The sequence below is a fragment of the Arthrobacter sp. B0316-5-4 genome, assembly GCF_059090325.1.
Window position 1 is genome coordinate 55,280 of record NZ_JBNHFN010000005.1, and the last position, 114,537, is coordinate 169,816.

102 protein-coding genes, 3 tRNA genes and 1 pseudogene (2 of these 106 only partly in view) are annotated in these 114,537 nt (G+C 62.5%); 57 read left to right on the forward strand and 49 right to left on the reverse strand.

What is annotated here, in order from left to right:
* Positions 1 to 344 carry the 3' end of a phosphoglucomutase (alpha-D-glucose-1,6-bisphosphate-dependent) gene (gene pgm / locus AC5RU9_RS15770; RefSeq protein ID WP_494017184.1) on the forward strand. It extends 1,318 nt beyond the left edge of the window, so 344 of the gene's 1,662 nt are visible here — the last part of the coding sequence; its start codon lies beyond the left edge, outside the window; its stop codon occupies positions 342 to 344.
* Positions 345 to 595: 251 nt separating this feature from the next.
* Here pgm and AC5RU9_RS15775 read toward each other — a convergent pair whose 3' ends face one another.
* A complete protein-coding gene (locus tag AC5RU9_RS15775; protein WP_211710401.1) occupies positions 596 to 1,201 on the reverse strand; it encodes a malonic semialdehyde reductase in 606 nt (201 codons plus the stop codon).
* A gap of 253 nt (positions 1,202 to 1,454) precedes the next feature.
* Here AC5RU9_RS15775 and AC5RU9_RS15780 point away from each other — a divergent pair, with 253 nt between their 5' ends.
* The 4 genes from AC5RU9_RS15780 to AC5RU9_RS15795 all read left to right on the forward strand — a co-directional run bounded on the left by AC5RU9_RS15780 (position 1,455) and on the right by AC5RU9_RS15795 (position 4,557).
* Complete coding sequence (locus AC5RU9_RS15780; protein WP_494017185.1) at positions 1,455 to 2,810, forward strand: uracil-xanthine permease family protein; 1,356 nt, start codon at positions 1,455 to 1,457, stop codon at positions 2,808 to 2,810.
* Positions 2,811 to 2,963: 153 nt separating this feature from the next.
* Positions 2,964 to 3,530 carry a type 1 glutamine amidotransferase domain-containing protein gene (locus AC5RU9_RS15785; RefSeq protein WP_211710398.1) on the forward strand — a complete coding sequence of 189 codons (567 nt, stop codon included), beginning with the start codon at positions 2,964 to 2,966 and terminating at the stop codon, positions 3,528 to 3,530.
* 157 nt (positions 3,531 to 3,687) lie between these two features.
* Entirely contained in the window at positions 3,688 to 3,993 is a 306-nt protein-coding gene (locus tag AC5RU9_RS15790; protein ID WP_211710397.1) for a hypothetical protein, read from the forward strand.
* 12 nt (positions 3,994 to 4,005) lie between these two features.
* Positions 4,006 to 4,557, forward strand: a complete 552-nt coding sequence (locus AC5RU9_RS15795) for a dihydrofolate reductase family protein (RefSeq protein ID WP_494017186.1) — start codon at positions 4,006 to 4,008, stop codon at positions 4,555 to 4,557.
* Between the two features lie 3 nt (positions 4,558 to 4,560).
* On the opposite strand, the gene AC5RU9_RS15800 is transcribed toward AC5RU9_RS15795, so the two are convergent.
* Entirely contained in the window at positions 4,561 to 5,004 is a 444-nt protein-coding gene (locus AC5RU9_RS15800) for a YdeI/OmpD-associated family protein (RefSeq protein WP_494017187.1), read from the reverse strand.
* Between the two features lie 90 nt (positions 5,005 to 5,094).
* On the opposite strand from AC5RU9_RS15800, the gene AC5RU9_RS15805 reads away from it, so the two are divergent.
* Positions 5,095 to 5,337 carry a DUF2630 family protein gene (locus AC5RU9_RS15805; RefSeq protein WP_494017188.1) on the forward strand — a complete coding sequence of 81 codons (243 nt, stop codon included), beginning with the start codon at positions 5,095 to 5,097 and terminating at the stop codon, positions 5,335 to 5,337.
* A gap of 3 nt (positions 5,338 to 5,340) precedes the next feature.
* On the opposite strand, the gene AC5RU9_RS15810 is transcribed toward AC5RU9_RS15805, so the two are convergent.
* Entirely contained in the window at positions 5,341 to 6,483 is a 1,143-nt protein-coding gene (locus tag AC5RU9_RS15810) for a glycerate kinase (protein ID WP_494017189.1), read from the reverse strand.
* Positions 6,484 to 6,542: 59 nt separating this feature from the next.
* Positions 6,543 to 7,505, reverse strand: a complete 963-nt coding sequence (locus AC5RU9_RS15815; RefSeq protein WP_494017190.1) for a D-2-hydroxyacid dehydrogenase family protein — start codon at positions 7,503 to 7,505, stop codon at positions 6,543 to 6,545.
* A 73-nt stretch (positions 7,506 to 7,578) separates the two neighbouring features.
* Between AC5RU9_RS15815 and AC5RU9_RS15820 the strand changes: the two genes are divergently transcribed.
* Positions 7,579 to 9,399, forward strand: a complete 1,821-nt coding sequence (locus AC5RU9_RS15820; RefSeq protein ID WP_494017532.1) for a glycoside hydrolase family 2 protein — start codon at positions 7,579 to 7,581, stop codon at positions 9,397 to 9,399.
* Positions 9,400 to 9,523: 124 nt separating this feature from the next.
* Here AC5RU9_RS15820 and AC5RU9_RS15825 read toward each other — a convergent pair whose 3' ends face one another.
* Together AC5RU9_RS15825 and AC5RU9_RS15830 are read right to left on the reverse strand one after the other, a co-directional pair.
* Positions 9,524 to 10,300: a glycerophosphodiester phosphodiesterase family protein gene (locus AC5RU9_RS15825; protein WP_494017533.1), complete on the reverse strand. Its 777-nt coding sequence runs from the start codon at positions 10,298 to 10,300 to the stop codon at positions 9,524 to 9,526.
* 41 nt (positions 10,301 to 10,341) lie between these two features.
* On the reverse strand, positions 10,342 to 10,590 hold the full coding sequence (locus AC5RU9_RS15830; protein WP_494017191.1) for a hypothetical protein: 249 nt from the start codon (positions 10,588 to 10,590) through the stop codon (positions 10,342 to 10,344).
* Between the two features lie 122 nt (positions 10,591 to 10,712).
* Between AC5RU9_RS15830 and AC5RU9_RS15835 the strand changes: the two genes are divergently transcribed.
* The gene (locus AC5RU9_RS15835; RefSeq protein ID WP_494017192.1) at positions 10,713 to 11,579 is read left to right on the forward strand and encodes an SDR family oxidoreductase; all 867 of its coding nucleotides are present in this window, start codon (positions 10,713 to 10,715) and stop codon (positions 11,577 to 11,579) included.
* On the opposite strand, the gene AC5RU9_RS15840 is transcribed toward AC5RU9_RS15835, so the two are convergent.
* Both AC5RU9_RS15840 and AC5RU9_RS15845 read right to left on the reverse strand, forming a co-directional pair.
* Positions 11,537 to 12,346, reverse strand: coding sequence for an isocitrate lyase/PEP mutase family protein (locus AC5RU9_RS15840; protein WP_494017193.1), 810 nt, complete (start codon positions 12,344 to 12,346; stop codon positions 11,537 to 11,539). The genes AC5RU9_RS15835 and AC5RU9_RS15840 overlap by 43 nt on opposite strands.
* A gap of 133 nt (positions 12,347 to 12,479) precedes the next feature.
* Positions 12,480 to 13,289, reverse strand: coding sequence for an HAD family hydrolase (locus AC5RU9_RS15845; protein ID WP_494017194.1), 810 nt, complete (start codon positions 13,287 to 13,289; stop codon positions 12,480 to 12,482).
* 51 nt (positions 13,290 to 13,340) lie between these two features.
* Between AC5RU9_RS15845 and AC5RU9_RS15850 the strand changes: the two genes are divergently transcribed.
* Complete coding sequence (locus AC5RU9_RS15850; protein WP_494017195.1) at positions 13,341 to 14,402, forward strand: glutathione S-transferase family protein; 1,062 nt, start codon at positions 13,341 to 13,343, stop codon at positions 14,400 to 14,402.
* A 3-nt stretch (positions 14,403 to 14,405) separates the two neighbouring features.
* On the opposite strand, the gene AC5RU9_RS15855 is transcribed toward AC5RU9_RS15850, so the two are convergent.
* Both AC5RU9_RS15855 and AC5RU9_RS15860 read right to left on the reverse strand, forming a co-directional pair.
* A complete protein-coding gene (locus AC5RU9_RS15855; protein WP_494017196.1) occupies positions 14,406 to 15,341 on the reverse strand; it encodes a carbohydrate kinase family protein in 936 nt (311 codons plus the stop codon).
* Between the two features lie 40 nt (positions 15,342 to 15,381).
* Positions 15,382 to 16,203, reverse strand: coding sequence for an alpha/beta hydrolase fold domain-containing protein (locus AC5RU9_RS15860; protein WP_494017197.1), 822 nt, complete (start codon positions 16,201 to 16,203; stop codon positions 15,382 to 15,384).
* Positions 16,204 to 16,313: 110 nt separating this feature from the next.
* On the opposite strand from AC5RU9_RS15860, the gene AC5RU9_RS15865 reads away from it, so the two are divergent.
* The 3 genes from AC5RU9_RS15865 (at position 16,314) to AC5RU9_RS15875 (ending at position 20,020) form a co-directional block, all read left to right on the forward strand.
* Positions 16,314 to 17,420, forward strand: coding sequence for a GTP pyrophosphokinase (locus AC5RU9_RS15865; RefSeq protein ID WP_144649037.1), 1,107 nt, complete (start codon positions 16,314 to 16,316; stop codon positions 17,418 to 17,420).
* A 22-nt stretch (positions 17,421 to 17,442) separates the two neighbouring features.
* The gene (locus AC5RU9_RS15870) at positions 17,443 to 18,939 is read left to right on the forward strand and encodes a SulP family inorganic anion transporter (protein WP_494017198.1); all 1,497 of its coding nucleotides are present in this window, start codon (positions 17,443 to 17,445) and stop codon (positions 18,937 to 18,939) included.
* 94 nt (positions 18,940 to 19,033) lie between these two features.
* Positions 19,034 to 20,020, forward strand: coding sequence for a bile acid:sodium symporter family protein (locus tag AC5RU9_RS15875; protein ID WP_494017199.1), 987 nt, complete (start codon positions 19,034 to 19,036; stop codon positions 20,018 to 20,020).
* Here AC5RU9_RS15875 and AC5RU9_RS15880 read toward each other — a convergent pair.
* Positions 20,017 to 21,021 (reverse strand): LacI family DNA-binding transcriptional regulator, encoded by a 1,005-nt coding sequence (locus AC5RU9_RS15880; protein WP_494017200.1) that lies wholly within the window; start codon positions 21,019 to 21,021, stop codon positions 20,017 to 20,019. The genes AC5RU9_RS15875 and AC5RU9_RS15880 overlap by 4 nt on opposite strands.
* 130 nt (positions 21,022 to 21,151) lie before the next feature.
* On the opposite strand from AC5RU9_RS15880, the gene AC5RU9_RS15885 reads away from it, so the two are divergent.
* On the forward strand, positions 21,152 to 22,399 hold the full coding sequence (locus AC5RU9_RS15885; protein WP_494017201.1) for a D-arabinono-1,4-lactone oxidase: 1,248 nt from the start codon (positions 21,152 to 21,154) through the stop codon (positions 22,397 to 22,399).
* Between the two features lie 96 nt (positions 22,400 to 22,495).
* Here AC5RU9_RS15885 and AC5RU9_RS15890 read toward each other — a convergent pair whose 3' ends face one another.
* Genes AC5RU9_RS15890 through AC5RU9_RS15905 form a run of 4 tightly spaced genes read right to left on the reverse strand, consistent with a single transcriptional unit; the run spans position 22,496 to position 28,064 of the window.
* The gene (locus tag AC5RU9_RS15890; RefSeq protein ID WP_494017202.1) at positions 22,496 to 24,259 is read right to left on the reverse strand and encodes an acetyl/propionyl/methylcrotonyl-CoA carboxylase subunit alpha; all 1,764 of its coding nucleotides are present in this window, start codon (positions 24,257 to 24,259) and stop codon (positions 22,496 to 22,498) included.
* Positions 24,260 to 24,266: 7 nt separating this feature from the next.
* Positions 24,267 to 25,901, reverse strand: a complete 1,635-nt coding sequence (locus tag AC5RU9_RS15895) for a 5-oxoprolinase subunit B/C family protein (RefSeq protein ID WP_494017203.1) — start codon at positions 25,899 to 25,901, stop codon at positions 24,267 to 24,269.
* Between the two features lie 7 nt (positions 25,902 to 25,908).
* Positions 25,909 to 27,258, reverse strand: a complete 1,350-nt coding sequence (locus tag AC5RU9_RS15900; protein WP_494017204.1) for an MFS transporter — start codon at positions 27,256 to 27,258, stop codon at positions 25,909 to 25,911.
* Between the two features lie 47 nt (positions 27,259 to 27,305).
* Positions 27,306 to 28,064 carry a LamB/YcsF family protein gene (locus AC5RU9_RS15905; protein ID WP_494017205.1) on the reverse strand — a complete coding sequence of 253 codons (759 nt, stop codon included), beginning with the start codon at positions 28,062 to 28,064 and terminating at the stop codon, positions 27,306 to 27,308.
* Between the two features lie 109 nt (positions 28,065 to 28,173).
* Between AC5RU9_RS15905 and AC5RU9_RS15910 the strand changes: the two genes are divergently transcribed.
* Positions 28,174 to 28,872, forward strand: a complete 699-nt coding sequence (locus AC5RU9_RS15910) for a GntR family transcriptional regulator (RefSeq protein ID WP_494017206.1) — start codon at positions 28,174 to 28,176, stop codon at positions 28,870 to 28,872.
* On the opposite strand, the gene AC5RU9_RS15915 is transcribed toward AC5RU9_RS15910, so the two are convergent.
* Positions 28,873 to 29,598, reverse strand: a complete 726-nt coding sequence (locus AC5RU9_RS15915; RefSeq protein WP_494017207.1) for a LysR family substrate-binding domain-containing protein — start codon at positions 29,596 to 29,598, stop codon at positions 28,873 to 28,875.
* A gap of 33 nt (positions 29,599 to 29,631) precedes the next feature.
* Here AC5RU9_RS15915 and AC5RU9_RS15920 point away from each other — a divergent pair, with 33 nt between their 5' ends.
* Positions 29,632 to 30,081 (forward strand): DUF5997 family protein, encoded by a 450-nt coding sequence (locus AC5RU9_RS15920; protein ID WP_211710371.1) that lies wholly within the window; start codon positions 29,632 to 29,634, stop codon positions 30,079 to 30,081.
* Positions 30,082 to 30,136: 55 nt separating this feature from the next.
* Here the strand turns inward: AC5RU9_RS15920 and AC5RU9_RS15925 are convergent, their stop codons facing one another.
* Complete coding sequence (locus AC5RU9_RS15925; RefSeq protein ID WP_494017208.1) at positions 30,137 to 30,520, reverse strand: VOC family protein; 384 nt, start codon at positions 30,518 to 30,520, stop codon at positions 30,137 to 30,139.
* Between the two features lie 84 nt (positions 30,521 to 30,604).
* On the opposite strand from AC5RU9_RS15925, the gene AC5RU9_RS15930 reads away from it, so the two are divergent.
* Positions 30,605 to 31,174 (forward strand): hypothetical protein, encoded by a 570-nt coding sequence (locus tag AC5RU9_RS15930; RefSeq protein WP_494017534.1) that lies wholly within the window; start codon positions 30,605 to 30,607, stop codon positions 31,172 to 31,174.
* Between the two features lie 16 nt (positions 31,175 to 31,190).
* On the opposite strand, the gene AC5RU9_RS15935 is transcribed toward AC5RU9_RS15930, so the two are convergent.
* The 3 genes from AC5RU9_RS15935 to AC5RU9_RS15945 form a co-directional block, all read right to left on the reverse strand.
* A complete protein-coding gene (locus AC5RU9_RS15935) occupies positions 31,191 to 32,693 on the reverse strand; it encodes an APC family permease (protein WP_494017209.1) in 1,503 nt (500 codons plus the stop codon).
* A gap of 23 nt (positions 32,694 to 32,716) precedes the next feature.
* Positions 32,717 to 33,583: a universal stress protein gene (locus AC5RU9_RS15940; protein ID WP_494017210.1), complete on the reverse strand. Its 867-nt coding sequence runs from the start codon at positions 33,581 to 33,583 to the stop codon at positions 32,717 to 32,719.
* 113 nt (positions 33,584 to 33,696) lie between these two features.
* Complete coding sequence (locus tag AC5RU9_RS15945; protein WP_494017211.1) at positions 33,697 to 35,070, reverse strand: flavin monoamine oxidase family protein; 1,374 nt, start codon at positions 35,068 to 35,070, stop codon at positions 33,697 to 33,699.
* Between the two features lie 108 nt (positions 35,071 to 35,178).
* On the opposite strand from AC5RU9_RS15945, the gene AC5RU9_RS15950 reads away from it, so the two are divergent.
* Positions 35,179 to 35,895 (forward strand): TetR/AcrR family transcriptional regulator, encoded by a 717-nt coding sequence (locus tag AC5RU9_RS15950; protein ID WP_494017212.1) that lies wholly within the window; start codon positions 35,179 to 35,181, stop codon positions 35,893 to 35,895.
* An 85-nt stretch (positions 35,896 to 35,980) separates the two neighbouring features.
* On the opposite strand, the gene AC5RU9_RS15955 is transcribed toward AC5RU9_RS15950, so the two are convergent.
* The gene (locus AC5RU9_RS15955; RefSeq protein ID WP_494017213.1) at positions 35,981 to 36,733 is read right to left on the reverse strand and encodes a hypothetical protein; all 753 of its coding nucleotides are present in this window, start codon (positions 36,731 to 36,733) and stop codon (positions 35,981 to 35,983) included.
* 273 nt (positions 36,734 to 37,006) lie between these two features.
* On the opposite strand from AC5RU9_RS15955, the gene AC5RU9_RS15960 reads away from it, so the two are divergent.
* The 3 genes from AC5RU9_RS15960 to AC5RU9_RS15970 all read left to right on the forward strand — a co-directional run bounded on the left by AC5RU9_RS15960 (position 37,007) and on the right by AC5RU9_RS15970 (position 39,875).
* Complete coding sequence (locus tag AC5RU9_RS15960; protein WP_494017214.1) at positions 37,007 to 38,134, forward strand: L-talarate/galactarate dehydratase; 1,128 nt, start codon at positions 37,007 to 37,009, stop codon at positions 38,132 to 38,134.
* A gap of 10 nt (positions 38,135 to 38,144) precedes the next feature.
* On the forward strand, positions 38,145 to 38,843 hold the full coding sequence (locus tag AC5RU9_RS15965; RefSeq protein WP_494017215.1) for a FadR/GntR family transcriptional regulator: 699 nt from the start codon (positions 38,145 to 38,147) through the stop codon (positions 38,841 to 38,843).
* A gap of 201 nt (positions 38,844 to 39,044) precedes the next feature.
* Complete coding sequence (locus AC5RU9_RS15970) at positions 39,045 to 39,875, forward strand: class I SAM-dependent methyltransferase (protein WP_494017216.1); 831 nt, start codon at positions 39,045 to 39,047, stop codon at positions 39,873 to 39,875.
* 39 nt (positions 39,876 to 39,914) lie between these two features.
* On the opposite strand, the gene AC5RU9_RS15975 is transcribed toward AC5RU9_RS15970, so the two are convergent.
* Positions 39,915 to 41,228, reverse strand: a complete 1,314-nt coding sequence (locus AC5RU9_RS15975; protein ID WP_494017217.1) for an IS110 family RNA-guided transposase — start codon at positions 41,226 to 41,228, stop codon at positions 39,915 to 39,917.
* Positions 41,229 to 41,527: 299 nt separating this feature from the next.
* Positions 41,528 to 41,610 (reverse strand) — tRNA-Leu (locus AC5RU9_RS15980).
* A 372-nt stretch (positions 41,611 to 41,982) separates the two neighbouring features.
* On the opposite strand from AC5RU9_RS15980, the gene AC5RU9_RS15985 reads away from it, so the two are divergent.
* From AC5RU9_RS15985 to pknB, 7 genes are read left to right on the forward strand one after another with little or no spacing between them, the layout of a single operon-like run.
* Entirely contained in the window at positions 41,983 to 42,732 is a 750-nt protein-coding gene (locus AC5RU9_RS15985; RefSeq protein WP_494017218.1) for an FHA domain-containing protein, read from the forward strand.
* A gap of 5 nt (positions 42,733 to 42,737) precedes the next feature.
* Positions 42,738 to 43,217, forward strand: a complete 480-nt coding sequence (locus AC5RU9_RS15990) for an FHA domain-containing protein FhaB/FipA (RefSeq protein ID WP_211710462.1) — start codon at positions 42,738 to 42,740, stop codon at positions 43,215 to 43,217.
* A gap of 3 nt (positions 43,218 to 43,220) precedes the next feature.
* On the forward strand, positions 43,221 to 44,909 hold the full coding sequence (locus AC5RU9_RS15995; protein WP_494017219.1) for a PP2C family protein-serine/threonine phosphatase: 1,689 nt from the start codon (positions 43,221 to 43,223) through the stop codon (positions 44,907 to 44,909).
* Positions 44,906 to 46,336, forward strand: a complete 1,431-nt coding sequence (locus AC5RU9_RS16000; RefSeq protein WP_494017220.1) for an FtsW/RodA/SpoVE family cell cycle protein — start codon at positions 44,906 to 44,908, stop codon at positions 46,334 to 46,336. The genes AC5RU9_RS15995 and AC5RU9_RS16000 overlap by 4 nt, the downstream gene beginning before the upstream one ends.
* Positions 46,333 to 47,790 (forward strand): penicillin-binding transpeptidase domain-containing protein, encoded by a 1,458-nt coding sequence (locus AC5RU9_RS16005; protein ID WP_494017221.1) that lies wholly within the window; start codon positions 46,333 to 46,335, stop codon positions 47,788 to 47,790. Before AC5RU9_RS16000 ends, AC5RU9_RS16005 begins: the two co-directional genes overlap by 4 nt.
* Positions 47,787 to 49,628 carry a protein kinase domain-containing protein gene (locus tag AC5RU9_RS16010; protein WP_494017222.1) on the forward strand — a complete coding sequence of 614 codons (1,842 nt, stop codon included), beginning with the start codon at positions 47,787 to 47,789 and terminating at the stop codon, positions 49,626 to 49,628. The genes AC5RU9_RS16005 and AC5RU9_RS16010 overlap by 4 nt, the downstream gene beginning before the upstream one ends.
* A 9-nt stretch (positions 49,629 to 49,637) precedes the next feature.
* Positions 49,638 to 51,548: a Stk1 family PASTA domain-containing Ser/Thr kinase gene (gene pknB / locus AC5RU9_RS16015; RefSeq protein ID WP_494017223.1), complete on the forward strand. Its 1,911-nt coding sequence runs from the start codon at positions 49,638 to 49,640 to the stop codon at positions 51,546 to 51,548.
* A 101-nt stretch (positions 51,549 to 51,649) separates the two neighbouring features.
* On the opposite strand, the gene AC5RU9_RS16020 is transcribed toward pknB, so the two are convergent.
* The 3 genes from AC5RU9_RS16020 to AC5RU9_RS16030 are packed head-to-tail and all read right to left on the reverse strand — an operon-like array spanning position 51,650 to position 53,274.
* Positions 51,650 to 52,291 carry an aminodeoxychorismate/anthranilate synthase component II gene (locus AC5RU9_RS16020; protein WP_211710357.1) on the reverse strand — a complete coding sequence of 214 codons (642 nt, stop codon included), beginning with the start codon at positions 52,289 to 52,291 and terminating at the stop codon, positions 51,650 to 51,652.
* Positions 52,288 to 52,458, reverse strand: a complete 171-nt coding sequence (locus AC5RU9_RS16025) for a hypothetical protein (RefSeq protein ID WP_211710356.1) — start codon at positions 52,456 to 52,458, stop codon at positions 52,288 to 52,290. The genes AC5RU9_RS16020 and AC5RU9_RS16025 overlap by 4 nt, the downstream gene beginning before the upstream one ends.
* Positions 52,459 to 52,461: 3 nt before the next feature.
* Positions 52,462 to 53,274, reverse strand: coding sequence for a class E sortase (locus tag AC5RU9_RS16030; protein ID WP_494017224.1), 813 nt, complete (start codon positions 53,272 to 53,274; stop codon positions 52,462 to 52,464).
* A 172-nt stretch (positions 53,275 to 53,446) separates the two neighbouring features.
* Between AC5RU9_RS16030 and AC5RU9_RS16035 the strand changes: the two genes are divergently transcribed.
* From AC5RU9_RS16035 to AC5RU9_RS16065, 7 genes are all read left to right on the forward strand, one after another.
* Positions 53,447 to 53,701 carry a cell division protein CrgA gene (locus tag AC5RU9_RS16035; protein ID WP_494017225.1) on the forward strand — a complete coding sequence of 85 codons (255 nt, stop codon included), beginning with the start codon at positions 53,447 to 53,449 and terminating at the stop codon, positions 53,699 to 53,701.
* A gap of 44 nt (positions 53,702 to 53,745) precedes the next feature.
* Positions 53,746 to 54,255, forward strand: a complete 510-nt coding sequence (locus tag AC5RU9_RS16040; RefSeq protein WP_494017226.1) for a methylated-DNA--[protein]-cysteine S-methyltransferase — start codon at positions 53,746 to 53,748, stop codon at positions 54,253 to 54,255.
* On the forward strand, positions 54,255 to 54,785 hold the full coding sequence (locus tag AC5RU9_RS16045) for an RNA polymerase sigma factor (protein ID WP_211710353.1): 531 nt from the start codon (positions 54,255 to 54,257) through the stop codon (positions 54,783 to 54,785). Before AC5RU9_RS16040 ends, AC5RU9_RS16045 begins: the two co-directional genes overlap by 1 nt.
* Positions 54,782 to 55,408, forward strand: a complete 627-nt coding sequence (locus AC5RU9_RS16050) for a methylated-DNA--[protein]-cysteine S-methyltransferase (RefSeq protein WP_211710352.1) — start codon at positions 54,782 to 54,784, stop codon at positions 55,406 to 55,408. The genes AC5RU9_RS16045 and AC5RU9_RS16050 overlap by 4 nt, the downstream gene beginning before the upstream one ends.
* 23 nt (positions 55,409 to 55,431) lie before the next feature.
* The gene (locus tag AC5RU9_RS16055; RefSeq protein WP_494017535.1) at positions 55,432 to 56,121 is read left to right on the forward strand and encodes an alpha-ketoglutarate-dependent dioxygenase AlkB family protein; all 690 of its coding nucleotides are present in this window, start codon (positions 55,432 to 55,434) and stop codon (positions 56,119 to 56,121) included.
* Between the two features lie 107 nt (positions 56,122 to 56,228).
* Positions 56,229 to 56,828 (forward strand): DNA-3-methyladenine glycosylase I, encoded by a 600-nt coding sequence (locus AC5RU9_RS16060; RefSeq protein WP_494017227.1) that lies wholly within the window; start codon positions 56,229 to 56,231, stop codon positions 56,826 to 56,828.
* Between the two features lie 791 nt (positions 56,829 to 57,619).
* A complete protein-coding gene (locus AC5RU9_RS16065) occupies positions 57,620 to 58,282 on the forward strand; it encodes a GyrI-like domain-containing protein (RefSeq protein ID WP_494017228.1) in 663 nt (220 codons plus the stop codon).
* Here AC5RU9_RS16065 and AC5RU9_RS16070 read toward each other — a convergent pair.
* Positions 58,241 to 59,095: a rhomboid family intramembrane serine protease gene (locus AC5RU9_RS16070; RefSeq protein ID WP_494017229.1), complete on the reverse strand. Its 855-nt coding sequence runs from the start codon at positions 59,093 to 59,095 to the stop codon at positions 58,241 to 58,243. The genes AC5RU9_RS16065 and AC5RU9_RS16070 overlap by 42 nt on opposite strands.
* A gap of 9 nt (positions 59,096 to 59,104) precedes the next feature.
* The gene (locus AC5RU9_RS16075; protein WP_494017230.1) at positions 59,105 to 59,647 is read right to left on the reverse strand and encodes a peptidylprolyl isomerase; all 543 of its coding nucleotides are present in this window, start codon (positions 59,645 to 59,647) and stop codon (positions 59,105 to 59,107) included.
* A 153-nt stretch (positions 59,648 to 59,800) separates the two neighbouring features.
* Between AC5RU9_RS16075 and AC5RU9_RS16080 the strand changes: the two genes are divergently transcribed.
* Positions 59,801 to 60,745 carry a hypothetical protein gene (locus tag AC5RU9_RS16080; protein ID WP_494017231.1) on the forward strand — a complete coding sequence of 315 codons (945 nt, stop codon included), beginning with the start codon at positions 59,801 to 59,803 and terminating at the stop codon, positions 60,743 to 60,745.
* Positions 60,746 to 60,866: 121 nt separating this feature from the next.
* A complete protein-coding gene (locus tag AC5RU9_RS16085) occupies positions 60,867 to 61,742 on the forward strand; it encodes a glycosyltransferase family 2 protein (protein WP_211710345.1) in 876 nt (291 codons plus the stop codon).
* Positions 61,743 to 61,759: 17 nt separating this feature from the next.
* Here the strand turns inward: AC5RU9_RS16085 and AC5RU9_RS16090 are convergent, their stop codons facing one another.
* The gene (locus AC5RU9_RS16090; RefSeq protein ID WP_494017232.1) at positions 61,760 to 62,668 is read right to left on the reverse strand and encodes a DMT family transporter; all 909 of its coding nucleotides are present in this window, start codon (positions 62,666 to 62,668) and stop codon (positions 61,760 to 61,762) included.
* Between the two features lie 118 nt (positions 62,669 to 62,786).
* Between AC5RU9_RS16090 and AC5RU9_RS16095 the strand changes: the two genes are divergently transcribed.
* The gene (locus tag AC5RU9_RS16095) at positions 62,787 to 64,775 is read left to right on the forward strand and encodes a glycoside hydrolase family 84 protein (RefSeq protein WP_494017233.1); all 1,989 of its coding nucleotides are present in this window, start codon (positions 62,787 to 62,789) and stop codon (positions 64,773 to 64,775) included.
* Between the two features lie 92 nt (positions 64,776 to 64,867).
* Here the strand turns inward: AC5RU9_RS16095 and AC5RU9_RS16100 are convergent.
* The 12 genes and pseudogenes from AC5RU9_RS16100 to dnaA form a co-directional block, all read right to left on the reverse strand.
* Positions 64,868 to 64,943 (reverse strand) — tRNA-Ala (locus tag AC5RU9_RS16100).
* Between the two features lie 70 nt (positions 64,944 to 65,013).
* A complete protein-coding gene (locus AC5RU9_RS16105) occupies positions 65,014 to 65,169 on the reverse strand; it encodes a DLW-39 family protein (protein WP_494017234.1) in 156 nt (51 codons plus the stop codon).
* Positions 65,170 to 65,180: 11 nt separating this feature from the next.
* A tRNA-Ile gene (locus AC5RU9_RS16110) sits at positions 65,181 to 65,254 on the reverse strand.
* A 113-nt stretch (positions 65,255 to 65,367) separates the two neighbouring features.
* Positions 65,368 to 66,087: a DUF3566 domain-containing protein gene (locus tag AC5RU9_RS16115; protein WP_494017235.1), complete on the reverse strand. Its 720-nt coding sequence runs from the start codon at positions 66,085 to 66,087 to the stop codon at positions 65,368 to 65,370.
* The gene (gene gyrA, locus AC5RU9_RS16120) at positions 66,084 to 68,753 is read right to left on the reverse strand and encodes a DNA gyrase subunit A (protein WP_211710341.1); all 2,670 of its coding nucleotides are present in this window, start codon (positions 68,751 to 68,753) and stop codon (positions 66,084 to 66,086) included. The genes AC5RU9_RS16115 and gyrA overlap by 4 nt, the downstream gene beginning before the upstream one ends.
* Positions 68,754 to 68,816: 63 nt before the next feature.
* Positions 68,817 to 70,895, reverse strand: a complete 2,079-nt coding sequence (gyrB, locus tag AC5RU9_RS16125) for a DNA topoisomerase (ATP-hydrolyzing) subunit B (RefSeq protein ID WP_494017236.1) — start codon at positions 70,893 to 70,895, stop codon at positions 68,817 to 68,819.
* Between the two features lie 337 nt (positions 70,896 to 71,232).
* On the reverse strand, positions 71,233 to 71,787 hold the full coding sequence (locus AC5RU9_RS16130) for a DciA family protein (RefSeq protein ID WP_211710339.1): 555 nt from the start codon (positions 71,785 to 71,787) through the stop codon (positions 71,233 to 71,235).
* On the reverse strand, positions 71,774 to 72,967 hold the full coding sequence (gene recF, locus AC5RU9_RS16135; protein WP_494017237.1) for a DNA replication/repair protein RecF: 1,194 nt from the start codon (positions 72,965 to 72,967) through the stop codon (positions 71,774 to 71,776). The genes AC5RU9_RS16130 and recF overlap by 14 nt, the downstream gene beginning before the upstream one ends.
* 24 nt (positions 72,968 to 72,991) lie before the next feature.
* Positions 72,992 to 73,903, reverse strand: a pseudogene (gnd, locus tag AC5RU9_RS16140) (phosphogluconate dehydrogenase (NAD(+)-dependent, decarboxylating)); the annotation flags it as partial.
* A 22-nt stretch (positions 73,904 to 73,925) separates the two neighbouring features.
* Positions 73,926 to 74,462 (reverse strand): DNA polymerase III subunit beta, encoded by a 537-nt coding sequence (locus tag AC5RU9_RS16145; protein WP_494017238.1) that lies wholly within the window; start codon positions 74,460 to 74,462, stop codon positions 73,926 to 73,928.
* Between the two features lie 49 nt (positions 74,463 to 74,511).
* The gene (gene dnaN, locus AC5RU9_RS16150) at positions 74,512 to 75,636 is read right to left on the reverse strand and encodes a DNA polymerase III subunit beta (RefSeq protein WP_011772783.1); all 1,125 of its coding nucleotides are present in this window, start codon (positions 75,634 to 75,636) and stop codon (positions 74,512 to 74,514) included.
* 563 nt (positions 75,637 to 76,199) lie between these two features.
* Positions 76,200 to 77,618, reverse strand: a complete 1,419-nt coding sequence (dnaA, locus tag AC5RU9_RS16155; protein ID WP_211710336.1) for a chromosomal replication initiator protein DnaA — start codon at positions 77,616 to 77,618, stop codon at positions 76,200 to 76,202.
* A gap of 464 nt (positions 77,619 to 78,082) precedes the next feature.
* Here dnaA and rpmH point away from each other — a divergent pair, with 464 nt between their 5' ends.
* The 8 genes from rpmH (at position 78,083) to AC5RU9_RS16195 (ending at position 83,683) form a co-directional block, all read left to right on the forward strand.
* Positions 78,083 to 78,220: a 50S ribosomal protein L34 gene (rpmH, locus tag AC5RU9_RS16160; protein ID WP_011776797.1), complete on the forward strand. Its 138-nt coding sequence runs from the start codon at positions 78,083 to 78,085 to the stop codon at positions 78,218 to 78,220.
* A gap of 41 nt (positions 78,221 to 78,261) precedes the next feature.
* The gene (rnpA, locus tag AC5RU9_RS16165) at positions 78,262 to 78,672 is read left to right on the forward strand and encodes a ribonuclease P protein component (RefSeq protein ID WP_211710335.1); all 411 of its coding nucleotides are present in this window, start codon (positions 78,262 to 78,264) and stop codon (positions 78,670 to 78,672) included.
* A complete protein-coding gene (gene yidD / locus AC5RU9_RS16170) occupies positions 78,665 to 79,075 on the forward strand; it encodes a membrane protein insertion efficiency factor YidD (RefSeq protein ID WP_442789700.1) in 411 nt (136 codons plus the stop codon). Before rnpA ends, yidD begins: the two co-directional genes overlap by 8 nt.
* 16 nt (positions 79,076 to 79,091) lie before the next feature.
* Complete coding sequence (gene yidC, locus AC5RU9_RS16175) at positions 79,092 to 80,072, forward strand: membrane protein insertase YidC (protein WP_257369971.1); 981 nt, start codon at positions 79,092 to 79,094, stop codon at positions 80,070 to 80,072.
* On the forward strand, positions 80,072 to 80,623 hold the full coding sequence (locus tag AC5RU9_RS16180) for a Jag family protein (RefSeq protein ID WP_309993352.1): 552 nt from the start codon (positions 80,072 to 80,074) through the stop codon (positions 80,621 to 80,623). The genes yidC and AC5RU9_RS16180 overlap by 1 nt, the downstream gene beginning before the upstream one ends.
* A gap of 6 nt (positions 80,624 to 80,629) precedes the next feature.
* Positions 80,630 to 81,280, forward strand: a complete 651-nt coding sequence (gene rsmG / locus AC5RU9_RS16185; protein ID WP_211710331.1) for a 16S rRNA (guanine(527)-N(7))-methyltransferase RsmG — start codon at positions 80,630 to 80,632, stop codon at positions 81,278 to 81,280.
* Between the two features lie 87 nt (positions 81,281 to 81,367).
* Positions 81,368 to 82,420, forward strand: coding sequence for a ParA family protein (locus AC5RU9_RS16190; protein WP_307843733.1), 1,053 nt, complete (start codon positions 81,368 to 81,370; stop codon positions 82,418 to 82,420).
* 66 nt (positions 82,421 to 82,486) lie between these two features.
* Entirely contained in the window at positions 82,487 to 83,683 is a 1,197-nt protein-coding gene (locus AC5RU9_RS16195) for a ParB/RepB/Spo0J family partition protein (protein ID WP_494017239.1), read from the forward strand.
* A 5,366-nt stretch (positions 83,684 to 89,049) separates the two neighbouring features.
* Here the strand turns inward: AC5RU9_RS16195 and trxA are convergent.
* The 5 genes from trxA to AC5RU9_RS16220 all read right to left on the reverse strand — a co-directional run bounded on the left by trxA (position 89,050) and on the right by AC5RU9_RS16220 (position 95,000).
* Complete coding sequence (gene trxA / locus AC5RU9_RS16200) at positions 89,050 to 89,376, reverse strand: thioredoxin (protein WP_211710329.1); 327 nt, start codon at positions 89,374 to 89,376, stop codon at positions 89,050 to 89,052.
* Positions 89,377 to 89,410: 34 nt separating this feature from the next.
* On the reverse strand, positions 89,411 to 90,367 hold the full coding sequence (gene trxB / locus AC5RU9_RS16205; protein WP_211710328.1) for a thioredoxin-disulfide reductase: 957 nt from the start codon (positions 90,365 to 90,367) through the stop codon (positions 89,411 to 89,413).
* A gap of 231 nt (positions 90,368 to 90,598) precedes the next feature.
* Positions 90,599 to 92,323 carry an ABC transporter substrate-binding protein gene (locus AC5RU9_RS16210; protein ID WP_494017240.1) on the reverse strand — a complete coding sequence of 575 codons (1,725 nt, stop codon included), beginning with the start codon at positions 92,321 to 92,323 and terminating at the stop codon, positions 90,599 to 90,601.
* A 140-nt stretch (positions 92,324 to 92,463) separates the two neighbouring features.
* The gene (gene murJ / locus AC5RU9_RS16215) at positions 92,464 to 94,470 is read right to left on the reverse strand and encodes a murein biosynthesis integral membrane protein MurJ (RefSeq protein ID WP_494017241.1); all 2,007 of its coding nucleotides are present in this window, start codon (positions 94,468 to 94,470) and stop codon (positions 92,464 to 92,466) included.
* A gap of 26 nt (positions 94,471 to 94,496) precedes the next feature.
* The gene (locus AC5RU9_RS16220) at positions 94,497 to 95,000 is read right to left on the reverse strand and encodes an NUDIX hydrolase (RefSeq protein WP_090822121.1); all 504 of its coding nucleotides are present in this window, start codon (positions 94,998 to 95,000) and stop codon (positions 94,497 to 94,499) included.
* Between the two features lie 196 nt (positions 95,001 to 95,196).
* Between AC5RU9_RS16220 and AC5RU9_RS16225 the strand changes: the two genes are divergently transcribed.
* The 5 genes from AC5RU9_RS16225 to AC5RU9_RS16245 all read left to right on the forward strand — a co-directional run bounded on the left by AC5RU9_RS16225 (position 95,197) and on the right by AC5RU9_RS16245 (position 101,098).
* Positions 95,197 to 96,666 (forward strand): CCA tRNA nucleotidyltransferase, encoded by a 1,470-nt coding sequence (locus AC5RU9_RS16225; RefSeq protein WP_309993336.1) that lies wholly within the window; start codon positions 95,197 to 95,199, stop codon positions 96,664 to 96,666.
* Positions 96,663 to 97,244, forward strand: coding sequence for a histidine phosphatase family protein (locus AC5RU9_RS16230; protein WP_089597061.1), 582 nt, complete (start codon positions 96,663 to 96,665; stop codon positions 97,242 to 97,244). Before AC5RU9_RS16225 ends, AC5RU9_RS16230 begins: the two co-directional genes overlap by 4 nt.
* Before the next feature lie 607 nt (positions 97,245 to 97,851).
* Positions 97,852 to 97,992 carry a hypothetical protein gene (locus AC5RU9_RS16235; protein WP_211710324.1) on the forward strand — a complete coding sequence of 47 codons (141 nt, stop codon included), beginning with the start codon at positions 97,852 to 97,854 and terminating at the stop codon, positions 97,990 to 97,992.
* Positions 97,993 to 98,160: 168 nt separating this feature from the next.
* Positions 98,161 to 99,666, forward strand: a complete 1,506-nt coding sequence (locus AC5RU9_RS16240) for a glycosyltransferase family 87 protein (protein WP_494017242.1) — start codon at positions 98,161 to 98,163, stop codon at positions 99,664 to 99,666.
* Positions 99,659 to 101,098 carry a phytoene desaturase family protein gene (locus AC5RU9_RS16245; protein ID WP_494017243.1) on the forward strand — a complete coding sequence of 480 codons (1,440 nt, stop codon included), beginning with the start codon at positions 99,659 to 99,661 and terminating at the stop codon, positions 101,096 to 101,098. Before AC5RU9_RS16240 ends, AC5RU9_RS16245 begins: the two co-directional genes overlap by 8 nt.
* A 9-nt stretch (positions 101,099 to 101,107) precedes the next feature.
* On the opposite strand, the gene AC5RU9_RS16250 is transcribed toward AC5RU9_RS16245, so the two are convergent.
* A complete protein-coding gene (locus AC5RU9_RS16250; protein WP_494017244.1) occupies positions 101,108 to 101,713 on the reverse strand; it encodes an NAD(P)-dependent oxidoreductase in 606 nt (201 codons plus the stop codon).
* An 83-nt stretch (positions 101,714 to 101,796) separates the two neighbouring features.
* Here AC5RU9_RS16250 and AC5RU9_RS16255 point away from each other — a divergent pair, with 83 nt between their 5' ends.
* Positions 101,797 to 102,195 (forward strand): winged helix-turn-helix transcriptional regulator, encoded by a 399-nt coding sequence (locus AC5RU9_RS16255; protein ID WP_494017245.1) that lies wholly within the window; start codon positions 101,797 to 101,799, stop codon positions 102,193 to 102,195.
* On the opposite strand, the gene AC5RU9_RS16260 is transcribed toward AC5RU9_RS16255, so the two are convergent.
* Both AC5RU9_RS16260 and AC5RU9_RS16265 read right to left on the reverse strand, forming a co-directional pair.
* On the reverse strand, positions 102,192 to 102,890 hold the full coding sequence (locus AC5RU9_RS16260; protein ID WP_494017246.1) for an ABC transporter ATP-binding protein: 699 nt from the start codon (positions 102,888 to 102,890) through the stop codon (positions 102,192 to 102,194). The genes AC5RU9_RS16255 and AC5RU9_RS16260 overlap by 4 nt on opposite strands.
* Before the next feature lie 27 nt (positions 102,891 to 102,917).
* The gene (locus AC5RU9_RS16265; RefSeq protein WP_494017247.1) at positions 102,918 to 103,997 is read right to left on the reverse strand and encodes an ABC transporter permease; all 1,080 of its coding nucleotides are present in this window, start codon (positions 103,995 to 103,997) and stop codon (positions 102,918 to 102,920) included.
* 195 nt (positions 103,998 to 104,192) lie between these two features.
* On the opposite strand from AC5RU9_RS16265, the gene AC5RU9_RS16270 reads away from it, so the two are divergent.
* The 6 genes from AC5RU9_RS16270 to AC5RU9_RS16295 all read left to right on the forward strand — a co-directional run.
* On the forward strand, positions 104,193 to 105,473 hold the full coding sequence (locus tag AC5RU9_RS16270) for a sensor histidine kinase (protein WP_494017248.1): 1,281 nt from the start codon (positions 104,193 to 104,195) through the stop codon (positions 105,471 to 105,473).
* Positions 105,470 to 106,126, forward strand: coding sequence for a response regulator (locus tag AC5RU9_RS16275; RefSeq protein ID WP_211710316.1), 657 nt, complete (start codon positions 105,470 to 105,472; stop codon positions 106,124 to 106,126). The genes AC5RU9_RS16270 and AC5RU9_RS16275 overlap by 4 nt, the downstream gene beginning before the upstream one ends.
* 180 nt (positions 106,127 to 106,306) lie before the next feature.
* On the forward strand, positions 106,307 to 110,149 hold the full coding sequence (locus AC5RU9_RS16280) for an NPCBM/NEW2 domain-containing protein (RefSeq protein ID WP_494017249.1): 3,843 nt from the start codon (positions 106,307 to 106,309) through the stop codon (positions 110,147 to 110,149).
* A 124-nt stretch (positions 110,150 to 110,273) separates the two neighbouring features.
* Positions 110,274 to 112,247, forward strand: coding sequence for a penicillin-binding transpeptidase domain-containing protein (locus tag AC5RU9_RS16285; RefSeq protein WP_494017536.1), 1,974 nt, complete (start codon positions 110,274 to 110,276; stop codon positions 112,245 to 112,247).
* Between the two features lie 65 nt (positions 112,248 to 112,312).
* Positions 112,313 to 113,995 (forward strand): ABC-F family ATP-binding cassette domain-containing protein, encoded by a 1,683-nt coding sequence (locus AC5RU9_RS16290; RefSeq protein ID WP_211710299.1) that lies wholly within the window; start codon positions 112,313 to 112,315, stop codon positions 113,993 to 113,995.
* Between the two features lie 219 nt (positions 113,996 to 114,214).
* Positions 114,215 to 114,537: the 5' end (the start) of a DeoR/GlpR family DNA-binding transcription regulator gene (locus tag AC5RU9_RS16295; protein WP_494017250.1), read on the forward strand. Its footprint extends 445 nt past the window's final position; 323 of the gene's 768 nt are visible here — the first part of the coding sequence; its start codon is at positions 114,215 to 114,217; its stop codon lies beyond the right edge, outside the window.

Here is a 114,537-nt window from a genome sequence, read left to right on the forward strand (position 1 = left end):
AGCTCTACAAGGGCCTCACCGACCAGTTCGGCGCACCCGTCTACGCGCGCATCGATGCCGCTGCCACGCGTGATCAGAAGTCCAAGCTGGGCAAGCTCTCCGCTGCCGATGTCACCGCGACCTCCTTGGCAGGCGAAGAAATCACCGCCAAGCTCACGGAGGCCCCAGGCAACGGCGCATCCATTGGCGGCCTGAAGGTCGTCACGGAGAACGCCTGGTTCGCGGCGCGCCCCTCCGGCACCGAGGACGTCTATAAGATCTACGCGGAGTCCTTCAAGGGCGCAGACCACCTGGCCCAGGTCCAGCAGGAAGCCAAGGCGCTGGTGGACGGGGTCATCTCGTAGGTTGAGCGAGCGTCCGCCCCAAGCAGGCGGGAAGTGAGAGAGCGTCCGTAGGTCCCAACGCTCTCTCACGAAACCGACGGGATTTCCCAACGCTCTCTCACGAAACAGGCGGGATTTCCCAACGCTCTCTCACGAAACCGACGGGATTTCCCAAGCCTCTCTCGCATCCCGGCCTCCTGGAGCCCCACTGACCCTTTAAACAGGAAACGCCCGCTCACCTCAGGTGAGCGGGCGTTTCTGCTTTTGAAGCCTTAGACGGTGCGAACCACATCGTCGTAGGAGAACTTCGGCTTGGCGGCGCCCCAGGCGTCCGGGCCGGGCTGGCCGATGTTGACCACGAGGAAGCTCTTCTGGTCACCGTTCGGGAAGAATTCGGCGTCGATCGCGGCGAAGTCAGCGCCGGTCATCGGGCCTGCTGCGAAACCGAGCGAGCGGACGGCGAGGATGAAGTAGCCGGCCTGAAGGTGGGCGTTGTTGTTGCCGGTGGCTGCAGCGAGTTCGGCGTTGTCGTCGTACATGGCCTTGGGGGCGCCGTACTCAGGGAGGAACTTGTCCCACTGACCCTGCCAGTCGGTGTCGTACGACAGGAGTGCGACCAAAGGCGCGGACGCGGTCTTCGCCTGGTTTCCGCGGGAAAGGTGGTCAACCAGCTTGGCGCGGGCTTCGTCCGAGCGGACATAGGTCACGCGGAGTGGCTGGGAGTTGAAAGCCGTCGGGCCGAACTTGGTGAGCTCGTAGATGGCACGGGCCTGCTCGTCGGTGACCTCACCGGCGAAGCTGTTGGCGGTACGGGCTTCGGCAAAAATGGCGTCGACTGCTGCGGCGTCAATGACTGCTTCTTCGTGGGCGATCGTCATTCGTAAACCTTTCGCTGGGCCAGGCCTTGTGGGCGGCCGGGCACTTCTGCTTTCCATGGTTGCAACTTCAACTTCCGTTGTCCTCTTCCCATGACGGCCCGTGACGTTGCGCACAGTGACCTGTCCGGGCGGCGTGGCTCCCCGTTGTGAGGCCCGTTTTGCGCACTACATCGAGCGCGAGGCGCGTAGAGCGGGCCCCGCAATGGCGGTAATGTTGCACCGAATCCCAACACTCTTCTGAGGAAGGCCCGCCATGAGCATGCTCGGCACCAAATGGAAGCTCCACGGCAACGGCAGGTCCATTCGCCCAGGCCACGTTGTAGCTCCCGACGAGCGGCTCGCGTGGCCCCTTACCATCGGCATCGGCATGCAGCACGTGGTGGCCATGTTCGGCGCGACGTTCCTGGTCCCCATCATCACCGGCATGCCCCCAGCTACCACCTTGTTCTTCTCGGGCATTGGGACGCTGCTCTTCCTGGTGATCACCAAGGGTCGCGTGCCCAGCTACCTCGGTTCAAGCTTCGCGTTCATCGCCCCGATCATGGCCTCGCAGCAGCAGTACGGCGTAAGTGGCGCATTGGGCGGCGTGGTGCTGGCCGGCGTCGTACTGGCCCTTATAGGTGCGATTGTGCAGAAGTTTGGCGCCGAATGGATCAACCGGCTGATGCCGCCAATCGTCACCGGTGCGATCGTCGCTCTGATCGGCCTGAACCTTGCGCCGGCTGCCAAGAACAACTTCGACCTCGCACCGGTCACCGCCCTCATCACGCTGGTCACCATCATCCTCGTCTCCGTTTTGTTCCGGGGAATCCTGGGGCGGCTGAGCATCCTCGTGGGCGTTGTGGTGGGGTACCTCGTGGCGATGATGCGCGGCGAAGTCAGCTACGAAAAAATGGACGCGGCGGCCTGGGTCGGCCTTCCGTTCTTCCAGACGCCCGAATTCCACATTGGGGTTGTGGGCCTGTTTGTGCCTGTGGTGCTGGTTCTGGTGGCCGAGAACGTCGGGCACGTGAAGTCGGTAGCCGCCATGACCGGCCAAAACCTCGACGGCGTCTCCGGCCGCGCACTGATGGCCGACGGTGCCGCGACGGTACTCGCCGGATTCGGCGGCGGTTCGGGCACAACCACTTACGCCGAGAACATCGGCGTCATGGCCGCTACCAAGGTCTATTCGACGGCGGCCTATTGGGTGGCCGGTATCTTCGCCATCCTGCTGAGCTTCTCCCCGAAATTCGGCGAACTGATCGCGACCGTCCCGCCGGGCGTACTGGGTGGCGCCGCCACGATGCTCTACGGCATGATCGGCGTGCTCGGCGTGAAGATCTGGGTGCAGAACAAGGTCAACTTCTCCAACCCGATCAACCTGACAACCGCTGCCGTGGCCTTGATCATTGGCATCGCGGACTACACGTGGACCATTGGCGAGCTGAAGTTCACGGGCATCGCCCTTGGGTCAGCTGCAGCGCTGGTGATCTACCACGGCATGAAGGGCCTGGCCCGTTGGCGCGGGACGGTGGCTGAACCGGAGACCGAGACGGCGGGGCTGCCGCCTGCGGTGAAGTCGGCGATGAACGCTGCCGCCAAGCGCACGGGACGCAAGGGGAAGTAGCGCCGCAACGGCCCGAAAACGCGGCACTGCCCGCTGGAACAAAATAGTCAGCTTGCTTACTAAGGCGGGGTTCCCTAGGCTGGAACGGGTCAGACAAACAACTCTCGCAGCACCGGCATACGCCCAAAAAGCAGCCGAACAAGAGGAGGAACAATGTCAGAACACAACATCTCAGGCAAGAAGGTCGCATTCCTGCTGACGGACGGCGTGGAGCAGGTGGAACTCACCAGCCCATGGCAAGCAGTGAAGGACGCGGGCGGCGAACCTACGCTCATCGCCCCCGAAAAGGGCACCATCCAGGGCTACAACGGCACTGAACCGGCTGACACTTTCGATGCAACCCTTGCGGTGTCAGACGCCAACGCATCCGACTTCGACGCCCTCGTACTCCCGGGCGGCGTCGTGAATGCGGACAACCTCCGCGTCGACAAGGACGCCCAGAACTTCACGCGCGCCTTCTTTGAGCAGCACAAGCCCGTGGCATCGATCTGCCACGGCCCCTGGCTCCTCATCGAGGCCGGCGTCATCAAGGGCCGCAACGTCACCTCGTACCACACGCTCCAGACGGACCTGAAGAACGCAGGCGCCAATTGGACCGACGAGGAAGTCGTCGTGGACCAGGGCCTGGTCACCAGCCGCAACCCGGACGACCTCCCCGCCTTCAACGCAAAGGTGGTCGAGGAAATCTCCGAAGGCCAGCACGCCGGCCAGACCGCCTAGCGGCCAGCCGAGCCACTCAAGGCCAGTGCCGCCGTCGTACTTTCACAAGAAGCACGACGGCGGCACTTGCCGTTTCGTCGTAATGTTGCGCACGTCACACTCGCCACATACGCTGGGGGACGCTGCAGCGTGGCAGCACCGATGGAAAGGCACCACTTTGGCCAGCGAGAAGCTCTCAGTAGTTGTTCGCGTCGATGTTGACGGCGAACAGATCCAGATCGCAGCAACCGGGCGCGTGACAACCGCCAGCCTGCAGGGCCTGTACCCGGTGGTTCAGCGGACCAGGAGCCTGGGCGGCGGGCTCGGCGTCGAAATGGACCTGACAGAGGCGATTGTGGATGCCGAAGCCCTCGACCAGCTCACGGTTTATGCTGAGCTTCACGAGATGCCGGTCAAACTCAGCCCCGGCAACGTGACTGCTCTTCCGTCCCGCGAATTCCAAACAGCAAGCCGAGCAGCCTAACAGGAGGCACCGATGCGCAAAGTTACCGCCGGACTTTTCCACTCCGTCGATGGCGTGGTCCAGGACCCGTTCAAGTTCCAGTTCGACAGCTTTGACGAGGACCTGGGCAAGGGCCTGACCAAGATGATCAACACGGTGGACACCGTGGTCCTTGGGCGCGTCAGCTACCAGGAATGGGCCCGGTATTGGCCGAACGCGACGCAGGACGACGACTTCGCCAAGTTCATCAACCCCGTCGAGAAGTTCGTCGCATCCCGGACACTGACGGAGCCGCTGGAATGGGAAAACTCCCACCTGATTGACGGCGACGTTGAGCAGTTCGTCACGGATCTCAAGACCCGCGACGGCGGCGAAATCGCGGTATGCGGCAGCATCTCCCTGGTGCGGCAACTGCTCTTCTCAGGCGTGCTGGACGAGCTGACACTCATGACCCACCCGGTGATCGCGGGCAGCGGGCGGCGGCTCTTTGAGGACGGGGACCCGCAGAACCGGCTGGTGCTGGAGGACCAGTACGCCACCAGCAAGGGCAACGTGGTGACTACCTACAGCGTGCGCAAGGACTGAAAGCTACCTCTTCCCCGCCTTCAGATCCGCCACCACCTTGGCGATCCGCCGGGCGCGGGTCTCCTCGGTCTTGGCGTCCCCAATCGGCTCCACGTACCTCCGCTGGGCACTGTAGTTCAGGGTGCCGTAAAAAGCTTTGGCCGCAGGCTCCGCATCGAGGGCAGCTGCTAGGTCTTTGGGGACCTCCACGACGCGGGGTTCGTTGTCCACCTCAAGTCCGACCTCAACCGTGTCCCCGGCGGCAGCACCGGTCAGCTCCCGGTTCGCCGCACTGACGCCCACCATATATTTGCCGCCCATCACCGCGACGCTGCTGCGATAGCTTTGGCCGTTGATGGTCACCACCACCGGTGGGCGCTTTCCTGCGGCAAGTCCGTCCACAATTTCGTCCGGAACCTCGATGCCAGCCTTGTTGCCATCGCCAACGATGGTCGTAGTGAATTTCATGACCCAAGTATGCCGTCGGCTGGCAGTAGACGCACCCCTTCTGCTGGGCTACGTTCGAACGTAACCATCCCACCACCAAGGAGACAGACCATGGATAACCAGGACCTGTTGGAACGCATTCAGTCGCTGGTCGAGGAGGAACACCGCCTCCGCGACACCGCGGGCTCCGACGACGTCGGCGGCAACAACAGCGCCAGGCTAGCCCAGCTGGAGGCGCAGCTGGACCAGTGCTGGGACCTGCTGCGCCAACGCCGTGCCAAGAAGAACGCGGGCGAAAACCCTGACGACGCCGAGGCCCGGCCGGTCAACGAGGTTGAGGGTTACCGCCAGTAGGCGCTACGCCCCTTCAAGCACCTGGCTGGTTGCCCACGCCAAGTACTTGGCCGCGTTGGCTACGGCGTCGGCGACGTCGGGAACGCCGTCGTTGCGCTGTGCGACGTCCAACAACTGCGCGGCAGCCACAATGCCGTGTTTCGCGAGGTCTTCGGGCGTGACCGTGATGCGTCCCGCAACGGCCACCACTGGTATGCCGTGGGCGCTGGCGGCGTCGGCGAGCGCGATCGGCGCCTTGCCCGTGAGTGATTGCTCGTCCATGGACCCTTCGCCGGTGATAACCAGGTCGGCCTCACCCAAATGCGAAGCGAGGCCAGTGAGGCCTGCGACCAACGCGAAGCCGCCTTCCAGCGCAGCGTCAGTAAAGGCCAGGAACGACGCCGGGAACCCGCCTGCCGCTCCGGCTCCGGGTACGTTCACGTCCCGGCCGGTGGTTTCCCGCAGGAGCGACGCCCAGTTGCGGAGACCGGCGTCGAGCTTCTCAACCGCGTCCTCATCGGCGCCTTTCTGCGGACCAAAGACATGCGCGGCACCATCAGGCCCGTACAGCGGGTTCTGGACGTCAACGGCGATGCGGAACTTCACGGCCGACAGCCGCGGATCCAGCCCGGAGCCGTCCAAAGCGACGACGTCGGCCAGCGAACCGCCGCCGAGGGGCACCACGTTACCGGCGGAATCGAGGGGTTTGAGCCCCAATGCGCGCAAGGCCCCGCTGCCGCCGTCGGACATTGCCGAACCGCCCAACCCCAGCACGATCTCAGTGGCACCGGCTTCGAGGGCGGCTGCAATCAGCTGGCCACAACCGTAGCTGTGGGCGCGGAGTGCGTTCTCGGGAGTGGGCTCCATGTGCGCCAGGCCGGATGCCTGCGCGGTTTCGATCACGGCCGTGGCTCCGCCGAATGCGTCCTTGCGGATCGCCCAGGAAGCACCGACGGGCTTGAGGATGGGGCCCACCACGGCGTTGTTTCGCTCTTCGTAGCCTGCAGCGACTGCGGCATCCAGTGTGCCTTCGCCGCCGTCAGCAACCGGGAACTGGGTGGTCACGGCGTCCGGGTAGACGCGGAGGGCGCCTTCGGCCATGGCTGACGCGGCTTCGGCGGCGGTCAGGGATCCCTTGAACTTGTCGGGGGCGATGAGGATACGCATGGACCCATCTTGCCAGCTTTGCTGGGAAAGCGCTTCCCAAGTGTGTAACCTTGCAGCGACTAAGGGTTGAGTACGCGCACAGGCGCTTCAGCAAGCCACGCCTTGACGTCCTCGAACGCACCTCCATAAAACTGCCGGTAGCTCTCGTGCGTCACGTAGCCGATATGCGGCGAAAGCACCGTCCGGGGAGAGTGCAGCAGCGCATGCCCTGACGGGAGTGGCTCCTCGTCGAACACATCCAAGGCAGCACCCCGGATCCACCCTTTCTCCAAGGCCTGCATCAGTGCAGCCTCGTCCACCAACGGCCCACGAGCCGTATTCACCAGCAGACCCTCAGGGCCCAGAAGCCGGAGTTCCTTGGCCCCGACAATGCCTTCCGTTCGTCCGGACAGCCGAAGGTGCAGCGTGACCACGTCGGACTCCCGGAACAGTTCCTCCTTTGCCACCTTGCGGGCGCCCGCAGATTCGGCTGCTTCGGCAGTGAGGTTCTGGCTCCATGCCAGGACGTCCATCCCAAAGGCCTTGGCGTAGCGGGCCATCCGCGATCCGATCTTGCCCAGGCCCACAATCCCCAGCGTCTTTCCTTCGAGTTCGAAGCCGACGCCCGTTTGCCAGTCACCTGCCCTGAGCGAGTTCTCCTCCACAGGAAGATTCCGGGCAAACGCCAACAGGAGCGCCCACGCCAGCTCAGGTGCCGCGGCCGGCGAGCCAGCCGTACCGCACACCACAATGCCGCGCTCCTTTGCCGCTTCCATATCAATGGCGGCGTTGGCCATCCCTGTCGTCACCAGGAGCTTGAGGTTCGGCAGGGCATCCAAGGCACTCTGCGGGAACCGGGTGCGTTCGCGCATCGCCACAATGATGTCGAACGGCGCCAAAGCTGCCACGGCCTGCTCCTCCGAAACGAAAGGTGCGCTGAAAACGCTGACCTTCACGTCGTCGTCGAGCAGTGACTCCCACGGGGCGTAGTCCCCGGAGACCTGCTGGTAGTCATCAAGGATCGCTAAACGGAAAAGGGTCACGCCAATCTCCTCGCACAGTGGCTGCTGGTACTGACCACCATCTCACGTTAGGTTTTTGAGTGTGAGCCAAAATGTGACCTCAGCCATACCCAAGCCTGAGCATCCGCGCCCGCAGCTGGTCCGCGACAAGTGGATGAACCTCAACGGCACCTGGGGTTTTGAGATCGACGCCGGCGACTCGGGTTTGGAACGCGGCCTCACCACCCGTGAACTCAACAGCAGGATTTTGGTGCCCTTCGCGCCCGAATCGGTGCTTTCGGGGATTGAGCACGTCGATTTCATGGAGGCAGTCTGGTATCGCCGGACGGTGACGATTCCGGCGGACTGGGCCGGCCAGAATGTCCTGCTCCATTTCGGCGCAGTGGATCACGACGCCACCGTGTGGGTCAACGGCGTCGAAGTTGCCAGGCATCGCGGTGGCTTCTCCCCGTTCACGGCCGACCTTGGCGGAGTTGTTGAGCCGGGCGCCGACGCAGTGATCGTGGTCCGGGCCAGGGATTCGCGGCACGGGATGCAGGCACGCGGGAAGCAGGCCACCTGGTACAACAACACGCATTGCCAGTACACGCGGACCACGGGAATCTGGCAGACGGTGTGGATGGAGGCGGTTCCCGAGGTCTATATCAAGCACCTGCGAATGACCCCTAACCTGGCTGATTCCAGCATCACCGTGGAAGTACCCATCAGCCAGAACCGGACGGGGCATACAGTGTCCGCGATCCTGTCCGACGGTTCATTCGGGCGGGTCGAAGCATCGGTCAAAGCTGATCTGGACCTTACGCCAACCCTGCACCTGGACATCCCCGCCGAATTGCTTCGTCCATGGTCAATCGAGGACCCGTTCCTTTACGACCTCGAGGTGAACGTGCTGGACGGCGCGGGCAACGTTGTGGACCATGTGGACAGCTATGCGGCGATTCGCTCCATAGCGCTGGACGGCAAGGTGGTCCGCATCAATGGCGAGGCCGTTTTCCAACGGCTTGTCCTGGACCAGGGCTACTGGCCGGATTCGCTGATGACCTCCCCTGACGAGGCGGCTTTGATCAAGGACATTGAGCTGTCCATGGCCGCTGGATTCAACGGTGCCCGCCTGCACCAAAAGGTCTTCGAGGAACGTTTCCTCTACCACGCTGACCGGCTCGGCTACCTGGTGTGGGGCGAGTTCGGCGACTGGGGCGTTTCCGGCGCCGGAACGGTAGGGCACAACCAGCAACCTACACCGAGCTTCGTGGCGCAATGGCTGGAAGTGCTCAGGCGCGACTACAACCACCCCGCCATCATCGGCTGGTGCCCCCTCAACGAAACACACCAGGTCCTGCACGATCGCCTGACCGTGCTGGACGATGTTACGCAGGCAATGTTCCTGGCAACCAAGCTTGCCGATCCCACCCGACCGGTGATCGACGCGTCCGGATACTCCCACCGGATCAGGGAGACCGACATTTACGACTCCCACTCCTACCAGCAGGACCCGGAACGGTTCCGGATCGAACAGGAAGGCCTCGCAGAGAACAAGCCTTACATCAACCGCAAGGAAGATGGCCAGGAATATTCGGTGCCCTACGCAGGCCAGCCCTACTTCGTCTCGGAATTCGGCGGCATCTGGTGGAACGAGGGCGAAGCGAAGCAGGCGGCCGACGGCACGGACCTGTCCACGTCGTGGGGCTACGGCCAACGGGTCGGCAGCGAGGAAGAGTTCTACGCCCGCTTCGACGGGCTATGCAGCGTCCTCCTGGAAAACCCGGACATGTTCGGCTACTGCTACACCCAGCTCACGGACGTGTTCCAGGAGAAGAACGGCATCTTCGCCTTTGACCGGAGCAACAAGTTCGACCTCGCAAGGATCCGCGCCAGCCAAACCCGGCAGGCCGCCGTCGAAACCCCTCGGAAGTGAGCGAGGGTCCGCGGGAAACGGTAGGGATGTGAGCGAGGGTCCGGTTTCCCCGACGCTCGCTCACATTCCACCCGCTTCAACCCGGCGCTCGCTCACATCCCACCCGCTTCAACCCGACGCTCGCTCACACCCACTGGCCGCGACGGACCAGGACTTTCTTGAGAAGGTCGAGCCGATCGGACACGATAGCGTCCACCCCAAGATCCAGTAGCCGGTCCATTTCAGCGGGTTCGTTGATGGTCCACACATGCACTTGCAGGCCCAAGCGATGGGCGCGACGGACGAACCCCGGAGTCACCACGGGGAGCCTCCCGTAGCGGACCGGGACTTGGAAAACGTCGACGCCGGCAAGCAGCTTGCGTGCCAAAGGCGCAGGCAGGACAGGGCCCAGAAGAACAAAAAGCGCGGTCAGCGTGCTACCAGCCGAGGAGGCCACCCGGCGGGACAAGAGTTTGAGGACGGCCCGGCGGCGCTTGTCCGAGAAGCTCGTGACCAGGACCCGGTGGTGGATTCCGTGTTTCTCAATGGCCTCCGCCAAGGGCCGCACCGAGTTCCAGTCCTTGACGTCCAGGTTCAGCCGGGCGTCGGGCAACGAGGTGACCAGCTCGTCGAACGTTGGCACCGGCTCCACCCCACCAATGCGCGCCTTGGCAACCTCCGCGGCGGTCATAGAAGAAATCGTGCCCCCGGAGTCAGTCACGCGATCCAGGGACGGGTCGTGGAAAACCAGGACCACGCCGTCCAGCGTGGTGTGCACGTCCGTTTCCAGGTGCGCAGTCCCCAATTCCACTGCAGCCTTGAAGGCGGACATGGAATTCTCCAAGCCGTCCAACGAGAAACCTCGGTGCGCGAAGGCCAAAGGGCCTACTGAACCGTCCTTGCGGAGGAAATAGGGCAGCATCACACCCGTAGCGTAGCCGACGTCCGCCCCGACGAACTGGGTCAGGCCTCGTGCGGAACTATCGCAACGCCGTCGCTGACGTGCACCAGCGTGCGGCCGCGACCGCCGTCGAGCTCCACCCACACCGCAGTGGCGTCGCCGGTGACGGCGTCCACCACGCCTGCAGATTCGTAACCGGGGGTGAGCGTGACCTTGACGCGGTCGCCCTGACGCAACGAGCGCCAGTGGTGGTCCGGTTCGATGCGCCGCAACGGCGCATTGTTGAAATCGTTGATCCTACGCTTTGCCATGGTTCCCCTGCACCTTCGACGAGCTAACAAGTCCGTGGCTGAAAGCCTACGGGTGCCACGTGAACGCTGGTTGTATGGAGGCTGGGAACTCGGTGACAGCTGCAGCCTGCCAAACTAGGGGCATGACTGTATTGATTGCCGGCTGCGGCGACCTCGGAACGGAAGCCGGCCTTCGCTTCGCCGACGCTGGGCGTGAGGTCGTTGGCCTGCGCCGGTCGCCCGAAAAGCTGCCGCCCCACATTCGTGGAATGCACGCCGACCTTGCCAAGGGCCTGCCGGAGTTGCCCTCGGACGTGGACATTGTGGTGATTGCCGTGGCAGCCGATACCTCCACCGAGGAGGCCTACCGCGCGGCCTACCTGGACGGGACACGCAACGTTTTGGATGCGCTGGACCGGCAATCCATCGAGCCGCGCCGGATCCTCTTCGTCTCCTCCACGGCTGTGTATAAAGATTCCGGTGGGGCTGTGGTGGACGAGTCCACGGCTACGGAGCCGACGCGCTTCAGTGGAAAGGTGCTGGTGGAGGCCGAAGAATTGCTGTTCGACCGGACCCGAGGCACCGGCACAGAGGCTATTTCCTTGCGGCTCGGCGGCATCTACGGGCCGGGACGCACTCGGCTGATTGACCAGGTGCGCACCGGACAAGCCGTCATTCCCGCCCAGCCCCGGCACACCAACCGCATCCACAGGGACGACGCCGCAACCATGATCGTCCACCTCACCACCATGGATCAGAAGCCGGATCAGGTGTACGTAGGCGTTGACGACCATGCGGCAGAAATGGGCGAGGTGATGCGGTTTCTCGCTGCCGAACTGGGATGCCCGGAACCCCCGACGGCGGCACCCGGCGGCGCGTCCGACGCCGGCCCCGGCGATAAGCGCTGTTCAAACAAGCGTGTGCGGGCCACCGGCGTCGAACTCACCTTTCCCACGTACAAGGAGGGCTACCGCGCTTTGCTGGCTGGCGAGGGCGTGCGGCACCCGTGACGGGCTAGCTGCTCCTGCCCGCCAACAGTTGGTTCAAGGAGCCATAATCGAGGGCATTCACTACTGAGTTGTAAGTGCCCGCGGAATTCAGCTCTTCCGCAGCACGCTGGGCAACGGCATAGGCGGCCTGCGCAATGCTGGAACCGAGACTGACCCGGGCGGGCCACACCCAGCTTTCCCAGTTCAGCGACACTGAGCGAGCCCGCGCCCACCATGACGTTGACGGGGACCGATATGCCGTCGGCTAACCTGGCGATGGTATCCGCGTCTGATGCTCCCGGGACGAAGATGCCGTCGGCGCCTGCTGCCACGTACTTCTCCGCCCTGGCCAGGACCTCGTCGACTTGCTGGTCCACAGAGCCAACGCCGGCCAGGAACACATCCGTGCGCGCGTTGATGAATAGGTCCCGGCCCTTTGCCTGTGCCGCTTCCCGGGCGGCAGAGATCCGTGCGCAGAATTCCGAGGGATCACGGGATCCATCTTCAATGTTGATGCCCACGGCACCCGCCGCCAGGATGTCCTTGACCGTTCGGGCAATTCCGTCCGGCGTCTCGGAGTAGCCGCCCTCAATGTCAGCGGTCACAGGGACGTTTACTGCATTAACGATGCCGGCAACCACCGCCACGGCTCGTTCGCGGCCCAGCCGGTCGCCGTCGGGCAGGCCCAAGGACCAGGCGATGCCCGCACTGGTAGTAGCTACCGCTTGTGCGCCCGCGGCCTCGGTGATGACTGCGCTGGCAACATCCCAGGCGTTGCTAAGCGCCATGGGCTTTTGGCTGGTGTGGAAGGATCGAAAGAGGGCCGCGACGTGGTTTTGTTCTGGATTCATAAACCCAATTCCACCAGCCGCCCCATCAGATGTCTGGCAGAAATCGGACATTACCAGCGCTGCCCGAAAACTAGACCCGCTGTTCGGTGAGTTTCGCCTCAAGGACCTGGGCCACGCCGTCGTCGTCGAAGTGGGGAGCCTGCTGGCCGGCGGCAAGAATGGCCTCCGGGTGTCCGCTGGCCATCGCGTAGCCGTGACCTGCCCAGCGAAGCATCTCAATGTCGTTGGGCATATCCCCGAACGCCACAACGTCCGCGGCCTCGATCCCCAGCGACTCGGCGTACTTGGCCAGCGTGACGGCTTTGTTGATGCCTTGGACGGACATTTCCAGCATCGCCGTGCGCGGGGCCGAGTGCGTTGTGCTCACCAAATGGGCGACTGCTGGTTGCACTTCGGCAAGGAAATCGTCCGGGGTGCCCTTGCGGGTGATCGCCAGGAACTTTACGACGGCGTCATCCGCCGTCAGCGTCTCGTCCAACGGCCGGGGGGTGAACTCGGCAAGCAGCTCACTGGTTTCGTTCTCGATGAAGCCCGGCTCCAGCTGGAAACCTGTCAGGGTTTCGACGGCGAACAAGGCATCGGGCCTGATGGACTTGATGATGCGGCGGGCCTCGAAGACTGACCCGGAGTCCAGGACGCAGGAGGAAAGGGCCTTTTCGGTTTCCAAATCCCACACAACTGCGCCGTTGGAACAGATCACGATTCCGCTGTGACCGAGCTGCTCCTGGAGCGGGTAAAGCCACCGCGGCGGCCGGCCCGTGACGAAGACCAGTTCCACCCCTGCGTCACGGCACGCCTGGAATGCCTTGATGGTCCGGTCACTGATTTTGCCGTCGTGACCGAGGATGGTGCCGTCAATATCACTTGCTACGAGCCGCATCATGCCAGTCTACGTGGGCGCGAACACGCGAAGGCAGCATAGTCTGGGGCAATGACTGAGAAGACCAGCGAAGTCGAAGAGCACAGCACCCTCGGCGCGTATGTCACCGGCGGTGAGTTCAACCGGGACACGAATTACATCGAGGACCGCATAACCCGCGATGGATCCACCGGGCCCAACGGAGAACAGGGCTGGCCTGTCGAGCCGGGACGCTACCGCCTGATCGCAGCGCGGGCGTGCCCGTGGGCCAACCGAACTGTGATTGTCCGCAGGCTCCTCGGGCTGGAAGACGTCATCAGCCTCGGTCAGCCAGGACCCACGCACGACGCCCGCTCCTGGACGTTCGACCTGGATCCGGACGGCAAGGATCCTGTGCTGGGCATTGAGCGCCTGCAGGACGCGTTCTTCCGCCGCTTCCCGGATTACCCCCGCGGCATCACTGTTCCGGCCATCGTGGATGTCCCCAGCGGGGCAGTAGTCACCAACAACTTCCCCCAGATCACTCTGGACTTCTCCACCGAATGGACGGAATTCCACCGCCCGGGTGCGCCGCAACTGTATCCGGAACACCTGCGGGAGGAGATCGACCTGGTCAACAGGCGCGTCTTCACTGAGGTGAACAACGGCGTGTACAGGTGCGGATTCGCGGGCTCACAGGAAGCCTACGACGCCGCCTACGAACGGTTGTGGACAGCCTTGGACTGGCTGGAGGAACGGTTGACGACCCAGCGCTACCTGGTGGGCGACACCATCACCGAGGCCGATGTCCGGCTCTTCACCACGCTGGCCCGCTTCGATTCCGTCTACCACGGCCACTTCAAGTGCAACCGGAACAAGCTCAGCGAAATGCCTGCCCTGTGGGGCTACGCACGGGACTTGTTCCAGACACCAGGCTTCGGGGACACCATCGACTTCGTGCAGATCAAGCAGCACTACTACATCGTGCACGAGGACATTAACCCCACGCAGATCGTTCCCGCGGGCCCCGACCTCTCCGGATGGCTCACCGACCATGGACGCGAGGCCCTTGGCGGCAACCCGTTTGGCGAGGGCACTCCACCGGGTCCGGTGAAAGCCGGTGAAGAGGTGGCCGCAGGGCACGGGGCAGGCTAGGGCCTAAGCGGCACCTTGGTTGAGCTCGGCCCGCGTCGGCGGGTTGGCCCCCGCACGAGACACCGTGACGGCGGCAGCACGCGTTGCATGATCCATGATCGCGGCCAGGGTCTCGGCAGGCATGGCCCGCAGCGCGTCCCTGTTCTGTGCCCCGTCCAGCCCGTGGTCCACAATCGCGGAGAGCAACCCGGCCATGAACGAGTCCCCCGCACCGACGGTGTCCACAACGTTCACGGCGGGCGCGGGCACCTGGGTTTCCCCGGCGCGCGTGATTCCCCACGGCCCGCGTGAACCACGCGTCACCACCACCAAAGCGGGTCCTTCTTCGCCACCCAGGGTCAACCAACGGCGCGCCGATTCCGTGGGATCGACGCCGGGATACAGCCATTCGAGGTCCTCGTCAGAGGCCTTCACGACGTCGGACAACACCACGAAGCGTTCGGCTTGCGTACGCGCGTAGTCGACGTCCGTGATGATGCTTGGCCGGCAGTTGGGATCGAAGCTGATGGTGCTGCCCGGGTGGGCATGCTCGACGGCGGCAAGCACCTCCGCGGCGCCGGGCTCCAACGCAGTGGCGATGGAACCTGTGTGGAGCAGGGTGGCGCCCTGCAGCATGAGGGGCAACCGCGCGGCTAGTCCGGGCAGCTCCCAGGCGAGGTCGAACGCGTAGGTGGCGGCGCCGTCGTCGTCGATCTCTGCGGTGGCGACGCTGGTGGGTTTGTCGTCCGGCGGAAGCGGCACCATCACCGAACTTGAGCGCAGGTGCGCGGCGACCGAGTCGCCGTAAGCGTCGCGACCGTAACGCCCGATGAACTGGACGGGATGGTCCAGGCGCGCCAACCCCACTGCCACGTTGAGCGGGCTCCCGCCAACGTGCGCCTCGATTCCCGAGGAGCGTTGAACGACGTCGACCAGGGCTTCACCAATGACAGTCAGCATGGGACCACTCTGCCAGAGCGGAGCCGCCGCATCCCAACAATTACGAGAGCAATCGCTGCACCAGCTCGCGGCACTTCTTGTAGGCCACTGCCTTCGGATCGATCAGGTCGAAATGGTCGCCGGGCACGCGCAGCAGCTGGGCCGCACTTCCGGCGGCCGTGGCCGCGGCAACGTAGGCCTCGGACTGGCTTGCAGGAACGTCCTCGTCTTCCGTGGCGTGCACGGCATAGACGGGGACGTTGATGGGCAGCAAACTCATGGGATCCGCATATTTATGCCGTTTGGGGAATCTGGCCGAATCGCCGCCCATGAGGTTGCAGACTGCGCCGTTGCTGAGGTTGAGTTTCTCGGCGGCCGCAAGGTTGAGCAGGCCGGACTGGCTGACGACCCCCGTCAGGTGCACCGCGTTGTCCTCGGGTGAGCGCACCAGCTGGCGGTCGGCGTCGGGAGTTCCTATGGCCGAAAGCCGCTCGCGACCAGCGGCCCAGACAGCAAGGTGGCCACCGGCCGAGTGCCCGAGTGCCACCACTTTGCCCAGTTGGAGGTCATGGTCGCCCGCGATTTCGGACAGATAGTCGATGCCGGCCAGGATGTCCTCGAAAGTATGGGGCCAACCACCGCCGTTCCCTGCCCGCCGGTATTCAAGGTTCCAGGCCGTGATGCCGTGCGCTGCAAGGTCCCGCGCAAGAGGCTCACCGAGCTCCGCACCGTACTGCGAGCGCCAGTAGCCGCCATGGATCACAACGGCGACTCCACCGGCAGCTGCTGATGCGCCGCGATGGTTCCCATTGTTCGGTTCAGGTATGAAGAGTTCGCCCCACTGACTGGGGTGTTCGCCGTAGCTGTACTTGTGCCGCAACATTGCGCCCTCCTTTGTACTGAGCCTATCGTGACGATCCGGAAGTTTGGCTAGGGGCACCCCGACGGCGAGTGGCCCGGTTCAGTGTCGGACCCGACCCGTAAGCTGGGGGCATGGCAAGCAATTGGGACAGCCTGGACCAGGACCAGCGCGACGCAGTGGACGCGAACGTGGCCCTCTATGAGCGGGTTCGCCCTGCCCTTAAGCGGGTTACCCGCGATGTCCTGCTCACGTTGAGGGACATGCTGAACGACGCCGAGGTCACGCCTTTGTTCGTCACGGGCCGCACCAAGACGGTTGAGTCGTTCCGGGAAAAGATTTCCCGGACGGATGATCCCTTGGAGCCGGGCGGTCCGCGGGTGCTGAAGTTCCCGGACCCTTTCCGCACTTTGAACGACATGGTGGGCATCCGTGTCATCACCAAACTGCCCGCCGAAAACGCTGCGGTGGCCAACATCATCAAGCGGCAACGCCAGCTCTTCGATTGCCGTGGCGACCGCGAGAAGGACATCGGCTCCATCGAGTCCGGGACCTACGGCTACTCCAGTCGCCACCTGATCCTGCGCACTATCCAGAACGAGGCCGTCAAGGAGTACCAGCACGTCTTCAATCCGGACATGCCAGCCAACGGCAGCTACTTCTTCGAGTGCCAGATCCGGACCGTGTTCGCGCATGCCTGGAGCGAGATCGAGCACGACATCCGTTTCAAGGCCGAAGATCCGCGCGCCTGGACCCCCCATTTCGACCGCCAGTTCACCGCTACCGCCGCGATGCTGGAAACGGTGGAGAGCGCCTTCGCCGATCTCCATGAGCGCTACGAGGAAGTCCGCAGCTATTGGGACCTGGAGGGTGAGGGCGGTTCGCCCCTGACTCCCAACCGGGTTCGTGACGTCTGGCGGACGCTCCTTCCCCACGTTGACCGTAAAGTTGATGACGACTGGGGATGGGCCGCCGAGCTGCTTGCCGCCCACGGACTGACCAAGACCGTGGAATTGGCTGGGCTGCTCAGCGCCAACCGGATCACCGAGGTCCGCAAGGCCCTGGACCACCGCTACTCCCCCGGCCCCGACCGCCTCCTGGATGACCTCCTGCTGTGGCAGTACGGAACCGAACACATTGATCTCACCGCCGAGGCGCCCGACGTCGTTCCGCACCCGCGGCGCGACAGCCTCCAGCGGCGTCTTAAGCAGATTGAGCGCTACCGTCAGACTGCTTTGTAAAAGACTGCCCCTGTAAGGACCCATGACTCCCGAGCAACTCATGTCACTGCGGGTGACTTTCCGTTCGCCCCGCCGCCTGCTGACGGAGTCCCTCGCCGGACTCGTGGTGGCTTTGGCACTCATCCCCGAGGCCATCGCATTCTCCGTGATTGCGGGTGTGGATCCGAGGATCGGCCTGTTTGCTTCATTCACCATGGGCGTGGTCACCGCACTGGTAGGGGGCCGTCCCGCCATGATCTCCGCGGCAACCGGCGCCGTGGCATTGGTGATCGCTCCGGTGATGAAGGAACACGGACTCGACTACCTGATTGCCACGATCATCCTGGCCGGGGTTTTCCAGATCATCCTGGCGGTGCTGGGGGTGACGCGCCTGATGCGTTTCATCCCGCGTTCGGTGATGATCGGTTTCGTGAATGCACTGGCCATCTTGGTGTTCATGTCACAAATGCCGGAACTCTTCAATGTGCCGTGGATGGTCTACCCCATCGTGGTGGTGGGGTTGGTGATCGTGTTTGGCTTGCCCCGGGTGACCACAGCCATTCCCGCGCCGCTGGTGGCAATAGTGCTGATCACGGTGGTCACCGTCATCGGTGGCATCGACGTGCCCACGGTCAGTGACAAAGGCGAACTCCCGGACAGTCTCCCCGGCTTCTTCCTGCCTAACGTTCCTTTGACCCTGGAGACGTTCCAGATCATTGCGCCGTTCGCGCTGTCCATGGCCTTGGTGGGCTTGCTGGAGTCCCTCATGACCGCCAAGCTGGTGGACGACATCACCGACACCCGGTCCAACAAGACCCGGGTCTCGTGGGGCCAAGGCGTGGCAAACATCGTCACCGGGTTCCTGGGCGGCCTGGGCGGGTGCGCGGTCATCGGGCAAACCATGATCAACGTCAAAGGCTCGGGTGCACGCAGCCGGTTGTCCACGTTCCTGGCGGGCGTCTTCCTGCTGGTGCTGGTGGTGGCTTTGGGTGGCGTTGTGGGAATGATCCCCATGGCGGCTTTGGTGGCCGTGATGATCTTCGTTTCGCTGATCACCTTCGACTGGCATTCCGTGCGGCTTTCAACCCTGAAGCGCCTGCCGAAATCGGAGACTGCGGTGATGCTGATTACCGTCGCCGCTGTGGTGGCGACGCACAATCTGGCGGTGGGGGTCGGCGTCGGCGTTTTGACGGCAATGGTGCTGTTTGCGCGGCGGGTGGCCCATTTCGCGACAGTTGAGCGGACCGAACTGGAGCTTAATGGCGAGACAGTGGCGACGTACACGGTAAATGGCGAATTGTTCTTCGCCTCGTCCAACGATCTCTACACGCAGTTCGACTATGCGAAGGATTCCTCAGAGGGCATAGATCGCGTGATCATTGACCTCCACGGTTCGCACATCTGGGACGCGTCCACGGTGGCTGTGCTCGATTCGGTGACTGAGAAGTATCGGAACCACGGGCGTGAGGTGGAGTTCATCGGACTCAACGAGGCCAGCGTACGAATGCGGGAGCGCCTCGCAGGGAAGCTCAACTCCTGACGCGACTGGGGTGAGACGACGGTCATCTGACATATACACCTTCGCGAATGTAACGAAGTCGTCCCTGTCGCGCGGCAAATGTGAGCATGGGTGAATGCTTGAGGCAACCAATACCCCGCCAGAAACCGAAGAACCCGCAAACGCAGCTCTTGCCGCTGAGGCGAAGATTGCGCGTATCGCCGTGACGGTGTTCCCGCTCCTGGTGGTGGTTGCCGGTGTTCTCGGGTTCCTCATTCCAGACCTGTTCAAACCCATGGGTGTCGCGGTCCCGTACCTGTTGGGCGTCATCATGTTCTGCATGGGTCTCACGCTGACCCCGCCGGACTTTGCCTCGGTGGCCCGCCGGCCATGGGCTGTGGCACTCGGCATCATTGCGCACTACGTGATCATGCCCGGCGCGGGCTGGCTGATCGCTGTCCTGCTGCAGTTGCCGCCGGAGTTGGCCGTCGGGCTCATCCTGGTGGGCTGCGCCCCGTCCGGAACCGCCTCCAACGTCATGGCATTCCTGGCCAAGGGTGATGTGGCCCTGTCAGTCGCTGTGGCTTCGGTTTCGACGCTGATCGCCCCCATCGTGACCCCCGCATTGACGTTGTTCCTTGCCGGCTCCTTCCTGCACATCGACGCCGGGGCCATGGTCCTGGACATCGTGAAGACCGTGTTGCTGCCGGTCATCGCAGGCCTGCTTGCCCGATTGTTCCTGTCGAAGCTCGTCGCAAAGGTTCTTCCGGTACTTCCCTGGGCATCCGCCGTCGTGATTTCCCTGATCGTCGCAATCGTCGTGGCGGGCAGCGCCAGCAAGATCGTTGCCGCGGGCGCGATCGTCTTCCTGGCAGTTGTCCTCCACAACGGCTTCGGCCTTGGCCTTGGCTACCTGGCCGGCAAGCTCGGTCGCCTGGACGACAAGGCGCGCCGCGCCCTGGCCTTCGAGGTAGGCATGCAGAACTCCGGCCTGGCTGCCACGCTGGCCACAGCACACTTCAGCCCACTGGCCGCGCTGCCGTCGGCCGTGTTCTCCCTGTGGCACAACATTTCCGGCGCGATTGTCGCTGCCTGGCTGGCCCGCCGTCCGCTGAAGGACTAACCCTGGGTGGTGCCGCGCCGATGCAACGTCCACGGCGAGGCCACCCGGACACCGGCCGCGGGAGTGGTACCTGCCAGGCGGTCCAGCAACATATGGACCACCTTTTCGAAGATCGGCTCCGGCCCCACGGTGGTCAACGGGGGATCGTATTCCTGGCCCTCCGTCGAGTTACCCACTCCGACTATCTGGATATCTTCGGGCACCCGGAGGCCAAGCCGGTAGGCGGCGCGGATGGCCTGCAACGCCTCCATGTCGTCCGTGCAGATCATGGCCGTGGGCCGGTTGGGCATCTGGAGCAGCTCGATCGCCGACTGGTATGCGGTAGCCGGGTGGTGGTTCGACGTCCTGACCAAAGACTCGTCGAGCGGAATGCCGGCCCTCTCAAGCCCGGCAGCATAGGCAGCGTAGCGGCTCTTCCGGCGGCCTTCCGGGTGGGCCCTGCGGATGCAGGCGATCCTGCGGTGGGACGCGGTGAGGAACTCCATGCACTCCCTCAGCCCAGCCTCTGATTCGGGGGCCAGGACGTCGAATCCCTGGGGTTCCATGGTTCCCGAGATCACCACTTGGGCAACCCCGCGCCGGGCCAGCTCCGTAACCGTTTGGTCCTGGGACGTTGCTTCCGGGAAGAAACCGATAATCACACCGTCAGCGCCGCCGGACATCATGAACTTACGCCAATCTTCGCCCAGCAGGATCACAGGCTGGAACCCATGCTCGGGCAGGATTCTTGCGGCCGCTGTTGCCAGGGCCCGGTCCCACGGCCAGTCAAGGTTGCCGATCGCCACTGCCACTACGTCCGTCTTGCCCCGGCGCATTCCCCGGGCAGCCTGATTTGGCACGTAACCCAACTCTTTGACCGCCGCCAGCACCCGGTCCTGGGTGGGCTGGCTGATCCGGGTTGTGCCGCCGTGCCGGCCCGAGAGCACGTAGGACACCGTGGTCAGTGAAACGTCCGCCGCCATCGCAACGTCACGGATGGTGGGCTTGGATCCCTTGCTCACGGGGCGACTCCTGGTAGACAGCGCATTTCCTGAACTCTATCTTCAACCAGATGGACTCCCCTTGACGCAATTAGTTGAGAACGTTAACAATTACGGGAGTTATCCGTATCCCAAGGTGGAAGATCATTCAATGAAGAACTGGGCAGGAAACCTCGAGTACTCCTCCACGGAAGTACACCGCCCCACGTCGGTTGGCGAACTGCAGGAGCTCGTCGCCAATGCGTCCCGCATCAAGGCTCTCGGCTCCCGGCACTCCTTCAACACCGTCGCCGACACGGACGGTACCCACATCCTGCTCGACGCCCTGCCCCAGGAAGTTGTCCTCAACAAAGACAAAGGGACCGTCAAGGTCAGCGGCGGGATCAGCTACGGAGCGCTCGGCCGCGCGCTCGAGGAACAGGGATACGCCATTCACAACCTCGCCTCGCTTCCCCACATCTCCGTCGCCGGTGCTATCCAAACAGGCACGCACGGCAGTGGGGTCAACAACCCCTCCCTGGCTGCCGCCGTCGTGGGCGTTGACCTTGTACGCGCCTCCGGCGAGCTGGTAACGCTCACCGCGGACGACGACGAATTCCTCGCCAGCGTGGTGGGCGTGGGAGCCCTGGGCATTGTGACCGGCTTGGAACTTGCCGTCAGGCCCAGCTACGACGTCCGCCAGAGGGTCCTCACCGATCTGTCCTGGGACGGCGTCCTGGCGAACTTCCACACCATTGCCTCCAGCGCCTACAGCGTCAGCTTCTTCACGAATTACACAGGAGAGGCCATCCCGCAGGTGTGGTTCAAGGCGCTGGACACCGAAGCTCCCCTCGCGGAGCTGTTCGGCGGGACGGCCGCAACGGCGGCGCTGCATCCCCTGCCGGACATGTCCGCCGAGAACTGCACTGAGCAGCTGGACGTCGCCGGAAAGTGGCTTGACCGGTTGCCCCACTTCCGGCACGAATTCACACCCAGCAACGGCGAGGAACTCCAGAGCGAGTTCCTGCTGCCGCTGGACCAGGCACCTGCGGCATTACAGGCCGTACGGGGCCTGGCAGACACGTTGGCGCCGCTGTTGTTCATCTCCGAAATCCGGACAGTGGCCGCGGATGAGTTCTGGCTCAGCCCCTTCTACCAGCAGCAAAGCGTAGCGCTGCACTTCACATGGAAGCCCCTGCAGACGGAGGTGGAGGCGGTCCTCCCCGAACTCGAGGAAGCGCTGCGTCCGTTCGGTGCCCGGCCGCACTGGGGCAAACTCTTCACGCCCGGCCAGTACGACTTTGCCGCTCTCTACCCCCGTTTCGAGGACTTCCGCACGCTGGTCCAGGCAAACGACCCCACAGGCAAGTTCCGCAACGGCCTCCTGGACAGCGTGCTGGGCGTAGCCGTTACGTCCTAGTCCTACTGCCCAGGGGCTCCTGGTTCGTTGCCAAGCCGCTGCTCCGTTGCTGCCCAGCGACGGATCAGCGGGGCAGCAACGGATCTACGGGGGGTCCTACTCGATGTGGGCCAGTACAGCGCCCGCCGTGACAACCCCGCCGGCGGCCGACACTACCTCTGACAGCGTGCCCGTGCGGTGTGCGGGAACCTGGGTTTCCATCTTCATTGCTTCCAGGACAACCAAGGGATCACCCTCGGTAACGTCAGCGCCCGGTTCTACGAGCCACTTCACCACCGTGCCGGCCATGCTGGAGACCAGTGCGGATTCGGCGGGTGCGTCTCCGATGCGGGAGACAGAACCCGGCGTATCGGTCGATGCGGAAAAGGCCGGCACCCCTTGCCCGGAACGGGCCCAGCCATCCAACAAATCAGCCGGAAGCCCTACGGCGAGCCGTTTTCCGTCGACGTCAACAGTGATCGTTCGTCGTTCTCCGTCCGGGGCCACCACGTTGTACTCGGGGTCCACGGGGATTTTGTCCGCGAAGTCGGTTTCGATCCATCGCGTGTGCACTCTGAGCCCGGCAACGGATGTGAAGTCGTCGGACTCCAGGACGGCCCGGTGGAACGGCAGGACAGTGGCCAGCCCAGTGATGTTGATTTCGGCGAGGGCCCGGCGGGCACGGCGCAGCGCCTGCTGTCGATCTGCTCCAGTGACGATCAGCTTGGCCAACAGCGAATCGAACTGCGGCGCGACGAACGAGCCGGAGCGTACACCGCTGTCCAAACGTATGCCCGGCCCGGTGGGCGCTTCGAAGAGAGACACGGTGCCTGGTGAGGGCAGGAACCCGCGGCCCACGTCCTCGGCGTTGATGCGGAACTCGAAGGAGTGCCCTCGCGCCACGGGATCCTCGGTAATGCTCAACGGCAAACCTGCAGCGATCCGGAACTGCTCCTGCACAAGGTCGATCCGAGCGGTTTCTTCCGTGATGGGGTGCTCAACCTGGAGGCGGGTATTGACCTCGAGGAAAGCTACGGCGCCATCCGCCGAGACCAGGAACTCCACTGTTCCGGCACCGTAATAGCCGGCTTCGCGGACGATCGCCTTGGCCGCACTGTAGATACTGTTTCGTTGCGCGTCGCTCAGGAAGGGCGCGGGGGCCTCCTCCACGAGTTTCTGGTGACGGCGCTGAAGGGAGCAGTCACGCGTGCCCACGACAACCACGTTGCCATGGACATCCGCAATGATTTGGGCTTCAACGTGGCGCGGCCGGTCCAGGTACTGTTCTACGAAGCATTCCCCGCGACCGAATGCGGCCACGGCTTCACGGACGGCGGAATCGAAGGCTTCCTCCACCTCGGCGAGTTCGCGAACCACCTTCAATCCGCGGCCACCACCACCAAAGGCAGCCTTGATGGCGATGGGGAGTCCGTGTTCCTCGGCAAAAGCCCGGGCCTCTGCGGCCGAGGAAACCGGACCGTCGCTGCCTGCAACCAGGGGCGCTCCGGCACGGACGGCGATCTCGCGGGCCGTGATCTTGTTGCCCAACTGTCGGATCGACTCCGGCGAGGGACCAATCCACTCAAGTCCGGCGTCGAGCACTGCCTGCGCGAATTCGGCGTTCTCGGAAAGGAAACCGTATCCGGGGTGGACGGCGTCCGCGCCGGACTGCTCCGCTACGGCGAGCAGCTTCCCGATGTTCAGGTAGGTGTCAGCCGGAGAGTTCCCGCCCAGGCTGAAGGCTTCGTCGGCAGTGCCAACGTGCATGGCATCTGCGTCGATGTCCGCGTAGACGGCTACCGAGGCAATCCCGGCGTCGTCGCAGGCACGGGCGACGCGGACGGCGATTTCGCCACGGTTCGCGATCAGGACCTTGCGCATCAAATACTCACTTCTCTGGGGTCTTCGTAAAAGTCGTTGAATCCGGGACGAACCGGAAGCGGATACGTCCGCCAATAGGGACCTGCGCGGCGCGGTCCAGATGTTCGTCGCGCACCACTCCGATCACCGGATAGCCGCCAGTAATGGGGTGGTCCGCCAGGAACAGCACCGGCAGTCCTGCGGGTGGGATCTGAAGGGCTCCGGCCATGGTGCCTTCGCTGGGGAGTTCGCCTTCGCGGCTACGCTCCAGCGGGGTGCCGTCCAAGCGCATGCCCACCCTGTTGGACTGCGGCGTGACTACCCACTCCTGGCCGCACAGCGAATCGAGCGCCGCCTGGTCAAACCAGTCGGCCCGCGGTCCGGGAACTACGTCCAGCTCCGTGACACCTGTGCCCGGGAAATCCGGTTGCAGTTCGGGGCTGCCAACCGCCGTGGAGACGGTGGCCCCACCCACCGGGAGCACCTGCCCGATGACCAAGGGAGCCGGGCCGATCCCGGACATCGTGTCCGCCGAACGGCTACCCAGGACTTCAGGAACGTCCACTCCGCCACGGATCGCCACATAGTTTCGGAAGCCGGACTCCGGGGCACCCAGCGTGAGTACTTCGCCGTCGAGCAACGCGAAAGGCGTGGACATTGGAACGGTACGCTGCGCGTCGCCGAGCTCAGGCTCAACCCACGACGGCGACTGGATAGCCAGCGTCGTCGGCGCACCTGCCACAGCAATCACCTGGTCACCGACCGCCTCGATAGTGAGCCCGCCATTGACGCTCTCAATGGCCGCGGCCGAGGAACCATTGCCCACCAACCGATTGGCCCGTCGCAGTGAAGCCCGGTCCAGGGCACCCGCAGCAGAGACACCCAGCGGACCAAAGCCGCGGCGGCCCAGGTCCTGGATGAGGCTCTGCGCACCCGGATTCAGAATTCGAAGACCCGAGTCAGGGTGGTGCTCCTTTTCAGGCTCGCTCGCCGGTGCGGCACCAGCCACCACAACCTCGCGGACCGCCCGGTACTGCACCCGGTCGCCCGGACGAACCAAGGCAGGTTGGGACCGTTCCAGATCCCACATTCTGGCCCCGGTCCGGCCGATCAACTGCCACCCACCGGGGGAACGGCGAGGATAAACGGCCGAGTATTGTCCACCGAGGGCCACGGATCCCGCAGGAACCGCTGTGCGTGGTGAAGAACGGCGGGGAACCGTGAGTGCTTCATTTTCGCCCACCATGTAGCCGAAACCGGGTGCGAAGCCTGCAAAGGCCACTGTCCAGATCTGGCCCGTGTGCGCGGCGACAACGCCGTCCACGCTCAGGCCGGTCAGCTCCGCGACATCGGCGAGGTCGTCGCCGTCGTACACGGTGTCGATAACCACCAAGCCGGAATCAGTGACTTCCGGCGCGGTGAGTTCCAACTCCAGGAGCCGGGCGCCGATGGCGCGGGTGGCCGCTGCGGACTCACCAACCACCATCACCGTTTCGGCGGCGGCAAGAACGTCCACCTGCCCCGGCAACGGCGCCTTGTTGAGCATGTCCTGCAGGGCGAGGACATCCTGCAGCCCATCCAGTTCGGCCAGTACAGCCCGGGTGCCGACCGGACGAACCGATCGAACCCTTTTTGCGGTGGTCGTGTGCATCACGGTTTCCATCTTTTCGCTACGCCGCCGGCTGAGCGTGCGTCCCCTGCATCAAACGAACGTCTTCTTCAGGCTTGGGGTCGCGGCCCAGGAGCATGCCGACGATCGTGACAACTGCCGCAACGAGGATGTAAACGGCAATCAAGTACCAGCCACCGCCCGCGGCACCGTAGAGGGCCGTGAAGATGATGGGTGCGACCGCTCCACCGATCACGCCCGCCAACGTGTAAGCCAGCGAGCTGCCCGCGTAGCGGAGCCGGGCCGGGAACTGCTCGGTGATAAAGGCTGCTTGGGGGCCGTACATGAAGGCGTGAAGTGCCAAACCGATCACGGTGCCGATAGTCAGCATTGCGACGGACTTGCCCTGGATCATCAGGAAGAACAGGGGAATATAGGCTGCGGTCGCTGCTGCGGCAATGCCGTAGACCCAGCGACGATTGAAGCGGTCGGTCAGCGCCCCGGCCATCGGGATCAGGAAGAGCTGGAAGGCGGAACCGATCAGGATGGCGGACAAGACGTTGCCCGTGGTCATGCCAAGCTGCTTGGTGGCGTAAACGGCAACGAACACCGTGAACAGCGCGTACAGGATGTCGGGGCAAACGCGTGAGAGTGCTGCAGCCACCAACGCCTTGGGTTGCGTGGTGAAGACTTCCTTAATCGGAGCTTTGGGACGGTCCCCCTGGGCCTGGATGGCCTTAAACACTGGGGTTTCCTCGAGCCTGAGGCGGATAATCAGGCCGAACACCACCAAAAGCGCTGAAGCGAGGAAAGCCACACGCCAGCCCCATGAAAGGAAGGCTTGGTCGCTGAGGGTGGCGGCCAGGATGGCAAGGACGCCATTGGCCATCAGGTTGCCCGCCGGCGGGCCGATCTGGGCTGCCGAGGACCAGAAACCACGCTTGTCGGGGTCACCGAATTCACTCGACAGGAGGACAGCGCCGCCCCATTCGCCGCCGACGCCGATCCCCTGGGCCAGGCGCAACAGCACAAGAATGGTCGGGGCTGCGACGCCGATGACTGAGTAGTCCGGAAGCGCTCCGATGAGCACAGTTGCCACCCCGATGAGGATAAGGGTGAAAACGAGGACGTACTTACGGCCAATCTTGTCACCCAGGCGGCCAAAGATGACGCCGCCAATCGGACGGGCCAAGTAGCCCACCGCGAATGCTGAGAACGAGAGCAGCAGAGCAACGAATTCGTCATTGCCCGGGAAGAAGATCTTCGGGAAGACGAGTGCTGACGCCACTGAGTAGATGGCGAAATCGTAGTACTCCAGCGAGGTGCCGGTGAGGCTGGCGACGTACGCCCTGAGCGCACCGGGCGGCGGCTTCCTTGTCGCTGCCTTGGCTGCGTTGTTGGTGCTGGTCATGATGACCTCCGGGGGGATGAGGGATGGTGCGGGGCGCCCGGGGTGGGCTAGAGGAACGAGCCGACGGTAACGCCGGCACCGGCCAGGGCGGATTTCACCGCGGTAGCCATGGCAACGGCTCCGGGTGAGTCACCGTGTACGCAGATGCTTTCTGCGCGGATATTCAGAATGGAACCGTCCGTGGTCCTGACGGACTGTTCGGTGGCCATCCGCAGGACGTGCTCCGCAACTTCGGCGGGATCGTGCAGAACAGCACCCGGCTGGTTGCGCGAGACGAGGGTTCCGTCGGGGTTGTAGGCGCGGTCCGCGAATGCTTCAGCAACGCCTCGTAGGCCGGCGTCGTCAGCGAGACGGAGGACTTCGGAGCCCGGGAGGCCGAGGATCGGAAGGTTGGGGTCTACCGATTTCACGGCCTCGACGACGGCACGCGCCTGGGCGGTGTGCTTGGCGATCGCGTTGTAGAGACCGCCGTGGGGTTTCACGTACTGGACGCGGGCTCCCGTTGTGGCAGCCAGCGCCTGCAGCGCTCCGATCTGGTACACAACGTCGTCCGCGAGTTCCATGGGGTTGATATCCATGAAGCGGCGGCCGAAGCCTGCAAGGTCGCGGTATCCGACATGGGCGCCAATAACGACGCCGGCCTCCACCGCCTTCGCGCAGGTGCTGCGGATGACGCTGGGGTCGCCAGCGTGGAATCCACACGCGACGTTGGCACTGGACACCGACTCAAACATGGCCGCATCATCGCCAAGCGTCCAGCGGCCGAAGGACTCGCCGACGTCGCTGTTCAGATCGATGATTGCCATGATGTGATCCCTGCCTCGTGATGTGCGTTACATCAAGGATGCACCAAACTGCTGGATTGTTCAACAATCCAGCGATCCTGAATTTCGGCAATCGTGTAATTTTGGTGTCATGGCCAGTGCAGATCAGGAATCAAGCGAACAAGCTGGCTTTGATGGCGCCCGCGCCAGGATGCGGCTCCGGGTTCCGTCCGTGGCTGAACGCGTCGCCGAAGAACTGCGTTATCAACTGGCCGAGGGCTTCCTCGTACCGGGCTCCAAGCTCACGGAAGCCACCATCGCCGAGGATCTGGGCGTCTCCCGGAATACGGTCCGTGAAGCTTTCGCCGAACTGGCCGGTGAGCGGCTCCTCCTCCGCCAGCCCAACAAGGGCGTCTATGTCGCAACGCTGGAGGCCGGCGATATCCACGATGTCTACACCGTCCGCCGTGCCATCGAAGTCAGCTCCATTCGCGCAGGTGGCTCACCGGAGCGCATTGCTGCCGTCAGGGCCGCCGTCGAGGAGGGTAAGCGCGCAGCAGCAGCAGACGACAATGAAGGGCTCGGCAGCGCCAACCAGCACTTCCACGGGGCGATCGTAGCCTTGGCCGAGAGTGACCGGCTGAACACGATCATGGCCCAGATCCTGGCTGAAATGCGGCTGTACTTCCACAAGGCCACCATGAACGCGCACTTCTACAGTGACTGGCTCAAGGAAAACGAGCAGATCTGCTCAGCGCTGGAAGCCGGCCACTTGGAAGAGGCCGGGGACCTGCTGCTGGCTTACCTCAACCGGTCGGAGCAGCAGCAGACCGCAATCCACGGGGACTAGTCAGCGCTTGCCCTTCTTGCGCGAACCCTTGCCGCGGCCCTTGTCCGGGTTCGGGGCGTAGCGCTGTGCGACAGCCGGCTTCTTGGGACCACCGCCGCGGCGATCCGGCTTGGGAGCCTTCTTGGGCTTCTCCTGCTGGGCAGACGGTTGCCTGGAGCTTTGCGCCGTACGGCCGCGCACGATTCCGATAAATTCCTCGATGACGGGGTTATCCGTCCCCACCAGCCAGGCCAAGCCGATCTGCGTTCCGGGAGCACCGGTCAAGCGGCGCATTACGGTGTCCTTGACGTTCAGGTGCCTGGCCACGGACATGGGCAAGATGGCCAGGCCCGCGCCTGAAGCAACAACCTGCAGCGCCATATCCGGACCGCCCATTTCATCAATGTCCAGGAAGTTTTCCTCCGCAAGGTCATCCAAGGCGACTTCCTCGAACACGGAGATCTCGTGTCCTTTGGGAGCCACCACCACCGGCTGCTCTTCATACAAGGGGATGACGTTGAGGCCTTCACGATCCACGGGCAACCGAACAAAACTAAGGTCCGCGGAACCGTCACGCAGCACCGAAAGCTGGGCGGCGTCGTCGGACATGAACGCATGCAGCGGATACTCGGGCATCCGTTCTTCCCACCTGCGGATCCATTTCCCAGGCGTCACCCCCGCAACATAGGCGAACCGGAGGCCCGGTTGGGGTTCGGCGGATTCGGGTGATTCTTCAGCGGCTGGCACACACTCACAGTACCGGCCAGATACCCTTGAAGCATGACTCCCAAAGACTCCCAGTCCATGAAGCCGGCAACAGTTGCCAAGAAACTCGGCATCTACCTGCCGGCGACACCGCAGGAGTTCCAGGATTCATCGATCTCCCGCGACGAATTCGCCGAACTTCAGGCCAACCCGCCGGAGTGGCTCGCCGAACTGCGCCGCAACGGACCCCACCCGCGCCCGGTTGTAGCGCAGAAGCTGAACATCTCCATCAGTGGCCTCGCCCGCGGCGGCGTGGAAGAAGCGCTCACGACGGCGGAAATCAGCGAGCTGCTGCAGTCTCCCCCGCAGTGGCTGGTCACCGAACGGGCCACGCACGCAGCGGTCCGCAGCGAAGCCCAGCGCGTTAAGGACGAAGCCCACAAGAAAGCAGCAACCAAGGAAGCCAGGGAGAACGCTGCAGCAAAGCGCGACGCCCCCAAGGCCTCCAAGCGGGACCACGCGTAACCTTTAGCATTTAGTGGCCGGGACCTGGGTCCCGGCCACCGCTTTTTATGGCGGGCTAGTCCTGGTGAAGTTGGACGAAGTTGCCGCAACCGTCGTCAAAGACTGCGCTGACACCGGAAGGGTCCTCAGCGGGCTCCCCCTTGAAGGTCACGCCGGCCGCGAGCAACCGCTGGTACTCGGCCTGCACATCGGGCACGCCCAGGACCACTGCAGGCAACCCGGCCTCGTAGACGGCATTCATGTAGTTGGCACCGATCGGGTTGTCGCTGGGTTCCAGCAGCAGCCCAGGCGAACTGCTGTTGTCCGCCCCGGGATCCTTGATGATGAACAGGTTGTACTCCGGCATTGCCATGAGCGTCTCAAAGCCCAGGGTCTCCGTGTAGAACGTGTGAGCTGCTGCGGGGTCCTTGACGTGGATGCTGCACATTTTCAGTCTCATGCGCCTAGGCTACGCGCCGGGTCCGACAATCTGGCCCCTCGCGCCCACGCAGGCACTGGCGCATACTGAAATCAAAGCAACGTGATGTCGCCTGGAGGTGGTCCGATGCCCGCCGTGATGCTCCTGTGGGGTGCAGCCCTGGTTCTTGCAACCGCAGCAACCACGTACGCCCTGCACAGGAAACTGATGCATGGTCGCGGCCCGGAACCGGACGGGATCTTCTGGGACGTTTTCGGAGGGTCGGTGGTGATCCTTCCGGCCATCCTGGTCCCCTCAGTGCAGTGGGCCCCCGCCGGGCTCATCATGGTCCTGGTGGGCGTAGCCACCGCCGGCGGAACCCTGGTGAGTATCCGCAAAGTGGAGCGCATCCTCGCAGCTGAGCCCCGGCGTCGTGCTGGTTTTGTCCAGGACACTGACCGCCACCAGAAGCTCGTCCAGCAGTGGCAAAGGTACGAGCTTGACCCGGGGCGGACCATTGACTTCCCGGCCATGTCAGACGTCAGGATCGCAGAAACAGCGATGCTTGCCCGGGCCATGACTGAGGCCGAATACTGCAAGGTGACCGCCGGAACCGACTACCGGGCCGCCGTGGAACGCCTGGCCGAAGCCCTGACGGCGGCCGAACGGGCTGCGGGAGTCCCAGAACCTACCTAGAGGCGGGTGAAGGCCTCTAGAGCACCTTGCCCTTGAAGAACTCGGGCCGCAACCGGTACATCACCAGCATGACCACCACGCCCAGCAGGATCACACCCATGCCCAGGATGAACACCAGGCCCACCCCGGCAACCGATGAGCCGGAGCCATATTCCGGATCCATCGAGTCCATGGCGGTCTTCACGAACATGACCAACAGGATCACCCCACCCACCAGGGGCGCCAGGAGCTTGAAGAAGAAGGCGCGCACGCTGCTGAAGGCCACGGCCCGGAAGAACCATACGCAGGCCAGGGCCGTGATGCCGTAGTAGAAGCAGATCATCATGCCCAACGCCGTGATGGTGTCCCAGAGTGCGTTCTCCGATACCGTGCGCGTGATGACGTAGAACGCCGCCGCAGCGATTGCAGCGGCAATGGTGGCGAAGCTGGGCGACTTGTACGTGGGGCTGATGCGCCCAAACCGCGGCGAGATGGCGCGGTAGTGGCCCATTGCCAGCATGGTCCGGGCCGGCGAAACAAACGTGGACTGCAGGGAGGCCGCCGAGCTGCTCAGGATGGCCAACGACATGAGGATAGCGAACGGCCCCATCACCGGTCCGGCCAGGACGGCGAAGATGCTCGATTGGTTTTCGGGGTTCCCGGCGCCCAATCCGGTGTCGCCGACGCCGGCGAACGACAGGGTGGCCAGCGCAACGGTCATGTAGATGATCACGATGACCAGCACGGTGATGGTCGCGGCGCGGCCCGGGGTCTTCTCCGGGTTCTTGGTTTCCTCATTCATGGTCAGGGTGACGTCCCAGCCCCAGTAAATGAAGATCGAGAGCGATACGCCTGCCGCAAACTGCGAGAACGAGTCCACGGCAAAAGGGTTGAACCAATCGGGCGAAATGGCAGTGGCATCAAACGCGGTGCCGTTGACGACGTGCGCGAACGCGGACACAGCGAACCAGCCCAGGACCAGCAACTGGAAGGCCACCAGCACGTACTGCACGCCCTTTGTGGTCTCCATTCCCCGGTAGGAAATCCAACACGCGAGGGCAATGAACACCAACGTGGTGGCGATGTTCAACGGAAGGATCTTGCTGAGGCCTGCCAGCTCCGGATTGCTGAAGAGCTGCCCGAGCATCAGATAGAAGAAGTCCACCGCAACGGCCGCGAGGTTGGATAACACAATGATGGTCGCCGCGATCAGCCCCCAACCACCCATCCAACCGATCCACGGCCCGAAAGCACGCGTCGCCCACGTAAAGGAGGTACCGGCGTCGGGCATGGCGTTGTTCAGTTCGCGGTAGCCGAGCGCCACCAGCAGCATGGGAATGAAGCCCACCAGGAAGATGGCGGGAAGATGCACGCCGACTTCCGAGACTGTGGGGCCCAACGCTGCGGTGAGGGTATAGGCGGGCGCGATGCATGAAACACCGATCACGACGGCGCCAATCAGGCCCACCGATCCGGCTTTCAGTCCCTTTTCACTCAGGGAAGATTCTTTCGACTGGACCGTCTTTGGTGCAGTTGACATGGATATTGCCTCTCAGGCGATTGCTAGGAGCTTTGTCGCGTGTAGTCGCGGGGGACCACAATCATGGGAACGGGGAGGGCACGCAGGATCCGGTTTGCGGTGGTGCCAAGGAAAGTGGCCCGATGCTGGGCGAGCCGGCTGGAGCCGATCAACAGGATTTCGCCGTCTTCCCAGTCAAGGCGGTCCACCGCTTCCTCGATGGTCCGGCCCTTCGCGACCACGATTTCGGGTTCCGGCACCACCGCATCCGCAGTGGAACTTTCGACGGCGGCAATGCGCTGGGCGGCATGCATCCAGGCTGCGTCGAGCAGCTCAGGCGAGTCACCGCCGTCGAGCGCCAACAAGGAGACGAGCCGCAGCGGAAGGCCGCGATCACGCGCGGACTCCACGGCAACGTCCAGGAGCTCATCGGCCCCCGGACGCGTGCCGAAACCGCAGCTCATCCGGGTGATCGGTTCCGTGCGACGATATCCGTGCGGTGCCAGGGCAACCGGCAACGGTGCCGAGTGGAGCAACGCGCCAGCCACCGAACCAATGGTGAAGCGCTTGAACAAACCACTGTTGGTGGCTCCGATGACCAGTGCCGCAGCATCCATTTCCACGGACGCGTCGATCAGCGTTCGGGCTTCGGAATCGCCGCGGCGGATGTGGCCCCGCGCGGTGATGTCGTCCGGAACCAGGGCCAGGCCTTCGTCCAACCAACGCTGCGCTTGCTCGTTAAGGATGTCGTCGTAGCCGGTTTCCGGCGGGTAGACGGCATTGAAAGGAGAGTCCTCGGGGACCACCAGGACCAGGTCCAGGCTCACATCGTGGTTCCGGGCGAGCGCCACGGCGAGGTGAACGGCGTCGTGCCCCCTCGCGTTGGCGGTGTACCCCACTACGTAGCGCATGGCGGTCCTTTCGGTGCTGAAACGGCTGGTGGTGCTCAAAGTGCTTAAACAGTGGAGCCGGCAGGCCGGGAAATGGTGCTCCCCCGGCCTGCCGGTTTGGTTGCCACAGGCGGTTAGACGGCTACTGACGCCAGCTTGTTGGCTTCAACGATGCGTGCGGCGGTTGCCTGCCCCATGCGGACGGCACCATCCACGTGCTGGTAGCCCTCTGCCGCGAGGTCCGACGAGGACCAGTAAATCGGGCCCACGTTGGCGTGCTGGTCCTTGCCATAGCGGTGCAGGCCGCCCAGGTCGTAGCTGGAGGCGTAGGCGCCGCGGGTCCATTCCTCGGAGCCCCAGTCGGACTCGTAGTAGACCTCGGGGGTGAGGGCCTTGTCGCCCAGGAAGCCGGCAATGGATTCGAGGACGGCTTTCTTCCGGCCTTCGGCGCTGAGCTCGAACACGGCGTCGGCCTTTTCGTCGGAGATGAAGCCCACCAGGGTGCCGCGGCTGTCGCCGTGGTTGGTGTTGTCGTAGACCTCCTGGACCAGCGCGCCGGCGCTGAAGCCCGTGCCGGAGAGGCCTTCTTCGCGCCAGAACGGAGTCTCGTAGACGGCGTGCACCTTGATGACCAAGCCCAGCGACTGGTGCTGGTGCATCTGGTGCTGGCGGCGAGGCAGCGGCGGGTCGAACGAGACGCGTGAGTACAGGTTCGGCGGGACCGCCATGATCACGTAGCGTGCGTTGACGGTTGCCTGCTCGGAAACCACCGTCACGTTGTTGTCATCCCACTTGATGGTGCGGACCGGGCTATTTAGGACGACGTCGGAACCCAGCTCTGCTGCCTGAAGCAGCGATACCTGCTGCATTCCGCCGATGACGCGCTTGTCCAGGATGAAGTCTTCGTCCGTCAGGTGGCTGAACGATCCAGCGGAGGCTGCCATGAGGACTGCCTGAAGTGCGGAGAAGGCGTGGGCAGGCTTGGTGAGCATGCCGCCGGCGATGAAGAGGCCGATGTTGTTGCAGGCTTCCTCGTCACTGGAGTTCTGGCGGAGCCAGTGGTGGAAGGAGATGGTGTCCAGTTCGCGGGCCTTGGGGTGGGCCCAGGGCTCGGTGGGGCCGATTTCGGCAGCCAGTTCGTCAAGAATGGCCACCAGCTTGTCCATTTCGGCTTTGGTGGTTTCGTTCACCGGGAAGGTGTCACCGGTGTACTGGGTGCGCTTGCCGTCAGCGCCGATGTAGACGGACTCGCCGTCGCGGTAGCGCGAGTACATTTTGAGGCCGAGCTCATCCAGCAGGTCCATGAGGGCCGTCTGGTCCGGTGAAACCCACTGGCCGCCGATCTCCAGCATGGCGCCGTCGATGGTGTCGGTCCAGGTGCGGCCGCCCACGCGGTCACGTGCTTCGAGCACTGCGACGCTGAGTCCGGCCTTCTTCAATTCGCGTGCCGCCGTCAACCCTGACGGTCCAGCACCGACGATTACAACGTCGCGTTCAAGATTCTGCATGATGTCCTCTCCGTGGCCGTCCGTTGGCGGCTGACCAATAAATGAATGCCATTCATTTACACTCAATAGTAGCCGCCTTGGCCGCGACTGTGAAGACCCGGTGGAATAATGCTGGGGACACAGGCAGCAGAAAGGCTCCCGATGCCCGCACCGACTCCCGCTACTTCCGCCACCCCGGCGCGCCCCGTGCGCCGCCGCGCCGGTAGGCCAACTGCGGCGATCCTGGACCAGGACGGCATCACGACGGCGGCACTGGAGTTAATCAGCACCAAGGGTTACGACGGGCTCACCATGGCGGCGCTGGCCCGCTCATTGGGTGTCGCGCCATCCGCGCTGTACAACCACGTGTCCTCCAAGGACGATGTCCTGCTGCTGCTCGAGGACCATCTTGCGGCCATGGTGGACGTGTCCGCGTTCGGCGTGGAGCCGTGGGATTCCGCCGTCCGCAAGTGGGCGTGGTCCTACCGCGACGTGTTCTCGGAGCACACTCCCCTCATCCCGGTGATAGCTGTGCTCCCGGTTGCGAACGCGCCCAAAACCCTTGCCATGTATGAAGCCGTCACTGCTGGCTTCCGGGAAGCCGGGTTCCCGGAAGAGAAGATCATCTCGGCGATTGTTGCCCTGGAGGCCTTTGTCTTCGGAGCCGCTTACGACGTCACCGCGCCGGAAGACATATTCGACGCCGGCAGCCTCGCAGACCAGGTCCCCAACTTCACGGCCGCCGTGGACCGGCTGGCCCTGCAACAGCACGCACGCCCCACTGACGTTGCTTTCAGCTTGGGACTCGAGGCGCTGATCACCGGGTTCGGGGCGCTGCGGGGCTAGGTCCCTTCGGCTCGAGCCGGCGTCGGAGTCTCAGCTTTCGCTCACGTCGGGATTGAAAAGGGTAAATAAATGCCGCCGCTGGCCATCAGAGCGCATTGATGGTGATGCCCTTGCTTATCTCGGGGAGGGTCGATTTGAGGGTATCCAGGCTGGGGCAGAGTGCTTCGACCTTGAGCGTGACTGCCGGCTTGTTGAAAGTCCGCACGGCCGCGTAGCCATAGTTGTCACCGGCCGTATATGCCACCGAAAGCATGTCTACATCATGGGTACCGCCGACGCCATAGCCCAATGTCGCGTCCTTGGCATTCGCAACGATGTCTGTCTTGCCAGGGAAGAGGATCGAGAGAACCTTAAGGGTTGATGCCCTGTCATCGCCGGGCACGATTTCGGAGGGCTGGTTGCGCACCTGGACCGTTCTTACCTTGCAGTGCGTGTTCTCGGAGCTGAAGGTCATCACACCCTCTGTCGCCATGCGGCTGTAGTCGCCTTGCCACCCAGCGGAGGGGTCTGTCAGGGAACTCGCGATATCGGGAGTGTGCCCACCATTTTCATCCCCCTCGATCCTGTTGCCGTTGTCCCATGAGAGATTTTCGGTGGCCGCATCAAGCCTTCCGGCTGCATCGCTGTTGCCGCTTGCGTTGCCGCTGCCGCTCCCTGCCTTCGCCGTGGGCGAGGCTGCGATAGCGCTGGGACTGGGGCTCTGCGAGGGGGTAGAGCTGGCGACTGCAGGGTCGGCCGGGGCCGGTGCACCGGTGGCGCAGCCACCCAGCGCCGCCGTGGCAAGAAGAGACGGAAACAATACAAAAAGCAGCTTGCTCGATGCGCTCGGGGTCTTCATAGGAATCCTTTGATGTGCGGGGGTGCATGCCGAGGCGAACCGGAACAGTCCCCAAACCAATATATCTACCGACTGGATTAATCTATCAGTCAACCCGGGATGTCGCCACGCGGCTATAGTCACCAGGCCAAGGCGGCCTTGCCGCCGTCGTCGACTATTCGAGCAGTAGCGGAGGTGGCGTTCGAGAAGGGGGCCGCCTCCAACTCTTGTAAGACAAGTTTTAAACTTGTATCATAAGTGGCAGGCAAGGATGCCACACCCACTAGGAGAACCATGAGCACCGTAGATCTCATTCGCCACGTCAAGCTGTCCTCGGCGCGCCTACCCCTCGCCGTACCGATCAGCGATGCGAAAGTCTTCACGGGCAGGCAGAAGCCCATGGCCGAGGTTGTGTTCCTGTTTGCGGAGATCACCACGGAACAGGGCCATACGGGCATCGGCTTCAGTTACTCCAAGCGGGCCGGAGGTCCGGCACAGTACGCCCACGCCAAGGAAGTCGCGGAAGGCATCATCGGCGAGGACCCCAACGACATCGGCAAGATCTACACCAAGCTCCTCTGGGCCGGCGCCTCGGTGGGCCGTTCGGGTGTGGCAACGCAGGCACTCGCCGCAATCGACATCGCGCTCTACGACCTCAAAGCCAAGCGTGCCGGGCTCCCCCTTGCCAAGCTGCTGGGCTCCTACCGGGACTCCGTCCAGACGTACAACACCTCCGGCGGCTTCCTCAACGCCACCCTGGACGAGGTCAAGGACCGCGCCACGCAATCCATCGACGAAGGCATCGGCGGCATCAAGATCAAGGTTGGCCTGCCCGATTCCAAGGAGGACCTCCGCCGGGTCGCCGGAATCCGCGAGCATATCGGCTGGGAGGTCCCGCTCATGGTGGATGCAAACCAGCAGTGGGACCGCGCCACCGCGCTGCGCATGGGCCGCCAGCTGGAGGAATTCAACCTGATCTGGATCGAAGAACCCCTGGACGCCTACGACTTCGAAGGCCACGCGCACTTGGCCCAGGTGCTGGACACGCCCATCGCCACAGGCGAAATGCTCGCCTCCGTCGCCGAACACAAGGGCCTCATCAACGCCAATGGCTGCGACATCATCCAGCCCGACGCACCCCGCGTCGGAGGTATCACCCAGTTCCTGCGGCTCGCGGCCCTGGCAGACGAGAGAGGCCTCGGTCTCGCACCCCACTTCGCCATGGAAATCCACCTCCATCTGGCCGCTGCCTACCCCCGCGAACCGTGGGTGGAGCATTTCGACTGGCTGGACCCGCTGTTCGAGGAGCGACTCGAAACCAAGAACGGCCGCATGATCGTTCCCGACCGGCCCGGACTTGGCGTCACGCTGAGCGATCAGGCCCGCGCCTGGACCACCGAATCCGTGGAGTTCGGCGCGTAATCTTGAACCCATGAGCCGAAACCTGACCGCGGATCTCGCCGCCGACCTTCGCAACCGCATCGTCGACGGCGCCATCCAGCCAGGTGAGAAGCTCCCCAGCGAAAACACCCTCATCAGCGAGTTCGGGGTGAGTCGGACCGTCGTCCGCTCCGCCCTGACCCGGCTGCAGGCCGAGGGACTGGTGGAAACCGAACGTGGGCGGGGCAGCTTTGCGCTGACTCCGCCCGCAGACGGCCCGTCGCCGGCGCCCGGAACCCGGACCGTCTCCAGCATGGAAGACCGGTTGCAGATGCTCGACTTCCGTATCGGCGTCGAGACCGAAGCCGCAGCGCTGGCCGCGCGGAACCATACTGAACGTCAACTTAAGGCGGCGCACGGTGCCTTGGAGCAGTTCGTCGCCAGCACGGGCCACCCGGGGCACTCCATGAAGGCCGACTTCGAATTCCACCGGGCCATTGCGGCCGCCACCGGCAACCCCTTTTATACGGATTGCATCTCCGCCCTGGGCCAGACCATGATCACCATGCCGCGCCCCCGGCTCGTCGCAAGCGACGATGTGGACTCCCGCGAACGGTTCGAGCAAGTGGTCCACGAACACTCCTCCATATACTCAGCTATCGCAGAGGGCGATCCCGTGGCTGCCGCGGCCGCGATGCGCCTGCACTTGAGTAACTCACGACGCCGGTTCACGGCTTCCGCACGGGGCTAACGGTTCCGCGCGGCTCACCCCGCGCGCCCTTGGCCCACCCGCGCCGCATCCCCGTGGCTGGCCCGCATATCCGTTGCTGCCCAGCAACGGACAAGCGGGTTGCCAACTACCTTGATGCTCCTATAGGTGTCAAATCGCGCGTGAAGTCTAAGAGTCGTTTACCAGTCACTGTTTGGCTAAGCGCTTCAGTAGGGTGGATGGATGGCACCCTCCCATGACCCGCAGGTGCGGGCATCCACCGTACGTACCGGGCCGTGGATTGCCGCCGCGAGAGCATTGGAGAGTGCCCGCCCGGACCGGCTTTTTAACGATCCGTGGGCCGGGCTTCTGGCGGGAGAAAGTGGTAGAGCCGCTTTGGACGCCGCGGCTTACAACCCGTTCTTGCCGGTCCGCACAAGGTATTTTGACGATCGCATTCTCGACACCGTCCGGGAGGGAACCCAGATTGTCTTGCTGGGCGCTGGCCTGGACACTAGGGCGTTCCGGCTTCCCTTGCCCGCCTCCTGCACCTTCTTTGAGATCGACTACGCCGAGGCTTTCACGCAGAAAGAAAGTATCCTGCAGACCGCATCGTCCAGGTGTGAACGACGCTGCGTCCCTACGGACCTGTCCGGGCCTTGGATCCAGGATCTGCTGGACGCAGGCTTTGACCGACGCATTCCCACGATCTGGGTTGCCGAAGGGCTCTTTTTCTATCTGGCTGTTCCCGACGTTGAGTCTCTGGTCGGTGAGGCCGCGGCATTGTCCTGCCAAGGGTCCGCTTTCTTGGCCGACCTCTTTGGCGCTGGTCTTTTGGCCTTGGAAAGCATGGCGCCGCTGGTGGCCCAGCGCAGGAGCGTTGGTCGGCCGCTGCCCTTTTGCACGGATTCCCCGGAAGCCGTGTTTCTGGCTGGCGGTTGGAGGAAAGTCTCGGTAGTTCAGCCCGGTGAGCCTGCAGCAAACTTCGGCCGTCTCACGCCGGTGCCCCGCGCAAGGGGCACCGGCGGACAGCAAGACAATCTCCGCACCTATTTGGTGACCGCCGTACTTTGACGGGCTGATCAAGGTGACTTGATCTGTCCATGGCTGGGGTCAATTCGGGTTATCCACGGCTGGTTTTGTGGGAGCCGTTGGGGTAGCTCCCTCGGTGGCGGTAGCGGTGGATAACCCGTGCGAATTGTCCCCGGTTGTGGACAGGTGTTGTTGGGTGAGCCATTGTCGATACCTTTGGGCGACGTGGTCATTTCTGGCGATTCCTCGTTCTATGCGGGAGAGGTTGGAGGGCCACTGGTTAAGTTGTTCGCCGGCTTCCTGCAAGGTGACGCCGAGCTGCCGTCTGAGGGGCCTCAGGTCGGTGATGTCAGGCGCTGCAACAGGGCTGAAGATTTGGCGATAGATTTCCCGGGCGACGTAGCGTTTGAGGCAGCGCATGGTTTCTCGTTTGCTCTTTCCATCGGCCATTCGTTTGGCAACGTAGTCCTGGGTTCTGTGGTCTGATTGCATGCGGGAGAGGACGACGTGGTGGAGGGCGCTGTTGGCTTGGCGATCGCCGCCTTTGCTGAGTCTGTGGCGGTGTGTTTTGCCTGATGACGCGGGCACGGGCGCGGTGCCGGTGAGGGCGGCGAATTGTGCTTCGTTGTTGATCCGTTCGGGATTGTCCCCAACGGTGACCAGGAGCTGGGTGGCGACTTCTACGCCTACGCCTCTTAGTTCGGTCAGCAGCGGTGCATATGCGGCGAGGATTTCCTGCAGAAGTTCATCGGTCGAAGCGATTTCGGACCGGAGGGATTGATACCACAAAGCCAGCGTTTTTAGCGTCAATGCAGTGATGTATTCCGTGTCTGCAGGGTGCCCGGTGGGTCGTGAACGCGTAAGCGCGGTGATCATCGCTGATGTGGCGAGACCCCGGTACTTCGATCGGATGGATTCCGGTGCTGAGACCAGCAGGCTCCGGATTTGGTTAATGGCGATTGTGCGCGCCTTCATTGCCGAGGTCCGTGCTGTCCGCAGGATGCGGAGGCATTCGACCGGCCCGTCTTTGGTTTTGGGAGTTGAGATACCTCGTTCGGCCAGTACAGATTGGGCGGCCTGGTAGGCGTCGATTGGATCTGACTTTCCCCGGATCCTGCGGTGCTGACGGTTGGGTCGATTGACCTCGTAAACCTTCATCTCTTCTTTGATTAGCACGCGGGACAGTTCCGCCCCGTAGGAACCCGTCCCTTCGACTCCTACGGCGCTTACCGTGCCGTGGCTGGTGATGAAGTGAAGCAGTTTGCTGTAGCCGGCGGCTGTTGCTGCGAACTTTTGATCGGCGATGGGTTTGCCGTACTCGGTGACTACGGCGACGTGGTGTGTGTCGGCGTGGGTATCAACGCCGACGATGACTTGGGGTAGTTCCTCGACCAATATGGCGACGGCCTGCTCTTCCTGGTCTTTGTGTGTTGCACGTTGGCCAGGCCGGCAGACAGCACGGTAATGGGACTACAGCGATTCAGGCTCCTATTAGGTCATGTCCGCCTGGCTCAACGGGCTTGGTGTTGGTCCTGAACCGGTGGACAAATCATGGGAAGGACAGCGTTTGCAAGCGTCAGGTGGGCGACGGGTCACGCCGGTTCAGGACCTTTACCATCATTACCGTGGGCGTAATGGGTGAGAGGACAAAACAAAAGAGCCCCAGTCCTAAGACTGGGGCTCTTTCCATTGCGTGCGCGAGGGGGGATTTGAACCCCCACACCCTTTCGGATACTGGCACCTGAAGCCAGCGCGTCTGCCGTTCCGCCACTCGCGCGCAACTTCTTTTTCCGGACTTCCGCAGGTTTCCCGGCTTCGTTTCCTTCAAAAGCAGCGAGATCAAGCATAACGGACATTCGCTTCAAAACACCAATCGGGGTACCGGGAGGGTCCTACGGGCCAGCCATGCCCAGCAGAATTCCCTCAACAACGGCTGAATTCCATGGAAATTTCTCGCCCCGCCTGCCGCGCCAGCAAGGGCCGGGAGAGAACTTTTCCGGGTCGCAAGGCGTTGTGGATTAAGGCCATTCCCAGTCAGTCCCAGTAGTATCGGGAAGTGGAAGGGCCGTCAGGCGCGTACTTCGCTGTGTGCGCAGACGGACTATCGGACAGGCACAACAGGTGCCGCGGCAAGGAAAGGAGAAAGACCATGGGTTTGCTGGACAAAGTCGAGCGCGGCATTGAAAAAGCCGTCCGGAACGTCTTCTCCACGGGGTCGCGGGCACGTGTTGAACCGGTGGAGATCGCAAGCAAGCTAAGGCGCGAGCTGGACAATAAGTCCATCACCATTGCCGCCGGCCGTACCCTGGCTCCCAATGTCTTCGATGTCCTTCTCAGCGACGAAGATTTCGCGAGGGCCCAGGAATGGGGAACTCCCCTGGCCGAGGAACTCTGCGATGTAGTGATCCAGCACGTCCGCAGCCAGGGCTACACACTTCAGGGTGCAGTCCGGATCTCGTTCCGTCGCAACGACGAAGAGCGCGCCGGCCATTTTGAAATCACTTCCCGCACCGAGAAGCAATCCGATGATGCGGCTCCGGCTCCCCAGGCTCCGCGCACCCATGTTCCCGCAGCTCCTGTCCGACAGCCCACCCGCCTCCAGCCCGTCCTTGACATCGGCGGCCAGCGATATTCCCTCAATGCCCAGTCCGTAGTACTCGGCCGTTCGTCGGAAGCCGACATTCTTGTAGATGACACCGGCGTTTCGCGGAAGCATCTTGAGATCCGCACCGAGAATGGCAGCACGTGGGCCGTTGACATGGGTTCCACTAATGGCAGCTACGTCAACGGACATAAGGTAAACGGCAGCGTCGAGCTCACCGACGGCTCAACCATCACGATGGGACGTACCAAGATCATTTTCCGCCTCCTCCCCCAAGCCCCGGGTGGCCACGCGTGAACGACATCAGCGAACTGACCATCACAGCGCTTCGCTTTGGGTTCCTCCTGCTGCTCTGGGTCCTGATCTTCAGCATCGTGTCCACCATGCGCCGCGACTTCCAGATCGGCCGCAAGGCCGTGACAGGCGTTCCCACCGCCCGGGAAGTCCGCAAACACCCGGAACTGGCCGCGTCACCGCCGCCGCCAATCCAGCATGCGCGCAACCTGGTGGTCACTGAGGGTCCACTCAAGGGCACTACCGTCCCCTTGGCCGCGAGCCCCATCCTGCTTGGCCGTGCGCAGGAAGCCACGTTGGTCCTCGAGGACGATTACGCCTCAGGACGGCACGCCCGCCTGTTCCCGCAGGGCAGCCGCTGGTTCATTGAGGACCTGGGCTCCACCAACGGCACCTACCTGGCCGATCAACAGCTCACCCGCGCTTTGCCGGTTGAACTTGGCGTCCCCGTGAGGATCGGCAAGACGGTCATTGAATTGAGGCCGTAGTCCATGGCCGCCCCCGAGACCCCCGACGGCAAGGAGACGCCTGCCGAGCGCCCGCTCATCATGCGCTACGCCGCGCGTTCGGACGTCGGTCGGATCCGCTCCAAGAATGACGACTCCGCATACGTGGGCCGCCATCTTGCTGTCGTGGCCGACGGCATGGGCGGTCATGCCGGCGGCGACGTCGCCTCGGCCTCAACGGTCCTGGACATGATCCACCTTGATCATGACGACTATCCGGATGGTGCCGACACCGTCCTCGCTGACGAGATTCAAACGGCTAACTCGTTGCTGTCAGAGCTTGTCCACCAAAACCCCAAGCTTTCCGGCATGGGCACCACGGTCACCGCCCTGCTCCTCGAGGACCGGAAGCTCCACTTCGCCCACATCGGCGATTCGCGCGCGTACCGACTGCGGAACAAGAAGTTTGAGCAAGTCAGCGTGGACCACACGTTCGTGCAACGCCTCATCGATGAAGGCCGCCTTCGGCCCGAAGAAGCCGAAACACATCCCCACAAGAACGTCCTGATGCGCGTCCTCGGCGACGTCGATGCCAGTCCTGAACTGGATTTGGATGTCCTTGACGTCGAACCCGGCGAACGCTGGCTCCTGTGCTCCGATGGCCTCAACTACGTGGCGGGCCACGTCGTGGAACGCATGGTCCGCGAGACCAAGGACCTGCGCGAATGCGCCGAAATCCTGGTTGACCTGACGTTGGAGGCCGGCGCACCGGACAACGTCACCGTTGTGATGTTGGAAATCGCGGAAGAAACCGACGACGACGTCAACACGGCCGCCGTCGACATCGTCCCGGCCGCGGCGCTTGCCTCGTTCGACGACGAAGCTGACTCAGTGACCGCGTCCAAGTCACCGGACGGTCCCTCCGCGACCAAAGCGGCTGAGGACTCCGATGGCAGCTCCCGTGCGAAAGCTGCCCGGGACGCAGATGCGGGATCATCCTTCAGCCCAGGCGACCCGACCACTCCGGATGAGGAAGCGGAATCATCCGAAACGTCCGCTTCCGGAGAACCTCCGGCCACCACGGACCCCCATCTTGGCGAGCATCTGTCCGCGGAGGTTTTGCGCGAGGAGCTCGCCAGCCGCCCCCACGAACTCGTTGGTGCGGCAGCCACGGCAGCGGAAACCGGATCCATTCCAACAGTCGCCGGCCGAACGGTTGCCCGTCGGGCGGCCACGGTCCTGACCCACAAAGCCGAACAAGACCGCGTGGACGTTGAAGAGCCTCCTCGTCGGCGCGTGCGATGGCTGATGCCCGCAGTTGCTGCCGTGGTTGTCCTCGGCGTCGTAGTAGGCCTCTGGCTCGGCTATGCATGGACCCAGACCCGCTACTACGTGGGCGAATACGACCAACGGGTAGCCATCTTCAACGGAATTTCGCAGAGACTCGGCCCTATTCAGCTTTCCCGGCTTGAGGCCGTCACAGATATCAGGGTGGATTCATTGCCGGAATACGGCCAGCAAAGCGTACGCCAGACCGTACCCGCAGGTGACCTCGACGACGCCCAGGGCATCGTTGAGAACCTGAAGAATACCGGGAGCGCGTCAGCCAATTGCCCCACGAAGGGGGCCAAGCCGACGCCGTCGCCGACCATCAGCGTTCCTGTGCCCAGCACGGCCGCAGTCGCGACCCCGAGCCCTTCGCCTATCCCCACTTCCTGTGAGGCGGCCAAATGACCCAGGTTGAAACCGCCCCCAAGCCCCGCAGGAACGTGGAGCTGGTCCTCATCGTCCTGGCACTTTCCGTGGGTATCGGCGCCAGCGCCCTGGTGAGCATCAACTCGAACCTCGGCTTGGACAGCGACTTCTGGTTCCAGTCCAGTCTGCTCGCCGTCGCCGCTTTCGCGTTCCATGTTGTTCTGCGATTGCGCGCAAAGTATGCCGATCCGGTAATACTTCCCATTGTTGTGGCATTGAATGGACTCGGGCTTGCCCTTATCCACCGGATGGACGGCCCCGGCGATGACACCGGCAACAACCAGCTCCGTTGGACGCTTATAGCGATGGCAGTCTCCATTGCAGTGATTTGGTTCCTCAAGGATCACCGCATTCTGCGGCGCTTCACCTACATTTCGCTGGCCGTCAGCGCTTTGCTTCTGCTTCTGCCGCTGATCCCGGGCATCTCCGCGGGTGAGGTTTTGGGTGCCCAAGTCTGGATCCGGCTGGGTCCCATGACGTTCCAGCCGGGTGAAATCGCCAAGATCACCTTGGCCATATTCTTTGCCGGATATCTTTCCTCCAACAGGGACCTCATCCTTTTGGCGGGCAGGAAGATCGGACCCATGCAGTTCCCCAGGTTCAAGGATCTTGGACCCATGATCACTGCGTGGTTGGTGAGCATCGGTGTGCTGGTTTTCCAGCGCGATCTGGGCTCCTCCGTCCTCTTCTTCGGTCTATTCATTGTGATGATCTACGTGGCCACCAGCCGTATTTCGTGGGTGGTGATCGGCGTGCTGCTGCTCCTGGGCGGCGGCTTTATTGCGTCCCGCATTTTCTCCCACGTGGCATTCCGAATCGACAGTTGGATCAATGCCTTCACCCCCGAGGTATTCGGCAGGTCTCCGGGCGGCAGTGCCCAAATCGTCCAAGGCCTGTTCGGCATGGCCGATGGCGGTTTGGTGGGCACTGGCCTGGGCCAGGGGCGGCCAGACCTGGTCCCCTTCGCCAACAGTGACATGATTGTGGCGCTCATTGGCGAAGAACTCGGCCTGATAGGCCTTTTCGCCGTCGTAATGCTGTATTTGCTGCTCTTCACACGGGGATTCCGGGCTGCCCTGGGAACCCGCGACGCTTTTGGCAAGCTGCTGGCCTGCGGCCTTTCCTTTGCAATAGCCCTTCAGTGCTTTGTTGTTATTGGTGGCGTCACACGGCTGATCCCGCTCACGGGCTTGACCACGCCTTTCCTCGCTGCGGGTGGTTCATCACTTCTGGCCAACTGGATCATCGTCGGGTTGCTCCTGATGATTTCCAACACCGCGCGTGGTCCGGTGGATACCACCCCCATGGTCAGCAAAGCCCCCACAAGCGGCAGCAGCCCAGTAGTTCGTAAGCCGTCCACAGGACAAACACCCAGCGCACCAACGGAGGCGGTGAAGCAGCAATGAACCAGGCAATCCGTAGTTCCTGGCTGGCCGCTGTCGCCATGTTCGCGCTGATTTTCGGCGCCATCAGCTATGTCCAGGTCATCGGCGCTGACGATCTCAACGCCAACCCGTGGAACCAGCGCGCCATCCTGGCCACTTATTGCAACGACCGCGGTGCCATCATTGTGGGCGGGAAACCGGTGGCAGAGTCCGTTCCCGGGACAGAGACTTGCGCCTTCCAGCGCAAGTACAACCAGCCTGAGCTTTACGCAGGAGTGACTGGATTCTTCTCCCGCGGCTATGGTTCCACCGGTCTGGAGCAGTCCATGGGCGATACCCTTGCCGGGAACTCGGACCAGTTGTTCCTGGATCGCCTCAGCCAGATGTTCCTTGGCAACGAGCCCAAGGGCGCTTCCGTGGAGCTGACATTGGATCCAGAGATCCAAAAGCTGGCCTATGATCTCATTCCCGACGGCCAGCGCGGCTCCATCGTCGTGACCAACCCCAAGACCGGTGCGATTCTGGCGATGGTCTCAAAGCCCTCCTATGATCCCAACCTGATTGCTACCCATGATTCCAAAGCAGCAGACGCAAACATGGCTCAGCTGAACCAGGTTCCCGGGATCAACCTGAACCAGAACGTCAGTGGACCTACCGGCAACCTGCTCTCGCCCGGGTCTGTTTTCAAGCTCGTCGACACCGCAGCGGCACTGAACTCGGGCAAGTACAACAAAGACAGCGAACTTCCCAACCCCTCGAGCCTGCCGTTGCCGGGTTCCAGCGCGAGCCTCCCCAACTACGCCGGCGGTAACTGCAACGTCCGGGAGACGGCGTCGTTTGTCTTTGCTTTGGAGCAGTCCTGCAACACGCCGTTCGCCAGCATCGCGCTGGACCTTGGCCAGGATGCCATCCGCGACCAAGCCAAGAAATTCGGCTTCGGTGAGAACTTCGGCGATCAGCTCAAGCTCCAGATGGCCCCCAGCATCTTCCCTCAGGACCTCGACCAGGCCCAGCTCGCCCAGTCGGCCGTTGGCCAGCGCGACGTCAAGGCCACCCCGCTCCAAATCAACCTGATGACGGCGGCCATCGCCAACGGCGGGGTGCAGATGAAGCCCAGCCTGGTGAAGACCGTTCGCGCTCCGGACCTTCGCGTTATCAGCGAAACCAAACCCGAGGCCCTCCGCACCAGCACCACGGCACCCATCGCTAGCCAGATCACTGAATGGATGACCAGCGCGGTGGACAACGGCATTGCCCACGGTGCAGCCGTTCCCGGAGTGAAGGTGGCCGGCAAGACCGGAACCGCCGAGCTGGGGGATTCAGGTTTGAACAACTCATGGTTTACCGGGTTCGCCCCGGCAAACGACCCGCAAGTAGCCGTCACCATCGTCATGGAAGGTGTGGATGTGCTCAGCGGTGCCAAGCTAACCAGTCCGAACGCAAAGAAGATTTTTGAGGCGGTGTTGAATAAGTGAGGCCTACTTCGGGAATCACACTCGGCGGCAGGTTCCAGCTGACCAGTCGCATTGCGATTGGCGGCATGGGCGAGGTCTGGAAGGCCAAGGACCAGATCCTTGGCCGGATCGTAGCCATCAAAGTGTTGAAAGAGGAATACACGGGGGATCCCGGCTTCCTTCAGCGCTTCCGTGCCGAGGCTCGCCACACCGCCCTCCTCAACCACGTAGGCATCGCCAACGTCTTCGATTACGGCGAGGAAGCCGGCTCGGCGTACCTCGTGATGGAACTCGTACCAGGTCACCCCTTGAGCGGCATCCTGGAGCGCGAGCAGGTGCTGTCCCCGGACATGACACTTTCGATCATCGCCCAGACTGCCCGCGCCCTCGCAGTGGCACACGCCCAAGGCCTGGTTCACCGCGATATCAAGCCGGGCAACCTGCTGATCACCCCTGACAACCGCGTCAAGGTCACCGACTTCGGCATCGCGCGCCTGGCCGACCAGGTGCCGCTGACCCAGACCGGACAGGTCATGGGTACTGCCCAGTACCTGGCGCCCGAGCAGGCCACGGGCCAGACTGCTACCGGCTCTTCGGACATCTACTCGCTGGGTGTTATCGGCTACGAGTGCCTCACGGGTCACCGTCCGTTCTCCGGCGAATCGCAGATCGCCATTGCCCTCGCCCAGGTCAACGATGCGCCGCCGCCCCTGCCTGAGACGCTGCCAACGCCTGTTCGGGCGCTCCTGATGTCCATGCTTGCCAAGGACCCCAAGAACCGGCCGGCCAACGCCATCAAGCTTGCCGAAGCCGCCGAAGCCATCCGCAACGGCGACATCGCCACGGCCCACGCTGCTGTCCCCGGCATGCTGCTCTTCGAAAGCACCACCGGCCCCATCACGGCCCCCGTCGACACCGCAACGGCGCCCACCGGCGTCGTCACCTCGCCTTACGGCAAGGAGCAATCGTCGACGGCGACTTCCGCGCTTCCGGTGCTGGGCGCTGGCGCCGCCGGTGCCGCAGTAGGGGCTGCGGCCGCATCCTCTGACAACGCCCTGACTCGTGCCAACGCGCTGGAGGCAGAACGCCAACTGAACGACGAAGAGGAAGTCGTCTACACCGATGACGAAAACTTCGACGACCCGGAACCGGAACGCAAGAAGCGCAGCCCGTGGACATGGCCGCTCGTGGCCCTGATCCTCTTGGTGCTTTTCGCGTTGGTTGGCTTCCTGATCTCCCAGTCTGGTTTCTTCTCGCCCAACCCCGCACCCAGCGAGACCACCACCACAAGCCCCAGCCGCAGTGCAAGCCCTACGCAGACGTCGGCTGCCCCGACGCCTTCATCCACGCCGACGTCCGAGGCTCCCTCGCCCACACAGACCACGCCTGAGAAGATCAACGTAATTCCCGAGCAGTATTTGGGCCAGCCGTTCGCGACCGTCAGTGCACAGCTCCGCAACCTCGGGCTTGGTGTCGACGGCCAGGAAGTTTTCAATGCCGCCGTACCCGGGACCGTGATTGGCATCAATCCCCAAGGACCCGTTGATCCAGGACAGACCATCACCGTCCAGTACTCCAAGGGCCCTGAGAAGGTAGCAGTCCCGAGCATCGGTGTGGGTCTAGATGAAGCACAGGTACGGGATCTGATTGAGGCAGCGGGACTGCGCTGGGTGGCTGGAGAGCCCGTCAACGGTGCAGTTGGGCAGCAGCCTGGCACCTTCGTTCGCTCTTCTCCCGCAGCGGGCGCTGAAGTGACGGCTGGCTCCACCGTTACCTACTTCCTGTCCAAGAACGCTGTTCCCACCAACCCCAACACCCCTAGCGCCAACCCCAGCGCTTCCGGCAACCCGAAGAACTAAGTAAGCATCATGTCCACCCCCCGGCCCGGTCCTGCTCATCGAGAGGAGAGCACACCTGTGTCTTCACAGCGCATCCTCAATTCCCGCTATGAGCTCGGCGAGCTCATAGGTCGGGGTGGCATGGCAGACGTCTACCGCGGCACGGATACCGTCCTGGGTCGAACCATCGCCGTGAAGGTGCTGCGTGCCGACCTTGCCCGCGATCCCCAGTTCCAGGCCCGTTTCAAGCGCGAAGCCCAGGCTGTCGCGGCACTTAACCACCCCTCCATCGTGGCGATCTTTGATACGGGCGAGTACTCCGTGCCGGGTGGGCCTGGTGAGGATGTCCGTGTTCCGTACATCGTTATGGAGTTCGTCTCCGGACGGACCTTGCGCGACATGATCAAGGCGAACGAGCTCGGAGTCGAGAATTCCATCGGCTACACCCTCGGTGTACTTAGTGCCCTGGAGTACAGCCACCGGGCGGGCATCGTCCACCGGGACATAAAGCCAGCCAACGTCATGGTCTGTGCCGACACCGGGGACGTGAAGGTCATGGACTTCGGCATCGCCCGGGCCATGGCTGATTCGGCGGCCACCATGACGCAGACCCAGGCCGTGGTGGGGACAGCACAGTACCTTTCCCCAGAGCAGGCCCGTGGCGAGACCGTCGATGCCCGAAGCGATCTCTACTCGGCCGGGTGCCTCTTATACGAACTGCTGACCAGCCGGCCCCCGTTCGTCGGCGACAGTCCTGTATCCGTTGCCTACCAGCACGTCCGTGAAACTCCCGACCTTGCCAGTGCCCACAATCCTGAGGTGTCTGAGGCACTCGACTCGGTCCTGGCCAAGGCCCTGCAGAAGAACCGGACAGACCGTTTCCAGGACGCCGCATCCTTCCGGCGTGCACTGCGCGCTGCCAGCAACGGCATTGCCGTCCCGGCCCTGCCGGCCAGTGAGGCCCCCACGGACCCGAACGACCTCGTTGAACCTGAAGACCCTGCCACGCAGCTCTTAAGTACCACGGCCGTCGGGTTCCTTGACGTGGACCAGTTCAAGGACGAACCCGTCGAGCAACTCCAGGACGAACCGCTGCCCTTGGGCCTCCCTACGGAACGTGAGCCGACAGCACGGCAGAAGTCCCGCCGTCGTGCCTGGACCGCCACATTGGTAATTTTCACGCTCCTGGTGCTTGCCGGCGGCGGTTTTTGGCTTTACAGCCTCATGAATATGCAGCCACCGCCTCCGGCGAAAATTTCTGTTCCTGCGGTGACCAACATGACCGAATCCCAAGCGATCCAGGAACTCTACTCGGCAAAACTGGTTCCCAAGAGCGTGCGCGAACCCAGCGACAGCGTCGCCAAGGACATGGCCATCGGGACCGCGCCCGCCGCCGGCGCCATGTTGGACCAGGACGCTGAGGTGATCCTCAAGGTCTCCAGCGGCCCGAGTTCGGTGACCATCCCTGCGAACATCGTGGGTCGCACCGAACCCGATGCCAGGGAAGCCTTGCGGAAGCTCGGCATTACCGGAGACATCGTTTCGGTCCGGACGCACAGCCCCACCGTGCCCGTGGGCTTGGTCATCAACACAGGGCCAGCACCCGGAGGAGCCATCGCTGCCTCCTCCAAAGTGGAGCTGCAGATTTCCTCCGGCAAGGTCCTCATGCCACAGCTGATCAGCCTTCCGCAGGCTGAAGCGGAAGCCACACTCAAGACGAACGGCTTGGTGATGCAGGTGGTGGAGCAAGAGAACTCCGAGGTAGCAGCCGGCACCGTAACGGGTCAGAGCGAAGCCTTCAATACCGAAGTGGACCAAGGCAAGACGGTCATCGTGACGGTAGCCAAGGCGCCGGTGGTGCCTACCCCCACTCCGACGCCAACGCCGACTCCGACCGACACGGACAAAGCCACGCCGAAGCCGACGCCCACCAAGAAGTAGGGGTTGCGTCTGTCGCGGCCGCCGACCTCCGCGTGCTGCTCCTTCGTCGCTTTGACGCACGCTTCCGGTCACCGGCCCGCGACAGGCGCGTTGTGGTTTGTTTACTGCTTGATCAGCGGGCTCAGTTTGGCTGCGCGTTCGGCCGCGCCTGTCATTCCCAGGGACTCCAACCAGTTGCCCAGCATCTGGTAGCCGCCCTCCGTGAGCACGGATTCGGGGTGGAACTGGACGCCGCACAGGGGAGCGGTCTTGTGCTGCAGGCCCATCACCACGCCGTTGGTGGTTTCGGCGGTGATTTCCAGAACATCCGGGATGGACTCACGCACTGCCGCCAAGGAGTGGTAGCGCGTTGCGGTGACGGGCGACGGGAGTCCCGCGAACACGCTTTTGCCTTCGTGCCGGACCGGAGAAGTCTTGCCGTGCATGAGCTCGGGCGCGTGGGTAACCACACCGCCGTATGCCTCAGCGAGGGCCTGGTGTCCCAAGCACACACCGAACATTGGCTTGTCGGCTTCACCGCACCATTTAATGAGCTCAATGCAGACGCCGGCCTCAGCGGGGGTACCGGGGCCCGGCGAGACGAGGACGCCGTCGCGGGTTGCAGCGAGCTCGGTGGCCTCAGCGAGAGTGACGTCGTCATTGCGGACAACCGTGGTCTCGGCCCCAAGTTCCTGGAGATATCCCACCAGGGTGTAGACGAAGCTGTCGTAGTTATCCACTACAAGGATTTTTGTTGTGCTCATGGCTGTTGCAGTAAACCAATCGTTGAGTCAGTCAAAGTGGTGAATTGGGAGAACCACGGGAAGAGGAACTCCACCATCAGTACCAGGGCTACGGCCACCAGCACCAAGCATGTCACGATCCGGACCCAGACAGGCCCGGGCAGGTTACGGAAGATCCAGGCGTACATCCGTTATCCCTTTCCGTTTGCCTTGGCTACCTGGGCGGCGATTGCCGACGGCGGGCCAGCTGAAGCAGGTTGCCAACTGTCCAACAACGAGTAGGCGATTATTCTTTCCTGGGACCCGAAGCGTGGGTTGCAACTGGTCATGGTGAGGATACTCTCCTTGGGCTGCGCGCCTGGCTGCGTGGGGACGGGCATCAGGACATCCGTTCGGTCCGGGGTGACGATCTGGTTGTTTCGGAAGACGTACGTGTAGTATCCGTCGGCCGTCTGCACGTAGATCTTGTCCCCGGGAACAAGGGTGTGGATGTTATCGAGTACGGCACCGTGGGTTTGCCGGTGGCCTGCCACAGCGAAGTTGCCAAGGGCACCGGGCATGCTGGTGCTCCCGTAGTGGCCCAGGCCCAGTGTGTCCAGGACGCCGGCATCAGTTCCCTCGATGATGGGGCGCGTGTAGTCCGCACCGAAGCGGGGGACGTACATGATGCCGATTGTCTTGCCATATCCGGGCGCAGTTCCCACTACAGGTTCACCGAAGTTCGCGGGATCAGCGGGAGCAGTGGGCGCCAGGGGCCCCTGAAATTCCTGCGCGAAGTCGTGGATCGCCTCGGTTTGCTTGGCGTCCGCTTCCACGTTGGTCCACCATAGTTCCCAGCCAACGAACAGCAGCAGGACGATACCTGCCGTAATGAGGAGTTCACCCAGGATCTGGCTGATCTTGCGGATAACGTCGGTGGCGCGGAGCCGTTTTTTGGGATGGCTTCCGTGGTCGTTGCGGCGGGACGGCACGGCCGAGTCAGCCGTCGTCTGCTGATGCGCCACGGGCTCTCCTCGGGTAGTGCACGGGCGGCGCGGGCTGGACCCAAGTTGCGGCTAGACTTGACAGCTAGAACGAACCCGGAACGCCGTATGGCCGTTAACCGCTGGAAATTTCCTTCCTGCAGGATACCAAGGCTGGCCGAAACGGGTGCCAACCGAACAGCCAGGAGGATCCGTGCCCGAGTCCAAGCCCCGCAAGCGGCCTGCCCGTCAGGCCCCGCAGACTTCCACCGCGCAGCAGTACAAGCCCAACCCGGTTTGGTACAAGGCCGTGATGTTCGGACTCATGATCCTCGGACTTATCTGGATCATCACCTTCTACATCACCGAAGGCCAGTTCCCTGTTCGGGATTGGGCGTCTTGGAACATCGTGGCTGGCTTCGGCATTGCCATTGTTGGCTTCCTGATGACCACCCGCTGGCGCTCCTAGGATTCCGCACCTCACATTCCCGTGCCCGTGAACGTCTACAGGATATGAGTAACCGGCACACCACCATGGACTCCCCGTTGGGGCAGTTGACGCTGACTGCACGCGGGGAATTCCTGACGGGTATCTTCTATGAAGGCCATTGGCATTTGCCTCCGCCGGAGTACTTTGGCGTTCCAACCGGCGTCGAAGATCCGGTGTTCGCCCTCGCCCGGGTAGAGCTTGAAGAATACCTTCGCGGCAGCCGAACGGATTTCGACGTCCCTTATGACGCAGGTGGAAACACCTTCCAGAAGAAGGTCTGGGAGCGATTGGAACATATACCTTTCGGGGAAACAGTGACCTACGGCGAACTCGCAACTGAGTTGGGCGATCCCCATCTTGCCCAAGCTGTCGGATCAGCTGTTGGTCGCAACCCCATCAGCATCATCATTCCGTGCCACCGGGTGGTGGGCCGCCATGGACAACTGACCGGATACGCGGGCGGCCTTCGCAACAAGCGTTACCTCTTGGACCTCGAGGAGCCAGCGGTGGTCAGGGAAGGCAAACTTTTCTGATGCAACCCCGGCAGTTGGCCACCAAGAAGCCATTCGAAGCAGTCGTCCAGGAACAGGGCGCCACCGTACTCCGGGTGTGCCGGGCAGTCCTGGGGGTGCATGACGCTGATGATGCTTGGTCTGATACCTTCCTGGCAGCCCTGCAGTCCTACCCTGCCCTCCCGGCGGGAGCCAACGTGCAAGCGTGGCTGGTCACCATCGCACATCGGAAATGCATCGACCACCTGCGTGCTGGAAACCGTCGGGCTTTGCCAACCGACAGCCCTCCTGAGCAGCCTTCCCGGCTCGGCATTCCCGGTGAGGGCCACCCGGAACTGCTCGACGCCGTCGCCCACCTGCCGCCGAAGCAACGGCAGGCAGTGGCTTACCACTACATAGCGGGCATGCCGTACAAGGACATCGCGGTCCTCCTGGGTGTTACCCCAGAGGCCGCACGCCGTGCCGGTGCCGACGGCGTAAAAGCCCTCCGCACCGCGCTTGCCGCCAGCCCGGCGCTGGCACATTCATCCCCGAAGGGAGACAGCGAATGACCGTGGAACCACGTCCCGACCTTGCCGAGGTCACCCACCTCCTGACACCCCTGTCCCGGGATATCGAGCCTGCCCTGGCCAGTCTCCACGCGCGGTTGGCCCGCGATGCCCAACTGCTCCACACTTTGGACGTCGCATACCGCGTGGTTGATTCACCGGTGGGAAAGCTCCTGCTGGCAGCAACTGACCGGGGGATTGTGCGGGTGGCCTTTGAGCGGGAAAACCATACCGACATCCTGCAGATCCTCGCCAACACCATCAGTCCCCGCATTCTCGAAGCACCTGCGCGGCTGGAGGACGCTGCACGGCAACTCGACGAGTACTTCAGCGGCACCCGCAAGGAGTTTGACCTCGTGCTGGATTTTCGGCTGTCCCGCGGGTTCCGCCTCAACGTACTCCAGCACCTGCCCCGGATCGCGTACGGCGAGACTGAGAGCTACGCTGACGTTGCCCGGGCGGCAGGCAGCCCCAATGCTGTGCGCGCCGTGGGAAGCGCCTGCGCTACCAACCCGATACCGGTGATCGTTCCGTGCCACCGCGTCGTAAAGTCGGACGGCAGCTTTGGTGGCTACCTCGGAGGTGCGGACGCCAAACGCGCACTTCTCACGTTGGAGGCCGCGTGAGCGACGACGACGCCCTGTTTCCCCTGGAGCTGGTCCAGCCAGAAACCCACGACGCCGGTCCGCGCCTGATCGCGCCGGGCGCAGTACACGTGGCTGGCTGGCTGACGGGAGAACAGCAGCGGTGGATAGTGGCGCGCTTCGCCGAATGGACGCAGGGGCCGGTGCCCCTGCGTGCGGCGACGCTCCCTGGCGGACACCAAATGTCCGTGCGTACCGTGTGCCTGGGCTGGCACTGGCAGCCCTACAAGTACACGCGGGAAGCTACTGACGTCAACGGCCGCCCTGTCCTCGACTTCCCGGACTGGATGGTGCGCTTGGGCCGGAAGGCGGTCGCGGCTGCGTATGCCTCTGATGGCGGGGAGAATGGGTCCGCTACCCTAGCAGCGGCCTACACGCCCGACGCCGCCTTGGTGAACTTCTACGATGACGGTGCTGCCATGGGCATGCACCAGGACAAGGACGAGCGCTCGGATGCCCCTGTGGTGTCCCTCAGTATTGGCGAGTCGTGCATCTTCCGTTTTGGCAACACCAAAACACGCACCAAGCCCTATACCGACGTTGAACTTCGATCCGGGGACTTGTTCGTCTTTGGTGGCCCGTCACGGTTCGCCTATCACGGCATACCCAAAGTTCTGCCGGGCACTGCACCCGCCGATTGTGGTCTCACTCATGGCCGGATCAACATCACCATGCGGGTCACGGGATTATCGTGAGTACGGAGCCTGGGCGACGCCCAAATGTCAGTGTGTAGGGGCAGAATATCCCGGGAGACTAAATTACCTGCCGGCCGTGTGGCTGGCATGGCCGCAGAGGAGCGTTCATGACCCCGGACACCGGCATCATCATCGGTGAGGACGGGCTTGCCCGTCCCGTGTGGGCTGCCTCCGACCCAATGATGCAGGCCTATTACGACCATGAATGGGGCATGCCGGTCCGCGATGAGCAAGGTCTGTATGAGCGCATCAGCCTCGAGGCGTTCCAGGCTGGCCTCTCATGGGCCACTATCCTTCGGAAGCGGGATGCGTTCAGGAGGGCCTTCCTGGACTTCCACCCGGAGAGTGTGGCCGCTTTTACGGAAGACGACGTTGAGCGGCTCATGCTGGACGCGGGGATCGTCCGGAACCGTTTGAAGATCAATGCCGCGATCACCAATGCCAAAGCCACTATCGCGTTACGCGAAGAAGGCGGCCTTGTGGACTTTGTTTGGTCATTCCAACCGGCAAGCACCCCGGCGCCCCGTACCTTCGCCGACATCCCCACTACGTCCCCTGAGTCGATCGCCTTATCCAAGGCCCTCAGGAAGAAGGGCTTCGCCTTCGTCGGGCCAACCACCATGTATGCGCTCATGGAGGCGATAGGGATAATCGATACTCACCTGATGGACAGTCATCGGCGGGGCGCATCCGGCGTTTGGGCCTAACCTGCCGGCGTCCCGGGTCCACGTCCCCCAGCAGCTGGCCTGCTGCAGTTCGCTACTGCGTCTCGCTGTCCACAGAAGTGTGTAACTTTATCCACAGGCGTGGATAACTTCTGTGGACATCCACGCACTTGAGCCGAATATCGGCTAGCTGCTGCCGATCCAAGGCTGGAAGTACCTGCTGGGGTAGTTATGCCCACTGTGTATCGCGCTGTGGATAGTGCCGCAAACTTCACCAAAAGTTCAACGACACCGCATTGCCGGATTTCCCCAAACCAGGTCTCCAGCTCATCGACCGCGGGCGGGCCCCCGGAGCAACCCTTCATCACCGACGCTTTCGCTGTGCTGAGCCAAGTCGGGCGACGCTGGGGTTACCCACTTAACAACAGGTCAGTACCCACAAGTTATCCACAGGTGGGGACAACGTGTGGGTTTTACCCGGGTTAACCGCGGGGATCCGGCGTTTTAACCCTTCCTTAAGGGTGGAACTACAACTATGTAAGTTATTAACATTGTTGATAAGCCTGTTGATAGAAGCCTCTCCACAGCACTATTAACAGCGTTGTCCACATTCGGTCGGAAATACCCTCACTTGTCCACATTCAAAGGGCATCCGGGGACAAAGTTATCCACAGGTGTGGACAGATTCATGCCATTCGGGGGATATCTAGCGCTTTTACCGCCCGCAGAGGGCCTTAGGCATGGAACTACAAGCATGTAAGTTACTCACAGTGTGGATAAGTGCTGTGGAAAACTGGCAGCCAGTACTGCCGGACGACCGGAGACAACCAACGATGAAGACAGACTTCAAGAAACAGATCCCTGAGTACACCGCCAAGCCTGGCGGGTTCGCCGTCGTGTCCGTGCCTGAGCTCCAGTTCCTCATGGTCGATGGACATGGGGATCCCAACAGCGCCCAGGAGTACAAAGAGGCCTTGGCTGCCTTATACCCGCTTGCCTATGCCTTGAAGTTCCTTAGTAAGACGGAGCTCGGGCAGGACTATACGGTGATGCCGTTGGAAGCGCTGTGGTGGGCGGATGACATGGCATCCTTCACCGACGCACGGGATAAGTCACGATGGGACTGGACACTGATGACCATGGTTCCGGACTGGCTCGGCGCGGAGCACATGGAAACGGCTCAGGAAACGCTCACCAGGAAGAGAGGCTGGGCAGTGGCGAAGGAAGTCCGCCTGGAATCCTTTCATGGCCTATGCGTGCAGACGCTGCACCTAGGGCCTTATGACAATGAAGGACCCGTGCTCGAGGAGATGCATAACGGCTTTATCCCCGGGAAATCACTGACCATGACGGGGCGTCATCACGAGATCTACCTGAGCGATCCACGGCGCACTGCTCCAGGGAAGCTCAGGACGATTCTGCGGCAGCCGGTGGCCGCCAGTGAGGAGGGCGTGTCAGCCCGCAGTGACCCGGACCCAGGTGGCCACGGCCAATAGGGCAACCACTAGGATGAGTCCGCCGGATTGAAGCAGGGCCTGGTTCTTACCCCTTGGGGCATAGGCAATGACACCCGCAGCAAGACCACCAGCGATCAGGCCGCCCAGGTGCGCCTGCCAGGCAATGCTGGGAACAAAGAAGCCAATGGCGCCATTGATGGCGATCAGAACCCACAGTTGCTTGGTTTCGCCACCCCTGTGGCGTTGCACCACGAGCATGGCTCCGAAGAGGCCAAAGATGGCCCCGGACGCTCCGACCAGCCCCACGATGGGCCGGTCGGGAGTCAGAAGCAGGAAACCGACTGAACCACCAATTGCGGATATCAGATACACGGCAAGGAATCGGATGCGCCCGAGCAAAGGCTCAAGGGCTTGCCCGAAGATCCAGAGCGTGTACATGTTCAGGACGATGTGAAGGAGGAAGTCCTGCGAGTGCAGGAATGCCGACGTCAACATCCGCCATGGCTCGCTGTCCGCGAAGACGTTGGCGAACGCGAAGTTCTGGAAGATGACCTCTCCCGGCAGCACCCACTGGAGGATGTAAACCAGCACGCACAAACCGATGATCAGGTACGTCACCAGGGGCCGGCCGATGGCCAAGGCGCCGCCATAGGGTGACTTGTACTCCGGCGTCGAACGTTTTTGTTCGTTGACACAGTCAACGCATTGGAACCCGACGGCGGCCGCCCGCTGGCACTCGGGGCACGCGGGGCGCCCGCAGCGCTGGCACCGCACGTAGGAGGGCCTGTCCGGGTGCCTGGGGCACACCGGAACATCAGCGGACGGCTCAGCCGACGGGATTCCGTAACTCATGAATGCGGGTTAGAGCTGTTCGATGTCGATGCTGTTGATGACGACGTCTTCAACCGGACGGTCGCCCATGCCTGTACGGACAGCTTCGATGGAGTCCACAACCTTGCGGGATTCCTCGTCCGTCACCTCGCCGAAGATGCTGTGCTTGCCGAACAGCCAGTCGGTGTTCACGGTGGTGATGAAGAACTGTGACCCGTTGGTGCCCTTGCCCATCTGGACACCGGCGTTGGCCATGGCCAGCTTGTACGGGGCGTTGAAGGTCAGTTCCGGGTGGATTTCATCGTCGAACTGGTAACCCGGTCCGCCGACGCCGCGGCCCAGGGGATCGCCGCCCTGGATCATGAAGTCCTTGATGATGCGGTGGAAAATCGTGCCGTTGTACAGCGGCGTGCCGGTCTTGTCCTCGCCCGTTTCCGGGTGGTTCCAGGACTTTTCGCCCGTGGCCAAGCCAATGAAGTTGGCGACCGTCTTGGGCGCGTGGTTGCCGAAGAGGTCAACCTTGATATCGCCGAGGGTCGTGTGGATCGTTGCTTTTGCGGTTGCGATGGTCATGGCCCCATTCTTCCATGCAGGGTCAACGCCTTTGGAGTTGTAAAGCCGGTTCCGCGCTCGGTGAAATCCGGGCCGAATCCGGCAGATGAATAGCCGGTGTTCCCCAAGCGACGTAGGCTAGCAACAAACGAGCATGTGTATCGGGAGGTAGTTGTGAAGAAATCAGACCGTATTGCCCGCGATCTCGAACAATCCGTTGCGGTTGGTGTGGATAACGCCCGCGACTGGGCCGCACCCCGCGTGGAGGCGGCCGTGAACTGGGCTGTTCCGCGAATCCAGCACGGCATTGATACCGCTTCCCCCAAGATCCAGGAGGGGCTGAAGTCGGCTGCCCACAACCTCGCAGACGGGGTTGCAGTTGTTACGCCGCGGATTCAGGATGGGCTGGCGCACCTCGCGCCGAAGATCCATGACGTCGTGGAAGACGCAACCCCGCGGATCCAGGAAGCCCTGAACAAGGCCACGCCTGCCTTGGGCCAGGCCCGGGACAAGGTTGTGGACGAGTACTTGCCCAAATTGTCCGAGCAGCTCGGTCAAGCATCCGTAGCCGTTCATCACGCCCTCGAGAATGCGCCGGCGCAGGTCGATGCCGTAGCGCAGAAGCTGGTGGACTCAGGGGTTGTGCACAGCGTCCAGGAGCAGGCCCACGCCACTGGCAAGCAGCTCAAGGCCGCAGCGGACGAGGCCAGCAAGGTTGTCAGCACCAAACTGGGCAAGGAACCGAAGCCCAAGAAGCGTGGCTGGCTGATCGTCACGGTCATTGCCGCCGCAGCTGCTGCAGGTGTGGCTGCGTGGAAGGCTTCCAAGCCGGTCGAGGATCCGTGGAAGACGCCGTCGCCGGTAACGCCGGCACCCGTTCCCGCTGACGCTGCGGCATCGGCCACCGCATCGACTGTGAGCGACGTCAAGGCAACGGAAACCAGCTCCGAGGATGCCACCGCCGAGGCCGAGCAGGCCACCAAGGATGCTCTCGAAAACGTCGAGGATTCAGGCGCCAAGGTGGCAACCGACGCCAAGACTGCCGTCAAGAACATCGCGGCCAGCCTCCAAAAGGAAACTGACGCTTCGGACTCCGAAAGCAAGGGTGCCCACAGCTAGCACAAGCTGTTTTCACTGCCTCTGAGGGGATCCCGGCCAATGCCGGGGTCCCCTCAGTGTTTCCCGGCATGTCACCAAAGCCTCCTTCGGTGCAACTGCCGTGGGTGTTAGATTTGGAGTGATGTCAGCCGATAGACCCGTTGCGGGTGCCCTCAAGGATGCTCCGGAGCCTCCGGGCGTATCCATTGTCATCCCGGCGTATAACGAGGAAAGCGTCATTCGCCAGTGCCTCATCGCGGCCATTTACCAGTCAGTCCCGGCCGCCGAGATCATCGTGGTGGACAACCTCTCCACCGACCGCACACCCAGGATTGTGCGGCAGATGCAGCAGGAATACCCGGAAAGCCCCATCATTCTTCTCCAGCAGGCTGCCACGCAGGGACTGATTCCCACCCGGAACTTTGGCCTGAATCACGCAACGGGGGATGTAGTAGGGCGAATCGACGCGGACTCCGTCCTGGAGCCTGACTGGGTTGAGCAGGTCCAGAAAGCATTCACGGACCAGACCATCGCTGCCGCGACCGGCCCTGTGGTCTACTACGACATGCCCATGCGCCGCTTCGGACTCAAAGCTGACGACAAGATGCGGCAACTGATGCTGCGGCTTGCCAAGCACCAGTACCACTTCCTCTTTGGCTCAAACATGGCCCTCCGCCGTTCCGCGTGGGAAACCATCCGCGATGAGGCATGCCTGGATCCCAAGGACGAGATGCACGAAGACATCGATCTGTCCCTCCATCTTTTCGATCACGACCTCAAAGTGCAGTACCTGCCGCAGATGGTCTCCGGTATGTCCGCGCGCCGGCTCGAGGACTCACCGCGCGACTACCGCTACTACGTCCAACGGTTTGACCGCACCTACAAGGCACACAATGTGAAGAAGATGGCCTTGAAGGCTCCCATGGTGGTGTTCTTCTCCGTGTATTTCCCCGCGAAGCTTTTGCGCGCCATCCACACGGCCAACTCCGCCCAGGGCGTTCGGCGCGGCGGGATATAACGCACGACGCCGGGCGGCTAGTCGGTGCCCAGCTCAGCTTCGCCACGGTCTGCTTCAGGCCGCCCACGCCGTTGTCCGGCCACCACTACCGCCAGACCCACAAGAATCAGCGCCAGCCCCGCATATGTGCCGGCCGGCAGCGTTTCCTTCAGGAAGACTGCTGCGAGGATCGCCGCGCCCGGAATCTCCAGGAGGATGATCATCGACACCAGCAAGGGACTCATCGTGGCCAGCAGGTGATTGAACGCTGTGTGTCCCACCAACTGCGCGCAGACGGTGATGGCAACAATCCCCAGCCAGCCGCCGGCGTCGAACCCTACAAGGGCCTGCCCGCTGATTGCAGCCAGCACTGCAACGATCGCCGCGCAGATGCCGTAGCAGAGGGTGGTGTACGTCCCGGTACCCATCGACTGGCGGGCCTTCCCGCCTGCCAGCGTGTAGAGGCCCGCCAAGGCGCCACCAGCAAGCGCCAGGATGTCGCCCAGGAGTGCCTCGGGTGAGGAACCCATATCGAACCCGGTAATGGCCACCACCCCGCCAAAGGCTATCCCCAGGCCCAACAGCACCGGCCAGCGGTGCCGGGTGCCGCGGAACAACTGGAAAACGGCAATCCAAGCCGATTGCAGGCACACCAATGCCGTCGCGGCCGCAACGGACGTCAGTTCCAGCGCGGTAATGAAGCACGCGAAGTGGAAGGCCAAGGCAACAGCGGCGGTGGCGGACCAGCCGAACTCCCGGCGCGTGATCCTTCCGAAAGCCTTAGGCTCGCGAACAGCCACGGGAGTGGCCATGACCAAAGCCCCGATCGCGTTGCGCCAGAAGGCAATGGCCAGAGCGGTCACGGAGGTGGCCCCGAGGGTGCCTGCAATGAGTGGGCCGGAAGAGGCTACTCCCAGTACCCCGAGGGAGGCGATGAGAAGGGTCACGGATCCACCTTAGTGTGGCGATGAGGCGCTTCTATCCCTACCTGATGCAGGGACAGTGTGATTGTCTAGACTCAGCATTCCCGTGAGCCGGTTACGGCATACACAAGGGGTTACCTGATTGAACAACGCACCCATCAGCGCCGGCGCCCGACGCAGGCGGCCTGTCCTCTTGCTGATCGCAGGCGTGGCACTCGTTGCCGCCCTCGTCGTGAGCGGGTGGTTCGTTGTTGCCCACGACCGTCCCGACGGGAAGGGCGGAGATATTGCGGTGGTTCCGAGCATCTTCCCCGTGCCGCAACATGCCCGCGCCGGAGCCGGCGGGCCCGTTCCCCTGAACGGCCATGTGTACGTCGTAGCCCCGGAGGGAACGGACCAAGCCTCGGTCGACGCCGTGCGGGATCTGATTGCCGGAGCCGGAGGAACGGCCGAAGTCGTGACTACACTTTCCACCCCTAGCCAGGGCGCCTCAGCCATTCGTGTTGGGACCGATTCCGATGCCGCCCTCAAAGCACTGCGCTTGGACGGCGACCCGGAGATTCGGAGCGCACTCGAACGGCCCGAGGGTTACGCCGTAGCTACTGGAACAATTGAAGGGATTCCGACGGCGGTGTTGGCCGGCCGGGACAACGACGGCGTTTTCCACGGAGTGCAGACGCTTCGCCAACTGCTGAAGGACGGTGCGTTGGCGGCCGTGCGCATCAGCGACTGGCCGCTGACCGAAACCCGAGGCGTCATCGAGGGCTTCTACGGCACGCCTTGGTCTCACCAGGCCCGCCTCGACGTCATCGAATTCGCTGGCCGGCAAAAGATGAATACCTACATCTATTCCCCCAAGGACGATCCCCTGCTGAGGGAAAAGTGGCGCGACCTGTACTCCAGCCAGGAACTCGGTGACCTGCGGGAACTTATCGACGCCGCCGCGGCCAATCACCTCCGGTTCAGCTATGCCCTCTCACCCGGGATCGACGTCTGCTACTCGCGTACATCGGATTTGGACGACGCCGTGGCCAAGCTTGAATCGTTGTATTCGCTTGGTGTTCGATCCTTCGTGATTCCCCTTGACGACATAGCCACCAAAGTCCAGTGCGCAGAAGACCTCCGGGAGTTCGGCTCCGGCCAGGCAAACCTGGCCAAAGCCCAGGCCTCCTTCCTGAACGACATCAATGAGAAGTTCATCGTGGGCAAACAGGGCGTCCAACCGCTGGAAACTGTCCCCACTTTCTACAACGGTTCGGACAGCACCGCCTACAAAAGGGAACTCGGCAAGGCACTGAACCCGGACGTTGTGGTGCAGTGGACCGGTGAGGACGTGGTTTCGCACCGCATCACCCTCGACTCGGCGAAGACGGCAAGCGACAGTTACGGGAGGCCCGGGTCGCCGCGGGATATCGTCCTCTGGGACAACTACCCAGTCAACGACTACTCCCAAGACCGCTTGTTCCTGGCGCCCGTGATCGGCAGGGACGCCGACCTCTACAAAACAGTCCGGGGCATCGTCACCAACCCGATGATTGAGCCATACCTGTCCCTACCTGCCATCTTCAATTACGCCGATCTCTCCTGGAACGGCCCGGCTTATCAGCCAGACGAATCCATGAATGCTGCCCTCTCCCTGCTGGCGGGTCCTTACCCCGAAGTCCAAGCCGCAGTGCGTGCCTTCGTTGACCTCAACCAGGACTGGCAGGACGACGAACTAACGCCTTCCGCGCCCGAGCTGCGGCGAGATATTGACCAGTTCTGGCAGGATTACGACGCCGGCCGGGTGCCTTCCGGTGGTTTGAAGGCCCGCGCCTTGCTACTTCAGCGCCTGCCGGAGCTTCTGCCACGGATGGCACAGCCGGGATTTGCCCAGGATGCCACGGCATGGGTTGCGGCCGCGGCCGAATACGGACACGGCGTCGAGGACGCTCTGGTCATGCTGGAGGCAACCAAGGGGGGAGATACAGCGTCGGCAGCAACGGCGCGTAAGAGTGCGGAGGGCGCGTTGACCACAGCGGCGGCGAAGGCCCAGCCGACCCTGGAACTTGGCGTTGTCACGCCCGTTCTGGGACGCAGTGAGTTGAAGTCATTCATCGAGCAGGCGCTCCAGCGGGTTCCAGCCCCTTGAGCTTGCCTTACACCGCACAAGCCTTTGGCGCCTCGGAAAGCGGTGGGCTTAAAAGCAAAAGTCCCGGCCATTTCTGACCGGGACTTTTCTTATGGTGGAGGCACGGGGACTCGAACCCCGAACCCCCTGCTTGCAAAGCAGGTGCGCTACCAATTGCGCCATGCCCCCATAAGAAGCAACCCGTCAATCATACCCTAAGTTTTGACTGTGAATTACCAGTCCTAACCGGGCTCCTCGGCTAATCGACGTTATCGGTCGACTGGCTCCAGACATCCTTCCGGGCTTCGGATTCCTGGGCCTTTTTATAGACCAGGACACCTGCGATCGCTGCTGCAACTACTACAAGCAACTTCTTCACAAGTACCTCATTCCAGTTCAGTTTTACCTGAACCACTTTTGGTTCCGTGGGCGTACCAGGACTTGAACCTGGGACCTCTTCGTTATCAGCGAAGCGCTCTAACCGCCTGAGCTATACGCCCCGATGCCTCATCGGGCCGAGATATGACTGTACAGCACATCCCGGCCCGATCTCAAATCGAGGCTTTCCCACCACGGAATTCAGCCATTTTTGGCGTATTTCCGCGGTTTTTTCCTAATCGTCGGTCAAGGTGACGCCCACGCCGCCAACCAACGTTGCCGAAATGTTATACAGAACGGCGGAAAGCATGGAGAGGGCGGTCAGCAGGACCACGTTTACTACGGCAATGATGGTGGCGAAGGAAGCCACCTGCCCCAGGGAAGCGATCTTCTTCAATTCGAATCCGCTGCCTTCGGAACCTGCCAGGGTGCCCAGGAGGCTATCCACCTGGTTGAAGATGCCAGTCAGGTCCAGGACGGTCCAGAGGACGATCGCAGCCACCACGGTGACAATCCCCAGTGCAACGGACAGAAGGAAAGCCATCTTCAGGACCGACCACGGGTCGACCTTGCTGACAAGCAACCGTGCGCGGCGAACCTTGGCCTTGGGAGCGGGCTTTACCAAGCCCGGACCGCCCTGGGCGGGTCGCTGGGCGCCTGCTCCTGCGGGACGCTGTCCGGCCTGCGCGGGCCGCTGGCCGGGAGCACCTGCCGGGCGCTGGGCGCCTGCGCCTGCTCCTGCGGGACGCTGTCCCGGCTGGGCGGGCCGCTGGCCGGGAGCACCCGCGGGCCGCTGGGCAGAGTTGGTGCCGACCGCGGGGCGTGCCCCTGCTTCGCCGGCTCCTGGACGCTGCTGCGGCCGTGCAGGGGTTCCTGCCTGGGCGCTGCCCGAGGGCTGCCGGAGTCCGCCGGGGACACCTGTGCTCGGCTTGGGATATGAGTCGGAATTACTCACTCGTTACCTCCGGTATTGTCTTCGTTCAGCTCCGCGCCCGTTTCGGTTTCCGGGTCTGCGTCGTTTTCCGTTTCGGGCGTGACGGTCGCCTCAGCGGCGCCGTCGTCTTCAGCCAACGTTACGTCATCGTCGAGTCCGTCCTCAGATTCTTCGACTTCCAAACCGCGTTCGCTGTTGCGTGCTACTTCGATGATCCGGTCATTCTTGTCAGGCTTGGCAAAAATGACGCCCATGGTGTCGCGGCCCTTTGCAGGGACTCCGGTGACGGCTGACCGGACCACCTTTCCGCCCTCCATGACCACCAGGACTTCATCTTCTTCCTGCACGATCAAGGCACCCACAAGGTCGCCACGGTCTTCGGCAAGCTTGGCAACCTTGATGCCCAGGCCGCCACGGCCCTGGAGCCGGTATTCGTCGACGGCGGTGCGCTTGGCGTAGCCGCCCTCGGTCACAATGAACACGAACGAGCCGTCCTGGACCACATCGGCGGCCAAAAGTTCGTCGTCTTCACGGAACTTCATACCGGTCACACCGGATGTTGCACGTCCCATGGGGCGCAAAGCGTCATCTGTTGCTGTGAAGCGGATCGATTGGCCCTTGCGTGACACGAGGAGAAGGTCGTCGGTTTCGCTGACCAGCTGGGCAGAGACGAGTTCGTCTTCGTCACGGAGGTTGATGGCGATGACACCGGCCGTGCGGTTGGTGTCGTAGTCCTCCAGCCTTGTCTTCTTGACCAGGCCGTTCTTGGTTGCGAGCACCAGGTAGGGTGCCTGCTGGTAGTCACGCAGATCCAGGACCTGCGCAATGTGCTCGTCCGGCTGGAAGGCCAGGAGGTTGGCGACGTGCTGGCCCTTGGCATCCCGGCCAGCTTCCGCAAGCTCATAGGCCTTAGCGCGGTAGACGCGTCCCAGGTTGGTGAAGAACAGCAGCCAGTGGTGCGTGGTGGTCACAAAGAAGTGCTCCACGACGTCGTCGCCGCGCAACTGCGCACCCTTGATTCCCTTGCCGCCGCGCTGCTGCGAGCGGTAATTGTCGCTCCGGGTGCGCTTGACGTATCCGCCGCGCGTAATCGTGACGACCATTTCCTCTTCGGGGATCAGGTCCTCCATGGACATGTCGCCGTCGAAGCCCATCAGGATGTGCGTGCGGCGATCGTCGCCGTGCTTGGCCACGATCTCGGCGAGTTCCTCGCTGATGATCTGGCGCTGGCGTTCTTCGGAGGCCAGGATCGAGTTGTATTCCTGAATCATCGCCTCGAGCTCTGAATGACGGTCCTGGATTTTCTGGCGTTCCAAGGCAGCCAAGCGGCGGAGCTGCATGTCCAGGATGGCGCGGGCCTGGAGCTCGTCGATCTCCAGGAGCTCCATGAGACCCTCGCGGGCCGCCTCAGTGGTGTTCGACGCGCGGATGAGGGCGATGACCTCGTCCAACATGTCCAGTGCCTTGAGGAGTGCACGAAGGATGTGTGCTTCTTCCTCGGCCTTACGCAGGCGGTACCTGGTGCGACGGGCAATGACGTCCATCTGGTGAGCAACCCAGTGCCGGATGAAGGCGTCCAGGCTCAAGGTGCGCGGAACGCCGTCGACAATGGCAAGCATGTTCGCCGAGAAGTTGTCCTGCAGCTGCGTGTGCTTGTAAAGGTTGTTGAGGACAACCTTGGCCACTGCGTCGCGCTTGAGCACGATCACCAGGCGTTGGCCCGTACGGCCCGAGGTTTCGTCGCGGAGGTCGGCGATGCCCTGGATCTTGCCGTCCTTGACCAGTTCGGCAATCTTGATGGCCAGGTTGTCCGGGTTGGCTTGGTAGGGAAGCTCAGTAACTACCAGGCAGGTGCGGCCCTGGAGTTCCTCCACATTGACCACTGCGCGCATGGTGATGGAGCCGCGGCCGGTACGGTAGGCGTCTTCGATGCCCTTGTGGCCGAGGATCGTGGCACCCGTCGGGAAATCGGGTCCCTTGATACGGAGCAACAGTGCTTCAAGGAGCTCTTCCCGGGTGGCCGTGGGGTTATCCAGCGCCCACTGGACACCTTCGGCGACTTCGCGGAGGTTATGCGGCGGAATGTTGGTGGCCATGCCGACGGCGATGCCTGAGGAACCGTTGACCAGCAGGTTGGGGAACCGGGCCGGCAGGATGGTGGGTTCCTGGTTCTTGCCGTCGTAGTTGTCCTGGAAGTCGACGGTTTCCTCGTCGATGTCCCGGACCATTTCCATGGCCAGCTGGGCCATCTTGGTTTCGGTGTAACGGGGCGCGGCTGCGCCGTCGTTACCGGGCGAACCGAAGTTGCCCTGGCCAAGTGCCAGCGGGTAGCGCATGGTCCAGTCCTGGATGAGGCGGACCAAAGCGTCGTAGATCGCCATGTCACCGTGCGGGTGGTAGGTACCCATGACATCGCCGACCACGCGGGCGCACTTGTTGAAAGAGCGGTCCGGGCGGTAACCGCCGTCGAACATCGCGTACAGGACGCGACGGTGAACCGGCTTGAGACCGTCCCGGACGTCAGGGAGGGCACGGCCGACAATAACGGCCATTGCGTAGTCCAGGTAGGACCGCTGCATTTCCGTCTGCAGGTCCACCTGTTCCACGCGGTCAGTCAGCACATCACCCTCAAGAACAACGTCCTCGGCGTCGTTGGAGGCCGGGACTTCGGGAGTTTCGTCACTCATAATCTAAGTTTCCGTTTCAGGTATATGTCGGTTCTGGAATATCTAGATGCCCCGCTGGGGCCCCTAGATATCGAGGAACCTGACGTCCTTGGCGTTCTGCTGGATGAAGTTTCGGCGCGATTCGACGTCCTCGCCCATCAGGACGGAGAAGGTCTGGTCGGCGGCCAGCGCGTCATCCATGGTGACCTGCAAAAGCGTGCGCCGATCGGGATCCATGGTGGTGTCCCACAGCTCCGTGTAGTCCATCTCGCCCAAGCCCTTGTAGCGCTGGATACCGTTGTCCTTGGGAAGCCGCTTGTTCATGGAAGCACCCTTGCGGATGGTCTCATCGCGTTCACGGTCGCTGTAAACGTAGTCGTGCGCCGCGTTGGACCACTTGATCCTGTACAGCGGCGGCTGGGCCAGGTAGACGTAACCGTTTTCGATCAGGGGGCGCATGTAGCGGAACAGCAGCGTCATCAGCAGGGTGGTGATGTGCTGGCCATCGACGTCGGCATCGGCCATCAAGACGATCTTGTGGTAGCGGAGCTTGGCGATGTCGAAGTCCTCGCCAATGCCCGTACCGAAAGCCGTGATCATGGACTGGACTTCGGCGTTGCCAAGGGCCTTGTCCAGCCGGGCGCGCTCAACGTTCAGGATCTTGCCGCGGAGGGGCAGGATGGCTTGGGTTTCCGGGTTGCGGCCGCGCTTTGCCGAACCACCGGCCGAGTCACCCTCCACCAGGTAAACCTCGCAGCGGGACGGATCCTTCGAAGAGCAGTCTGACAACTTACCGGGCATGCCGAACGATTCCAGGGGGCTCTTACGGCGGGCGTTATCGCGGGCTTTACGGGCAGCCATACGGGCTTGGGCAGCCGAAATGGCCTTGCGGATGACGTCGCGGGCGGGGCCGGGGTTTCGCTCCAACCAGTCACCCAGCTGGTCCGTGACCACGCGCTGGACGAATCCCTTGACCTCGGAATTGCCCAGTTTGGTCTTGGTCTGGCCTTCGAACTGTGGCTCGGCAAGCTTGACCGAGATGACTGCCGTGAGGCCTTCGCGGATGTCGTCACCGGTGAGGTTGTCATCCTTTTCCTTGATGATGCTCTTCTCCCGCGCGTAGCGGTTGATCAGCGAAGTCATCGCGGCGCGGAAACCCTCTTCGTGGGTTCCGCCCTCGTGGGTATTGATGGTGTTCGCGTAGGTGTGGACACTCTCCGAGTACGCGGTGGTCCACTGCATGGCGACTTCGACGGCGATGTGCCGCTCCGTGTCTTCAGTCTCGAAGGCGATGACGTCCTCGTGGACGATTTCAACCTTTTTATTCGAGTTCAGGTGCTTGACGTAGTCCAGCAGGCCGTCCGGGTATTGGTACACCACCGTGCGGTGCTCGGCGCTGACTTCACCCTCGGTAGCAACGGCGTCGAGGTCAAGGTCGTCGTCGCCGTCGCGCATAACAGGGCGTTCGTCGGTCAGCGTGATCTTGAGGCCCTTGTTAAGGAAGGCCATCTGCTGGAACCGGGCACGCAGCGTCTCGAAATCGAACTCAGTGGACTCGAAGATGGTGCCATCGGGGTAGAACGTCTGGGAAGTACCGGTCTCTTCCGTAGCCTCGCCTTGGACGAGTTCGCCCTGCGGCTTACCGCCGTCGGCGAAGGTCATCCGCCAGACGTGGCCCTGGCGGCGGACTTCCGTGTCCACACGACGCGACAAAGCGTTGACCACGGAGATACCCACACCGTGAAGGCCGCCGGAGACCGCGTATCCGCCGCCGCCGAACTTGCCACCTGCGTGCAGGATGGTCATGACGACTTCGACCGTCGGCTTGCCTTCGGTGGGGTGGATGTCCACGGGGATACCGCGGCCGTCGTCCACTACCCGGACGCCACCATCCGCGCGAAGAGTAACTTCGATGTGGCTGCAATAGCCTGCCAGGGCTTCATCAACAGAGTTGTCCACCACTTCATAAACCAGGTGGTGCAAGCCCCGGGGTCCGGTGGAGCCGATATACATACCCGGGCGTTTGCGCACGGCTTCGAGGCCCTCCAGCACGGTGATATCGCTGGCACCGTACTCCCTGGGCGCCTCTGCGGGCGTGTCGGGCTTGGGAACAGTCTCCTCTTCGGGCTCTACTGCCAAGGTCTCTGCATTGTCGTTAGCCACAGGCGCTTTCGACTCCTCTGTACTCGATGTCGGCCGTTCCCGGTGCTGTCCACGGCGAACCGAGGCCGTCAACGGGCACGTGACTGATTGCGCCGACTACTCCGACGAAGGGGTCCCTGAGGCCACATGAGTGGATTCAGGACCTGGACGACGTTTCACCGGCGCTCAGTGATCTACGCCAATTCTATCGTGGATACGCGCGAATCCTTGCAAATACGGGGGCAGCCGAGAGCTGAATATGCCCGTGGGAGGCCACTGGCCCTGTCCGCAATGGCCCTGCGGTGGTCCCGATGGGGGTCCATACGGCCCAGGGGCGTTGAATCGCCCTGCACGCCGTTTAGCCGTATGTGTCCCTGGGGCCGCGTCCGTTGACGCTTCGCCCGCCTTTTCGCCAGCTTGGAGCCGATGGACCCAGGACCTGGATGCTTGTTACTACGCCTTCGCCCAGTTCATTCCTGAACATCTCAAGCAGGCTTGAACTGAGCAGCCGCAGTTGGGTGGCCCATGCGGTGGAGTCACAGCGGACGTGAAGCGTAGTGTCCGTGAAACTCTCCGGAGTGCAATGGGACGAGATGTCCGGGCCAACCAAGGTTTCCCATTCAGCCATGACGGACCCTACGGCCACCGGGGACGTCCATCCCCGCTCAGCCACCAAGCGTCCAACAACCTTGCCCAGGCCCAAAGGGTCGCGGCCGCTGCCGTGGAATTGGGTGAAACCCCTCGTATTGCGGAGGCCTTTGCGTTGGGGGGCTGATCCGGGGCGGGGAGCTCGTTGCCTTACTTCGCCACGGGCGGCAGCAGCCTCGCGCATGCGGTTCAGCGCTGCCTGGGCCGCGTCAATTTCGTCCGGATCCCGGCCGGGCTGGAGTCCGTCGCCGCTATCCTTCGCCATCGATGCCTCCCGGAACAACGGTAACGCGCCGTCCGGCCAGCTCCTCAGGGATATCGGCGTCGACGGCGGCCGTAACCAGCACCTGCTCGGCGCCGGCCACTATTGCAGCCAGTTTACGCCGCCGTTGAACATCAAGTTCGGCAAAGACATCGTCCAGGATAAGGATCGGCGCGGTCCCGCCCGTGCGGGAGTCGTCCAGCATGACGTAGTAGGAAGCAAGCCGCAGGGAAAGGCACATGGACCAGGTCTCGCCATGGGAGGCGTACCCCTTCGCGGGCGCTTGGCCCAAAACGAGCTCCAGCTCGTCCCGGTGCGGCCCCACCAGAGAGATCCCCCGTTCCAGTTCCTTCTTCCTCGACGCCGCGAAAGCCTGGATGTACCGTTCGGTGAGCTCCTCCACGGACAGCCCCCGAAGGTCCTCGGCCGACGACGACGGTTCCGTTGCGCGGTCTGCCGGGCCGCCGTCGTCGTCCAGTATGTCCTGGAGCGTGGAACGGTAGACGGCACCGGCTTCCTTGGTTCCGTCAGTCAACTGCGCGTAGGCATTGTTGAGGTGAGGGCGGAGCCGCTCCACGAGTTCAAGGCGGGCGTGCAGGAGTTCAGCACCGGCCCGGGCCATGTGCTGGTCCCAAACATCCAGAGTTGCTTCGTGTCCCGCGGTGAACTTACCCGTCCGTGCTGACTTCAGGAGCGCGTTGCGTTGTTTGAGGACGCGGTCGTAATCGCTGCGTGTGGCAGCATGCCGTGGAACAAGGCTCACCAAGAGCTCATCAAGGAATCGGCGGCGGTTCGAAGGATCGCCCTTCACCAGCGCCAAGTCCTCTGGAGCGAAAAGTACTGTTTGGCAGATGCCCAGGATGTCGCGCGCACGGACGGGGTTGCTGCGGTTGATGCGGCCCCGGTTAGCGCGGCCGGCGTTGATTTCAAGCTCGATAACGGTGGACTGTTCGCCGCGGACAAGCCTCGCCCGGACCATGGCCCGCTCCGTGCCGAAGCGCAACAGCGGACCATCCGTGCTCACGCGGTGCGAACTTAGCGTGGCAAGGTACCCGATGGCTTCCATCAGGTTGGTCTTGCCGATCCCGTTGGAACCCAACAGTACGGTCACGCCTGGGCCGAGCTTCAGGTCAACTTGTGCGTAACTGCGGAAATCCGTCAGTGAAAGATGTTCGAGATACACGCCGTTTGCAGGGCTCCAGCGGCCTTAACTGGCCGGACGGGTGGCGTGTCCACCGAACTGATGACGCAGTGCGGAAACCATTTTCATCGCCGGCGAGTTGTCTTCCCTGGAAGCAAACCGGGCGAACAGTGCAGCAGTAATGGCTGGGGCCGGTACCGCGTTGGCTATGGCCTCTTCCACGGTCCACCTACCCTCGCCGGAGTCCTCCACGTAATCGTCGATCGAGGCCAGGCCCGGATCCTCGTCGAGGGCTTTGACCATGAGGTCCAGGAGCCAGGAGCGGACAACCGTTCCCTTCTGCCATGCACGGAAAGTTCCCGGAAGATCCTTCACGATGTCCTTGGCAGCGAGCAATTCGTAGCCCTCGGCGTAAGCCTGCATGAGGCCGTATTCGATGCCGTTGTGGACCATTTTGGCGTAATGACCTGCCCCAACGCCGCCGACGTGGACGAAGCTGTCGGCACGTTCGCCTTCAGGGCGGAGGGCATCAAAAACAGGCAGGGCCAGTTCAATGTCTTCGTCCGCACCGCCGGCCATGAGGCCGTAGCCGTTCTGCAGGCCCCAAACGCCACCGGAGACACCGCAGTCCGCAAAACGGATGTTCTTTTCGGCGAGTGCCGCGGCGTGCTTCTGGTCCTCGGTGAAACGTGAGTTACCGCCGTCGATCACCATGTCACCGGGGCTAAGCTTTTCACCAAGCTCTGTGACCACAGCATCCGTGATGGCACCTGACGGGACCATCACCCATACCAGCCGCGGGGTGGGCAAAGCCGCGATGAGTTCATCGACGGAAGTGACATCCGTGATGTCCGGATTGCGGTCGAAACCTGTGACCTCGATGCCGCCGTTCCGCATGCGTTCCCGCATGTTGAAACCCATTTTTCCAAGGCCGATCAGTCCGATGTGCACAGTGTGAACTCTTTTCTGGGAAGGTGGGTTGACGTGTCCGTAGTGCCTGCTAGTTGGGCAGGCGGACCGGCATCACGAGGTAGCGGTAGTCGTCCTGGTCTTCGCCGTCAGCTTCAGCCTGGGCTGTGATCATGGCCGGTTTGGGAGCTGTGGTGAACGAGAAGCGAACGTACTTGGTCTCAATAACGCTCAGGCCCTCAACCAGGTAGTGCGGGTTGAACGCAACGGTGATGTCCTCGCCGGAAAGCTGGGCTTCGAGCTCTTCCGAAGCCTGCGCGTCTTCGCCCGTACCGGCGTCGAGGTTCAGCAGACCCTGGGTGAAGGCGAGCCGGACCGGAGTGTTCCGTTCAGCAACGAGCGATACACGGCGTACGGCCTCGACGAGTTCCTGGGTCTGGACTGTCGCGTGGATCGGTGTGGAGTCCGGGAACAGCGAACGGATTTTGGGGTAGTCGCCGTCCACCAGGAGTGACGTGGTGGTACGTCCTCCACTTTCGAAGCCGATCAGGCGGCTGATGCCGCCGTTCCGCATGCGTTCCCGCATGTTGAAACCCATTTTTCCAAGGCCGATCAGTCCGATGTGCACAGTGTGAACTCTTTTCTGGGAAGGTGGGTTGACGTGTCCGTAGTGCCTGCTAGTTGGGCAGGCGGACCGGCATCACGAGGTAGCGGTAGTCGTCCTGGTCTTCGCCGTCAGCTTCAGCCTGGGCTGTGATCATGGCCGGTTTGGGAGCTGTGGTGAACGAGAAGCGAACGTACTTGGTCTCAATAACGCTCAGGCCCTCAACCAGGTAGTGCGGGTTGAACGCAACGGTGATGTCCTCGCCGGAAAGCTGGGCTTCGAGCTCTTCCGAAGCCTGCGCGTCTTCGCCCGTACCGGCGTCGAGGTTCAGCAGACCCTGGGTGAAGGCGAGCCGGACCGGAGTGTTCCGTTCAGCAACGAGCGATACACGGCGTACGGCCTCGACGAGTTCCTGGGTCTGGACTGTCGCGTGGATCGGTGTGGAGTCCGGGAACAGCGAACGGATTTTGGGGTAGTCGCCGTCCACCAGGAGTGACGTGGTGGTACGTCCTCCACTTTCGAAGCCGATCAGGCGGCTGTCATCGTCCGCGAGGGCGAGGTTGATGTCGCCGCTGCCACCGAGGGTCTTGGCAACCTCGTTCAGGGTTTTGGACTTGACCAGTGCGCTGGTCGAAATTCCCGGAGTAACAGGCTTCCAGGGAACTTCGCGCATAGCGAGGCGGTAACGGTCCGTGGCGAGGAGCGTGATCAGATCGTCTTCGATCTCCATGCGTACGCCGGTGAGGATCGGCAAGGTGTCGTCCTTGCTGGCCGCGATGATGACCTGCGAAACGGCTTGTGCAAAAGCGTCACCCGGCAATGTGCCGCTGATTGCCGGCAAAGCCGGCAAGGCCGGGTATTCGGATTCAGGCATGGTAGCCAGGTGGAAGCTGCTTCGACGGCAGGTCAGTGTGACTTTGCTGCCATCGGTTTCCACCTCGACCGGTGCGGAGGGGAGGCTGCGGCAAATGTCTGCCAACAAGCGCCCGGATACCAGGATGGTGCCCTCAACGGCGATGTCTGCCGGGATTTCCAGGCGTGCCGACGTCTCGTAGTCGAAGCTCGACAGGCTTACGGTTCCTGCCTCGGCTTTGAGGAGGAGGCCGGAAAGCACCGGAACAGGCGGCCGCGGAGACAACGACCGCGCGGTCCACGTAACGGCTTCTGCCAGGACGTCGCGGTCGACTCTGAACTTCACGGAGGGGTGCCGCCTTTCATTGCTGCTGCCATGTAGTAGCTGCGGATCCATGCTTGGAAGCCGCTAAATCTCCGCACTCCCGCACCGGAACCTGCATGGTCCGCACTGAGCGAACTACAAACAGACCCGAGGATGGGAGCGCTGCTGACAGCTTAGCCGGAAGATCCGCTATTAACCCATCCCCGATCGGCCGGACCCCTCGTATGTGGACAGCCGCAGGCTGGCCTCGGCCTGGCCGATGGCCGGGCTCGGAGTGTGGCAGAACGAGATTGTTATTTGAGGGATTTCAATTTTTTGGGATTCGTAGTGTTAATAACTGCTGTGGAAACTGTGGATAACCCCATCTCGCCGTGCAGTTCCGCGGTTAAGCCCTGTTCACGAAGTGTGCGTTAACTGGGTTTTAAACAGGGTGTGGATGGGGACAACTCCCAGGACCGTTTTTAACGATCCACAGGCGGCTTAAGGGTTTTAAGCCCATTAAGCACGCTTGTCCCCTTAAGTATCCACAGGCTTATCCACATGCACCTGTTAATAAGGTATGTAGTGGCGGTCGCGATGTGGATTCAGGAGTCGCGCTGCTGCTGCTTGATGCGGTTGGTCAGTTCGGTGACCTGGTTGTAAATCACACGACGCTCAGCCATCAGCTCACGAATCTTGCGGTCCGCGTGGATCACTGTGGTGTGGTCGCGGCCGCCCAGCTCCTGGCCGATCTTGGGCAGGGACATATCCGTCAGCTCCCGGCACAGGTACATGGCGATCTGCCGGGCAGTCACCAGCGTCCGTGTGCGGGACTTGCTGCACAGCTCTTCCATGCTGAGCTTGAAGTAGTCAGCCGTCTGGTCGAGGATCTGCTTTGCCGTGATTTCCTGGGCGCCGTCATCCGTAATGAGGTCCTTGAGGACCATCTCGGCCAGGGCAACGTCAACCGGCTGGCGGTTGAGGCTCGCAAACGCAGTGACGCGGATCAAGGCGCCCTCAAGTTCGCGGATGTTGCTGGAAATCTTCGAAGCAATGTACTCCAGGGCGTCATCCGGCGCTGACAGGCCCTCGCTGAGGCCCTTCTTGCGGAGGATGGCGATACGGGTCTCGAGCTCCGGCGGCTGGATGTCCGTCAGCAGGCCCCATTCGAAGCGCGACGTCATACGGTCCTCGAAGCCGGCCAGCATCTTGGGCGGCTGGTCGGAGGTGATGACAACCTGCTTGTTGGCGTTGTGCAAGGCATTGAACGTGTGGAAGAACTCTTCCTGCGTCCGGTCCTTGCCTGCCAGGAACTGAATGTCGTCGATCAGGAGCACATCCACGTTGCGGTACGTGGTCTTGAAGCTGGTGCCTTCGTCGTCGCGGATGGAGTTGATGAAGTCATTGGTGAACTCTTCGGAGTTCACGTAACGGACGCGGATGCCGCTGTAGAGTCGGCGGGCATAGTGGCCGATTGCGTGCAGCAGGTGGGTCTTGCCCAGCCCCGAGTCTCCGTAGATGAAGAGCGGGTTGTATGCCTTGGCCGGTGCTTCCGCCACGGCTACCGCGGCCGCATGGGCGAAGCGGTTCGAGGAACCGATCACGAAGGTATCGAAGATGTACTTCGGATTCAGGCGGCCGAACTCATGCGAAGTACTCGGCGGAGTCGGTTGCGGCTTCGGCTCTGCAAAGTCCGGTACTGCGGAAAGCTCGACGGCGGGTTCCGGCTCTGCATGGACCGGCACCAGATCGGTGTCTACGTCGATTGCGCAGCGGATGTCGTCCGAAAAGACGCTGCGAAGGGCATCGTCGAGGGCATCCTTGACCTGCGTCTGCAGGACTTCCCGGGTGAGCTCGTTGGGAACTGCCACCAGCAGGGTCGAACCAATGAGGCCTTGCGCCTGGGCCAGGATGACGAAACCACGCTGACGGGGAGTAACCCGATCGTCTTGTTCCAGGAGGGTCAACACCCTGCGCCAGGAACTTCCGACAGTGTTGGCGTGGTTGGCTTCGTCTACTGTCATCAATCAGTTCCTAAATACTTGCTTGCCGGCGTTGCTGGCAGCCGAAGTGTCTCCGGCGTCGCTGTTCCGGGCGATAATCCACAGAGTTATGCACAGCGGGTGGACAATGGGCTACTGAGCCACTCTAGGGGATGCAAAGGCCAGAAGATAGCTGGGAAGTTGCCTGTGGATAATTACACCGTTGTGGTTCCGGAATGAGGCCTGTGAGCCACTTCATCCACAGGCTGCTAACAAGGTCTGGACACAGCTGTGGATACCTGCGCGGCAGGCTCCCGGTTTGACTGTGGGTCCCTTTTTGCCCTAACGTTGTGAAGTCCTTTGTGTCCGCTTTTGAGATCAGTTGTAACTCCGTACGTTCATCGTGCGGGAGGCAACGGCGGCGGCACATACAAAACTTAGCGTCGGCCAGTTCTTCCCCTTTTTTGATCGGGTGGGCGCACCTTTGATCCACTGGAGTAACTAACGTGAGCAAGCGGACTTTTCAGCCGAATAACCGCCGTCGGGCCAAGAAGCACGGCTTCCGCCTTCGTATGCGCACCCGTGCCGGCCGCGCCATCCTGGCTGCCCGTCGCGGCAAGGGCCGCGTCGAACTGTCGGCGTAAATAACTGACTTGTCGGTCAGGGTCTTTTTGCGGGTTCGACGGTGCTAGCCACCCCTAACCGTCTGCGGACGTCTACCGACTTTTCAACAACTGTACGTTCCGGCGTCCGCAATGGACGCCGGAACTTAGTGTTATATACGGCCTCTATTGGGGCCGGGGAGCCGAGTCGAATCGGCTTCATTGTCTCCAAAGCCGTCGGGAACGCTGTGACCAGGAACCTCGTTAAGAGGAGACTGAGAGAAGCAGGCGCACTTTCCTTGCACACGCATGGAACTGGCCTGGCGGTGGTGGTCCGGGCTCTGCCCGCAGCTGCATCTGCCAGCTGGGAGCAGTTGCTCTCGGACTACAACGCCGCACTGGCAGTGACGACGAAGCGACTGGGTGGCTCCAATCCACGCAACGCTTCGCCGGACCGCAACGGCACCACTACGGAAGGGACACCGCGTGCATGACATAAGCACCGCCGTCGTTCCTTCCTCAAGTGTGCCCTCAAACAGGAGCCTGCCCGCAGCGGTGGGTATCTTCCTGTGGGAGCTGCCACGGAACATCCTCATCCTTTTGCTGAAGGCGTACCGCAAGGTCGTCTCCCCCCTGTACGGCCAGGTTTGCCGTTTCTTCCCCTCCTGCTCGGCGTATGCCTTGGAAGCAGTCACGGTGCACGGCGCCGTCAAGGGTAGCTGGCTCGCAGCCAAAAGGCTCGCCAAATGCCACCCGTGGAACGCCGGTGGAGTGGACCATGTCCCCGCCGGCCACCGTCATTGGCCTGAAGGCCGGACGCCCACAATTGTTGTACTGAACAACCCGGACCAGTTCCTGGCTGCTCAGGCTGATGAAGAAGGCCGCACGGCGGCCTAACGAATAGGGATAACTAATGGATGACTTCTTTGGGACAATCATGTTCCCGTTCAAGTGGCTGGTGTCGATCATCATGGTCGGCTTCCACGAGGGACTGAGCTTCATTGGCCTGCCCGCCGCAAATGGCTGGACCTGGACTCTGTCCATCATTGGCCTCGTGCTGGTGATCCGTGCCGCCCTGATTCCTGTGTTCGTCAAGCAGATCAAGGCGCAGCGCGGCATGCAGCTGCTGCAGCCGGACCTGAAGAAGCTGCAGGCGAAGTACAAGGGCAAAACCGACCAGCTCTCCCGCCAGGCCATGGCGCAGGAGCAGATGGCGATGTACAAGAAGCATGGGACCAACCCGTTCTCGGCATGTTTGCCGATGCTGATCCAAATGCCCTTCTTCTTCGCGCTGTTCCAGGTGCTTTCGGGTATCTCCAACGCCAAGAACGCGGGCAACGGCATTGGGGCCATGAGTGCCCAGCAAGTCGTGGAATTCGATGAGTCGAGCATCTTCGGTGCCCCGTTGTCTTCCGCGCTGCTTCACGGTGGTGCCGGAAATGTCTCCGTAGTGGTTCTGAGCATCATCATGATCGTTGCCATGACGGCCTCGCAGTTCATCACCCAGAAGCAGATCATGGCCAAGAACATGTCTGAAGAGGCCATGGCCAGCCCGTTCATGCGGCAGCAGAAGATGATGCTGTACATCCTGCCTCTCGTTTTCGGCATCGGTGGCATCAACTTCCCGATCGGTGTCCTTATCTACTGGACCACCACCAACCTCTGGACCATGGGCCAGCAGTTCTTCGTCATCCGCCGCATGCCCACCCCGGGTTCACCCGCTGCCAAGGCACTGGAGGAGCGCCGCGCTGCGAAGGGCCTGCCGCCGCTCTTGGGTGGCAAAAAGACTTCAGCCGCTGATGCCGCTGCCGAGGCCGAAGCTGCGGCGGTTGCAGCCGCCGAAGCCCGTGCCCAGCGCGTCCAGCCACAACGTAAGAACAGGAAGAAGAAGTAATGTCTGCCGAGAGCACCGAAGAAGTTACCACCGCCGTAACTGAAGACCAGGACGACTCCCAGGAAGAAACCCAGTCCAAGACGGCCAGCCGCTTGGAAGAGGAAGGCGACATCGCTGCCGACTACCTCGAGGAGCTCCTGGACATCGCCGACATCGACGGCGACATCGACATTGAGGTCCGCAACGGGCGTACCTACATCTCCATTGGCGCAGACGAAGAGTCCGCAGCCCTGGACAGCCTCGTAGGCCGCGACGGCGAGGTGCTGGAAGCACTCCAGGAACTGGCGCGCCTCTCGGTGCTGTCCGCTACGGAGAACCGGTCCCGCCTGGTGCTGGACATCAACGGATACCGCAAGGAGCGTGCCGGCGTTCTCCAGCAGATCGCCGAGGATGCCGTGGCCAAGGTCAAGGCCGATGGTGGGACTGTAGCCCTGGAACCCATGAGCGCTTACGAACGCAAGATTGTCCACGACGTCGTCGCTGATCTCGGACTGGTTTCAGAATCCGAGGGCGAAGGCGCTGGTCGCCACATCGTAGTCTCGGCTGACTAGAAGCTCATGGTTGACATCACCGCAGCTGAACTGGAAGCGGCAGAGAAGATCTTTGGGGAGCGCCTGGATCTCGCCAAGCGCTATGTTGAACACCTGGCTACGTCCGGCACCGAACGGGGACTGATCGGTCCGCGCGAGATCCCTCGCTTGTGGAGCCGTCACGTCCTGAACTGCGCGGTCATCGAATCTGCCATAGCGATGGACAGCCACGTTGCCGACGTGGGGTCCGGTGCGGGCCTTCCGGGTCTGTGCTTGGCAATTGCCCGGCCGGATCTTGAACTTACATTGATTGAGCCCCTGGAGCGCCGCGTCATTTGGCTCCAAGAGGTAGTGGATGACCTCGGGCTGGACAACGTCACCATCATGAGGACCCGCGCTGAACTGGCAGTGGGCCTGGTTGATGCTGACGTCGTTACGGCGCGGGCAGTTTCCGCACTGAGCAACCTTGCCGGCCTGACCATCCCACTGTTGAACGGCCGCGGTGAAGTGGTGGCCATTAAGGGCCGAAGCGCAGGCGAAGAGATTGAGAAGGCAAAGAAAGTTATCCGCAAGCTTGGTGGCGTGGAAACGTCCGTTGTGGTTTGCGGACAGGAACTTTTGGAGGAACCCACCACCGTGGTGCGGATCATCGTCAACAAGCCGGGAAAGAGCGCGTAGCTACCGCCCTGTTTCCCGCGTGTCGGCGGCCGAGCGGTTAGGCTAGAGATCGGCAGCAAGCGCCAAATGAGAGTGAGAGTGTGACCAGTGGGCAGTAGTGAAACCTCCACGCAGCGAATCCCGCCGTTTATGTCTTTGGGGTCCGCGCGGGCAATGGCCACACCCTCTGCGTCCCTTCAGTCTGCAATAGTGCGCCCTCATTCGGTTGATAACGCCGTTTCACGTGAAACTGTCACAGATGGAGTGCGAAACGTCATGGATTCCATTGATGACTCCAGCCCCATTGCCCGCCAGCTGGCCAACGAAACACGCCGGCGAGAACGCCTTGTCGGGCGCGAACTGCCCAAACCTGAAGGGACCCGTATCTTCACGGTCTCCAATCAGAAGGGCGGCGTTGGCAAGACCACAACCACAGTCAACATCGCAGCGGCCTTGGCCTCGGCAGGCCTCAACGTCCTGGTCATCGATATTGACCCGCAGGGCAATGCATCGACGGCCCTCGGCATTGAACACCATGCCGATGTCGACAGCATTTATGACGTCCTGATCAACGATCTGCCCCTGAAAGACGTTGTGGCGCCATGCCCGGACATCCCCAACCTCATCTGCGCCCCCGCGACGATTCACTTGGCTGGTGCCGAGATCGAGCTGGTCTCATTGGTGGCTCGCGAACAGCGCCTTCGCCGTGCCATCGATGTCTACGCCAAGGAACGGGAAAAGAGCGGTGAAGGGCGACTCGACTTCATCTTCATCGACTGCCCACCGAGTCTCGGCCTGCTCACGGTCAACGCATTCTGCGCAGCCAGCGAGGTACTCATTCCCATCCAGTGCGAGTACTACGCACTTGAAGGCTTGAGCCAGCTGCTCAAGAACATCGAGATGATCCAGAAGCATCTGAACGCCGACCTCGTCGTGTCCACCATTCTGTTGACCATGTACGACGGCCGCACCAACCTCGCCGCCCAAGTTGCTTCTGAGGTGCGCCAGCACTTCCCCGAGCAAGTACTGAGTGCCGTGGTACCCCGTTCGGTCCGTATCTCTGAGGCTCCGAGTTACCAGCAGACAGTCATGACCTACGATCCTTCGTCGAGCGGCGCGTTGTCCTACATGGAAGCCGCCGCCGAAATCGCTGAACGCTAGAATTTTTGAAACACTGCAACAGCCTGAGCCGGACCGTGCTTGGCTATCCATCGGAGGGATGAATCAATGAGCGAAAAGCGAAGGGGCCTCGGCAGGGGTCTTGGGGCTCTCATTCCCAGCGCGCCTGGTGCCCAGGGAAATGGTGCCGCAGCTTCCCGTCCCGTGGACCTGTTCTTTCCGGAGGCACGGAAGACCGCCGAACCGTCGGCTGAGACACCAATCGCCGAGGTGCCCGCTGACGAGCCCAAAGCGTCCGGTGCCAAATCTTCCACTTCAGCGCGGACAAAGCCGGCGGCGAAGCCCGCTACCAAGATGTCTTCTTCTTCAGCTAAGACTTCGACTACCAAACGCGCAGCTGGTACTGATGCCGTAGTGGTTGAAGATGAAAGCCCGACGGCGGACGCGCCTTCCGCTTCTGCCTCGCCAAGCGTTGAGCTCGTAGAAGTTCCGGGTGCTCGTTTTGCCGAGATTCCGGTCGGCGACATTCATCCAAACCGCAAACAGCCCCGATCCGTCTTCGATGAGGACGACATGGCTGAGCTGGTGCACTCTGTCAAGGAAATAGGCGTCCTCCAGCCAATTGTTGTGCGGACTTCAACCGAAAAGGGTGGAGAACCGTATGAACTGGTTATGGGTGAGCGTCGCTGGCGTGCCGTGCAGGCCGCGGGACTCGAGACAATCCCTGCAATCGTCCGTGACACCACGGATGACGACCTTCTCCGCGATGCGCTACTCGAAAACCTGCACCGCAGCCAATTGAACCCGTTGGAAGAGGCGGCGGCCTACCAGCAACTCCTTGAGGACTTTGGTACCACCCACGAACAGTTGGCAGATCGCATTGGCCGGTCCCGCCCGCAGGTCTCCAACACTCTTCGCCTGCTGAAGCTGCCCCCCTTGGTGCAGCGCCGCGTCGCTGCCAGTGTACTTTCAGCCGGTCACGCACGTGCCTTGCTGTCCCTCCCTGATGCGGCGGCAATGGAACGCCTGGCTCAGAAGATCGTGGCTGAAGGCATGTCTGTAAGGGCCACCGAGGAAGCTGTGGCCCTTTACCAGGACCCCACGGCGCCAGCAAAGAACTCCATTCCTAAGCCCAACGCTCGTCACGAGCGCCTTGATTACCTTGCTTCGTCGCTTTCCGATCGTTTGGATACCAACGTGAAGATCACTTTGGGTGCTCGGAAGGGTAGGGTCAGTATCGAGTTCGCGAGCGTCGAGGATTTGAATCGAATTATGGACGTTCTCGGACCTGGAGCTGAGGACTAGTACTGCATCATCCATTAGATGGGGTTCGCTCTTGGAGCGGGCCCCATTTTTTTGGCCCTAGTGGCCCGGTATTCGAGACTTTTTCAGCTGGATGAGGCTGACTGGCCGCGGCCTTGTCGTTTCACGTGAAACAATGCCGTAAAGGGCCTATGTTTAGTAAGCGCGTGTGTCCCAGCCCAGGCTCTATACGTGCCGCTGCGTGTCCCCTAAAGGTCCCCGCTGGTGAACTAGAGTCGTTGCCCACTAGTAGCCTCCGAAGTCCCTACGCGATCATCCAGGGCCCGGATCCGGCTAGTTGGATGCCTTCCTCCGCTGTCGCCTATTCGTATCCAGTCTGTCTCTGCTGGTCACACCCGTTGGTTCGTAGCTTGTCGGCCTATTGGCGTATGCTGCAAGTGCACAGTGGGTTCGCGCTGAGACTATATTCGCGGGGCTGTTTCACGTGAAACAAGGCGCCAGGCTGAACCTGAACTTCCGAGGGCCCCAGCTCGCTCGGAGCTAGTTTTGTTGTGCACTTGCGCTTGTGCGTCTTCCAAGCGGCAGATCCCCCCTTGAGAGCTGGATGGGGCCTGGTTGTCGGAAGCTTCATGGCTGACGGCTCTGTATGTGCTGTCTTTGAGGGAAAAGAGTAACTGGCCTCAGCGTCTTGACTGCTGCCCCTGCGCGCGAATGGTCGTGTTTCACGTGAAACGGTATTAGGAATAGTGACTTCGGCACTAGTTGGTTGCGTGTTGCCGTGAACATCGCCATCTGCGCACAACTCTAAGTTCGGCTGATAGCGTGCTCGCCGCATTAGTCGGCATGAGCTGAGTAGCGATGGGGACGCCAGTTCTCGGCATATGTTTCACGTGAAACGGACGTGCGCCGGGACTACATGACGCAGGATTAGGATGACTTGTAAGCGAGAGGCCGAGCGCCCCAACTAGCGCTTCAGTGGCGGGGCGTCTCTCCAGGCCCCATAGGCCTGAAGCCGTGAATATCGTGGTCAAACGCGGGTGCAAGGCCCTCTGGGCGCTGGCGTGAGAGGACTTGAACCGTGCCCAAGCGAGCCGCTGACTGCGCCGGCATCAGCATCAGTGTCTTCCGTCCTGATTGGCGTACAAGCACTCGTGGTTGCCGACGTCCCAAGGCCGCGAGATTTGCTGGAGCGGATAGGCGAGACACCGATTGATCGCGGCACGGAACTTTTCTTCGACCAAACCCCAAGTGACAAGAGCGCACGGCATTTGCAAAGGGACCGATTGATCCATGAACTTCATGGCGACCTTGAGCCTGGTTGGAGCCGGGCCGTTCAAGAGGGGGCGAGTTGCTGACGAGAGTGGGACAGACCTTTGGTCGAAATCAGTCAGGGAGCGACCAATCGGCCGCCGTTACTCAGAGTGAACTATCGGATCGTCTGCCCTTGGGCATGGAAGCTTGAAGTCGAAAGTGCCGTGACAGGGTACTAGATAGCGTCTGAGGTCCAAGCTTAGAGTCCAGCGATTGCACCGAAGCGTGACGACCTGAGCACGCGCTGTTGTGGGCTACTTGGCAGCATCTCCATTCGCCGAGCGGCAACGCAATTGTGCCGTCGAAATTCCAGCTATTCGGATCAGAGTAGAGGACAAAACGCATAAGGGCTGGGACGAGGTGTACATCAGGGCGGTGCTCGTACACTTCCAGTTCGTGATCGTCCTCCTCCGGTTTTCCTTGACTGGTGGCCAGTGCCGGAGCCCCAGGCGCCGCTAGTGCACAAGGATCACTGAACTGGTGGAGCAGGCATAGGCAAGCCGGACGAGGCACTGAACCAGGACCTGGACTGCGCCCCTTAACACACTGTCTGGCGACGGACTCCCCCAACGGGTGCCATGACCAACATGCGTACAACCAAGCATCAAACACTCCAGATAGGAGATACCGCTTGGGGCAGGCCAGTGCTCGTAGACCTCAGGGTTTCCCGAGCGCGCGCTTCACGTGAGCCGGCTACGGATTGATCCGATGTCGGCATAGGTTGCCGGCGGCATGCTTCTAAACCTCGGAGTCGCCACCCAGGCGCACAGGGTTCGGCCATCGTCTTTGGGCAGCCCACTGCGGACCAGGACCCGCACGCGTGGCTATCGCACGACGGCGCGCCCATGTGGTGTTTCACGTGAAACGGACCGGTGTGAGCGTCCGAAGCCTAAGCTCGGAACTCCCCCAGTTGTGCAGAAATGTTGTGGACAAGTCGGTGGATATCGCTGTGGATAACGATGGGGATAAGTCACCCGTCGAGGCAGCAACTACTCCGCTAAATCTCCTGGGTCCGGGGCTAGGGATATCCAATACTGAGTGACGAGGCTGGGCCCCTTACCTTCAGTCTGACAGCAGTTCCTTGCCGCCGCAGAAGTATCCTTGCCAAGGCGCAAAAGGGGCCCATATGCATTGATTCTGGAGACTTCGGGCCTGTTGCCGGTTGAAAGGGCACCCACGGAAAAGGGAATCGCACTTTCTTGGTTTTTAGGGACTCGTGTACGGTATCGGACTGGCCGGCTTGATCCTCCTGTGGGCGATCTCATGGACAGTGGAAAAGCCTGTGGATAACTTTGTGAACAACTACTCTCTTCACCTCAAGTGCTTGTGCTCGTGGCGTCGCTGCATGTGCCCGCTAGGACAAAGTCAATGGTGAGATTTTGTCCCATGCCTTATCGAACCGGAAGGCCTGTGTAACGAGGGGCGCCGAGATCCTACCTGCGTTAGGCGCGGTGTTTCGTCTCAAATTCTGGGGATGGATGATGCCCTCGCGACTCCCACGTATGCCGTAGCTGAGGGCTTGGATACTCAAGGTCGAAATCCGAGACTATTGATCGGATGTCTTCATGCGGCGGACGTCCCCGATCTTGAGCAATTTGCTTCGGCCCAGAGTCCGTACGGGTGGTAAGTAATGGGACAGCCGTCGCCATGGCCCGACTGCGTGAACGGAGCTGAGACTTCCCTTCTGGAAGAGAGGTGGAATGGCACAGTGCTCGGAGGACAGACCATGCGATGGGTTAGGAATAGGCACCACGGCGAGTGTGCTCTATGAGGGACTTCGGATTGAAGGCTCACGCTCCTGGCACGGATGATGCTGCGCAGGCGGTACTAGCGCGCCGGCCGATGGAATCGACCTCAAGACTCCGAGTCGCGAGGGCGGCAGCTGGCAGTGCTCGCTTTGGCGTGCCTGGGATCTGGGCATTTCGGGCGCTCCGTTTCACGTGAAACATCCGTGTGATCTGCCGGGGTCAAGCGCTGACAGGAAGACCGTCTTGATCGATGCTACTTGGCCGTCAGGCTGGAGGTCCCTTGCTTGGACGACCCACTGCCTCCTGCCCTTCGCTCCCGGAAGAACGAGTCCAAAGCATCACCCAAGTTCGCTCAACGGGATCATGGTTATGGTTCAGCGTGGGATGGCTGCATTGACGGCGATACACTGACTTCGGAGAACATCGACGCATGCCTAACCATCCTCCGACATTGGTACGGAGCAGCGGGAGGCCCTGACCTGATGGTGTCACCCTAATTCCATGTCGTTGTGAAAGTGACCCCGCGCTGCGAATGTCGGTTTGTTCAAAGCGCATGGACAGCGAGGGTAGAAGGAATGCCGATATGCTTCGACGCCGGGCAAGCCCCATAACTGTCCCCCGCGTTCCAATGGGGCTTCAGTACTCCCTGGCGCACCCAGGGGCGGTGAAGGGCCCCGTCAGCGGCCTGGATATGGGACCGCGGCTCTAGGCGCCATGTTGCCTCAGGGAGGGGGGCTAATCGACTCTTGTGGAGTTGAGCCGGCAGCATGAGCAGAGGTTGACCGTGGAGCACCTGAGAATCTCCGTTATAGCCACCATCCACACGGCCAGAACGTCGTCTTGAGGCTAGCGTGGGTGGCGATATAGCAGTTGTTTCTCCTACCCAAGGCGCTTTGGTCTGAAGACCATGACTGTGCACTGCTTTGGAGCCTGTTTGGCCTCGCTATTGATCGCCCGTGGGTACACAACGCGTGTGGAGAATCTAGTATGGGTCGGCTGGAGACTCGTCAGTGCGTGAGTCGAGCCTTGTTTCACGTGAAACACGAGCCTCTCGACTGAGCCTGCTTGCTTGGATGGTCATCGAATGGCTCTGCCGATGCTTCCCTCTTGTCTGTAGGGCGGAGGCCAGATTCATGAATAGCTAAGTGCCGAGGATGATCAAGGAGTACGTAGGACTGTATTCAGAGGCACTCACTATTGTTGGCGCGCCTCGGGTACATTTCCTAGGCACTGCATGCGGTATGCGTCAGGAGCGAAACGGCTACCTGAGTTTTCGAGTGCAAATCGAGGAAACCACTGAATTGGTCTTCCTCCTGAGGCGTATGAGTCATGAGGCTCTTGCCAATGCGCTCTAAAGCACGGCAGCATGCCGGACCGCGCAAAGGATGCGGGATTGGCGCCGAGGCCGCGAGTAATGCTCGGGTTTCCCTGACGTAGATGATGTAGCAGCACTTAGCGATTGACAGCCCGGAGCTGGTTATGAGGAGGAGGCGTTGAACCAAGGCCGTAATAGGAAACCAGCGCTACTTTGTCCGATGGTCAACCGGGCAAGGTGAACAATTCACGTGGCGCGATGAGTCGAAGGGGCACCTGCCAATCTCTACAGCCTTGACTTGGAGCAATGGCAGCGGACGTCCAGGGAAACCATTCCTCTGCTTGAATTCGGAGATTGCGAGCATGGGTAGGTAGTTCAGGTATGTAAATCGCGTTTGCAGAGGCGAGGACCATTGGGTCGGTTTCACGTGAAACATCCCCAACGTTCACGGTCGATGGGGGCGGATGAGACAAGAATTGCCACGTCGCCACACAGCTTCGGTGCCAGTGCGCTCCGTAGTCGCGCGCCCGTTCGACCTATTGAAACCGTCGGACCCAATCCAGGTCTCGTGAGCCAAACCGAAGGAAAGCGGAAGCCGCATGTTCTTGTGTTGTGCTCGACCGCAGCCGTCAGCCCTCCATGAGTAGGAATCGCCTGACATCCGGGAATGGGTTGTGAGGGAGGGGTGGTGGGTGGGGGTGGGGGTGTGAGTGAGGGGTGGTGGGAAGGGGTGGGGGTGTGAGGGAGGGTTGGTGGGTGGGGGCGGGGTTGTGAGGGAGGGCTGGTCGGGAAGGGGTGGGGGTGTGAGGGAGGGTTGGGCGGAAGGGGCAGGGATGTGAGAGAGGGGCGGGGGTTCCCCCTACCCAGTGAGGGGGAAGTCGAGCCACGAATTAATGGCGCAACGGAGGTCGCCAGGCGCGCATGAGCAGTCCATGCATCCCAAAGAGGTTCATTTCACGGAGAGCAACAAAAAAGTCGGCGGCTCCTGCCCCGTGAGGAGCAGGAACCGCCGGCTTTAGACGCTTAGCGGGAACTTAGGACAGTACGTCCGCGAATTCCTTTTCGAAGAACTGCTTCGGCTTGGCACCGATGACAGTGTTCTTCACTTCTCCCCCGCTGAACAGGTACACGGCCGGGATGGAGGTGATGCCATACTCAGCTGCGATAGCAGGGTTGTCGTCGACGTTGAGTTTAACGACCTCAACCTTGTCGCTGTACTCGACGGAGATCTCGTCGAGGATGGGGCCGAGCTTGCGGCAGGGGCCACACCACTCTGCCCAGAAGTCCACGATGACCGGCTTGTCGGAAGCCAGGACATCCGTGCTGAAGCTTGCGTCAGTTACGTCTTTTGCGTTGCTCATAACTTTTCCCTTCGTATGGTTGCTTGGATGCAGCTTAGGAGTTCAGGTCCGCGAGGTAGTGCTCTACGTCAAGGGCTGCCACGCAGCCGGAGCCCGAAGCCGTGATGGCTTGGCGGTAGGTGGGGTCGATGACGTCGCCTGCGGCGAAGACACCCTTGATGTTCGTCTTGGAGCTGCGGCCCTCCACGGCGATGGTTCCTTCAGGGGTCAGGTCGACCTTGCCTTTGACGAGGTCCGTGCGCGGGTCGTTGCCGATGGCCACGAACACGCCGGTGACTGCGAGCTCGGACTCAGTGCCGTCCACCAGGTTCTTCAGCTTGAGGCCCGTGACTTTGTCCCCACCGAGGACGTCTTCAACGGCCGTGTTCCAGACGAACTTGATCTTTTCGTGTGCCTGGGCGCGGTCACCCATGATCTTTGATGCCTTGAGGGTATCGCGGCGGTGGACGACGGTAACGGACTTGGCGAACTTGGTGAGGAAGAGTGCTTCCTCCATTGCCGAGTCGCCGCCGCCGATGACGGCGATGTCCTGGTCCTTGAAGAAGAAACCGTCGCAGGTTGCACACCAGCTAACGCCGTGGCCTGAGAGGCGCTTTTCGTTGGCCAGTCCGAGCTCTCGGTAGGCCGAGCCCGTGGACAGAATGATGGCCTTCGCCTGGAAGGTCTCCCCCGTACCGATGGTGACCGTCTTGATGTCGCCTTCGAGGTCCAGCTCGGTGACATCCTCGAACTGGATCTCAGTGCCGAAACGGGCGGCTTGCTTTTCGAAGTTCTCCATCAGGTCCGGACCCATGATGCCTTCCGGGAATCCCGGGTAGTTCTCAACGTCCGTGGTGTTCATCAACTCGCCACCAGCGGTGACAGATCCGGCAATGAGCAGAGGATTCATGTTGGCGCGGGCGGTGTAAACAGCGGCTGTGTAGCCAGCGGGGCCTGAACCTACGATGATGACGTCGCGCACCTGCGATGCGCCGTTTTCTGCAATGCTCACGTGGCGTGAACCTCTTCCTTAGTCGATGCTGCGGCTTTCGGGGCAGCCACCTGACTCAACCCCAGTTAAGCCCCAAATATTCCGTTGGAGTTTGTCGGCCCTAAAAGCCACCAACATTCAGGGTACCTTCTGGACACTCGCCAAATCGAAGCGGTGACGGACGTGCAGGTAGCAGTAGAGGCCGTCCTGACAAGTCAGAACGGCCTCTACTGCTACCTGGTTTGGTGCGGACTACTGGACTGCGACTTCAGCCAAGCGCAGACCGAATCCGAAGCGGGTCTTCGGGGCGGCCAGCTTGGGGAGGGTTTTGATATCCACAATGATGTACTGGGTTTGCGTCGGCGCTGCGAGGGGCAGGGTCAATTCAGGCGAGGTGAAGCTGTTGGTGCCTACAAGCTTGGCGCCGTCCATGGCGGGGCGGTCGTTGGTGTAGACGCTGATGCTGCCGCCCGATCCACCCAGCTGGTTCAGCACAATGGACTTGACCTCGGTCTTTTCTTTGAGCTTGATGACCAGCGGCATGTTTGTGACCAGGCCACCCCAGTCCGCCGTCGCGAATTCCATGTCTGACCAGTAGCTTGCCGCGTTGCCGTCAAAGGCGCGTGCAAGGTCCTTGTCGTAGGTGGCCGCGAAGGGGAAGTCTCCCAAGCGGGTGATGCCCTCGATGGCCGGCGGCGCCGCGGGTGGCGGAGCCTGCGTGGGGGCCGGTTCTTCGGTCTTGGTTTCGGTGGACGGCGGGGCCGGCGTGCTCTGGCTCGCCGCGGGCGCACTGCTGGGAAGGAGGCTGCCAAGGTTGGTAACAGCCAGGACCAGGCCTACCACCAGGACAACAGCCAGCAGGCCACCAACCAGCCAGCGGAGCGAACGGGGTTCCTTCTCGGGAGCCTCGTCTTCGTATACCTCGTTGTGGTCGTAGTCCTCTTGGACAGCGGCCGACGCCGGGAAGCTGGTTGGAGCGCGACCGTAGCCAGTGTCAGAGGTACTGCCCGCAGCGGCAGCTCCCCCGGCAGCGGCGCCTGCCCCTGCAAAGCCGTAGTCCTCCTCGGACCAGAGCGATACCTTGGGCTCAGCAGCCCCTGCAGGCTTCGCGGTCTCGGCGGGCCTGGCCGGCTCGCGGGCAGGTGCTTGCTGGGAACTGACGGCCTGGGTAGGCGGTTGGGTCGGTGCGGCGGGCCTGGCTGGCGGCGGAGTCGGCTGTGAGGTAACGGCCTGGGTGGGCGGCTGGTGGGACGCCGCAGGCGACGCTCCACCGGAAGCACCAGAAGCCCCGGAAGCACCAGAGGCCGCAGCGTTAGCACCGGCGTCGTGATTCCTGGAACCCTGGTTCTTCAGCGCGGCGGCGGCAGCGAGGCCTGCTGCTCCGGCTCCCGCAGCAGCGGCAGCGAGCTTACCGGCGATGCCACTCTTGGCGGATGAGGGGCTGGAGGCAGGCCGAGGAGGCACATTCCCGGCCTCGGAACCAGGGGTTACCTGATCAGCATCGGCCTCGGACGGGATGGGGTAGCCATTTTCGTCGTATTGGATGTACTCCGCGTCGTGCTCGTCGTCTTCGTAGAGGCCGTCGTAGGTTTCGGGCTCGTACGTGCGCGGCTGCCCAAAGATTTCGCTGCCGAGCGTCTCCGTGAAGAACGGCTCGATGTATGGCGGGTTGGTGGCCACAACGAGGTCGAGCAGGTCCGGCGCGGAGCTGTGGTTGGTGATGAGGTACGTGGTGTTATCGCTGATGCCGAGATCCAGGATCTGGACGTGGCCAGGGCGTTCCCCGGTGGCGACTTCACGGGCGCTCTGCGCAACCTGCTCGGCATTTCCGGGTCCGGCGACGAGGATGCTCACGGGACGGTTGAGGACCTGGTCCACGCCGTCGAGCACCTGATCTTGGTCATGCGAGGTCAACACATTGGCCGTGACCTTATAGCGGCCGCCAAGTACTGATCCGACGTCGATCGGGTGGGACACGTGTTCCTCCTAGGCTGTCCGGGAGCTGCGGGTCCTGCACACGGCCGGCCCGGCGAGCCGGTTCAACCGCTTTTGCAACTACCTATATTCGTTTCTAGCCTAGCCGATTGGTGCCCGCCGCCCGTGTTGGCGGCACCGGCTTACTTCTTGTTCTGCCTGCTGGGGAAGTATGGATTGCGCCCAGCATCGCCTTGGTAGGTGCGACGGCCGGGCAACGGGACCTGCGGGCGGAACCTGCCACCCAAGGCTGTGCTGGGCACGTCTTCGTCGGGCAGGTAGGACTTTGGGGCGTCCGTGGCGGGCGCAGGAGCGGTGCGCTGGGCCCCGACTGCTGGCCCGGCCCTGAATGAGGCGGCGTCGAATTCGCCCGAGATGCGCGGGATCAAACCGGTGTCGTCCGAGACTGTGGCGCGTTCCGGCGTCGTGGGTTCTTCAGTTCCTGCGGCGACCGGCTCTGGCGCGCCGCGGCCCAAACGTCCCATGAGCGGGCGTAGGAGGTCGCGAAGTTCGGTGACGTGGAAGACCCGTAGCAGGACCAGGTAGGCGAGCAACATGACGGGCCCGACGACGACTACGGTCACCAAGGCGGCCGGGCGGCTGCTCCACGCGAAACCGTCGGCCCGGTAGCTGCCCAGGAGCCATAGTGCTGCCGCCCCCGCCAGCGCTGAACCAAGTCCGGCGTAGCCCATGCGGATATAGGAGTTCGCGATCCTTGGTCCGTCGAGGTGGCCCAGCAACCGGCGCAGGAACACGACGCTGATCACCACGGAGAGAATGTTGCCCAACGTGTAAAGGATCGCGATCGCGTAAATGATCTGGCCGACGGGAAGGAACTGGATGAAGAACGCGCCCACCACGTAGATCACCGCCAGCCACAACTGCACATACAGGGGCGTGCGGGCGTCCTCGTTGGCGTAGAACACGCGGGACATCATGAAGTTCGCGCTCAGGAACGGGGTGCTCAAAGCCAGGATGGTGAGCGTCTGTGCCAGCATGACGCCGTCTTGCGGTTCGCCACCGGAGAAGAACATGCCCAGTGGGCCCGCCAAGGCAAACAGGGCCAACGCACCGAAAACCGTGGCAACGGCCATGGTCCGGAGACCGTGGGAGAGGGCATCGCGGAGCTCGGCTTTGTTGCCGTCCTGCGACGCTCGCGTCATCCGGTTAAAGAGGACGGTTGCCAAGGACAAAGCGATGATCGAGTGTGGCAGCAGGTACAGCTGGCTGGCTACTTCCAGGACGGCGTTACCGGGCAGGACGGCAGCGGCGTCCGTGTCCCCCGCGTTGTTCAGCCGGAGCCGCTCGGCACCGGGAATCGTGGCGATTCGCATGACGTAGAGAAACGCCAGCTGTCCGACGGCGGCTGTCGCCAAGGTCCACACGCTCAGCTTGGCGGCCTGGCCCAGTCCGACGCCGCGCCACCCGAAGCGCGGACGGAGACCCAGGCGCAGCCGGAACACAGGGATAAGCAGGATGGCCGTTTGCGCAATAACGCCGAAGGTTGAGAAGCCGGCGATCAGGAATGTCTGCGTGGGTCCCCAGTTGTCGATTGTGTGGGGGTTGGTGATGTTGGCGCCGAGGATCCAGATGAACATCCCCAGGCCTGCGATGGCCACGAGGTTGTTGAGGATGGGCGCCCACATGGCCGGGCCGAACGCCCCGTGCGCATTCAGTACCTGGGTCAGCAGGGCATAGAGCCCGTAGAAGAAGATTTGTGGGAGGCACCAGAAGGCGAAGGTGACCGCCAGGGCCTTTTGTTGTTCGGAGTACCCCTGCGTGGTCAGATCGATGACCAGGGGTGCCGCAAGGGTTACCAACGCAGTGAGTGCCAGAAGCACCAGCACGGCCAGGGTCAGCAAACGGCTGATGTAGTCCGCGCCGCGGTCCGGTGCCTTGCTGGCTTTGATGATCTGCGGGACAAGAACCGCGTTGAACACGCCGCCGGCCACCAGCAGGAAGATCAGGTTGGGCAGGTTGTTCGCGTTGATGAACGTGTCATTGACGGTGGATCCCAGGCCCAAGGCGGCGCCGAGCATCCAGGTTTTGGCGAAGCCAAGGAACCGGGAAACGAGCGTCCCTGCAGCCATGATGGCGCTGGAACGTGCTTCTCCGGATTGAACGGACTGGGTAGTTTTGGCTTCAGACATCGCCTTTATCGTCCCATGTACCCGGGTCAGAGGTGTTCGGGCAGCACTTCCCGTGCCAGATCGGCGATGCGGCGTTCATTCGGGAAGGACAGTTTGCGGGCCAGTTCCTGGATAGGAACCCACGCGGCGTCCACGGCTTCCTGGTCAGGATCGTTCTCGATGGTCAGCTCACCGCCCGTTGCCTGGAGCAGGAAATGGTGGACGGTTTTGTGGACGCGGTGGCCGCTCACGGTGAACCAATAATCGATGCTGCCCAGGGGTGCCAGGATACTGCCCTCGATGCCGGTTTCCTCGGCGATCTCGCGGACAGCTGCTTCCTCGTTGTTTTCGCGGCCTTCGGGATGGCCCTTCGGCAGGCACCATTCGAGCCGGCCACCCCTATTAAGGCGGGCAATGATCGCAACCCGGAGTTCGCCGTCGGACGTGTCCACAACAACGCCGCCGGCTGACACCTCCTCAACAGTGGGAAGTGAGGCCTGTACCGGGTGCTGCGGGGCAGGCGCGACGTGGGCACCGATTGCCGACGGCAACGGTGCGTTTGTCCTCCTGCCAGGAGCGCTCGGGATCGGGTTGGCCATGAGGTCCACTCTAACGACTCTTGCCCCGGAGTGATGACCGGGACATGGCTACAAGATGGACTGCAGAAGACGGTCCGCGGACGCATGCCTGATATTGCATGGAACAGTGGCCCACTCCCGGATAAAAATCTGCCAAGCTTAAGGGACTATGGCGCACGTATTGGACAGCTCTTCTGTTAACTTCACCATCGATCCGGTGGTGCTCGACCTCGGGCAGCGCTTTGTCGACGCCGGATTCGAGCTGTCCTTGGTGGGTGGACCTGTTCGCGACCTCTTCCTTGGCAGGACCTCCCCCGACCTCGATTTCACCACGGACGCCACGCCGGACCAGACCATTGCCGTCATTAAGAAGTGGGCAGACAACTTCTGGGAAATCGGCCGTGCCTTCGGCACTATCGGGATGAAGAAGAGTGGTTTCCAGATCGAGATCACCACGTACCGCGCCGAGGCGTACGACCCCGATTCCCGGAAGCCCGTGGTGGCTTTCGGCAACTCTTTGACGGACGACCTGCTGCGCCGCGACTTCACCATCAACGCCATGGCCCTTCGGCTGCCCAGCCTGGAACTCGTGGATCCCTTTGGCGGCGTCCGCGACCTCCACGCCTCCGAGTTGGCAACACCCGGTGCTCCCGAGGCGTCATTCTCGGATGACCCCCTGCGCATGATGCGCGCGGCCCGGTTCGCGTCGCAGCTCGGCGTGTCGGTCCACGACGACGTCCGGCTCGCCATGTCCCAAATGGCCGACCGCATCAAGATCATCTCCGCCGAACGTGTCCGCGAAGAACTGGTCAAGCTGATTAACGGAGCCCACCCGCGCGTGGGTATTGACCTCCTGGTGGATACAGGATTGGCCGAATTCGTGCTCCCTGAGGTTTCCGCGCTGCGCCTCGAAGCCGACGAACACCACCGCCACAAGGACGTGTACCAGCATTCCCTCCAGGTCCTGGAGCAGGCCGCCGCACTTGAAACAGGTCCCGATGGCCCGGTGCCCGGGCCGGACTTTGTGTTGAGGTTCGCTGCGTTGATGCACGACGTCGGCAAGCCGGCTACGCGCCGTTTCGAGCAGGGCGGCGCGGTGAGCTTCCGCCACCACGACGTTGTAGGTGCGAAACTGACGGCCAAGCGAATGAAGGCGCTGAGGTTCGACAACGACTCGATCAAGGCTGTTTCCCGCTTGGTGGAACTTCACATGCGTTTCTACGGCTACGGCGATGCCGGCTGGAGCGACTCAGCTGTCCGCCGGTACGTCACCGACGCCGGTCCCCTGCTGGAACGCCTGCATCGGCTGACCCGCTCCGATGTCACCACGCGTAACCAGCGCAAGGCCGACCGCTTGTCCTTCGCCTACGATGACCTTGAGCACCGCATCGCGGCGCTCTTGGAGCAGGAATCGCTGGCAGCCGTCCGGCCGGACCTCGATGGAGCGCAGATCATGGCCCTTCTTGGACTCAAGCCGGGACCGGTGGTGGGCAAGGCCTACAAGTTCCTCCTGGAAGAGCGCATGGAACATGGACCGCTGTCCCCGGAGGAAGCCGAGCAGAAGCTTTTGGCGTGGTGGGGCACGCAACCCGAGTCCGCCGTCGTCGAGCCTTTGACTGAAACTGAGGAGCCCTCATGAATGCTGCGACTTCCCCACGTCCGCAACTCTGGATCCTTCGCCACGGCGAAACGGAGTGGTCCAAGAGCGGCCAGTACACCGGCCTGACTGATCTGCCCCTCACTGTTGAGGGTGAGCAGCAGGCTGTTGAGGCACGCAAGGTCCTGGAGGGCATCGACTTCGACCTGGTGCTGACCTCCCCGCTGCGACGTGCCCGCCGTACAGCCGAACTGGCCGGCTACCCGGAAGCGGTGCACGAGCCGCTGGCGGTCGAATGGAACTATGGCGACTACGAAGGCATCAGCTCGGACCTGATCCGCAAGGACAACCCGGACTACCTCATCTGGACAGATGGTGTTCCCAACGGGGAGACCTTGGATGAGGTGGCTGCCCGTGCCGACAAGATCATCGGACGCGTCCTGGAGTCCGGAATGGACAATGTCCTGGTAGTAGCCCACGGGCATTTCTCCCGCATCCTTACCGCACGTTGGCTCGAAATGGACGCCCGTGAAGGTCGGCATTTCATCCTCGGTACAGCCAAAGTCTGCACGCTCGGCTGGGATAAGCGGACGCCCGCAATTGTCCGCTGGGGCCTCTAAAAACATTCATTGAGAAAAAGTTTTGGAGAAACAGCGAATTGCGCTGGCCAAACTCCTTGTTCATGGGGTAGCTTATATCTTGTTCCCAGAGCGATCCGCCGGGAACCAGGCGCGCATTCTTCCGATTTGTCACTCGGGTGAATGCCACAGCAGGCTGTAAAGGCCGGAAGGAGGTTGGGAAAAATGATTACTTTGACTAGCGGACGGAAGTTGACCGTCAATGCTGCCCCGGCCTCTGCTGATGATCGACGCCATTTTTGCTCTCTGACCCACTCCTGATCCACCGGACCGGCCTGTTGCCGGCGGTGTTCATGACGGCCTTCCTTTCCTTGGATGGCTGAGTATTCAGTTGTAGGCGCGGACCCACGCAGCATGCCGCGGGTGCGCAGTTTCCCCAAAGTTCGGAACCAGCTTCTTGTTGGGTCGACTGCCGGAAGCTCGCGCAATGATGCAATGACGTTTCAGGAATTCCTGATTCGGTCCGCTAATTACCTTTCACCAGCCTCGGTACTTTGTGCCCATTTTGGCCTTTGATTTATTCATCCTCAAATGGCCCTAATTGTTGCGCCTAAATACCCGGCATAATCCCCCCGAAAGGAGGTGAACCATGCGAAAGCGCCCCGAAGACATGCGCTTCTTCAAGAGCGTCACAGCTCCAAAGGACCGCACCCTGTTCAACGGCCAACTGTTGGACCAACGCCGTGAAGACGTTTACGTTGTCCTGCACCAGATGGGACTGATCCGCTGATTTCCTTCAGCCCGACCGAAGGAGACCCAGATGCCACACGATTCTGTTGAACCTCAAGGAGCCCACGCGGCTACGCGTGGGCTCCCCCCCTTTTAACAGTGGGGTTCATTCCCACAGTCGAGGCAGGACCTGGTGCTCTGCCCCAAGTGGTGACTGTAAGCTCGATCCATGCAGGAGACGAAGCCGCACCGGCAGCAAAAACGTGCCCGCGCGGAGGTTCCCAGCCGCAGTGACAACCTGCTCCGAAACTTCACCGAGCTCATAGGCGGTCCGCTCGGGAAGCACTCCTTGCCAGGCGAAGCTTCTTCCGGCCCGTTCACTGTAGAACGGGTCCTGATCATCCTTACCGTACTCGCGGCACTGCTGGCCGTTCTCGCGAAGGACTACTGCCGGGTCAACGGGTGGGAAACGCCCGGACAGTTCTACTCCACCTGCTACTCCGACTTCCCCGAACTCTTCAAGAACCGCGGACTCGGCGACGGAGTCATCCCCTTCTTCACCCAGGGCAGCCAGTTTGAATATCCCGTGCTGATGGGGATCATCGCGGGAATCACGGCCCTGCTGGTTCCTGGCCAGGGCGTCAACAATGATCGGGTGCTGGGCTACTTCGACGTCAACGCGACGTTGATTGTGGCCATATGGGTTGTTACCGTCCTCCTGACCGCGAGAATCAACAAGCGACGCCCTTGGGATGCGGCCATGGTGGCCTTGGCGCCCGGGATTATCCTGGCCGGCCTGATCAACTGGGACATGTGGGCGGTGGCGCTGCTCGCCCTGGGAATGTATTTCTTCTCCAGGGACAAACTGGTGCTCGCCGGCGTATTCGTCGGACTGGGCACAGCCACCAAGCTCTACCCGGTCCTGTTCCTGGGTGCCGTGCTCCTGCTGGCCCTCCGGACAGGGAAGTTCCGGCCGTTCCTTGTCACTTCAGGGGCTGCCTTGGTGTCCTGGCTGGTAGTCAACCTACCCTTCGCGGCCCTGAACCCTACCGGCTGGCAGTACTTCTTCGAGTTCACCCAGGACCGGCCCGCCGGGTACAGCTCGCCCTGGTTCTCCTACAACCTGGTAGCGGACCGGCTGCACTGGATGCAGATGAATGCGGCCAGCATCAACGTGATTGCCCTGTCCCTGTTCGTCCTGGCGTGTGCCCTTATTGCAGCGCTGGCACTGTGGGCGCCGCGCCGTCCGCGTGTGGCGCAGTTGGTCTTCCTGATTGTTGCCGCGTTCATCCTCACCAATAAGGTCTACTCGCCCCAATTCGTTATCTGGCTGATCCCGCTCCTCGCCCTGGCCCGACCCCGCTGGCGCGACTTCCTCCTATGGCAGGCTGCCGAAGGCCTGCATTGGGCAGCCATTTGGATGTACCTGGGCCAGGCGACAAGCGGCGGGTCTGTCCAGCACAACATCGACATGTCCTATTACGTATTGGCGGTGGTCCTGCATATGGCTGCGACGGCTTACCTGATGGCCAGGGTGGTTATGGACATTTGGGATCCAGCTCAGGACCCCCTGCGCAACCACGGCGATGATGACCCCCATGGCGGGCCTTTCGACGGCGCCCCGGACTGGCTCAGGATCGACCTCTTCACCCCGGCCCGGTCGGTCCTGCCCAGGAGGCCTCAGGCGGCCACAACTGAAGCAGCCCAAACGGCGGAGGGAGGCAGCAATGGGTGATGTCGCCGTCGTCGGGGCCGGTCCAAACGGTTTGGCCGCAGCAGTGGTCATGGCCCGCGCGGGCCTGAAAGTCCACGTCTACGAGGCCGCGGACACTATTGGCGGAGGTTCGCGCACCAGCGAGCTGATGGAACCCGGGCATTTCTACGATGTCTGTTCCGCAGTGCACCCCATGGCCGTGGCTTCGCCGTTCTTCCGTGCCTTCGAGCTGTCCAAGCGGATCGAACTGCGGGTTCCGGAGGTTCAGCACGGAACACCTTTGGACATTGGCGGGGCCGCGTTGGCGTACCAGTCCCTGGACCGGACCGTTCAGGGCTTGGGCGTGGATGGCCCGGCGTACCGCCGGCTCATGGAACCCTTGCTGGAGCGGGTCTCCGGGGTAGTGGAATTTACGTCCAACCAGCTGCTGCGCATACCGAAAGACCCGTTGGCCGCCGTGGGCTTTGGTCTTGCCACGCTGGATCAGGGCACGCCCATGTGGGGCCGCCGCTTCCGGGAAGAGGCAGCGCCCGCGCTCCTGACCGGGGTGATGTCGCACGCGCTGGGTTCGCAACCGTCCCTGAGCTCAACCGGCGCCGGGCTCCTGCTCGGGGTCCTTGCCCATGCCGGCGGTTGGCCGATTCCCGTAGGGGGGTCAATGTCCATTGCCCAGGCTATGGCCGATGATGTGACTGCCCACGGAGGAACCATCCATGTAGGTGAACGAGTGGACTCCCTGGACCAGGTTCGGCCCGCGGACGCCATACTGTTGGATGTGGCTCCCCCGACCCTGGCCCGGATCGGCGGCGCGGAAGTACCCGACCGCTACCGCAGGGCACTGGAAGCATTCCGGTTCGGGAATGCAGCATGCAAAGTGGACTTTATTCTCTCCGGACCTGTGCCTTGGTTGGATCCCGGACTGGCCAAGGCAGGCACGGTCCACGTGGGAGGTTCACGGCTTGCCATGGCCGAATCCGAGAATCTGGTGGCCATGGGGAAATATCCTCCGGAACCATACGTCCTGGTCTCCCAGCCGTCCCTGGTGGACCCAACGCGCGCACCCGAAGGCCGCCACATCCTGTGGTCTTACTGCCACGTCCCGGCCAACTCCACCGTGGACATGGCCGAAGCGGTCACGGCCCGCATAGAGCAGTATGCGCCCGGTTTCAGGGACGTCGTGGTTGCGTCAAAGACCACGACGGCGGCAGAACTGGCTGCTTACAACGAAAATTATGTGGGCGGCGACTTCAGCGCAGGCGCCCTCGATCTCCGCGGACTGGTGCAGCGTCCCGTAGTTTCCAATGTGCCCTGGCGGACACCAATGCCCGGTGTGTACCTGTGTTCATCCTCGACGCCGCCGGGTCCCGGTGTAACAGGTATGCCCGGGTACCACGCCGCTAAACATGCCCTCAAGGACATATTTAAACTGCGGGTACCCGGGCTGGGCGTTTAGCCCGCCGTCTTAGTTGGCTGCGGTAAAGCGTGCGCGGCGGTGGGCGGGGCTTTCGATCTCATCCAGCATGGCCACGGCGTAGTCCTGCGTGGAGATGCTGCTGCCAGCCGGCGAATCCTTGGCCACAGCGTATTCGCCGGTCCGCTCACCAGGCTGGATGACGGGTGCCGGGGCCAGTACGGTCCAGTCAAGGGTTTCGGGGGCCTGCTTCACGGCCTCGAGGGCCTTGGCAGCCGTGGTGGCTTCAGCCTTGTAGGCCTCAGGGAAGTCCGGGGAGTCGAGCAGGCGGACGCCGTCAATTTCCAGTGTCCCGGCACCACCAACGATCATCAGCCGGGTTCCTTCTGCGTTGCTGTACGCGGTGGACATGGCGTCGAGCCATTCTGAATGGTCGCCGCCGGTGCGGCTGGGACCCGTAGCGAGCACAACGACGTCGTGGTCCTTCGCGATGGAGGCAAAGGTCTGCGCGTCAGCCTGGTCTGCAGCCTGTGCGGCCGCTCCGGGGACTTCAGCGCCCTTGCGGGAGATGGCTGTGACCTGGTGGCCGCGGGTAATGGACTCATTGACGATCTGGCTGCCGACCATGCCTGTTGCGCCGTAGACTGCGATTTTCATTGCTCTCCTTGGGGTTGCTATCCTTGCAATACGACAACGGTATCCATTGGATACTGATAGCTTCAAAGGAACCTAGTTACCTCATGGAAACCAATAACCTCCCCGCGAACATCCTGGACCCCAACTGTCCCTCCCGCGTGATCTTCCAACGAATCGGCGACAAATGGGCGTCGTTGGTGATTCAGGTGTTGGATGACGGCCCCGTACGGTTTTCCGAGCTGCGGAAGATGGTCAACGTCGTGACGCCCAAAGTCCTGACCCAAACCCTGAGGGCCCTGGAGCGGGACGGCCTCATAACCCGGACTGTCCATGCCCAGGTTCCCCCACGCGTGGACTACGAACTCACCGCGATGGGCGAATCCCTATTGCAGCCGCTGTCCCTGCTCCGTGAATGGGCGGAGAGCCACGTGCCCACCATCCTGGAAGCCCGCGACGCCTACGACGACGCGCAGGACTCCGCGGTCCTCGGCTCAGCCAACTAGGGTCGGGACGACGGGACGAGGGCGCGGCTGATCCGTCCGTCCCGCATGGTCGCGACGGCATCCGTGAGGGGCAGGAACTCGGTATCGTGCGTGACCATGACGGTGGCCGTGTGGAATTCGTCCGTGACCCGACGCAGCAACCGGACAACGGATTCGCTACGTTCGTGGTCAAGCGCCGCTGTGGGCTCGTCCACCAGCAGCACCGAAGGCCTGCCCATCAATGCCCGCGCTATGTTCACCCGCTGGCGCTGGCCGCCGGATAGCTGGTGCGGTCGCTTGTCTTCGGCCCCGGATAAGCCAACCACGTCGAGCAATTCCCCGGCCTTTAGGCGGGCTTCCTTCAACGGGTTGCCCCGCAGGTGCTCACGGATCAACAACTGCTCGACGGCGGTCAGTGCCGGCAGCAGGTTGGGTTGCTGGAAGATGATGCCCACCTTGTCCCGACGCAGCGCCGTGCGTTCGGCCTCGGCAAGGGCTGCGACATCCTGTCCGTTGATGACCACCACTCCGGAGGTGGGCTTGATGAGGGTGGCGGCAACGGCGAGCAGTGATGACTTCCCCGAGCCGGAGGGACCCACCAAGGACAGGAACTCCCCCTCGCTTACCGCGAGGTTTACGGAGTCCAAGGCCTTGAGGGTAGAGCCGCCATCGGGATATTCGAGCGAGACGTTGACGAGGTTGAGTGCAGTAGTCACTTTATGCCTTTCGAGGAATGTACGGAATCAGTTGCCGCCGAGGGCCAGCAGAGGGTCTACTTTGGTGACTTTTCGGACTGCCAGAACTGCGCCTGCCAGGCCGAGGAGGACAATCCCAGCCACCGGTAGCAGCGTGGTCAGGGGAGTAACCAGGAAAGGTGCCGCCTGGGCCGCAAAGGCACCCCCGGCTAGTCCCAACAAACCGCCCACTGCGGCCCCGGAAACCAGTACCAGGGCTGCCTGGGCAAGGGCATCGCGCAGGACGTAACCGGAGGAAGCGCCGAGTGCTTTGAGTACCGCGATATCCCGGGTCCGCTGCACCGTCCACACGGTCAGGAAGGCCACGATCACCAAAGCGGAGATGCCGTAGAGGAACGCCTGCATCAGCATGAGCGAACCGTTTTCGCTCTTGTACGAGGCCAAGGCCTGGAAGGAGCCAACAGGATCCGTACTGACTGTGCCAGCCGACGCGTTGGCGGCGTCGACGTCCAAGGAGGTTCCGGCGTCGTACTTTACGGCGAGGACGGTGGCCGTGCCCGAGGCCGCATGCGCGATGGACCGCCAGGTGTCCAGCGTGGTCCAAACAACGCCGGTATGGGAGTACCACTGATCCTCCACAACGGACGAGACGGTGAGGTCGGTGCCGCCTACGCTCACTCGGCTACCGGGGATCAGGGACAGGTCCTTCGCCAAGGTTTCGCCGACAACCACCGTCCCATCCTCGACGGGTTGAGGGGCAGTGGAGCCGCCAAAGACGGCAACGTTAGCTGTACCACTCGGAGTGCCACCCTCACCCAGGGACTGAAAACGCGTCTGGCTGATTCCCATTGGCTGCGCAGACGTGACGCCCGGCTGTTCGCGCCACGTTTCGAGCTGGGCTGTGGAAACCTCAGACTCGGTGTATGACGCCTTGGGCTCACCTCCGGCAGGAGCCCCGAAGACGATCTGCTGCGCGGGCAGCGATGCAATGGCCGACGTCGACTGGTTGCCCAGGCCGGCCGTCAGCCCGGACAACATCACGAGCAGCAAAGTGATCAAGGCGACGACGCTGCCCATGAGCGCAAAACGGCCCTTGGCGAAACGGATGTCGCGGATGGCGAGAAACATCGGATTCCTTCGGTAGGTGCGGGCTTGGTCCCGGCATTACCAACTCTTCCGGCGAAGGACGTCCTGGACCATCGGGAGGTGGATGGATTCGCCGGCTCCGTGGGGTTGAGGGGGTGGTCATCCAAATGGTTGATTCTGGCCGGGCGGCGCGGAATTCGAGCTGTGCGCGGGAGCGCCGGAGATACGCTGGGAGGCATGCAGTCCCCCACCGGCGCCGCCACGATCCTCCGCGTCCTGCGCGTGTGCTTGCACGTCGGATTCGCCGTGCTGCTGCTCGTCGCTGTCATTCGCCTGCTGACCGGGGTGGGCACTGCCGGGTCGCCGTCATCCACGGCGTTAGCCGCCGGCCTGGGCCTTTCTGCCCTCCTTGCGGTGGTGTACCTGGCGGGAACCATCCTGGAGAAACGGCACGCAAGCGACCCCTCCCGTTTCAATCCGACGCGCTACGCAGGTTGGTGGCTGGGCGCAGTGATGTTGCTGTGGCTGCTGCTCCTGCTGGTCAGCGGCGACTTCGCCTGGGTCGCCTTTCCCCTGTTCTTCCTGCAGCTCCACCTGCTGCCCCGGCGCCTGGCGTTGCCCACGATTGCGCTGAGTACGGTCCTGCTGGTCGGTGCCCTTTGGTTCCATAGCCGCGGCTCGTCCGACGGCGGCCTGCAGCTCGCGATGGTCCTGGGGCCGGTGTTTGGAGCCGGCTTCGCCGTGGTCACCGGGTTGGCGTACCGAGCGTTGTTCCTTGAGGCCGAGAATCAGCGGGTCGTCGCCGAGGACCTGCGCCGTACGCGGGCGGAACTCGCGAAAACTCAGCACGACGCCGGGACCATGGCCGAGCGTGAACGGCTGGCCAGGGAAATCCACGACACCCTTGCCCAGGGCTTCTCCAGCATCGTCCTGATGGGCCGATCCGCGGAGAAAGCTTTGGATGACGGGGATGCAGCGGCTGCAAAGGAGCGCCTGCGGATCGTGCAGGACACGGCCTCGGCGAACCTGGCCGAGGCCCGCAGCTTTGTCCGGGGGCTCCGCTCACCTGACCTGGAGCAATCCGGCCTGGTGGACACCTTGCGCCGCCTTTGTGGGAAAACCGAGACCGAAGCCGCTGCCCGTGGAACAGCGCTGCGCTGCCGTTTCGAGCTGGTGGGTTCCCCCGTGGAGCTTCCCAACACCTACCAGACCACCCTGCTCCGGGCCGCGCAGGCCTCCCTTGCGAACGTATGGGCGCACGCAAAGGCGCGCGCCGCCGTCGTGACCCTTTCCTTCCTCGGCTCCGAGGTGACGTTGGACGTTTTTGATGATGGCATCGGTTTTGAGCCGTCGACGGCGGTGGGCGCAGCGCGCGGCGACGGCACCGGCATCGGGCTGCTGAGTTTGCGCGAACGGCTGGCCGCGCTGGATGGCAGCCTGGAGATCGAGTCGGCTCCGGGTGAGGGAACAGTGGTTGCGATCCGGGTGCCGTTGCCCGTGGGAGAAGGCGAGGCATGAGCGAGATCCGCATTCTGTTGGTGGATGACCACCCGGTGGTCAGGGCAGGCCTGCGCGCCATGTTGGCGGACTTTCCGGGCGTCACGGTGGTAGCCGAAGTGGCGGATGGTGATGCCGCGCTGGCCGAGCTGCGCAGGCTCCACACACTGGGCGAACCGGTGGACCTGGTCCTCATGGACCTTCAAATGGGGGCCGGCATGGATGGGGTGACGGCCACGGAAAAGATCAAGGCGGGCGAGGCCGGGAGTCCCCCGCCCCCGGTCCTGATCCTCACCACGTACGACACCGACGCCGATATCCTCGCCGCCGTTGAAGCCGGCGCGAGTGGTTACATGTTGAAGGACGCACCGCCTGAGCAGATCCGGCAGGCTGTCCTTTCCGCGGCAGCAGGGCAGACTGCGCTGGCACCAGAGGTCGCGGCGCGGCTCATGGGGCGGATCCGTAACCCGTCGCCCGCGTTGAGCGCCAGGGAAGTGGAACTGCTTGAGCTCTTGGCTACTGGTCTGGGCAACCGCGCGATCGCGAAGCAACTGTTCATTTCGGAGGCCACGGTGAAGACGCATCTGGTGCATATCTACTCCAAGCTGGGGGTCGACAACCGGACGGCTGCGATTGCGGTGGCGACGCAGCGACGGATCATCCGCGGGCGCTGACCCGGCCAACCAGGCGACGGAGAACGGCGGCCTGGGCCCCTCTTGGAGGATGGGCTCAGATCCCTTTTGGCTTGTTAATTTTGGTTAAACGGTTGACCTTTCGCCTGCCAGCAGTGACGATTAGTGCACGTTTCGCTATGAGTTAGATCACAAAAAGTCACTCGTCGAAAGTTGGCCTTCATGTCCGCACCCTCCTTGGGCCTTTCCGGCGCTGCTCCCAACAGCCCCGGACGCGCCACAAAGTTAGGCAGGAAGGCCGCGTCGCTCGGCCTTGCCTCGCTCCTCCTCGCAGGGACCATCCCCGCGCTGACCTTCGCAACGACCGCGAATTCCGCACCGGGCGACCCCGCCGCCGTCAAAGCCGTCACCCCCGAAGTACCCGTAGACGCCGCCGGAGTACCTCTCGGTGCGGTGACCGGATTTACCCAGTCCGGCAACGTCGTCGACCTTTCCACCGGTAAAGGCGCCATCCGGGTCACCTTCCTGGACGGCGGGACCTTCCGCCTGGAAGCCGATCCCAGCGGCACGTTCACGGATCCCGCCAATACCGACCAAGGCGACCCGGCCAGGACCGCCAACATCGTGGTGGGCAAAGACAAATTTCCCGGCACTGCGCCCACTATCGTCGACGGCGACTGGCTGACCCTGAAGACGGCCAAGATCAGCGTCGCGATCAACAAGTCCACCACCCAACTCCGCGTGACCCGGGCCGACGGCTCACTGGTGATGGAAGAATCGGCGCCCGTCACCTTCGGCTCCAACTCGGCAACGCAGCACCTTGCACAGCAGGACGGCGAGCAGTTCATCGGCGGCGGCATGCAGAACGGCCGCTCCGTGCACACCGGCGCCCTGATCAACATCGCCAAGAACTTCGACTGGGATGACGACGGCTACCCCAACGCCGTGCCGTACTACATGTCCTCAAAGGGCTACGGTGTCCTCCGCGACACGTTCGCCCGCGGCTCCTACGATTTCAAGGACCAGCCCACCACCACGCACGAGGAAAAGCGGTTCGACGCCTACTACTTCGTGGGTGACTACAAACAAGCCCTCGGCGCGTACACCACGCTGACCGGCAAGCCGATGATGCCCCCGGTCTACGCCCTGGAATACGGCGACGCCGACTGCTACAACCGCTCCAACCCGGGCTATTCCTCCTCCGGCTACGGCGACCCGGACGGTGCCAAGCAGCGCACGCCAGACGCCATCAAAACGGCACGGAAGTTCGTTGAAAACGACATGCCTGCCGGCTGGATGCTGGTCAACGACGGCTACGGCTGCGAATATCAGCAACTCCCGGAAACCGTGAGCAACATCGAGGAAGAAACCGACCTCAAGGTTGGCCTCTGGACCCAGCGTTCCCTGACCAACCAGGAGTACGAAGTGGGCGAGGCCGGCGTCCGGCTCCGCAAGCTCGACGTTGCGTGGGTTGGCCAGGGCTACCGCCAGGCACTCACCGGTTGCGAAGCTGCCCATGACGGCATCGAGCAGTACTCCAATGCGCGCGGCACCTCCTTGATGGTGGAGGGATGGGCGGGGGCCCAGCGTTGCGGCATGCAGTGGACCGGTGACCATTCCGGAAACCTCGACGCCGTTCGCTGGCAGGTCTCGGCCCTCACCGGCGCGGGAAACTCGGCGTTGGCGTTCACCACCGGGGACGTTGACGGGATCTTCGGCGGTTCGGCCGAATCCTACGTCCGCGACCTCCAGTGGAAGGCCTTCGCCCCGGCGCTGTACTCCATGTCCGGCTGGGCCGCCACGGACAAGCGTCCATGGCTCTACGGCGACCAAGCCACGGCCATCAACCGCCAGTACCTCCAACTGCGGCAGCAGCTCATGCCCTTCATCTACACGCTTGCCCAGGAATCCTCCACCAGCGGTGTGTCGATGATGCGCTCCATGGCCCTGGAATCCCCCGACCAGCAGTGGTCCTACGGTGCTGAGGCCAACAACCAGTTCATGCTCGGCTCCGATTTCCTGGTGGCGCCTGTCTTTACCCAAACCGATGTCCGCAACGGCATCTTCCTCCCCGCCGGCCAGCAGTGGGTGGATTACTGGACCGGCAAGCTCTACCAGGGCGGCCAGATCCTCAACGGCTACAACGCGCCGCTGGACAAGGTCCCAGTATTCGTTCGTGCCGGAGCGGTGATCCCGCAAGGCATCGTGGCCCGCAACGCCTCCTTGGTTCCCGAAGACTCCATGATCACCCTGGACATTTACGCCCAAGGCCAGGACACCTTCACGCTCTATGAGGACGACAAGGTCACCCGCGAATTCAAGGACGGAAAGTCCTCAAGCCAGCTCTTCGCAGTAGATGCGCCGGGCAAGGGCAACAGCAGTGTCAAGGTATCCATCGGTGAGCGGAAGGGCGAGTACACCGGCAAGGCCGCTGCCCGACCCTACGAACTGAAAGTCCACGCGGGCGCAGCTCCCAAGGACGTGAAGATCGGTGGCACCAAGCTCACCCAACACCCAACCCAGGCAGCCTATGCCGCTGCAACCACGGGTTGGTTCTTCGATGAGGCCAACAACGGCACCATCTGGGTCAAGACGGGCTCCATCGCCTCCAACCAGTCCGCCACGGTCCAGCTCCAGCAGGCCGGTCCGCTGGGCGGCAAGAGCCAAGAGGACACCGCGGCCGAAGTTCGCGTGACCACCGGGCAGCAGGTCTTCCAGGACCAGGAAACAACAGTCACCGCGGCGTTCGTGAACACCGGAACCAAGGCCAAGACCAACGTGGTCCTGACTCCCGTCCTGCCCGAGGGTTGGGCCGTGGTCTCGTCCTCCGGTGCCACCGCAGCCACAGTTGAAGGCGGAGCAACAGCCACTGCCACCTTCGTCATCAAACCCGGCTCCAGCGCGAAGGCGGGCCAACAGACCGTGCGGGTGTCGGCGTCGTACGTTTCTTCCGGCTCCAACCAGTCGGTGACCGGCGGCAACCAGATCTACGTCGCCTACGGCTCGCTGGCAGCTGCCTACAACACCGTTTCGGTCACCACCGTGGCGGGCAAAGCGCTCGGAAACTTCGACGGCGGCGGTGCCACCTTCGCTGCCGAGCAGCTGGCTGCCGCCGCGGTTCCGGCCGGCGGTGTCCGGCCAGGCAGCACGGTCACTGTTGATGCCGGTAAGCCCACACAGGTGGACTACACCTGGCCGGCCGTGGGACCGGATGTCCCTAACTCCGTGGCGTTGTCCGCACAAACCATCTCGGTCAAGGGCAAGGGCACGCATCTTGCCGTCCTCGGATCCGCCGCGGTAGGTAACGGCACCAGCCCCACACTGACCCTGACGTACGCGGACGGCTCGTCAGAGCAGCAGTCCATCTTCTTCCCCAACTGGCTGCAGCCTTCGGTCCTCAACGGAGCCGTGCTGGCGGTCTCGGAACAGGGCCGCAATAACGCCACCGGCCCGTCGCCGGAATACACGCAATACAAGTACCAGGCGTTCTCCAACACCGTGCGGCTCAATCCCACTAAGGAGTTGGCATCGGTCACGCTGCCCACGGATACACGGGTGAAGTTCTTCGACTGGAAGGTGACCTCGCAGCCGTTGCCAAGTGTTCCTGTCGGCTCCGTGTATGCCTCTGAAACCCCGTGGGTCCAGGCGCTGAACGGCTACGGCGTGATCGGCAAGAACGTGGCCAACAAGGATTCGGCGTCCTCCCCGGATAAGCCGTTGGCCATCAACTACACGGATCCCGCCACAGGCAAGGAGCCCGTGTTCAGCAAGGGCCTCGGCGTGCATGCAGCGTCAAAGATCACCTATTACCTGGGCGGAAAGTGCACGAAGTTCACGTCCCAGGTGGGGCTCGAAAGCGGCTTCGGCGGCAACATCATCTTCAAGGTCAACGCCGACGGCGTGAACAAGTACCAGTCGCGCACGTACACGCCGGGGTTCGCTCCTGAATCCGTGACAGTGGACCTCACCGGGGCCGCATACGTGGAGCTGGTGGTGGATCCGTCCGGATCCATCAACGGCGCGCACGGGGTCTGGGGTGATGCCAAGTTCACCTGCGCTCCGTAGCGCGCATGTCCTGACGGCCGCCGTTTGCCGCCTCTCCCCAGGGGTGGCAAGCGGCGGCTGTCCGCTGACCGGGCACAACAAGAAACTGTCGGTGGAACGGGGCATAATGTCGCAAATGGGGAAAATGAAAAAGAAGCAGGGTTTTGTCGTTGGACTCGTCAGTTTAGTGATGGCTGGCTCGCTGGCCGCCTGTGATGATGGCCGGGCTGGCGCTGAAGGTGCCGCCAAGCAGCTGGCGTCGTCCCTGGAAGCGCTCGACGTCGGTTCGCTCGCCGTTGACGGCAAGGACGCTGCCGCGGCCAACGATGAACTCAAAGCCGTTTTCGAAGGCCTCGGCGCCAAACCGTCGGTGCAGTCCGGCGACGTGAAACTCGACGGCGACACCGCCAAGTTCCCCCTGAATTACAGCTGGAACGTCGGCTCTGCCAAATGGGAGTACACCTCCGATGCCACGCTGAAGAAATCCTCCGGAAAATGGGCGGTTCAGTGGAATCCCGCCCTTTTGGCGCCCCAGCTCTCGGATGGCGAAACGCTCTCCGTAAAGACAGTCCCGGCCCAACGCGGCCAGATCCTGGGTGCCGGCGATGCCCCGATCGTCGAAGACCGGCCCGTGTTCCGGGTTGGCATCGACAAGACCAAGGTTCCGGCCGAACAAGCCGACGCCTCGGCCCGGGCCATGGCCGCCCTGCTCGGGTTGGATGCTGAAGAGTACGCCAAGCAGGTTGCCGCCTCCGGCCCGCAAGCATTCGTGGAAGGCCTCGTCCTCCGCGCCTACACAGCCGACATCAACGAAGCCAAGATCAACGCCATCCCGGGTGGCGTGAGCATCCTGGACTCCATGGCCCTGGCTCCCACCAGGACTTTCGCCCGTGCCCTGTTGGGTAGCGTCGGACAAGCCAGCGCAGAGCAGATCGAGAAGTCCAACGGCGCGCTACGAGCCGGGGACACCACTGGAACGGGTGGGCTGCAGCAGAAGTACGACTCCCTCCTTCGCGGCAAGGATGGCGTGGAGGTCATTGCCAGCACCAAGTCCCAGGGTGAGACCCCCGGTACCAAAGTCTTCTTCTCGTCCCTCCCCGCACCGGGCACCACGCTCAAGACCACCCTTGACCTGAAACTCCAGCAATTGGCCGAGGAAACACTGGCTAACGTTGGGCCAGCCTCAGCGATCGTGGCGCTGAAACCCTCCACCGGTGCCGTTCTCGCCGCCGCCTCGGGACCGGGTAGCAACGGTTACAACACCGCAATGCTGGGACAGTACGCGCCGGGCTCCACGTTCAAGATCGTTGATTCGCTGGCGATGTTCCGGAACGGTGCCACGCCCGATTCCAAGGTTGAGTGCACTCCGACGGTCACCGTTGATGGGCGCACCTTCAAGAACGCCGAAGGGTACCCGGCCGGTTCGCTGGGCACCGTTGCCTTACGGGACGCCTTCGCTCACTCGTGCAACACAGCCTTCATCAATGCCCGCGATACCGTCAGCCAGGACCAACTCGAGTCGGCCGCCCAGGCCCTCGGAGTGGCTGTGGAAGCCCCCAAGCTTGGCGCCGATGCGTTCCTGGGATCGGTCCCCGGTGCTGCGGAAGGCACTGAGCACGCTGCCTCCATGATCGGCCAGGGCAAGGTGCTGTTCTCGCCGCTCTCAGCGGCTGTCATGGCTGCTTCCGTGGCCAACGGCGCTCCCGTGTCACCCCAACTGGTCCTCAACGCTGATGCTGCCCAGAACCCCAGTGCCACTGCTTCCCCGACCGAAAGTGGCAGCGCATCGCCGTCGCCGGATTCCACCACGGCCAGTGCTCTCCCTGCGTCTCCGGCATCCACCAAGCCGATTACCAAGGAAGAAGCCGCTTCGTTGGCGGACATGATGCGTGCCGTGGTGACCTCCGGGCACGCCGGCTTCCTGGCACAGGTGCCCGGCCTCCCGGTCGGAGCCAAGACGGGCACGGCGGAGTTCGGCAACGAGGATCCGCCCAAGACGCACGCGTGGATCGTGGCCACCCACGGTGACCTGGCCGTCGCCGTGTTCGTCGAGGACGGTGGGCTTGGTGCGACCACCAGCGGGCCGCTCTTGAAGTCGTTCCTCACCGCAGCAGGCTGACGCGGCGGACGCTCCGCGGCAGGCCGCCGTCGAGCGTTAATAGCGTGCCGTGGGAGGATTGAAACGTGGCCCATATTGACGTTTCCGGCATCGACTACTTCCTCTCCGACGGCACCCAGCTGCTCAACGGGGTGACCTTCAAGGTCCCCGATGGCACAAAGACAGCGCTGATCGGACCCAACGGAACGGGCAAGACCACGCTGTTCAAGATCATCTCCGGAGACCTCACGCCGGATGAGGGTGCCGTGGGCAGGTCCGGGAACATGGGCATCATGCGTCAGTTCGTTGGCCAGGTCCGCGACGAATCCACAGTCCGCGACCTCCTGGTCTCCACCGCGCAGGCAGGCCTCGCTGCAGCGGCCAAGGCGGTGGAGGAAGCCGAGCTCGCCATGATGGAGCACGACGACGAGCCCACCCAAATGAAATACGCCCAAGCGATCGTTGACTGGGGCGACGCGGGCGGATACGACGTGGAGACCGTCTGGGACGAAGTCTGCATGGCCGCCCTGGGGATTTCCTTCGACAAAGCCCAGTTCCGGCGTGCCTCCACCCTGTCCGGCGGCGAGCAGAAACGCCTTGTGCTGGAAGCGCTGTTTGCCGGCCCCGATGAACTGCTGCTCCTCGACGAGCCCGACAACTACCTCGACGTGCCCGGGAAGCGTTGGTTGGAAAGCAAGCTCAATGAGTCCAAGAAGACTGTGCTGTTCATCAGCCACGACCGCGAGCTGCTCAACAACGCCGCCGGGCGCATCGTCACACTTGAACCGGGCATCAACGGCGCCGGCGCCTGGATCCACGGCGGCGGTTTCGGCTCCTATGTCGAGGCCCGCGCAGACCGCAACGCGCGTTTCGAGGAACTGCGAAAGCGTTGGGACGAGGAGCACATCAAGCTCAAGGAACTCGTCAATATGTACAAGAACAAGGCTGCTTTCCGCTCCGACATGGCCAACAGGTACCAGGCAGCGCAGACCCGCCTTGCCAAGTTCCTCGAAGCTGGTCCGCCCGAGGCCCTGCCGATCGAGCAGAACGTCAAGATGCGCCTCAAGGGTGGGCGCACCGCCAAGCGCGCAGTCGTGGCCGAGAAGCTTGAGCTGACCGGACTGATGAAGCCGTTCTCCACGGAGATCTGGTTCGGAGACCGTGTGGGTGTCCTGGGCTCCAATGGTTCGGGCAAGAGTCACTTCCTCCGCCTGCTCGCCACCGGGGGCACTGATCCGGAGCGGGAGCACCTGCCGGTGTCCGACGTCGTCATCGCTGAGGTCCCACACGAGGGCGTGGTGAAACTTGGCGCCCGCATCCGGCCGGGTTTCTTTGCGCAGACGCATGTCCGGCCCGACCTCCTGGGCCGGACCTTGTTGGAGATCCTGCACCGCGGCGACGAACACCGAAGCGGACTTCCACGTGAGGCAGCTGCCGGCGCCTTGGACTCCTACGGGCTGGCCGGCCAGTCCGAGCAGAAGTACGAGTCGCTCTCCGGTGGCCAGCAAGCACGTTTCCAGATCCTGCTGCTGCAGCTCTCCGGCGCCACGCTCCTGCTGCTCGACGAACCTACCGACAACCTGGACCTGCATTCCGGCGAAGCCCTGGAGCGGGCCATCGATGCTTTCGAAGGCACGGTCCTCGCAGTCACGCACGACCGCTGGTTCGCCAAGTCCTTCGACCGCTTCCTCATCTTTGGTTCCGACGGCAAGGTTTACGAGTCCGAGGAACCCGTGTGGGACGAGAAGCGCGTGGAGCGCGCCCGCTAACCCCAGACGCTCTCTCACATCCCGCCCCCTTCAACCGAACGCTCCTGCAGCAGCTGCAGGAGCGTTCGGTTTTAAGGGGCGGGATGTGCAGGAGGGTTCGGTTTTAAGGGGTGGGATGTGATGGAGCGTTCGGTTTTAAGGGAGGGGATGTGATGGAGCGTTCGTGTTCAAATGATCACTGGGGATGATTAAATGCTCACACCTTGCTACGTTTGAAACATGGGAACTGCTGACCGCCACCGGCTCATCGGCGAGCTGCTGCGCACGCGCGAAGAAGCCACCGTCGATGAACTCGTGGAAGCTACAGGGGCGTCGGGCGCGACGATCCGCCGCGACCTTGAGATCCTCGCCGCCAACGGGGTCCTGAAGCGTATCCACGGTGGGGCCCGCAGCTTGCTGGCGCGCGGAGACAACCCCGGTTACGGGCAACGCGAACTGGAAGACCACGACGCCAAGATCCGCATCGCCTCAGCAGTGGATGCCCTCCTGAAGGACAGGGAACACGTGTGGCTGGACAGTGGTTCAACTGCCACGGAAGTCGC

Coding starts and splice junctions, on each gene's coding strand:
- AC5RU9_RS16000 (WP_494017220.1), top strand. CDS start 44,906: ATGACCCAGGTTGAAACCGCCCCCAAGCCCCGCAGGAACGTGGAGCTG.
- AC5RU9_RS16065 (WP_494017228.1), top strand. CDS start 57,620: ATGAAGACAGACTTCAAGAAACAGATCCCTGAGTACACCGCCAAGCCT.
- AC5RU9_RS15920 (WP_211710371.1), top strand. CDS start 29,632: ATGACTCCCAAAGACTCCCAGTCCATGAAGCCGGCAACAGTTGCCAAG.
- AC5RU9_RS16070 (WP_494017229.1), bottom strand. CDS start 59,095: ATGAGTTACGGAATCCCGTCGGCTGAGCCGTCCGCTGATGTTCCGGTG.
- AC5RU9_RS15830 (WP_494017191.1), bottom strand. CDS start 10,590: ATGGCAAAGCGTAGGATCAACGATTTCAACAATGCGCCGTTGCGGCGC.
- AC5RU9_RS16250 (WP_494017244.1), bottom strand. CDS start 101,713: ATGAAAATCGCAGTCTACGGCGCAACAGGCATGGTCGGCAGCCAGATC.
- AC5RU9_RS16235 (WP_211710324.1), top strand. CDS start 97,852: ATGCGAAAGCGCCCCGAAGACATGCGCTTCTTCAAGAGCGTCACAGCT.
- AC5RU9_RS15950 (WP_494017212.1), top strand. CDS start 35,179: ATGCTGGGGACACAGGCAGCAGAAAGGCTCCCGATGCCCGCACCGACT.
- AC5RU9_RS15955 (WP_494017213.1), bottom strand. CDS start 36,733: ATGAAGACCCCGAGCGCATCGAGCAAGCTGCTTTTTGTATTGTTTCCG.
- AC5RU9_RS15805 (WP_494017188.1), top strand. CDS start 5,095: ATGGATAACCAGGACCTGTTGGAACGCATTCAGTCGCTGGTCGAGGAG.
- dnaA (WP_211710336.1), bottom strand. CDS start 77,618: ATGACAGTAGACGAAGCCAACCACGCCAACACTGTCGGAAGTTCCTGG.
- yidC (WP_257369971.1), top strand. CDS start 79,092: ATGGATGACTTCTTTGGGACAATCATGTTCCCGTTCAAGTGGCTGGTG.
- AC5RU9_RS16255 (WP_494017245.1), top strand. CDS start 101,797: ATGGAAACCAATAACCTCCCCGCGAACATCCTGGACCCCAACTGTCCC.
- AC5RU9_RS15930 (WP_494017534.1), top strand. CDS start 30,605: ATGTCGCCTGGAGGTGGTCCGATGCCCGCCGTGATGCTCCTGTGGGGT.
- AC5RU9_RS16025 (WP_211710356.1), bottom strand. CDS start 52,458: ATGTACGCCTGGATCTTCCGTAACCTGCCCGGGCCTGTCTGGGTCCGG.
- AC5RU9_RS15845 (WP_494017194.1), bottom strand. CDS start 13,289: ATGCGGCTCGTAGCAAGTGATATTGACGGCACCATCCTCGGTCACGAC.
- AC5RU9_RS15810 (WP_494017189.1), bottom strand. CDS start 6,483: ATGCGTATCCTCATCGCCCCCGACAAGTTCAAGGGATCCCTGACCGCC.
- AC5RU9_RS15925 (WP_494017208.1), bottom strand. CDS start 30,520: ATGAGACTGAAAATGTGCAGCATCCACGTCAAGGACCCCGCAGCAGCT.
- trxA (WP_211710329.1), bottom strand. CDS start 89,376: ATGAGCAACGCAAAAGACGTAACTGACGCAAGCTTCAGCACGGATGTC.
- AC5RU9_RS15890 (WP_494017202.1), bottom strand. CDS start 24,259: ATGCGCAAGGTCCTGATCGCGAACCGTGGCGAAATCGCCGTCCGCGTC.
- AC5RU9_RS15945 (WP_494017211.1), bottom strand. CDS start 35,070: ATGCAGAATCTTGAACGCGACGTTGTAATCGTCGGTGCTGGACCGTCA.
- AC5RU9_RS16275 (WP_211710316.1), top strand. CDS start 105,470: ATGAGCGAGATCCGCATTCTGTTGGTGGATGACCACCCGGTGGTCAGG.
- murJ (WP_494017241.1), bottom strand. CDS start 94,470: ATGTCTGAAGCCAAAACTACCCAGTCCGTTCAATCCGGAGAAGCACGT.
- AC5RU9_RS16130 (WP_211710339.1), bottom strand. CDS start 71,787: ATGGCGAAGGATAGCGGCGACGGACTCCAGCCCGGCCGGGATCCGGAC.
- AC5RU9_RS15850 (WP_494017195.1), top strand. CDS start 13,341: ATGACTGAGAAGACCAGCGAAGTCGAAGAGCACAGCACCCTCGGCGCG.
- AC5RU9_RS16050 (WP_211710352.1), top strand. CDS start 54,782: ATGACCGTGGAACCACGTCCCGACCTTGCCGAGGTCACCCACCTCCTG.
- AC5RU9_RS16280 (WP_494017249.1), top strand. CDS start 106,307: ATGTCCGCACCCTCCTTGGGCCTTTCCGGCGCTGCTCCCAACAGCCCC.
- AC5RU9_RS15965 (WP_494017215.1), top strand. CDS start 38,145: ATGAGCCGAAACCTGACCGCGGATCTCGCCGCCGACCTTCGCAACCGC.
- rsmG (WP_211710331.1), top strand. CDS start 80,630: ATGGTTGACATCACCGCAGCTGAACTGGAAGCGGCAGAGAAGATCTTT.
- AC5RU9_RS15835 (WP_494017192.1), top strand. CDS start 10,713: ATGACTGTATTGATTGCCGGCTGCGGCGACCTCGGAACGGAAGCCGGC.
- gyrA (WP_211710341.1), bottom strand. CDS start 68,753: ATGAGTGACGAAACTCCCGAAGTCCCGGCCTCCAACGACGCCGAGGAC.
- AC5RU9_RS15780 (WP_494017185.1), top strand. CDS start 1,455: ATGAGCATGCTCGGCACCAAATGGAAGCTCCACGGCAACGGCAGGTCC.
- AC5RU9_RS15860 (WP_494017197.1), bottom strand. CDS start 16,203: ATGTTGCGGCACAAGTACAGCTACGGCGAACACCCCAGTCAGTGGGGC.
- AC5RU9_RS15995 (WP_494017219.1), top strand. CDS start 43,221: ATGGCCGCCCCCGAGACCCCCGACGGCAAGGAGACGCCTGCCGAGCGC.
- AC5RU9_RS15900 (WP_494017204.1), bottom strand. CDS start 27,258: ATGACCAGCACCAACAACGCAGCCAAGGCAGCGACAAGGAAGCCGCCG.
- AC5RU9_RS15825 (WP_494017533.1), bottom strand. CDS start 10,300: ATGCTGCCCTATTTCCTCCGCAAGGACGGTTCAGTAGGCCCTTTGGCC.
- AC5RU9_RS15905 (WP_494017205.1), bottom strand. CDS start 28,064: ATGGCAATCATCGATCTGAACAGCGACGTCGGCGAGTCCTTCGGCCGC.
- AC5RU9_RS15895 (WP_494017203.1), bottom strand. CDS start 25,901: ATGGAAACCGTGATGCACACGACCACCGCAAAAAGGGTTCGATCGGTT.
- AC5RU9_RS16285 (WP_494017536.1), top strand. CDS start 110,274: ATGAAAAAGAAGCAGGGTTTTGTCGTTGGACTCGTCAGTTTAGTGATG.
- AC5RU9_RS16075 (WP_494017230.1), bottom strand. CDS start 59,647: ATGACCATCGCAACCGCAAAAGCAACGATCCACACGACCCTCGGCGAT.
- AC5RU9_RS15870 (WP_494017198.1), top strand. CDS start 17,443: ATGACTCCCGAGCAACTCATGTCACTGCGGGTGACTTTCCGTTCGCCC.
- AC5RU9_RS15865 (WP_144649037.1), top strand. CDS start 16,314: ATGGCAAGCAATTGGGACAGCCTGGACCAGGACCAGCGCGACGCAGTG.
- AC5RU9_RS15910 (WP_494017206.1), top strand. CDS start 28,174: ATGGCCAGTGCAGATCAGGAATCAAGCGAACAAGCTGGCTTTGATGGC.
- AC5RU9_RS16040 (WP_494017226.1), top strand. CDS start 53,746: ATGAGTAACCGGCACACCACCATGGACTCCCCGTTGGGGCAGTTGACG.
- AC5RU9_RS16245 (WP_494017243.1), top strand. CDS start 99,659: ATGGGTGATGTCGCCGTCGTCGGGGCCGGTCCAAACGGTTTGGCCGCA.
- AC5RU9_RS16230 (WP_089597061.1), top strand. CDS start 96,663: ATGAATGCTGCGACTTCCCCACGTCCGCAACTCTGGATCCTTCGCCAC.
- AC5RU9_RS16270 (WP_494017248.1), top strand. CDS start 104,193: ATGCAGTCCCCCACCGGCGCCGCCACGATCCTCCGCGTCCTGCGCGTG.
- AC5RU9_RS16005 (WP_494017221.1), top strand. CDS start 46,333: ATGAACCAGGCAATCCGTAGTTCCTGGCTGGCCGCTGTCGCCATGTTC.
- AC5RU9_RS16195 (WP_494017239.1), top strand. CDS start 82,487: ATGAGCGAAAAGCGAAGGGGCCTCGGCAGGGGTCTTGGGGCTCTCATT.
- AC5RU9_RS15840 (WP_494017193.1), bottom strand. CDS start 12,346: ATGGCGCTTAGCAACGCCTGGGATGTTGCCAGCGCAGTCATCACCGAG.
- AC5RU9_RS15970 (WP_494017216.1), top strand. CDS start 39,045: ATGGCACCCTCCCATGACCCGCAGGTGCGGGCATCCACCGTACGTACC.
- AC5RU9_RS15940 (WP_494017210.1), bottom strand. CDS start 33,583: ATGCGCTACGTAGTGGGGTACACCGCCAACGCGAGGGGGCACGACGCC.
- AC5RU9_RS15795 (WP_494017186.1), top strand. CDS start 4,006: ATGCGCAAAGTTACCGCCGGACTTTTCCACTCCGTCGATGGCGTGGTC.
- AC5RU9_RS15885 (WP_494017201.1), top strand. CDS start 21,152: ATGAAGAACTGGGCAGGAAACCTCGAGTACTCCTCCACGGAAGTACAC.
- AC5RU9_RS15960 (WP_494017214.1), top strand. CDS start 37,007: ATGAGCACCGTAGATCTCATTCGCCACGTCAAGCTGTCCTCGGCGCGC.
- AC5RU9_RS15985 (WP_494017218.1), top strand. CDS start 41,983: ATGGGTTTGCTGGACAAAGTCGAGCGCGGCATTGAAAAAGCCGTCCGG.
- AC5RU9_RS15775 (WP_211710401.1), bottom strand. CDS start 1,201: ATGACGATCGCCCACGAAGAAGCAGTCATTGACGCCGCAGCAGTCGAC.
- AC5RU9_RS15855 (WP_494017196.1), bottom strand. CDS start 15,341: ATGCTGACTGTCATTGGTGAAGCCCTGGTCGACGTCGTTCAACGCTCC.
- pknB (WP_494017223.1), top strand. CDS start 49,638: ATGTCCACCCCCCGGCCCGGTCCTGCTCATCGAGAGGAGAGCACACCT.
- AC5RU9_RS16265 (WP_494017247.1), bottom strand. CDS start 103,997: ATGTTTCTCGCCATCCGCGACATCCGTTTCGCCAAGGGCCGTTTTGCG.
- AC5RU9_RS15800 (WP_494017187.1), bottom strand. CDS start 5,004: ATGAAATTCACTACGACCATCGTTGGCGATGGCAACAAGGCTGGCATC.
- AC5RU9_RS16225 (WP_309993336.1), top strand. CDS start 95,197: ATGGCGCACGTATTGGACAGCTCTTCTGTTAACTTCACCATCGATCCG.
- AC5RU9_RS16240 (WP_494017242.1), top strand. CDS start 98,161: ATGCAGGAGACGAAGCCGCACCGGCAGCAAAAACGTGCCCGCGCGGAG.
- AC5RU9_RS15935 (WP_494017209.1), bottom strand. CDS start 32,693: ATGTCAACTGCACCAAAGACGGTCCAGTCGAAAGAATCTTCCCTGAGT.
- AC5RU9_RS16060 (WP_494017227.1), top strand. CDS start 56,229: ATGACCCCGGACACCGGCATCATCATCGGTGAGGACGGGCTTGCCCGT.
- AC5RU9_RS16085 (WP_211710345.1), top strand. CDS start 60,867: ATGTCAGCCGATAGACCCGTTGCGGGTGCCCTCAAGGATGCTCCGGAG.
- AC5RU9_RS15875 (WP_494017199.1), top strand. CDS start 19,034: ATGCTTGAGGCAACCAATACCCCGCCAGAAACCGAAGAACCCGCAAAC.
- AC5RU9_RS16045 (WP_211710353.1), top strand. CDS start 54,255: ATGCAACCCCGGCAGTTGGCCACCAAGAAGCCATTCGAAGCAGTCGTC.
- AC5RU9_RS16180 (WP_309993352.1), top strand. CDS start 80,072: ATGTCTGCCGAGAGCACCGAAGAAGTTACCACCGCCGTAACTGAAGAC.
- AC5RU9_RS15785 (WP_211710398.1), top strand. CDS start 2,964: ATGTCAGAACACAACATCTCAGGCAAGAAGGTCGCATTCCTGCTGACG.
- AC5RU9_RS16020 (WP_211710357.1), bottom strand. CDS start 52,291: ATGAGCACAACAAAAATCCTTGTAGTGGATAACTACGACAGCTTCGTC.